A 115,343-nucleotide genomic window follows, 5' to 3' on the forward strand; every position below is an offset into this window, starting at 1 on the left:
GGGGTTCATCGTCACCGTCGCCGGCGAACACGGCAAAACCCTCAAGGGCGGCACGCTGGACCTGTCGTACAACCTGCTGACCGATGAAAACGGCACCATCGTCAAACGCGCATCCCTGCACGCCTCGCTGTTGAACGTCGGCGAAGCGCAACGCGAACTGGTCAAACCCATCGTGCTGGGTGAAAAGGATGGCGTGCTCGAACCCAAAGACCTGCCCGGCGGCGCCAGCAAAATCACCGCGCCACGGCCGGTGGCTGTTCCGAGCGCGGCCAACGATATCGTGAAGTTTTTCTGGATCGTTGAAGGCAATGAGCCCGTCACCGACTCGAAAATACTCAACGCCTTGTCCAAGGACAAGGACGTGGATTTCCCGCTGAACGCGGCGTTTGTGGCGCAGCACATCGAGCCTAATCGCGGGAAAAAAGTACAGGTGCACTACGAGATTTTCCGGGCGGCCAGCAACACGACCAGTTATTCGAATGTGCTGGAGTTTACGGTGGGGCAACCGGTGGCGCTGGATCCGCCGACGATTGATTCGGTCAAGGGATCGCCAAGCGGCAAGGACATTGTCGAGGGTGGCACCATCGTTGAAACCAGCGTAGTGCTGAGCGGCACGGGCGCCAAGGGCAAGAACGTTGAAATACGCAATGGGCCCACCGTCGTTGATGAGGTCACGGCCGATCCGGTCTCTGGAATCTGGACCTACACCGTGTCGGGGCTGACTGTGACGAAGCACAGTTTTATCGCGACAGGAAAGTACGGCACCGAACCTGCCTCCGCGGCCTACACCCTCACTGTCACGGCGGTCATTGTGCCGAAACTGAGCAATGTGCTGGACGACAAAAACGTTGAAATCCCCGAGGGACAAACCACCTTCAGCACGTTGCTTACACTCAAAGGCACCGCGAGCAAAGATCAGGACGTCGGGATCTATGATGGCAGCGGTGCGAGCGCAGTACTCAAGGGAACCGCGACAGCGGATAAAACCACAGGCCTGTGGGAATGCACGATCACGGTTGTAGTCGGCGCGCGCCGGTTGTATGCCAAATCCCTTTATCACCCCACATCGACCTATTCGAATGTGCGTCACGTGAGCGTGATTGAAGATATCGCCCCGACCATTGACTCTGTTATAGGCACAGTCAGTGGTAACGAAATTCCAGAAGGCAGCGATACTGAGGAAACCGCCGTTACGTTGAGCGGTGAAGCAGCCAAAGGGCAGAATGTCGAGGTATTCAACCTCGCAGACTTGTTGGACACCGTCAGTGTCGATACATCAGGCGAATGGCGATTACCAATTGCAACCCTGAGCGCAACGACGCACAGCTTTATCGCCAAGGCTTCGTACGGATCGAGAGCGGAGTCAGCGCCTAGAACGCTGAAGGTAAAGGAAGCTACTCCAGACCCGGTGGGGACTATCGATATGCGTACGCGACAAGCGGACGTTGTCATCACCAGCGATGGTGCCCTCGCTTATGTAGACTTGGGCACGTCCATTGCAATTGTTGACGCGAAGAAAAACAGCATTATCGATCACATTGTAAAGCCTGAGTCGGACTACGCTTGGCTTTATATATTCATCAATTCTACCAATACAAAAATCTATGCCACCGAAGCATCGGGAGAAGTATCAATATTCGATACAGCAACCAAAAGATTTACCAGGCAAATATATAACAGCCATCACCAGGCTGTGATGAATAAAAACAGGTCACGCTTTACCTATGCGACCTTAGATAGCTCCTGCGTTACCATTGATGCTAATACTGAAAGCTTAATAGGGTCAATAAAAGTACCTGGCTGGTCAATGCCAGTCTTGCACAATCGCGACTCCTCCGTCCTCTATAATCACACAACCATCTCTGAAATCAGTTCATTATTTGAAGCGCGCAATATCATTACAGGTCAAACAATTGCAAGTTACCAAATAACACACTCTGTCCGTAGCTCCTTCGTCGCTGCTCACTTAAGCGTCGACGAAAATAAAATCTATCTTGATATAGCCTTGTTAGAGAACAAAGATTGGACACGCTCATTAATAATTCAGCTGAATGCTGACACTTTGCAAGAGCAGAGGAGAATAACACTGCCCGACAACTCACGAATAGCACATGTTTTTTCTGATCGGATATATCTGGACAACCAAACCACTACGAGTATGGCTGTCCTTGACATCAATTCAGGGCAGATAGTCAAGAACATCGAAATAGGCCACCTGGGTACTGAATGGGGGAGGCGCTCGGCCTGCACCCCAGATCAGAAAAGGTTATATGTATGCAATACGAAAGGTTCTTTAATGGCTGTGGTCCGGACCGATCTGTGAGCAGAAAGGGGACAGACCCTGAGGGATCCCCACAAATCTACTCCAGGCTCTGCGCCTGATGATGCGCCTCATCACGCAGAGCCTTCTCAAATGTTTGCCAGTCCTCGCTGCCTCCGAACTCTGCGCATCTACGCCTGCGCTTTGGGGTCGGGTTCTATTGTGGGTCGGTCGCTGACGAATCAGCGATCGGGTTTAGCGACTCGAACTCAAGTCAAAGGTGCATCAGCGTTCCAGGCTTCGTTGCGGATCTGTATTTTCGCGATTTCGTCATGGTGGCTGTATGCGGGAGACCTTCGGGTCTGCCGGGTGCCTTTGACCGGTTCGCTAACCTGCGTACAGCCGCCACCCTCCTGTTTAGCGACAGGTTGTAGCGGCTCCACTTCAAAGGAGCTTCACCATGATCAAACCAACACCCAACCCACCCGAAACCGACCCCACCTCCCCCTACGAATCCCTCGATTCAAAAAAGCTCAACGACGCCGCCGACCGCGCCCTCGATCACTACCTCTGCCCACCCGGCTCCACGCCACCACCGCGTAAGACCCGCCGGATGTACGCCGTCACCGCCGACTTCAAAAACGAGGAACTGCTGGCCGATGCCAGCGAAACCCTCGCTTCGGCCAGAACCATCGCCCATGACTTCGCCCACCTCATACCCGCGTCGCAGCGCAGGACGCTGTTGGGGATTGCGCAGCTGATCATGCTCGGCGAGCTGGCGGTGAATCGGGTGATGGATAATCTGGAGTTGTAGGATTGAGGCAGCCATGGGAAACACTTGCTGATTGATCCGGTGTCACTTCTGGCCCCTTCGCGAGCAGGCTCGCTCCCACAGGCTCTCCGCGAATGCAAGTGTGTTTGTGCAGACAAAAAAAGGGCGACCAACCGGTCGCCCAAACGTACTACACGAGAGTCTTTTACAACGTCAGTTGCCCACGCTCCTCTTCGGTCAACTGCTGTTTCGCCTGATCATCCAGCGCCCCGGCGCCCAACACCTGCACCGGGCTGTTCGGGTTGTAACCCGGTGCCGGTGCACGGCTGGCACCATCGCGGGACGGCGCAAGCTGTTCGTTGCCGAAGCTCAACACCTGCACGGTGAACACCGACGCCTGATTCTGTCGCGAAGCTGCCTGCTGCTGACGGGCGACGTCCTCCGCCGCTTGAGTGGCCGACGATGCTGCGGAACTCGCCGATGTAATCGCCCCGGTATTCACCGCCGACACCACCGGCACACCCGTCGCCTTGCCCTGAACCGAAATGTTGGCGGCGTTGACCACCGTCAGCGCGGCGATGTTGACGTTGCCCGAAACGCGAATCCCCGCCTCGCCCGCATCGATGGTGCCCAGCGGCGCGATCAGGTCGATGTCGCCCGGCGCCACTTCGGCGATCGGGTTGAGCGTGGCGATACCCGCGCCGGTGCTCGGCACCGACGGCGACAGTGTGACGTTGCCCCAAGTGTCGTAAACGCGTTTCGGCGGGGTGTAGACCACGGTGGTTTTCGAGCCGCGACCGGCGTTGATATCGCCCTCGGCCGACCAGCCGAGAATCGAGCCGCCGAACGTGGTCATGATCCGGCTCTGGCCGAGCAAAATGCTGCCCTGCGAATAGAGCTGAATATTGCCCGATCCCTGAGTGATGATCCCTGCGGTGGACGGCGGTGCCGCGCCTTCGATGCCGAACACCTGACCGCCGCCCGGGGTGAGCATCTGGATGTCGCCGCCGAACAGGGTCTTGACCCCTGCTCCGCCGTACAGCGTGATGTCGCCGTCGTAACGGATCGGATTGCCCGCCACATCAGTGGTCGGGAACAGCGTGGCAATGGCGTTGCGACCGCGTAGATAACTGCCTTTACGCGGGCCATCGACATCGTTGTATTCCAGGCCACCGGCGCGCAGTTCGGCGAAGTACACCTGCCGCGCGAAGATCGCCTGCTCGGTGGCCGGCAACGCCGCGTAGAAGGCCTGTGCCTGTTCGTCACTGCCGTTAAATCCATAGCCGAGGGTCAGCCAGCTCTGCAGTTCGTCGAGGTAGGTCCTGGCCACTTTGCCCGGTTGCGCACTCAACGACCGGTCAGGGTTAGCAAGGTTCTGGCGATTCAGATAATGCGCGACAAAGCGTGAGTAATCAGGCCCTTGCGCGCCCACACCCGCCTGCATGACCACGCTGGCACCAAGGCGGTTGTCACCCGCCACTACCGGCCCGATGCTGGTAATACTGGCGCGGTCCTCCATCAGGATATTGCGCCCGGCATTGATGTCGAGAACGCCGGGACCGGCGATGTCGAAGCTGCTGTAGAGAATGTCGCGGCCCGCGGATACCCGCGAAATATCTCGCGGATCGTTATGCACGAACAGGTTGCCGGTCGACGCAATGCTTTCGCTACTCGGCGAGCCCATTTCGGCGTTGGGCACGATCGTTGGCTGGCCGAGGAATGTACCGGACGCAACGATGTCGCGCCCGGCCAGCATCGACACCGGGGCCGCCGCTTCGTACCAGGTGCGTCTAGACAGGTTGAACGTCAGCGTTTCACCGCTGCGCACGCCCACCAGATCCCCGGTCAGGGCATAGAAACGTGCCGGTGCCTGTACATCGCTCAGCCCCGAATAACTGTTGGGCCCAAAGGCAAACAGCGGATAGCGCACATTCTTGTCCGCTGAAACACCGTCACTGTTCAGATTCGTCATGATTGGCGTCGCCGACGTACTGCTGCCGTAGCCATTGAATGCGGGAGCGAACGGCGTGGCGATGGCCAGTGGACTGGCGCCCGACTGGTTGATCGCATAGCCGCCGGCATAGATCGAATCCTGCGCCAGCAACTCCAGTTGCCCTGCATTCGACGGCGCCAGCAGCAATGAATAACTCGTTGCCGGCACTACGCCGCTGCCTTGGCTGTACACCGCTGACGGCCCGGCATAGATCGAGCCTTGCGCAGCCACTGCGCGCAAGATCGACGGATAGACAAAGCGCCCGTCGGTCGGCGAGGTATTACGCGCAGTCACGGGACCTTGCCCGGTGGTTTCACCCAGTTGGGTGCTCGGCGTCAGATTGCCGCCCGCTGAAAACAGGTCGATCGCGGTGTGATCGGTCCACAACGAGAAGCCGCTCAAGCCGCCGCCGTCGTGTACGACGCCGTCATCGGTGGTAAACGGCGTAGAGTTCTGCAAGCGTACCCGGCCCGGGTCCGCCGCCCCACCCAGTACCAGATCGCCACGGGTGTTCAGGCTCATGGCCGAGTCGCCCGGGATCAACACCAGGCCGCCGGAAGCGCTGCCCAGCGTGGCCGTAAACGGATCGTACGGGCGGACTTCACGAACGTCCTGAACGGGAGCGGCAGCGCCATACTGAAGATTGATACCACCCAGCGCACCCCCGGTCAGTTGTGCGGCACCGCGCAGGTTGATCAACGCACCTTGCAGATCATGTTGCGCAACACCGACGCCATTTTGTCCCGCCCGGGCCTGCAGCGATGGGTTGACCGAGCCACCGACACGGATGTCCATGTCACCGCCGCCGGTCAATTGCAGAGTACCGTCGCTGCCCACACGTCCGGTGCTGCCGACTGCCACGATCAAGCCCTGCCCACGAGGATAAAGGTTGCTGTTGCCGCTGCCGCCCATGGCCTTGAGCATGCCGGCGTCAGCACCGGCGCGCAGGCTGATGTTGCCGCCACCCAACGTCCCGAAACCGGTGAACCCCACCAGGAAGGGGCCAGTGTCGACGCTTTGATCCGGCAACGGCTGAGTCGCGTAGCTGCCGAAGTTGATCCACCACGCCGTCGGCACATCGCTGCTGCCGGTGCCCTGACGCCAGAGCCAATTGCCCACGGCCACACTCGGCACCTGTTCCGGGGTATCCATGTTTTGCGAGTACCCGCGGCGACCCAGCACATCACCGGAAATCGAACCGCCGGCATTGATCGTCAGGTTGCCACCCATTTGCGGGTACCAGGCCTGATACAGGCTGTCATTGCCACTGACCCATTTTTCGTAATCGCTGCCGCCACTGCCCAGCACCGAGCCGTTATCCGACAGGCGTCCGCGCGGCTGGTTGTACAGCGGATCGACGTGCTGCGACTGCGTGCCGGCGGTGTACACGCCGAACGGTGAATCCATGCTCAGATCGCCCGCGGCGAGCACGTCCAGATCGCCGGTGCCGGTGCGCAACACGCTGAACATTTGCGTGCGGGTTTTGACGGTGATGCCCGGTTTGTTTTCCACGCACAGTTCCGGGAACGCACCGCACCAGGCCGCCACGTCATCGTCGCTCATCGGGGAGCCGGCAGGCATGCCCAGCCAGTTGTCCGGCGCCCACGCCCAACGCGGCGCCGGCACGCAAGAGTTCGGCGCCCAGTCACACCAGTCTTTCAGGTCGTCAGGCACTGGCTCACCGGGAGTAAAACCACCCAGGTTGCCGTCGCCCCAGACCAGCGTCGGCGGTTTTTCCGTCACCTTCAAGCCGTAGTGGGTGTCGGCCAGACGCAAGTGCCCATCGCTGGAAAGCGGCTTGATCGCGCGGCTGTCCGCCGCACTCAGATCCGCACCCGCCACCACGCGCATCGACCACGACGCACTGCCGGCCGGCAACATGCTTGCGACTGCCCAGTTGCGCCCCTGTTGCGTGCCGCTCAACGGTCGCAACTCAATGAACGCGGTGCCGTCGGCCAACACGACATCAGTCATCGACGGGATCAGCGAGCCACGCAACAGAGCAAGCGAACCGCTCAGGCGCACGCCCTTGATCGCGTTGGTGCCGGCCTCGACGTTGCCTGGCAACGGCACGCCTTTGGGCCAGCGCACGGCGCCGATCGCCGTCACGTTGTTCAAGCGGATGCCCGCGCCAAGGCGACTGCCCGCCGGCAAGGTCACGCTGTCGGCAAGCAACGTACCGGCGGCGTACAACAACTGGCCCGTCGCATCGTGTACCGCAGCGGCCAGCACTGTGCCTGCGCCCAAGGTATACGGTCCGGCCAGGGTCGCCTCGGTGGGCAACAGGGTCCCGGCGGGCAGCGTCGCGGCTTGCAGCGGCACGTCGTAGTTCAACGTGACACCGGCCGGGAACAGCGTGCCTTCGGCCAGGGTCACGCCCGCCGTCGGCACGATCAGGTCGCCACCAAACGGCTGGATGCCCGGCAAGAGTTTCCAGCCGGCATCGTCGACGGTTTCCGGCGGCGGCGCGAAGCCGTCGTTGAGGCTGCCATGAATATCGAGGTTGCCGCCGGCTCGCATCACCAGACTGCCCGCCTCGCCCGAACCGTACACAGCGGTTTTCTGCGTATGCGGATTGAGGCTGGCATAGCGGTAGCCGGACAAGTCCACATCGCCCTGCACCACCAGATCGCCGTCGGCGGTTTTGCTGGCGATTTCCACGCCCGGCCGTAAATGGAACGCATCGGCGTAGGTGGCATTGTTCAGCCCCGCCAGCTTGTTCTGCAGCAGGTTGCGGTTGGCCAGCGCCGCGTCGATGAACGCACTGCTGTCAGCATGGATGCGGTCGAAGTAGGCCTGATCGATCACCTGATACGGCCGTCCGCTGGCCGCCGGGTCGACGCCGTCGGTGGCATCGGTATAACGCCGCGTGGCGTTAAGGCCAATCGACCGTGCGCCCTGAATGCTCAGCGCCCCGCTGGCATCAATGGCGATGTCATCGACCCCAAGACGCGGCGCGTTCAACTCCAGCGTGCCGCGCAACAGCCCGTCGGACTGCCCGGGCAAGGTGCCGCGCACGGCGTCGGTGCCATGACGCAGATCGATCCGCGCACCGGCGCCAAGGGTCAACAGACCCGCAGCGGAATTGAGCTCAACCGTCGCCCGGTTCGGCGCGTCGATGATCTTGCCGTAGCTATCGACCCGCAGCACACGACCATGGGCGTCGAGCACGGCGTTGCCGGCCAGGGTCAGGCCGTTTTGCGCCGACAGGCGAATGTTGCCGACCCGCTCGCCGCTGGCATCGATCAAACCCGCGACGGTCAGGCTGCCGTTGTCCACTGATACGTTCACTTCGCCAGCCTTGAGTCCGTCGCCAATCAGCAGATCACCCTGCTTGAGTTGCAAGCTGCGACTGCCGAAGACCTGACCGGCATTCAAGCGCTGGTTGAGGGCGGCAAACTGCTGACTGGCATCACCGTTCAGGTGCTGGGCGCGGATGTCCACGCCGGCGGATTTGTACGGCACCCACGTGCCGCCGGCATCGTAATGGCCGCTGCTGGTTCCGAGTATCTGGCCTTGCAGATCAACCATGCCCGCATCGCTGGCCAGCGCGACGGCACTGAGGGTGCCGGCCTGATTGTTCTGCGCCGAAAGGTCGATGCGCGAACCGGCGGCCTGACGAATATTGCCGTGGCTGCTGTACAGCGCCACATCGCCGCCCCAGCTGTACTTGCTGACATCATTGAACGGCAAGGTGCGGCCGGCCATGTCCACAGACGCGCCATTGGCGAGGGTCAGATCGCCCTCGGATTTCACCAGCAGTTTGCCGCTGGCCAGGGTGATGCGGCTGTCCAGCGCGATGCTGCGGGCATCGAGCGTCAGTTCCGCGCCCAAGGCATTGGCGGCCGCTGGCGTGCCGGCGCCGGTGAGCGTCAGGTTGTTGCCGGCCTTGAGCAGGTTTATCGAAGCGGCCTCGCCCGTCAGCAGCGGCGTGCGCAGGTTGAGATTGCCGCCGCTGTAGACATAGCCCTTGACCGGATCGTAAGCGCCCTGTTCCTGGTACACCGCCAGGCTGCCCTTGTGATTGGCGGTGATGCGCTCACTAGCGCTGAGGTTGACGTTGGCAAAACCCAGCGCCAGCCGATTGTTCTGCTCCAGACCGCTGGCCTGCGGATTCGGGCCGTAACCGAACTCGATGCGCTGCGCCTGAATATCGAGGGTGCCGCGGCCCGTGCCGGCGCCGCCAGTGATGACGGCGCCGGGATCCTGGCTGGCGCCGTTCCAGATCAGATTGGCGGTGCGAATGGACGCCACGTCAGCGCTTTCACCCAAGCCGTAAATGGCTGGCGTGGTGAATATCAGGTTCTGCAATTTACTCACGCCCGTCTGCGCGTCCAGCGTATCGAGGCTGACGTTGCCGTAAAAGTTGAACGCATCGCGGCTGGTCAGGCTCAAGGTTTCCAGCGCGGGCGCACCCAACTGCGTATCGCCGCGCAACAGGCGATCGAGCACACTCTGGTTCAGCGTCAGACCGGTCGGCACGCGGCTGCCGGCAGCGCTCAAGGCTTCGGCGCTGCCAGCGTTGACGGCGCCGACAGCCAGGGCCAGATGGCGGGTGCCGAAGCGTACCGACTCATCGAGTTCAAACTGCTTGTCGGTGGCGGCGGTAATGCTGCCGTTGGAATAGAGCAGCGTCGGGTTGGTGCAGACGGTCGTCGGGCACTTGCCAATGCGAATGTCGCCCGCACCGGAAGTACCGTCCGCTACCGCTGGCGCCAGGACGTTGGTCCAACCGTTCGACACCATCAGCAGCGCGGCCGCCCCCGGCTGGTAGATGAAACCACTGCTGGAGTCGTACGGCGCGTTGCCACGGCCCAGGGTGTTGATCCCCGAACCGGCTTCGAGGGTAATGCCACCATCGCTGCGGGCGGTGCGCAACAGCACCTCGGGCGCCGACAACATCGCCCCCTCGCGCAGGGTGATCGACGTCGTGTAGCCAGTGAACGAGATGATATTGCCCGCGCCGCTGTAATCGATCAGCGGTTGCGCGCCGAGGGTCAGGCGCCCGGCATTCAAACCGTTGAGGCTGTCGGCATACAGCGACACGCCAGTGAAACCGTCGGTGCGCGAATGCCCGGAGCCGAGAATTTCAAAGTCCATTGCCCCGCGTACCGTGGCCGTTCCGACCACCCCGCCGGCGGCCGGGGCGAATAACGCGCGGCCGTTGAAATCCAGGGCAACGTCCTGCTCGGCGCCTGGCATCAAATACAGATTCAGCGATTTGCCATCCATCGGGGCCAAGGCCCGGGGCACGCCACGCCGTGTCGCGTCACTCTGGATGAATTGGCTGAAACCGGTCTCGTTGTACTGCGAATAACGGCGCAGAACATCCGCAGACGTCAGAATGACCTGGCTGGGCAGGCTGTTACGCAGCCCGGTGTTGGCAATCGACATCTGCCCCGAACGGGTCCACGAACCATTGCGCATCTGCAACGCGTCGTTGCTGACGCCTGCTGTGGCCTGACCATTGACTTCGACCCGGAACGCCCCGGGCAGCAAGGCAAAGGTCGAGGGCAGTAATGTGTAGGTGCCCGCCGCCAGACCCGGCACGCCGGCACCGAGGGTAATCTGCTGGCCGATGCGCGGATCGACCGCCCCGGCCTCGGCGAGCATCGGCGCGTAGGCACTCTGATTGCCCGGCACGATGGCGTACACCGGATTGCTGGCAAGGCCCGGCAGGCTGAAGGTGCCGTCATTGGCGTTGCGCACCAGCGGGTTGTAGCGGGCATCGGTGGAACCGCCGCGCCCGGAGACAAACCCGGCGCCGCGCAGATCACCGCCACCGGACAGATCGATCAGCGCGCCGCCCTGCACATCGACGTAGCGCGAGGTCAGCGTCACGCCGGCGGTATCCGCACTGATGCCCTTGAGCTGAACGGATTTGCCAGCGTAGCGATAGTCGATGCCGTCGGTAGTTCCGCCATACGGCATGACCAACCCGGCGGCGCTGACCGAAGTCACGCTGCCTGGCAGCAAATGCAGCTCGCGGGTATTGACCACCGTTTCACCGCCAAGGCTGATCATGCCCAGCGGTGCGCGGATCACCCCGCCTTGTTCAATGCGCCCGGCCGCCAGTGTCAGGTTGCCAAACACCGAATACGGCAACGCGGCCGGTGCGGCCCCGCTGCTGCTGATGCGCAAGGTGCGAGCCGGATCGGCACCGGGGATCACGCTTTGGTAGCCCACCCGCACCTCAGCGGTGACATCGCTGGCAGGATAGATCTGCGCGGCACGCAGGTTGAGGTCGCCCGGTGTCCACAGTTCGGTTTTCTCGACATAACCGGTCGGCGCCAGAAAGCGCAGGTCACCACGACTGTGCAGGGAGACCTGATCAAAGCCACGACGCGTCACCTGCAAATCCGCACCCGTGAGCTGGACAATATTGCCCGCGGTACCGAACGACAGGCTGTTGCTCAGGTCCAGTTGATCCGCACTGGCGTTGAATTGCCCCATCGATATACGCGTTGTCGGCGTGTTCATCACCCGTGGCCGAAGGTTGCCCGGCGCCTCGAAATACTTGCCCGTCCCCGACAGACGCAGGTAGGGCGCAGACAGGTCGATACGCGCATTGTCTTGCGCGCCTTCGGCCAGCGAAATCGCGCCGGCATACAGGCTCAGGCTTTGCTGCATGTGCAGATTGACGTCACCGTCGAACGACAGCAGGCCGTTGCTCAGCACACTCAGATTATCGAACCCGCCAGCCATCAACTGGTCGGCACTCAGGCGGGCACGCCCGTATTGCAACGCGGGCGCCGCTTCACCCGGTTGCACATCGGCAGGCAACAGGGCGTCAGCGGTTTGCTGGCTGATGATGATTTCGCGCGGCACGCGCACCTCATTGCTGGCATCACTGCGCAGATAACTCGGCGTCTCCAGAGCGATCTCCAGGCGCCCACCCGCCGCGCCGACGCCACCGGCCGCCGCGCGCAGGTCGCCGTCGATGAACAGGCCGTTATAGGAACTCAGGGAAATTCGCCCGCCGTCCGTAGCGACCGCCGTCGGCCCCTGCCCGGCGATATCCAGCAGCGCCTGCGCACCGGATGCGTCAAGCCGCGCGCCATTGCGCACGACGACATAGGCATCGGCCGCCGTGGCGGTGGCCTTCTTCGCGTCGGTTTCACCGCCAATGATGATGCTGCCGCCCTTGCCCACCAGCCCATATACCCGGCCCAGCGCATCCACGCCCGTGGCAGCGCGCCCGGCGACATCGAGCACGGCGTGGTCGCCAATCCAGATCGAGCGGTTGTGGGCATTTTTGTCGGCGACTTGCGAGGCCTCGGCGACATTCATCGAGCCGAACTGCTGCTGGCGAATGTCGATGATGCCGCCCCAGGCATTCAACTCACCGTCGACAGTAATCTGTCCGGCGCCGCGCACGTTGATGCTTTGCCCCGGGTCGACACTGATGCGCGAGCCCTGGCCAAGGGTCAACGCATTACGCGCAGGATCGCTCAACGCCACCTCGCTGGAACCGGCCTGCAAGCTCAGGCTGGCACCCGCGCGTTGCGTCAGTTGCGCCTTGGCCGGATTGTCCTGATAGAGCGTCGGCGTCCACAGCTCCAGCGCCTGTTGCGGGGCGACACCGCTGGCCTGACTGGCTGCCGCGTCAGCAAACCGGTAAACCGGCATCAGCACGTCGATCAGCGTGTTGTCCGCAACGTCGAGGCGGTTGAGCCCGATCAGGTTGTAGGCTGAAAAGCCTTTGTCGAACAGATCCGCTTGCAGCTGCAAGGTATTGTCGGCGAGGGCTTTGTCGGGCTGGCCGATCAACACGTTGCCGGCCTGAATCAACAGGCTGCCGCCGCCCGTCACACCATAGCCACGCAACTGGCCAGCGAGGCGCAGATGACTGTCACCCGGCGCTGACAACGCACTGGACTCCAGCGTCATGTCGCCGCCCTTGCCCCCCCGAGTCTTGCCGTTGGCCAGGAGCGCGCCGCCGGAGGACACGTCGAGCAGGCTGCCGGTGCCGATTTCGATGTCGCCGCTGCTGCGGATCGAAATGACGCCACCGTCCAGATACGCAAGACTGCTCGCGTCATCCGGGTCAGTGCGCAAGTTGCTCCACAGCCCCCGGGTGTCCAGTTGCACCTTTTCCGCCACGCGAACAGCCGTGGTCGTGCCCGCAGGCGCAACGATGCGGGTATCGGTGACACGGTCGGTATTGAGCTGATTGAGCACGTTGCCCACATGCAGGCTGCCGCCCCGCGCAATCAGGTCGGCGTTGACCTGCACCTGCGGCGCGTAGAGGGTGATATCGCCACCGTTGCCGACCGTCACGGCGCCGTCCACATCGATGCGCTCTTTGGCGGCGACTTTCAGTGCGCCCAGTTGCCAGTCACTCAGTTGTGCAGCATCGAGAAACAGCTTGCCATTGCGCGCCTCGGACACCACGCCGGTCAGGCCCACGTCATTGTCGCCGAGCGGACGCTCAATGCCGATCTGCACCTGATCGAGCAACGGATTGAGGCCATAGAGCACGCCACCCGCCGCCGCGACGTAGGCGGCATCGTAACCACCGACGATCAACTGCCCGCGCCGCGCGAGTGCGGTCTGACGCTGCGCGTAGCCGTCGAGCACGGCACGCGGCGCCTGAGTCTGGCGCTCGCCCTGATAAACCTCCCCCAGCAGTTGCCCGTCGAGCCGCGCGTTACGGGTGCCGATCACCAATTGCCCGGCATCGCGACCCACGGTGTAGCCAGCCTCCAGGCGCTTGGTCGGTGCGATCAGCGGGTTGTAGTAATAGCTCGTCTGACCCCAGCGTTCGCTGCTGTCTTCATAACCGTTGTACAGACCGCTGTAGAGCAGATCGCCGGGTGCCTTGGACAATTCGTAGAGATGTCCATCGGCACCGCGCAACCAACTCTGGCGAATCTCGCCACTTTGCACATCGAGCGTGCCGCCAGACAGGTTGATCAACGAGCCCTTCTCGGTCACCACGTCATTGCCGGCGAAATTTACCGTCCCGCCCTGGGCCATCCATTCACCGATGCTGTGCCCTTGGGTGCCAAGGTAACCACCGACTTCGAGCAACCCCCCTGCCGTGTACCAGCGATCCGTGGCGTAACCGTTGGTGCCGGCGGGCACGTAGACCAGCTCACGCACGTCAACCCAGACGTCGTTGCTGTTCAGCGCACCTTTGTCGCGGTTGCCCGATGCGTCGCGCTGTTCGTTGCCCTGCACATTGATCTTGATGCTGTTGGATTCCATCGCGACTTTCACGCCGATGGCGCCGGAAACGTCGATCAGCGCACCGTTGCGCACCAGGCTGCGACGCTGCGCGGCCACCGCGATTTGTCCGCCCGTGGCCAAGGTAATCGAACCGTTCTGGAACTCGACGCTGCCACCACTCTGGATGTCGATGCGCGACTGGTCACTGCGAATCGAATTGGTCGGGGTAACGGCGGTCAGTGCGGACTGATGCTGGCTGTCGAGGGCCGTGAGGTCACTGCTGTCGAGCATGATCGCCGTGGCACTGCCCTGCCCCAGCGTCACGCTGCCTTGGGTGTCCGTCGCCGGGTTGAGCAGATGAATCGTGCCGCGCGTGGCGACCGATGTGCTGGCGAGTAATACGCCGTTTTGCACGACCTCATGGCCGGTCAGGGTGATGTCGCCGGTCGCGGCCTGAATCAGACCGTTGTTGCTGACCTTGCCGGCAACGCTGGCGGCTTTGAAGCCCGGCGTAACTTCGTTGCCGAACGTCGTGGAGAAGCCGTTGCCTTCGGTGCCCGCACCCTTGCGAATGTAAAAGCGATCCCCCGCCCCCAGCACGGTCTGGCCCTTGGCGGTGTTGATGCTGCCGTCGTTCTGCACTTCGCTGCCCAACAGCAAGGCATAACCGCCGGCGTCGGTGGACTTCGCCGGTCGCGCGGTTTCAATGGACGCCCCGCGCTCCACCAGCACTTTGCCCGCCGCGTCGGTGAACGTCGGCTGGCTGGCGCTGCTGTCGAAATACAGGCCGCGATCACGGAACTGGATATCGGTGATGTTGGCGGCGGCTGCCACCAGGTTGCGCACGTTGACCTGACTGGTGCCGCTGAAGACGATGCCGTTGCGGTTGATCAGCATCACCGTGCCGTCGCCCTTGATCTGCCCCTGAATCTGACTGGCCCGTGCACTCGGATCGTTGACCCGGTTGAGCACCGCCCAATTCGCTTGCTGGGCAAATTCAACGCTGGTGTTACGCCCGACGTTGAAGGTTTCCCAGTTGAGAATGGCTTTGTCGGCGGTTTGCTCGATCTTCACCGTGGTCTTGCCGTCGGCCTGAGTCTGTTGCGGGCCTTTGGCGTTCTGCCAGCCCTGGGTAAGGCTGTTGTCGACCTTCAGCCCCCCCTCGGCCAAACCGTCCGGAACAAACTGCACCGAACCCAATGCTGTCGCGCGTCCGGCCGCTTGCGCCGCTTGCTGTGCAGCAATCGCGGCGACGGTGTTGTTCAAGGTCTGAATCGACCGCTGCAGCTGTTGGTTGGCCTTCTGCTGTTGCGCCAGCGGCGGCGTCATCCCCGGCAAACCGCCGGTGCCGGGCCGTGCAGCGCTCGCCTGCTGCGCCGCGCCCTTGGCGGCAAACCATCCCGAACTGAAAGCAGTGGCCGCCTCGGCGCTGCCCGCCACCAGACACAAGGCAATCGCCTGCGCCAACGGCTTGAGCAGCCACAGCGCCGGATCGACGACAAGACGCTGTTGAGGCTGAACACGGGTACTGCGACGGGATGGGCGAGCGAGCATCACTACGAGATCCTTTTGAGTTGCCACACGAGGCCGCAGGTCGGGTGGACCCTGCTGTTATGAGGTAGGCGGTTGGCGAAGGCCGCGACCGAACGGATGTCACACAAACTTCATGATTGAGGAGTAGATCGGCCAAAAAAAAGCAGCAGCCCGAAGGCTGCTGCGATTGCATTGCGACTGAAGCGAAGCTTACAAAGGACGACCGATAGCGTTGCAGACGCTGGCGTTGTTGATGTCCAGGTTGTTGCCCGAAGAGTTGGTGACGAAGTTGGCGGTCACAGCGGCTTTCCAGTTGGTTGGAACCGGAGTGAAGCTGTGCGCGATGGTGGCAGCGTTGTTGCCCGGGTTGCTGTAGTGAGTGGTCAGGAAGCTGCGTACATCATTGGCCACGGTTGCATCCTTGTAGCACTGACCGAAGATGAAGTTGGTGTAAGCGACGATCGGGTAGCCGCTTGCCGGGTTAGGCACAACCGGTACCCACTGCGCCGGGTTGGCAGGCGCGGCTGGCAGAGCGGCCGAACCCAATGCCAGGGAAACGTTGGCAGTGGTTGGCTGCACGCCGTTGACGCGGGCAACAACAGCGTTGCTCGCAGCGTTCACACCGTCCGGACCGACGTAACCGATCGAACCGTCAACGGCGTTGACCTGGGTGGCGACGTCAGATGTACCGGCAACACCCACCCAGTTCGCAGGCAGTGCGGAGCCGGCTGGCAGGCGAGCGTTGGTGAAGGTGGAGTTGGTGGCGAACTTGGTCGGGCAGATCGAGTTCAGGTGGCGAGTGAGGATTTCCGAGGTGCCGCTGGAAACGTTGCGATAAACAACGCGAATCGGCGTGGTGTCGGCAGTACCCAACAGCGCACCCCAAGTGGTTTTGGCGCCCGAGAAGGCATCACACAGCTGAGTGCTGGTCAGGTTCAGCGCGGTCTGGCCAGACTTTTTGTACGGAATGGCAACCGAAGTGGCCACCGAAGGCAGTTGGATCAGCGGGCCGTACGAAGCGCCGTAGGTGCTGTTGTAGGTGCTGATTTCCGTAGCGCTGAGGATCGAGTCGCTACCGGCGAAGTGCACCGAACCGGTGGTGCTGAACAGCGCGGAGTTGTTGGTCAGGAAAGCCGTTTTGCCAGTGCCGCTACCGGTGCCCAGGTAGCTGAAGTTGGCTGGCAGGATGCTGTTGGCAGAACCTTTGTACAGAGCGGCAGGCAGAGTCGCGCCACCACCGGTAACGTTGGCGGCCATGGCCTGGGCGGAAGCCAGAGCGGCGACGGTCAGTGAGGCGGCGATCAGAGTGCGCTTGAACATGAAGAATCTCCTTTTCAACTGGGTTGTGAACACAGGTTTCGGGGTTGCTTGCATGACACTGGGAGGACTCACCGGGGCCCTCGCTAGCGCTGGCCTTGGTTAAGTCGCACTGAGAAATTCGCAGTTTCCGGTGACAGATAAAGGAAAAAACCTCGGGAGCTGTGAGGTGTTTCCGAAGGGATTTTCTCGGGTGTTTGTCGGGTGCTGCGCAGCGTCTGGGGCGGGGGTTTGGCTGAATCGGGCTGGAGGCGTTGGCGGGTGGTTGCAGATGACAGAAAGGAGAACCCGAGGATGGTTTTTTTGAGGGTCGGGTGATGGTCGAATGCGCTGTAAAAGTTTTACAGATTCTTTTCCTGAGCTGACCTTATCGCGAGCAGGCTCACTCCTACAGGGGAACGCATTTCAAATGTAGGCCTTCGCCTGCTCGCGATGAGGCCCTACGCAACAACAGCCCTATTGGACCAGTTGATTGATCTCAATGATCGGCAACAACACCGCCATCACAATCACCAGCACCACCCCGCCCATCACCACAATCATCAGCGGCTCCAGCAGTGCGGTCATGCCCATCGCCCTCCGTTCGATATCACGCGACAGGGTTTGCGCCGCACGCTCAAGCATCGGTGGCAGTGAACCGGTTTTCTCGCCGCTGGCAATCAAATGAATCAGCACCGGTGGAAACACATTCTCCACGCGCAACGCTGCCGCCAGGTTCACGCCCTCACGCACCTTGGCCGTGGCCTCAGTGACGCTCAAACTCAAGCGATCATTGGACAAGGTCTGCCGCGCCGCCTCGAGTGCGCGCAACAACGGCACCCCGGCGCCGCCGAGAATCGCCAGAGTCGAAGCGAATCGCGCGGTGTTCAAGCCCAGAATAAAACGCCCGAACAGCGGCAACTTCAACACCCGATGATGCCAACTCAAACGTGCCGCCGGATTGCGCAGGTACAGGCGCCAACTCCAGAACGCCCCCGCGATGATCGCCGCACACAACCAGCCCCACGCCCTTATGAAATCACTGGCGTTGAGCATCGCCAAGGTCAGCCCCGGCAAGTCCTGTCGCGCCTGGGAAAACGCACTGACCACCTGCGGCACCACGTAACTGAGCAGGAAAATCACGATGCCGATCGACACCAGTCCAACCACGCCCGGATAGATAAACGCGGTGAGAATCTTGCCGCGCAGGTTGTTGCGCTCCTCGATGTAATCGGCCAGCCGCTCCATGACCTGCGCCAGATCGCCGGACTCCTCGCCAGCCGCAATCAACGCGCGATAGATCTCAGGAAAATCCCGTGGCCGCGCCGCCAGCGACTCAGCCAGACGCATGCCACTGCGCACATCCGCACGCACAGCGCTGAGGGTGTGGGCGATGTGTTTTTTCTCGGCCTGTTCGACCGTGGCACTCAGCGCTGCTTCCAACGGCAGACTCGCGCCCAACAAGCTCGCCAATTGCCGCGTGGCCCACGCGAGGTCGTTGTCGGAAAGTTTGGCGCTGAACAATCCACCGCCACCATGCTGGGCAACGTTGCTTTCCTTGTGCACCGACAACGCGGTCAACCCGCGCCCGCGTAATGTTGTGAAAGCGGCGCTTTGACTCTCCGCCTCAAGGTGCCCGGATTCGATCTTGCCAGTGGCATCAGCAGCTTCAAAACGATAGCGATTCATCAGGCGTCCCGTGTCACACGCAAGATTTCTTCAGGCGCGGTGGCGCCGCTACGGATCCAGCGTTCACCGTCCTCGCGCAGGCTGAACATCCCGGCCTTGGCCGCCGATGCGCGCAAGGCCTGCTCCCCTGCCCCTTGATGGATCAGCGTGCGGATGTCGTCGTCGATGCAGAACAATTCGTGGATGCCGGTGCGGCCGCTGTAACCGGTTTGATTGCACGCCGGGCAACCGACCGGGCGCCACGTCCCCGGTGTCGCCGGGTCTTCCTGTTTGCAGTGATTGCACAGGCGCCGCACCAAGCGTTGCGCAAGCACGCCGAGCATCGACGACGCCAGCAGAAACGGCTCGACGCCCATGTCGATCAAGCGGTTGACCGCTGACACCGCGTCGTTGGTGTGTAGCGTCGCCAGCACCAAGTGACCGGTCAACGAAGCCTGCACAGCGATTTGTGCAGTTTCGAGATCGCGGATTTCGCCGATCATGATGATGTCCGGGTCTTGCCGCAAAATCGCACGCAGCGCCAAGGCAAAGGTCATGTCGATCTTGGCGTTGACCTGAATCTGACTGATGCCAGGCAAGTCGTATTCCACCGGGTCTTCCACGGTGAGAATGTTGCTGGTACTCGCATCCAGCCGCGCCAGTGCCGCGTAGAGGCTGGTGGTTTTGCCGCTGCCGGTCGGCCCGGTGACCAAGACAATACCGTGGGGCTGGCGGATCAGGTGATCGAGTTTGGCCAACACCTGCGCGTCCATGCCCAGTGTTTCCAGATGCAGGCGCCCGGCCTGCTTGTCGAGCAGACGCATCACCACCCTTTCGCCATGCCCGGTCGGTACCGTTGAAACACGAATATCGATCGGGCGCCCGGCCACGCGCAAGGCGATGCGACCGTCCTGCGGCAGGCGTTTTTCAGCGATGTCGAGTTGGGCCATGATTTTGATCCGCGACACCAGCGCGCCGTGCAGAGCCTTGCGCGGTGAGACCACGTCACGCAGCGTGCCGTCGACGCGATAGCGCACCACTGAATGGGTTTCGAACGGCTCGATGTGAATGTCACTGGCCTCGTCGCGCGCCGCCTGCGTGAGCAAGGCGTTGATCATGCGGATCACCGGCGCGCCGTCCTGGGTGTCGAGCAGGTCGGTGATTTCCGGCATGTCTTGCATCAAGCGGTCGAGATCGACTTCGTTTTCTGCTGCGCCGACCACTGCCGCCGCACTGCCGGTGTCGGCATAGGCAGCGGCGAGCAAACCGTCGAGTTCGTCATCGCGTACGCGTTGAATCGTGGTCGCACCGAACTGCCGCCGCGCCTCGCTGATCGACCAGCCCGGCGTTGACGGGCAAACGGTCAGCACGCCATCACACAACAAAATCCGCTGCGCCTTGGCCCAGGCGTAAGGCAGCGCACTCATCTCATGCCCTCCCCAATCCCTGTAGGAGCTGCCGAAGGCTGCGATCTTTTGATCTTTGGTCGTTTGGGTCCGTCGAAGAGCAGGATCAAAAGATCGCAGCCTTCGGCAGCTCCTACAAATCGGTTTTCCAGATCAAGAGGCGATGGCGGAATCATTGGATGGGCACCGCTTTGATAGTGGCGCGCGGACCCGACCCCGGTAAAACCGCCGGTACGCCCTGCGCCGCTGTCGGCAATTGCGGCGCCTGCATGTCCGGCATCGCCCAGCTGCGTTCCGGTTGCAAACCGCCCTGCGCACGGCGCATAAAGTCGTAACGGTTGAGGGTGATGCTGCGCCCCGCTTCGCTGTCGCGGATGATGTACGGACGCAGAAAGACCATCAGGTTGGTCTTGGTAATCGCTCGACGCTCGTTGCGAAACAGCGCGCCAATCCCCGGCAGACTGCCCAGCCACGGCACCGCGTCATTGCTCTGGCTGTAACCGTCCTGCAGCAAGCCGCCGAGCACCATGATCTGCCCGTCATCAAGGAGGATGCTGGTGTCGATCGCGCGTTTGTTGGTGACGATCCCAGCCGACGTCGAACTGGCCGAAGCCCGCTCATCAATGCTGCTGACTTCCTGATAGATATCGAGCTTGACCGTGCCGCCCTCGGAAATCTGCGGGCGCACATTGAGCTTCAAACCCACCTCTTCACGGGTCACAGTCTGGAACGGGTTGTTGCTGGTGCCGCCACCGCCAGTCACATAACTGCCGCTGACAAACGGAATGGTCTGCCCAACAAAAATACTCGCCGCTTCGTTGTCCAGGGTCAGCAGGTTCGGCGTTGACAGTACGTTGGTGCCGCCCTTGCTTTTCAAGGCCCGGGCCAGCACCTTCAGGTCAAGAATCTTGCCGATGCCGGGAATGTCGACGGTGCCGTTGACGTAGCCCAGGTTCAACCCCTGCGGCAGCACATCAATGCTGGTCTTGCCGTTGGTGTTGATCCCCGAACCACCCAGATTCGCGCCGCCGATCACGCCTTTGCCGCCGAGGTTGCCGGTCTGCCATTGCACGCCGAACTCACTGGCATCGTCCTCACCGACTTCGACGATCAGGCTTTCGATCACCACTTGCGCGCGGCGCTGGTCGAGCAGATCGATCACCTCGCGCAGGTTGCGATACAACGGCTCCGGCGCGGAAATCAGCAAGGTGTTGGTGGTGGCGTCGGCCTGAATCGTTACGCCGCCGGCACTGAAGGCGACGTTCTGTTCGCTCGCCTGATTACCGCTGCTACTGGTGCCGCCACTGCCTTGTGCGTAACTGCCACCGGCACTGCCGCTGCTATTGCTGGTCGATGTCGTGCCGCTGGTTTGCGTGCCGCTCTGGCCGTTCTGCCCAGCGCTGCCGCCGGTACTTGCGCCCATGGCACTGAGCACCGACCGCGCACTGTCACTGGTGCCGCTATCACTCTCACCCGTGAGCAAACCGCGCAAGGCCTGCGCCAGTTTCGCCGCTTGGGCGTTACGCAGATAAACCACGTGCAGATTGCTCGGATTGCTCTGCGCGTTATCCAGTTTGTAAATCAGATTACGCGCCAGCTCCGTACGCTCCGGACTGCCGGCGCGAATGATGATGGTGTTGGAGCGCGGATCTCCGATCACCGCTATTTTCTGCGTCGGATCATTGCCCGGCGCATCAAGCAAATCCGCGACCATCGGCGCGATGTCAGCAGCGATGCCGTTCTGAATCTGCACCACATCGGTGTCAATCGCACTCGGCGAATCAATGCTCGCGATCAACTGCGCAACGCGGGTCAGGTTCTCGGCGTAATCGGTGATGACGATGGTGTTATTGCCGGGATAGGCGTTGATCGGGTTGTTCGGCGAAACAATCGGCCGCAGCACCGGAATCAGGTTCACCGCGTTTTCGTATTGCAGGCGAAACGTGCGCGTGAGCATGCCGTTACCGGCCGGTTTGTCAGCGCTGTAAATCGGCCCACCCAGCAGCTTGGCATCCGCCTCCGGCACCACCTGCGCGACACCGCCGACATCCACCACACTGAAACCCTGCATACGCAACGCCGCCAACAACATGTCGTAAGCCTGCCGCGCCGGCACCTGACCTTCCGAGACCAGCGTCAGCGTGCCCTTTACCCGAGGATCGACCAAAAACTGCTGCCCGGTCGATCGCGACAACGCGCGCACCACCGCTTGAATATCGGCGTCGACAAAATTCAGCGTCACCGGTTGATCGCCCAAAGGATTGCTCGGCAACGCAATGCCCGACGACGCCGCACCGCTGCGCGCACTCTTGCTGATGTTGTGCAATTGCTTGGGCGCCGGTCGCGCTTGGGCCTGTGCGCGTTCGCGGTCGAGCACCGCGTCGCCGCTGCGCTGAGTATTGGCCAGCGGCCGCCCGAGTTCACTGTCGACCAGCAATGGCGGCTGGTTTTGCGGTGTGCTGGTGTTGCTGCACGCGCTCAACGCCATCAGCAGCATCGGCAACGCCAGACGTGCCGGTTTGGATCCTGACCCCTTCATGAAGCTTCCTTAGCGCCCAGCGCCTGATCCATGCGAACGGTGCCTGACAAAGTGCCGGCGGTGACTTCGGTCGAGGGGTTGTCTGCGCGTTGCAAACGGGCCTCGACCACTTGCAGAGAAAGTTGTGCCGGGTTGCTCAACAGCCAGTCGAGCACGGCGTCGGCCGGTGCCGCGTCGAAGGTCAACTGCCAGGCACCCTGTGCCTCCTGTAATTGGTAATGCCCCGCCAGGCCACTGGCCTGAAGGGTCTGCTCCAGAGACTGCGCCACGCTTTGCCCGTCCGGGCGCACGCTGACTTCGCGCAGCAGCACCTCAAGCGCTTCGGTCTGGGCGCGAAGCTTTGGCGTCTCGGTTTGCCAATAGGTGATTTTCTTCAGCGGCGGCTGGATCAGTGCGACCCACAGCAGCAGGCCGATCAGCGCTATGGCCATGCCGGCAACCATGCGTTTTTCACGCAGGGCCAACGGCTGCCAACGCGCCTGCACCTGAGCGTTGAAGCGTTGCCACTTGGCGCGGTACAGCGCGAGCGAGGCCTTATTCATCTTCTTCTGCTCCGCCGCTGTCATCGCTTTCACTTGGGCTGGCTTCAGTGGCCGGACGCAAGGTCCAACCCTCGTCATCGGCAGTGACGCTGATGCCGGCCTGGACCAAGGTGCTTTGCCACTCCTGATCATTGCCGCCACGACGGGCTTCACTCAGCAGACTCAGTTGCAAGGTGCCGTCGACAAACGCTAGCCGCTCGACACTGCCGGCCATCGACGGTATGCCGCTGCCGGCCTGCAACACCAGACGATTAAAAGTCTGCGCCGGATCATCCGCCGCGCCCTTTTGCCGCGCCGCCAATTGCTGACGGGCCTGTTGCAACGGGTTGAGGATCACCGGCAACTCGGGAAAGGCCTGCTTTACCCGCAGGTTCATCTGGGCTTTCAGCTGCTGGCCCTGACTCGCCTCACGGGCGGCATACAGATTCAAACCGATCACCCAAACGGCCACGGCCAACGCTGACAGGGCGATTGCCCTGTCCCAGCCGCGATGCTCGGTTTTTTGTTGCTGGACTGCGCCGTGCAGGCCCCAACCCGGTAGCGGCCCAGTCCAGCGCTGCGCCTCCGCCATCGGCAATTCGGCGCCCGGCGGCGGTTGATCACCGATCCAGTGCAAAGTGATGCCCGGTTCCCACACAACACCGTCGAGTCCGTCATCGAACAACGGCTGCACCCGCGCCACTTGCACGCTATCGCGCAACAACAGATGCCCGTCCTGCACGCAAGCGACGGTGCCGGGCAGCACCGGCAAACGGTACGGCGCCGGGTAGAGACCGCGCAGGTTCAACCCAGCGCTTTTCAGCAATTGCCCAAAACTCAATAACTGCTGCCGAGGCGCCCAGGCGATCTGCACCTGCCCGGCCTCGTCCCGCGAACTGTGCGCGATGTGCATCTCACTGCTGTCGCCCAGCATCAAGGCCTGCGCCGCACACTGCACCGCCGCGACAATCTTGTTCGCAGGCAACGGCGGTAAATCGAGACTCGCCAACAGGCTGTCAGCCGGGTGCAGAAAACACACCAGCGGCGGCAGTTTCGACTGCTGGCTCAACTGGCTCAGGCTGAAGCGTTCTTCCCGCGTGACCTGGCCCTGACGATCCAGCCAGGCGCAATGCAATTGACTGTGCAGATCCAGCTCCGCCAAGGGCGGCAACGCCACTTTCAACTGGCTCATACGCCCACCCGCGACCAAATCACCTGCGGCAAGCGGTCCTGGCTGCGATGCAGCAACGCCTCAAGACTGACCCGCCGCTGATCGCGCCGCGCCTCGCCGCGCAGGCGAAACCAGTCACTAGTGATGCCGACCTTGACGCTGGTCAGCTCCAGTTGCGGCAGGCGCAAGCGGTTAACGAAATCGCCACGGTTGATAAACCAGCGCCCGGCATCGCGCTCGGCGATCAGCGCATTGGCACGCTCCAACGACAGCCCCGGCACGTAAGCAGCCAAAACTGGCGCGGTTGCGGTGTTGCCGTTGAGCCAAGTGGTTGCGGGGATCACCGTCAGGTACGGCGCCAGCTTGCCGATCAGCGCCTCATTCACGCCGTCGACACTGCGCAGATCATCGATGCTGCGCAGCATCGGCAGCGTCGGATTCTGCGGTTTGTGTGAAGCGTTGGGCGAAGTGGCGCGACCACTGTCGAAACCACTTTTCGGCGCCTCGGCCATCTGCGCATTCAGCAGCCGCGGGTACGAGGCAATCACCCGCTGACTGATGCGCTGACTCAACCCGGCGCTGACCCCGATCAACTCACACAAGCGCTGAAACGCCGCCACCTGCGCCTCATCAACCCGCTCGTTGGCCACCAGATTGCGCAGGTTGAACTTGCCCTGCTCATCCTCCAGCCGCCCTTCAAAACCTTGCGCGGAGAGACGCTGCGCCCACGGCTGATCGAGCCGGGTCAACGGATCGCGCTGACGTGCGTCCCACAACAATTGACGGCTGATCTCCAACCCGCCCTGCACCAGCCAACGCCCCTGCACGCGCTGCTGATCCGCCTCCAGCGCCCGGGTCGACACGCTCTGGCGCGTCAACATGCCCGCCGCAATCACCGCCACCACGGCCGCAATCAACAACGCGCTGATAATCGCCATGCCCTGTTGCTTCGCCCCCTCAGGCGAGCGGCTGTTCATGGCCGGCCTTACAACTGCCAGGAACCGATATCGGCATTCACGCCGTCGCCGTCCGGCTGACCGTCGGCACCGAGGGAAAAGATGTCGATCTCGCCATTGGCGCCGGGGTTGAGGTACTGATAAGGACGCCCCCATGGATCGTTCGGCAAGCGCTCCAGGTACGAGCGCCAATTGCTGTTCTTCGCATCCGCCGGCCGCTCCACCAACACCTTCAGCCCTTGGTTCATGCTCGGGTAAGTGCCGTGATCGAGGCGATACAACTTCAACGCCTGCATCAACCCACCAATATCCTGCTTCGCCGCCGTCGCCCGCGCCTGATCCGGCCGATCGAGCACCTTGGGCACCACCATCGCCGCCAGAATCCCCAGAATCACCACGACCACCATGATCTCGATCAGGGTAAAACCCTGCTGCCCACGCGGCGTGCGCATCGGTTGCTGAAGCGATTTGAAAGGTGCGATATCCATCTCGACATACCCTGGCTTGATTCGATTCGACGCGCAGTGTTGCAAGAAGATATGTCAGTGATGTTGAAAATCCTCGGGTGTTTTCGTCGTCAAGCCGTCAAGGACGGGGGTTAGCGTCGAGGGCTGGGTTTGGGTTTTGGGCCATGTATGCGTGCGCGTTCGCGGGAAGCGGGTTTCACGTTGATTGAGGTGCTGGTGGCGCTGGCGATTATTGCCGTGGCGATGTCGGCGGCTGTGCGGGTGGCGGGGTTGATGACGCAGAGTAGTGGGGTTTTAAGGGATCGGTCGGTGGCGATGATTGCGGCGCAGAGTCGGATGGCGGAGTTGCGGTTGGAAGGGAAGTTGTCGATGGGGATGAAAGCGCAGGAATGTGATCAGGGGCGGTTGTTGTTGCGGTGTGAGCAGGTGATTAGCGCAGCCGAGAATGGACGGTTGCTCAAGATTGGCATCCAGGTATTTGACCGCAGCCAGGATGCGCCGCCGTTGGCCAGGCTTGAGACCTTGTTGTCCCGAACGGAAAGCCCCTCACCCTAGCCCTCTCCCAAGGGAGAGGGGACAAATTCGGGGATATTCGAGAGCTACACCGACTTGAACGTCTTTCATTGAATCCAAATTCGCCAAAGCTCACCAAAGCCATAATCGCTAAGGTCCTTCAGGTCGATGTACCCCGCAAGACACCTCGGTCGGCCCCCTCTCCCTCCGGGAGAGGGCTGGGGTGAGGGCCGCTTCTACTCGCAAAATCCCAGAATCACCAAAGCCATAATCACCACGGTCTTCCAGGTCGATGCACCCCGCAACACACCTCGGTCGGCCCCCTCTCCCTCCGGGAGAGGGCTGGGGTGAGGGCCGCTTCTACTCGCAAAATCCCAGAATCACCAAAGCCATAATCACCAAGATCTTCCAGGTCGATGCACCCCGCAAGACACCTCGGTCGGCCCCCTCTCACTCCGGGAGAGGGCTGGGGTGAGGGCCGCTTCTACTCGCAAAATCCCAGAATCACCAAAGCCATAATCACCACGGTCTTCCAGGTCGATGCACCCCGCAAGACACCTCGGTCGGCCCCCTCTCCCTCCGGGAGAGGGCTGGGGTGAGGGCCAGGGTTGCCAGCTAGCGGTCACTTGGCAGCAACGCTCTCAAGCGCCGGGTCCTCAGCGACGCCCCATTTGTTGAAACCATAGCCAAGTACCGTTGCGATCAAAATGAACACGGACAGGCTCGCCAGCGGAGGAAAGGGGGCGACGGCGAGCAGCACGCTGACGACGCCAGCCGTCACGAACATGAGGGTGCCGCCCGCCGCCGACGAGGCCCCCGCTTTCTCGCTGAACATCTCCATGGCCCTGGAGGCGGCGGCGGGCCTGACCAGTGTCGTTCCTAGCGTACAGATGATCATTGGGATGGCCACTGTAGCGATAGAGAGCTGGAACTGAATCAACCCCACCATGATCAGGCCGGACAGCCCGGAGATAGCCAATCCCACCTTGATTTGAGTGTCGATCGTCAGTGTTCTGGATAACCGGGTGGCCAATAACCCGCCCACCACATAGGCGCCTCCGTAGGCCAGTAGCACAAATGAGTAACTCAACGAGGACACCCGGAGCGTTTCGAGAAAGATGATGGGAGAAATAGCAATGAATCCAAAATGACAGGAAAAGGCCATAGCCGATGTCATCCACGAATACACGAAAGGTTTATAGCTGAAGATATCCGCATAACGCTTGAGAATTTCCAGCTTTTGCGATCGCGACGTTAGCGACTGATCCGGTAATTTGGGAAAAAACCACAGTGTTTGCCCCAGCAAGATCACAGCCAGCACAGCAAACACGTAGAAACTCCCCTGCCAATTCAGGGCGTACTGCAGATACGTCCCAAACAACGGAGAAAAGGAAATACAAATCCCGCTTAACGACAGCATGTAAATGCGAATCCGCTGCCGGTCTTCAGCCGTGAAGACATCCTGAACAATCGCTTGAGCCAACACAAAACATCCGCACCCTGCGCCCTGCACGACTCGCGCCAAGGCAAACTGCAGTTGCGTGCTGGACAGCAGGCAGCCCGCAATACCCAGCAGTGACACTACCAACCCAAGTTTGAGCATGACAGGCCGGCCATACTTGTCGGACAGCGGCCCTACAACGATCTGAGAGATGGAGAACCCCACCGCAAATGTCGCCACAAAGTAGGTGACTTCATTGACCTTCATTCCAAACGCATCCGCCAGAGCCGGATAAGACGGCAGTAATACATCGAGCGGGAATACTCCAAGTGCGACCATGACCGACAGCAGGAAAAGTGCAGAGGCCTTTGAAGGCGATTTGAGTTTAACGTTCACCGTAGTCTCCCTTTGTCTGTCATTCGATAAGCCCTGCCTCGGCAAAGCGCTTCACGTTCATCGGTTCTTTGAAAAAACCACTGCGTTTCATCGCCGTTATCGTTGCGGTACATCCAGCTCTGGCCCTGGCACGATGAGGCGCGCTGCCTTGCTGCCTTTCATGGATAACCTGCGCGCTGGCGGCATCAACGCCCACCAGCTTCAAGTTCTCGTACAACCATGTTTCATGCAGCCTGAAAAATTCGAAGATGGCTTTAACGATAAAATCCGCCATGAATGTTTTCTGAGCGTCCGAAGCACCCTGCCAAACAATGGTAAAAAGATGCGAAAAATAAAGTGAGTGCTTGAGTTCATCCTCAAGATGGTCACGCAGCATCCGGTAGACGGGCGTATAAACCGTTGACCTGGAGATCTTAAGGAATTCTTTTGTAATCACGGTTTCAGAAACAAATCCAACAACAAACCAAGCCAATTCGGTATGGGCAGGCTCTACCGAGTTAACAAGCGCCCGGATGTTCTGCACGCGTTCCGAGGTAATTTCCCGATTGGCAATTCCATAAATAGCGCTGACTTGATTGGCGACATCTGCCGACATCACTGCATGGTAGGCCTCATCGGCATATAACTTGAGCCCTGTGAGTTTCAACTCTGGAGACAAACCCAAACCGATTCGATCATGAGCAATGGTTGTGATCGAGCGATTGACAATGCGGGTCTCTAACTCAGTTGTGTAGTCGAGGAACATCACCAGATATCTTGCCAATATCGCCTGCCTGACGGCGTCGCCATGGCAATGAACAGCCTCATCAGCCAACCAGGGAGTTGCCGTCGGCACAAACCAGTCTTTGTGCTGTTCGCCGCCCTGCGCCCAACCCGACAGGTCATAGGCGTTAGGCCGCGAACGCACGGTGGCGGCCTCGTTCCAGTCCAGGAAGACCATCAACGCATCGCTGTCGATTGAGCACTCTTGCTTAATCATTTTCTCGTGCGCCTCCGCTGGCATGCAGCGCTTCCAAAGCCACCGGCATGTCCCTGCCGGTGCTAACCCCGGCACCGACAAACAACAAAGGAGCTGACTGATGGGAATCGCCCAGAATCGGCTCCAGACAAGCCTCATCAATAGCGGCAGAGACCCAAGTCCCAAGGCCCAAGGCAGTTGAAACAAGCTGCACGGTCTGGGAAATATGACCGGCGTCCAGCAGCGCGACGCGGTAGGCCCTTGAGTGCGGATACTTCCACCATAGCCGGTCAAACTGGCACGTCAGAAAAATACCGAACGGAATATCTTCCGCGAAAAATTGGCCGTTGAGTGCATGACCCAAGCTGAAATCGTCATCGGTTTTTATGGATTCCAACTGGTGTTCGACAGGATTGTAGTAATAGAACCCAGGCGGGATCTGCGCGACATTGTTGATGTAAACATATCCCTCAATGGCATTGAGTCCGCCACCTGATGGGCTACTTCTGCGATGGCGAAGTTCATCAGGGCACAGCTGGCTAGTCGCAAGACCGCGGGAAGGAAGATACGCCAGCGAATAATAAAGAATCAACTCTATCTGCTGCTTCGTGAGCGCCACAGGAAGGAACTCCCTGACGCTGCGGCGCTTTGACAAGGTACTTTGCAAGTCATAATTCTGAGTAGTGACCGGTCGTGTTAGAGCAATACAGTGCCCTGTATCTTTACCCTTACTCTCATGCCTTAACCTCGGCACTGGAACAGTAAAGGCTTCGTCACATGCCGATTGGTAGGCTATCGCCCATTCATCGACACTTTCCGGTCGCGCCGCATAGTCGATCTTGCTGGTGCCAACGTGAAAGATGCGGGAAAGATCATCCCAGCCCCATTCCATTGCGGGAAATCCGCTCTCTGACACTACCCCGGCGGCCAGCAATTCCTGGTCGATCGAATCTTGTGTATCCGGCTCTACGTCTGGGTTTTGGCTGAGATGCAGTAAACGACAAAGATACTGAGGAGAGATGGAATATTGCTTGTGTGCCTGGTAGTCCCATAGCACCAATTGCTTATTCTTGATCAGAAAAAAAATATTATCACTAATATAGGATGGCACTTCTCTCGTCCTTGAGACTGGTAAAAACAAAAAGCCCGGAAGAACTTCTTCCGGGCCCTGACATCACTTGACGGTGGTTTTAACCGGACCTGCTGCTTGAGTCCAGTTAGCCAGGGTTTTCGATTCGAGATTAATAACAATCATGACACTCTCCTTATCTTCAATGAAGCCGAACCATTCGGCGAAGTGAGATTTAAACAAATAAAAACAGCTGTCAAGAATGAAAATCAAAAAAACTTTTTGCGCTTAACTTGGTGCGTAACTGTTATACAACCGCACCGGGATAGTGCTACGAAAGTCTCCGAATCCGGCCAGTTCGATCATTGTCCGACAATTTAAGTGCGCCATTGCAGCGCACACTTTCAAAGCATATGAATCGCCCTGAATTTCATAAACGCCGCTTTGCCTGAACTGACATCGACCAAATGACAGAATGGCGTGCGGCTGGATTGCGTCTTTATCAATCGGTCGCCGAGGTAACTGTCATGACAACGCCCGACGCACGGACAGGGGCCACAGACTACTGCCTGCCGAATGCTCGACCATTTCCAGAGACACGTATCCGCCACAAGCGGTCAGCGCATGACAATGGTATCGTCCACTCCTTTTCAATGTTTCTGACAGATTATGAATAGAGCCAAATCCTCAAACCGGACCATTGCTCCCGCACCAGGCATCCCTGAATCCGAAGTGAGGCCAGGACACCATCGCTATGCTTTTGTGAGTTTTCGACCTTGCTCTCGCTGAAGGATGTCTACATGCCCAACGCATCGCAGAACGCGCGACTCACTGAGTTGCTGACGGTGAGCGAAGCCAGTATTGACAGGGCTGAATCCAATGCCGACCTCCTGAACGTGATCCATGAGTTCGCCTTGTACAACGGCCCGCTCGAATTCGATCGCACACGCGCATGGTGGTGTTTCGGCACCGGCCTGTTATTGCTTGCGAGCGCTGTGGCCCTTTATTGGATTGGGAACATCCATAGCGTCGCTCTGTTCTTTTACCGGTTGGAAATTGATCCCGACTCGTTCGGCATGGGTACTGGTTTTCTCGGCATCGTGATTGCCGTTTGGAGTCTGGCATGGATGAAATCCAAATCTGATCGGTTGCCGTCGCTCAGTAAAAGAATTGCTCGACTGTCATCCTACTTCCACAACGGACTGACTTTCCTGAGAGAAGACTCAGCCGCAACCCTCAAAGAGCTGGACACGGAATTTGGTGATTACCGTCGCGGCGACTACAGCCGCAAGTTGGTCGAGTCGATACAGGGTGAATTTACCGGCACGTTGCGCAACCTCCCTTTCACGTACCGCCAGCTGCACTATGTCAACCGACGCGAGGTGCATACCACGGTTACCGACGAAAAGGGCAATACCAAAACCGAGACTCGAGTGGTTTATGACCACTACGATCGCTACAGTTTGGTCATCGACTTTCCATGGGTCACCGGAATATCGGTCAGATCTGATTACCAGTCCCAGAACGACTATTCGCATCCCATGGACACGGCTTCTACGGATTTCAATAAAGCGTTCCGTTTGACCGGTCGCAGCGAGATGCTTTGTGCGAAATTCATCAAGCCTTCGACGGTGCTCCACTTGCTGAAGCTGTTCGACATCCTCCATCGTCCGAACCTGGAGTTCTCCGACAGTGGAGAGCTCTGCCTAAGTTTTGAGAGCAACGACCTGTTCGCGTTCGGTGCCCAGTATTCGCTGGCTTCGCCCAACAATTTTTACGAAGAAATTTCTGCCGGTATCGAACTGCCGCGTCTGATGTCTGCGCTCCAATGGAGCCATGCACTCAGTGAGCTGCACGATGACAACTTTACCTTTACCGCCACTCCCCCAAAACAACGCCAAGAGAAGTAAGCCATGGACATTGCACTCATCCTCTCCGCTGTTATCGCTGTCGTCATAATCGTAGCGGGCTTCAGCATTTATAACGGCATTATCGGGGGACACAACCGAGTACAACGTGCATGGTCGGACGTCCTCGTTTACGAACGCCAGAAGACCAAAGTTCTCGACCAGCTTCAAAAAGTGCTCGCAGATTTCATGGTCTATGAGGCCAGCCTCCTGGAAAAGATCACCGGCCTTCGCAGCGCGGTCAACGCCCTGCCTGCGGGCGCCAATGGCAATGCCCTCACGACCGTTGAAACCGCCACCCGGGAGCTGATAGGTGGCCTACGCATCGCTTTCGAGGCCTACCCTGACCTGAAAGCATCAGAAGCGGCGAACAACATGATGCGTGAAATTGCCGAACAACAAGAGAACGTCGGCGCAGCCATCACCATCTACAACCGCAACGTCGAACTGTTCAACAACGCCATCGAAATGTTCCCCGGCTCGGTCGTCAATGGCCTGTTCAACAAGAAAACTCGCGTCACGCCATTCACCGATACCGAAGCTTCGCAGAGTTTCTCTTACACCCCGAATATCTAACCTGCGTTAAGCATCGAACCATCACCCGCAAGGGTGATGGTCGCTCACCTCCCTCCTTGAACAGATCCGCCGCTGATTTTTCCAGGCGCAATGCCGAAAGCAACAACAAACCAAATGAAAACGCCGCAGGAAAGTAACCGACCCGCTCCCACACGTTTCAGCGTCGTACACAACATCTGCAATCAGCACAAAACCCTGTGGGAGCGAGCCTGCTCGCGAAGACGCCAGAACGGATACCCGATCAATCACAAGGTGATCCCGACACCCGCATCACTCCGGCAATTGCAAATTATCCAGCGCCCGATTCACCGCCAACTCCCCGAGCATGATCAACTGCGCAATCCCCGCCAGCGCATGGCGCTGCGATGCCGGTAACAGGCTGGAGACGTTCTGGGCGATGGTTTTGGCCGAAGCGAGTGTTGCACTGGCATCGACCAGCAGTTCTTCGGTTTTGTTGTCCGCCGTCACGGCATACATCCCACGTTTTTTACGTGGCGGCGGCGTGGAACCGGGCGGACAGAGGTAATGGTCGAGCGCGCGGTCGGCGGCTTCGTGGAGTTTTTTGGAATCGATGGATTCGTAGGGAGACGTGCAGTTAGATTCGGGCGGATTGGGCGTTGGTTTGATCATGGTAAAGCTCCTTGATGACTGGAGCCGCCACCGTTCGCGGTCAAACAAACAGGGTGGCAGCTGTACGCGGGTTGACCGACCGGACATCAAGGAATCCGGCACACCCGAAGGTGTCCCACGCACAGCCACCGCGACACGATTTCAGACAATGCCTGAACACGTGCAGAACGCTGGCGCGCCTTGATATTGGGCGGACGGTCAAATCCGATCACTGATTCGTCAGCGACCGCACCACAATAGAACCCGCCCCCAAGGCGCACAAGCCGGCGGATTCTGGCGTAGCTGTAGGCAAAGGCGCAAGGATATGTAGCCTGAGAGAGTGTCTGGAGATGTCTTTTTAAACGTTGGTGTTTATCGGAATCCTCATCGCGTCTCGGACCCCAGCACAGATCCGTCCCCTTGCCCCAACAGACGTAAGCGTCCGGCGAACACATCCCCCTGAAGCTGATAGGGAGCCATCGCCTCCATTGAACCGAGCAGCAGTGGTTATGCGGACTCTGTTCTCTATAATCACTGACCGGCCATGTTTAGGGTGCTTGTTATGCCAGCCTCCGCTGATCAAAACTCCGCTGTCGTTTTATGCGCAACTTCCAATAACGACCTGGAAGATCTGGTAGCCATCAGGATTGAGGCCATGCGCGAGAGCCTCGAACGGCTTGGACGATTTGACCCAGATCGTGCGCGCGAACGATTTCTTGGTGGGTTCGACGCTAACAGCACACGCCGCATAGAAGTATTAGGTGATCTGGTCGGTTTTGTCGTAATCAAAGACCAGCAGAGCGAGCTGCTGCTTGACCACTTGTATGTGATACCCAGAGCTCAAGGAGCAGGAATCGGCTCTGAAGTTCTTACTCGGATTTTCAGAGAGGCTGATGAGATCGGGCGTCCCATCAAGGTGGGTGCTCTCAAGGAAAGCGCTTCAAATCGCTTTTACACTCGCCATGGCTTCGTGTTCATCGAAAGCGGTGAATTCGATAATTATTATGTCCGGGCTAGCGGTAATGCCGTTGATTTGGGCGACTAGGTAGATCTTGATACGGTTCCCCGTCAGAGGTTGCACCGTTAGATGGGCATCTGCATTCAAGGGGACGGATCTATTTTTCAAATATAAATCCGTCCCCTTTTCCTCCTGTAGGAGCTGCCGAAGGCTCGGGCAACGGATACAACGCATGTGTCATCGCCATCGCTACCAGCCCTGCTCCCAAAGGTTTCAGCGTCGGACACAACATTCCTGACCAACACAAAACCCTGTGGGAGCGAGCCTGCTCGCGAAGGCGCCAGGATGAACACCCGATCAATCACCAGGTGATCCCGACACCCGCATCACTCCGGCAATTGCAAATTGTCCAGCGCCCTATTCACCGCCAACTCCCCGAGCATGATCAACTGCGCAATCCCCGCCAGCGCATGGCGCTGCGATGCCGGCAACAGGCTGGAGACGTTTTGGGCGATGGTTTTGGCCGAAGCGAGTGTTGCACTGGCATCGACCAGCAGTTCTTCGGTTTTGTTGTCCGCCGTCACGGCGTACATTCCACGGTTTTTACGTGGGGGCGGAGTGGAACCGGGCGGACAGAGGTAATGGTCAAGCGCGCGGTCGGCGGCTTCGTTGAGTTTTTTGGAATCGATGGATTCGTAGGGGGAAACCGAGGCGGTTTCGGGCGGGTTGGGTGTTGGTTTGATCATGAGTGAATCTCCAAATCATAGAAAAGGAGCCATCATCTTTCGCTACCAAACGAAGGGGTGGTGGCCATACGAAGGTTGGTAGACCGGTGACTTGGAGAACCGGCGCGCCCGAAGACGCCCTGCGCATGACCACCATAAATACACAGCCCCAAAAAGGCCTGTATCGGGTGACGCTATGCGCCAAGTCTAAGCCGGGCTACCAAACCCGATCGCTGATTCGTCAGCGACCGGACCACAATAGAATCCGACCCAAAAGCGCACAAGCCGGCGGATTCTGGCGTAGCTGTAGGCAAAGGCGCAAGGATGTGTAGCCTGCGAGAGTGTCTGGAGATGTCTTTTTAAACATTGGCGTGACCGGTTCCGGCCGAAAGATGCAGTGCTGACAGTCTGCTTTCGGCCAGAAGCGGACTCTAACGTGAGTCCTGAAGAGCATTTATGATGGCCAAAGTTTGGTGGAGTTCGAATTTCTCCTTCACCGCTCCATTCAGTAAACGCAAGCCACTGATTCTCATAGAGAAAGTCGGAGGCTTGTGGTTTTTGACGTCTGAAAAAAGGCCATACAGGACTGAAATGGGTCTGGGATCGCTCTTCGGTGCGAAAGTAGACCGCCATCGAATGTGGGATTGGGTCGATGCTACGAATAATAAAATTGGAGGCAAGTTTGGGCGGATACCAGGGATTGCCTCTGCGTTGCAGGTCAATGGTGATGCCCGGCGTCCGCGTTCCGCAATCGCGAAGACTTGTGCATGAATGGCGTACTAGATAGACACAATCATTTAAGGCCACTTTCAGCGATATCTCTGCACTTCTTAATGGTTGCGCTTAAGGCCTGAAGGTGGATCTTATAGCCTGATTCATAGTCACTATTGTCGAATTTTTTCAGCCACAAATCGAAATTTTCTTTTCGTGCTACCGATTGTTTTCCAATGAGTTCTAACAAGGGAATGGAAGCTTGCATCAGCGCTAAGATCTCTCCGTGGAGTTCTGGAAAATATAAGCGCTGAAGCAGGACAGCTTCATCTAGAGGCGAGGGCGAGTCGTGTGCTTCGTCCTTGAAAAGAAGTGTATTTTGCTTTTCTGATATCCACGCGGAGTATGCTGAAACGGCCCTAGCAATATCCTCTAATTTTCCAGCCAAAAATTTCTTTCGATCACGACGTGCCGATATAAATTGAGTAACAAGCTGGGCGGAAATTCCGCCAAGCAGCGTTAATGTTCCTCCCACTATAATCGGTAAAAGTTTGATCCATTCGGCATGTAGTGTTGGTTCGATATCCATACAGGCGCTGTATCCTAGTCGTATTGGCTTGTCAATTAATGATATTGAGAAGACTTGATTTTGCATAGATCTACGTCTGCAGACATGGAGGCGTTTCGGAATGGGATAAGCTGCCCGCTGGAGTCACGGCAGCCATCTTCTACGCCAAGAGCGACCGCATGCGGCCAGAAGCGGACATCGGCAGCGACCGCTACCGCTACCGGCCAGCAGCAGTCAGACGGAAGCGTCTAGGAAATCAGGACCGATTCAAGGCTATGAGCGACACAGCACTAATCAGCGAGTTTGCGGTTTTCCAATCCGTGCAGCTGATCAACACCAAGATAAGCTAGTTGCCATTACTAAATCTCGAATGCTCGTCGCTGTATGTAGTAACGCTCCGATTCCTCTAGAGCCGGCGAGTCTAGGACTCCTAGCTCCATTAACTCTGAAAGATATTTTCTTTCAGTTTCATCCAAGTTCGCCAATCTGAATGTTGGAGAGCTATAGCAAAAAATCCTTCCCAACCATCTAATGTCGCTTTGGGAGAGGTAATGCTCCCAAAGCAAGCTGTGAGATCTTGTGAATAAGTTAATCAGCCTTTGGGACGTCACGTATTGATAACAGGTAAGTAACTGGCTCAAGTAATTTTTATGAATTTTGTGCTGAGTTTTATGCACGATTTCAAGATAGCTTATAGTCGCCTTGACATAGTTGAATCGATCGCCTTTCCCAATAGCCGTATCGGCCATCTGCCGATATGTTTCAATACGCACTTCTGGCTTTTGGAATTTAGCTGCTAAACGTAAAGAAATATTGTTAGCCGTAACATGGTGAGCATCCCTCAAGCACCGGCCCTTAATTCTTTCAAGTCTAGAAGCTTTGTTATCTTTTGAATCCAATACAGTGAGGATTGACTGAGCATGAAAATAGGTAGCATTTTTATCCGATAGATTGGAAGCTTGTCTTGCAAACTTAATGGCTTTAGCTTTTCGATCGGTTTCATAGTATAGCATGGCAGTATTTAGCCACACACTAGCAAGTCGCTGATTTGTTTGGGTCTCCAATTTCTCCAAGAGTTCATAAATCACCAAGGCTTCGTCAAAGCTATTCAGCATACGCATGCTATTTGCGTATCTAAATAAGATATCCTGAGACGCTCGAATATAAGAAAATTTTATCAAATGAGGAATTATGGCGTGGCAGAAATTGCAAATATTTCTAAAGTTACAGATTTTATCCAATCTTGATGTATAAAAGTTTATCAAGTCTAGGGCATTCGAGATAAGTTTAGAGTCGCTTTCAGCTATTGCATCATTAAAGTGACGCCTTAAGAGACATGTGGCATTATTGAATGAGTATTCATATTCGGTCAAAACTTTATGACTAAAGCTGCTACCTAACTCGTACTCCTTAATTTTCCAGTTGCCAAAATATGCGGTCAATGCCTTTTCAGTAAAATCCTTATAGCTCTCTACTGTGAGTAGCGATTGCACATAGCTTTGACTTTGAGTGAGTTCTCGTACTATTTTAGGAGCTTCAACCTCCATCTCGCCATAGTCGGTATATCTAGAGACCTCAATCAGCCCTTTTTTGCTTAATTCGATAGAGTGCTTTGCGTAAAACGGTTTGGTCCTGTCAAAATATCGGATGTGGCTGAAATCTTCGCCATAAGGAAATATGGCCAAGCAAAGTAATAGCTGATATAGGGAGTCGCTATGCTCTGCTTTAATGGTATCAATTTTTATCTTGATAGATACGGGGATAGTGCTGCTATCTATATTTCGCAAAGCGGTGGCAGAAGTTTCATTTACCAGTTCTGAAAACCTTGTATGCTCCATTTGTGAAATTATGCGCTCAACGCTTCCCGGTCTCCCTCCAGAAAGCCTATATATCTCTCCTGAAGAGATTATGCTTTCAGGGACATTAAATTCAGAATTTGAAAGTATGAACTTATTCATGTCCGGCTCATTCATAGGCTGTATTAGGATTGGAGCCCATGGTGCGCTTTTAATAATAAATTTACTTCTGAAGATAATGTTCGTTTCGGGTGCAACCTCTCTGAGAATATTACTAATATATAGGGCTGCTTGCATGGAGCCTTGATCAATGTTTTGCTCATAAATATTATCGATCAAGAGTGTCGAATTTTTAATGCTTGCGAGTTTTGTACAAAAATCCTTCGTGCTAAGGTTGATTTGATTTAAGAGTTTTAGATCCAGCGTTGCAAGATCGATGAAGTCGTCTAAGTCTAACTGGAAGATTTTATCTAAAAGCTGTGGTGCTTGATTTTTGATGCAGCTAAGGAATTCATTTCCGTACATATCCCAATGTGCAATACTCCAAAAGCATTTTTCAGTTTCCAGAAAGTATATTGCTTGCCGAACCGCAAATTTACCAACAGCTTCAAGATAGTGCTGCTTGAATCTAGGTGGCTCATACTGCAGTTTTAAGTGACTGGTTTCGGTATCAATTATCTTTAATTCAGAATTTCTTTCAGCTTTCGAGGAGATGTCGGACGTTAAGACTGGAAGTTCTTTGGACTTTTTTTTTGAGCTTTTTTAGAATTTAGTATTATGTCTGCTGTGTTGCTCGATTGCTCATCATCAGGAACTGCAATCTGATCTTTCTTAATTTGCCAACCGCCACCGCCAACTTGAATTGCCTTTCTTGGCCAAGAAGTATATTTATGTTCTACCAAGCAGATTTTAGCGAAATAATACCCATGCGTTCTGATCTTTTTGGCTGTGCCGTAACTATCAAGGCCAAATAGCGAAGCTACTTGTATTGAGAGCCTACCGGGCGAACTATTTATTGATTCTGATTTCGACATCGACTCGTGCATGTGGCCATGAAGATGTGCGTCAAACCAACCGGATGGTGATACTTCGTTGAGAAATACTTCCTGCGAGTGCTCGGTAAACCAGTTTGCTGGGTGATGTGTCACTATCAAGTTTATGTCGTTATTGTCAATCCATTGAGGGAGGTTTCCGTCTACGGAGTTGAACAATTGGTGATGGCTGAGTGATAATTTACCCTGCATGTCTCCATCAAATATATGAGTCCAGCTGGAGTTAATTCCAACCAGACCAACGCTCACCCCTGACTTTTCAAAAATAGCTGAATGATCGCCCGGTAGAACCCCTTTTTTATCTGATATTACAGGGATGCCGGAATTGGTTAGTTTTGCTAAAAAAGATGTATAGTTGTGGAAGCTTTTTTCAATGCCCTGAATGTAGTGATCGTGTTTTTTTTCAAAGATTGCCACTTCCAGCTCAGCATTATATGCAGCTACTGCGAGCGCGATTGGGTCTGTTTTTGAAGGCCGCACAAGGTCATGATTACCTGGAACTAAGAAAAGCTTAGGGGGAGGGCCCACAGTCTCGAATGCCTCCCATAGTTCAACCAGCTCTTTGAGGGCTAAATTGAACTCCGCCTCTTCACCCTTTTGAACGATGTCACCAGAGAATATGACTAAATCAATTGCACCATGTCTCGTGGAATGATTGATGATATCTTCGATCATTCGCTGTTTTATTTGTGTCCATAGCAGGCCAGCGCCTTTCATTCCAACGTGAAAGTCGCTGATGTGTAACCAGCTCAAATACTCCTGGTTTGCCATCTAAACCTCTTAAATTATCCGATGAGTTCCGTCTACGTGAGCTATTTTCTGTGGCGAAGATATCGTATTGCCAGCACATCATGCAAGATAGCTAGTCCATCAGTGTGCATAGGCATGAAATTCCAACTGATGCTCGCCCTCCTGCTGAGCGCTTAACCACAGCTCCAAATAGGGCGAACAAGTCACATAACTCCTGAAATTTGCAACCGCAGCGCTATCAATTCTTCTCCTGATTGGCTGTCGCATCGCAATCGGAATTATGGTGCGGTATTTTTTCGCAAATTTGAGGGGGGAAGCGGACGACTCGGAATGTCCGCTATTGGCTGTGGATTCAACCGGTGGACGCAACATGACTAAATTCTGTGTAAGCAGAAGGAGTGTTGCAGATGAAGCAGAGACCTCGGATTTATTACACCGACAGCCAGAAAAAACTGATGTGGGATCACTGGCAGAAAGGCGACTCTCTCCAGCAGATCGCCCAATTATTTGATCGAAACCACTCATCGATACAGCGCATCTTGGCGGAAACAGGGGGTATCAGACCCGCTGTACGGCGCAGGTCCAGATTGGCGCTGACGTTGGCTGAGCGCGAAGAGATTTCGCGTGCGGTGGTTGCAGGTAACTCGGTCCACTCCATAGCTGCACTGCTAGGGCGAGCAGCCTCGACCGTTAGCCGTGAGATCAGACGCAACGGTGGTCAAGGATGCTACCGGGCTAATCAAGCTGATCAGGCTGCTTGGGATCGCGCGCATCGGCCTAAGGTCTGCAAGCTTGTTGAGAACCGAGCGGTGGCGCAAATTGTTGCAGACAAGCTTCAATTGCAGTGGTCACCGGAACAAATTGCCGGCTGGCTGAAGCGATCCTACCCGGACGATACGAGCTATCAGGTGTCACACGAGACGATCTATCGCACCCTCTTCATACAGGCTCGCGGGGCTCTGAAGAAGGAGTTGCTTGAGCATTTACGGCGGACGCGAGCCATGCGTCGCTCGCGCCATCACACTCAGAAGAAAGAAAATCACGGTCGCATCACAGACGCGGTATCGATCCGTGAACGCCCGGCCACAGTTAAGGATCGAGCGGTGCCAGGTCACTGGGAGGGTGACCTCCTGTGCGGTAGCAGAAACAGCCAAATTGCCACTCTTGTAGAGCGTCATACCCGCTACGTAATGCTGATGAAGTTGGTCGGTAAGGATAGCGAGACGGTCATCAGCGCCCTGATCGAAAACGCCCGCGACTTACCCCAAGAACTCTACAAATCGCTGACGTGGGATCGTGGCAAAGAGATGGCTGACCATAAGCGCTTTACGGTGGCTACCGACATAAAGGTCTACTTCTGCGATCCTCATCGTCCTTGGCAACGGGGATCGAATGAGAACACCAACGGGTTGTTAAGGCAGTACTTCCCGAAAGGGACTGACCTTGCAGATCACTCGCAAGCCACACTCAATGAAGTAGCAAGGCAGCTAAATAACCGCCCTCGAAAAACACTAAACTACGAAACGCCCGCTGAACGATTTAGCCAATCTGTTGCGTCCACCGGCTGAATCCACAGCCGATAGCGGCCATTCATAACGACCTACTTCTGGTCGAAGGCAACAACAAATACTCTGCTTCTCAGTTCATTTTTTTGCTGAGACGGTCGAACTGCCCTCAACCAAACGACCAAAACAAATGAGCTCAACTCCCCAAATCACGGTCTCACCAACCTAGGCAAAACCACCCCCTCCGGCAACCTCTCCACCCCCAACCGCACCCGCTCCCCACCCTGCTCAATCACCACCCCATCCCCCTCCACCGCCAGCAACTTCACCCCAGGCCCAACCTTCTCCCCCTGCAAAAAACTACGCGGCGGCCCATCGTTCAGGCTCAGTATCGCCACCGCCCCCCGACTCCCCGCCATCACCCCGCTCACCTTGATGTCCACTGGCGCTGTTTGATTGGAAAACCACTGCAACGCCGGGCTGTCGCTGCGCGCAGCGATCAATTGTGGGGCGGCGGTCGGGGTGTGGGATTCGGCGGTGGTCAGCAGCAGTGACGACCAGGTCGCCACGCCGACCAGTGTGGCCAGCAGGGCCAGGGCCTGGATCATTTGTGGTGGCGAAAAGCGTGTGGCGAATGTCATGGGCTGAATCTCCTTTTAGTCCCACCTGACAGACTACGCGGCAATTCTCACGGTTTTATTTCACACGCCTTACATGTTGGCCGTGCAGGATGAACGTCGACGCAAAGGAGCGCGCAACCGATGAACGTGGGCAAGCAACAGGGCTTTACCCTGATCGAGCTGATGGTGGTGCTGGTGATCATCGGCATCGCCAGTGCGGCGATCAGCTTGAGTATCAAGCCCGATCCGCTGCAATTGCTGCGCAAGGACGCCGAACGTGTGGCGCAACTGCTGCAAGTGGCACAGGCCGAGGCGCGGGCGGATGGCCGGCCGATTGCGTGGGTCAGCGATGCCAAGGGGTTTCGCTTCAGCCGGCGCAGTGACAGCGGCAAGGGTTTCGAACATTTCAATGACGATGCGCAATTGCGCCCGCGGCCGTGGCAGAGCCCGAAGGTGCAGGTGCGGGTCGAGCCGAAACAGAAAGTCGTGCTTAACGCTGAGTGGATCAATCCGCCGCTGCAACTGACGTTGTCCGATGGCGCCAATCAGTTGAGTGTCCTGCGCGATGGCGCTGGCCGGATTCGTGTGCAATGAAGGGCCAACAGGGTTTTACGCTGATCGAGGTGATGGTCGCGATTCTGCTGATGGCGGTGGTGAGTTTGATTGCCTGGCGTGGGCTGGACAGTGTGACGCGGGCGGACAGTCATTTGCAGGCCAGTGGTGAACAGAGTGACGCCCTGCTGCGGACGTTGAATCAGTTGCAGCGGGATGTGGACATGCGTGCGGGCATTGAATTGAGTGAGCCGAAGAAAGTCGGCGCGGACGATGAGCCGGTGACGGCACCGCCCGCGATGACTGTGCGTAGCAGTGACAGCAAGGGGTTTCGGCTGGATATCATTCGCACGGCGGCTGACCAGCCTGGGGCTTTGCAGCGGGTGCGTTGGTGGCTTAAGGGCGACACGTTGTACCGTGCGGTGGCGGCGGCGCGGAGTCGGTATCCATTGCCGGCGCCGACCGATGGCGTGGCGGTATTGAGCGAGGTCAGCGATGCGCAGGTGCGGGTTTGGGAACCGGACAAGGGGTGGCGGCAGCTGAGTGGCAATCGGCGGGAGAATCCGTTGGGGCTGGAGATTCGGCTGACCCGGCAGACGGCGCAGGGGGTTGAGAGGTATCGGCAGGTGATAGGCCCACTGAACTGAATAGATTCCCGTACCAGAGTAGCCGAATAGAGATTTTTGACCTTTGTTTCTCAACATCAAAGCAAGATCAAAAGATCGCAGTCTTCGACATCTCTTATAGCAATTGAGCAAACTAGATAGAAAATCTTCGGCTGTCAGGGCGCCATCGCTGGCAAGCTAGCTAGCCTCGAACTTCTTCGATGATATGAGGACGAACTCTGAGACAGCCCGAACGGGAGCATTAACCCTAAAAGTGATGATTAATGCGCCGTATTGGGGACATTAGACTTGCACGTCATACGGGACATATCCGTAGCACTCGGCGTCAAGACGGCATTTAACTCTCTCAGTCGCTAGGCTTATGGCGAGCCCAGCGCAACGTGGCTATCGACATAAATTGCCTGATAGCCAACGCACCACGTTCATTTCTGGCTTTGGAACCTGGCAAAGTCAGAGCTGCTTCGACCTTGGCACGACTCGCTTCGTACATTGCAAATGCGTTGAACTCAGAATCAAGCAGCACCAAGAGCACAAAATCGAACGGGTGTCGTAGGTCAATTGCCCCCATACGGCCCGTAATCTTTAGCGGGTTCAGGATACAGCGGCCCTTGATCTGGATTCTCGCTACGCCATCTTCCAGTATCTCGGTAGCGTCGTAACCTGCCTGCCTTGCAGGATGTAGTGACAGGCCGAGTCTAGTGGCAGCTTCATACTCTGCCACCTCGCCGGTCACACCCAACGGCTTGCCGGTCAGGCTATAGAATCGGCGCGCAAGCACCTTGGCCTCTTTCATAATTTCCAGGATTTCATCCTGAATCAAAGCAGTCTGCTGAGGTTCGTTGCAATGCCTGAGTTCATTCATCCGCAAATGCTTCTAGGGCAGCGAGTAGCTTGGCCAATTCATTAAGGTTGGCTGTCGTCACGATGTCATATTCTCCTCGACTGCTCAGCCGATAAACTTCTCGAGCCTTTTTGACCCTCTCCAGTAGAGGAACGACTATTCCTGACGCCCGTTCAAGAAACTCATTGATGTCCGCACGCGTCTGCGGAATCTTGTAACCCTTAGCTGCGCTTGTGATGATGACGTCTGCATCCCGAAGCTTGGCAATGCCACTGGAGCGAATTCTCTGGCCGTTGACCTCTCCCAATCCGCTGTCTTTTAGATGGGCCATGATCTCCGTGGTCAGAACGTAGTCCTTCGTGACGAATTCGCTTTGGAATCTCAAGAACCGCAGGATGCTTAGCTGAAGACGTTGATCCTCATCAGGGTGCTTACCAACGCGCTCGCTAAAACGGTCGGCCTGGCGGAGAGCTTCTTGGTGTACCTGGTAGTCAGCATACCCAGACTCATCCGTCGGCGGCGGCAGAAGAGACTGGTACTTGGATGGCCATTCCAGCATTCCAAGAGTTAGGCTGCGAAGGATTTTCTTGTAGGCAAGAAGTACTTCTTCCGATGCTTTCTCCTCGTAAATCTGAGCTACTGAGCCAGCAAAAAAATCTGCAACCTGAACCAAAACGTTGTCCTTACTGGCTATCGTCTGGAAGGCATCCTTATCGCCAAATAGGTCGTCGACGAAACGTTCTGCAACGTAGCTTTTTAGGCTCTCCTGAAACTCCTGGCCACCATGCTCGTCTACGATCATCTGGAGGTCAGGGTATGCACGGAATAAACGTTCATATAGCAATCCGTTCACGTATTTTATGAACGAGGTTTTGATGCGGAGGCCGCCGTCTTTGTGAATTCGAGACTTATCAACGATGGTGAAATAGAGCTTGAATGGAAGCTCGGCTAGCTCGTTGAGGATTCGGGCACGGCGATCTGAATCCTTGGGCTTCAGATTGCTGGATTTGATCTCGCCTGTTTGAAAATGGCGCATGCGAAGTGCTTCAGCTTGGGCAAAAGCAGCTCCCAGGTCTTTCTCTGCCACTAGAATGGAGCACACGATGAAGTAGCCCGAACTTCCTCCCTTTGACGTATCAAGGTCGGCATTCCCGGACTCATCCACGAAGGCATATGTTCTGTCCATGATCTTGCTCCATCAACAACTTACTGAGCGCGGTGGGTCGCCCAACGGCGAAGAGGCGATCTCAGTTCGTCGCAGTGGTAGTGCCTGGAGCGGGGCCTTCGCTGAAGGTGTAGTTGATGACTACGTCATTACGGATCAGGACGTCGAGAGTTTTCTGAGTGCCAGTAGTCGTCACCTTCATGGTGACCACATAGCTTTGAGCATGGGCTGAGCCGTTGGTATAGGTGTAGATCCACTTCTCGTCAGTCTCGCTGACTGCGCTCTTGGTGTATGGCTCACCGAACAGCGACTTCAATTCGGCCGTCGTAGTTTTGCCTTTGGTAATGTTCGTCACACTAGCGGACGGAAAGTCTCGGCCTACGGTGTAGTGCGACGTAGCGCAACCGCCAAGTGCTACACACATCCCCATAACTGCAATGAGCTTTTTCATATCCTTCCTTGATCGTGGAAAGCTCTAAATCTAGCTGGCATCGAGGCTAAAAGCCATCAACCATACTCATCAGATACTCCCGCACTTTCACGACAAATCAGAACACCCTCGGAGCGCCGTACAAACTTGTCCTTCGCATCTGCTATCTGGACTTGAGCATCTACAACTAATCTAGCTAACTACTACATTGGGATTGGCGGCAGTCAGTTGGGGATTGGTTGGCTGTGAGGCCGTCATCGCGAGCAGGCTCACTCCTACAATTGGATCGTGTGAGGTCAGTTAAGGATTGGTTGACTGGCAGGCCGTCATCGCTGGCAAGCCAGCTCCCACAGGGGTTGGGTGGAGTCAGCTGGGGATTGGTCGGCTGGCAGGCCGCCTTCGCGAGCAGGCTCGCTCCCACAGTTTTAATGTGCGTACAACCCAAGCGGCAAAGCCGCCCCACTCAACAGGATGAGCGTTAGCTCGGCTGCAGCTCTTGATCTTGATCTTGATCCACGGGCGACGTCGGAAGGCTGAGTGGAGGGATTCATCCGGGGGTGGGAGCGCAGCGACCGTTTGGCGCAGCCAAATGCATCGAGAGGAGGTGCAGCGAAGCAAACCGTAGGCGATGCGCCCGGATGGATCCCGCAGCGAAGGAACCCCGAGCTTTAGCGAGCGGGCCGCACGTAGGAGCAAGCCTTTTTGGTTACTTTTTCGGCGTCTGGAAAAAGTGACCCGCCGTAAGGGCGGAACCCTAAGCAGCCATAACCGCAGCAACGGATATGTACCCAATCAAACCCACTAGCTCAAAACGACAACACCACCCGGCAGCTCAGTGCATTTGACGCCATAGGCATCCCGAATCAGCAATGCAACGCCAGCGAGCTGATCAAGGCTAAAGCGCGCCTGAACCCGCCGCTGCCCAAGCTCACGGTTGAGCAGCAACAACATCCCCGGCCGATAGCGATTGATCTCATCAATCATCTGGCTCAGCGTAGCGCCGTTAAACACCAACACTTGCTGACGCCAATTCATCACCGCCGCCGTGTCGACACTCTGCACACTGCCAACCTGCCGCGCGTCGTAGGTCACCTGCTGCCCCGGTTCAAGACGCAGGCTACGCCCCTCAACATCCACGTCAACCGCACCATCAAGGCAAGTCACGCAAACTTGCTGATCAGTGTTACGCAAGTTGAAACGCCCCTGACTCGCGCGCAACCACCCTCCTCCAGCCTGCATCGCCAACGGCAACCGCACGGTCTGCACTTCAACCTCACCACTGACCAGCTCAAACCCCTGCACACCCTCAGACACTGCACGCTGATTGATCCGCGTCTGAGTGTTCAGCTCCAGGCTCACACCCTGCACAGGTTCAATACGCCGCTGCTGGCCAACTTCAGTAATGTAGTCAGCGCCCAACCCTTCAAAACCACCAGGAATCGTCCCGCGCACCAGCAAAAACGCCGCCGACGCAGCAATCGCCCCACCGAGAAACGCACGTCGACCAAACCCACGCGGTGCCTGCATTTGCTCCACGGCCGGTTGCAGCTGCTGCCACAACCGCTTGGCCTCTTCGAACGCGCGGGCATGCTCGGCACTCTGCGCGCACCATTCGCGCAGGGCCCGGGCGTCGCCCACGGTGGCGCGGCCGGAAGTCAACAGGACCAGCCAGTCGCGAGCTTCGCTGTGCAGATTGTCGGCCGCCGATGGCTCGGCAGATGTCAGTCGAAAGATGTTCAAACGCGCAGATTCTCAACGAATTGATCGGGCACTATTCAGAAGACGGTTTTCCGGCCCCGCGACCGAACCGCTGAAACACTTTTCTTTCCAGTTTCGCCGCGCAGAAGCTCAACGCAGCTTTGATTTCCTTCTCGACCATGCGCGTGGAAATGCCGAAGCGCTGCGAGATTTCCAGATGCGGCGCCTCTTCCAGGCGCGCCGCGATGAAGATCTTCCGGCGCCGTGCGGGCAGCTCGTACAACGCACTGAGCAGCGACTGGATTTCCTTTTGCCCACCGACCACCCGCGCCGGGTCCAGCGCTTCGTCGCCGATTTGCAGCAGCTCTTCGACTTCCTCGCCGGTGAGCAGGCGCGCATCGGCCTGGCGGCGGTCGGCGGCAATGTTCAGGGCCATGCGATAGAGGTAGGCATTGGGCCGCAGGACGTTCGGCGGCGTCTCCATGCGATCGACCCGCAGGTAGGTCTCGTGCAGCACGTCGTTGGCCAGATCTTCCGAACCGAGACGCCTGCGCAGGCGCACCCGAAAGTCCTCGTAGGACGTCAGGAACAGTTGGACCATCGAACCTTGTCCGGTGTCTTTCATCCCCCGGAAACTCCTTCCCATTTGGTGCATTCCATGCGTTTCCCTGACGACTCCGGTAACAACAGCAACGTGACCGGCTGACGCAAGGCGCTGGGCGTCGGCCGGTCGATTTTGAGGTTGCGAAAGCTCTCCACCAGCGCGTTGTCGCGCCGTACATCACCGGTCGAAGTGACCAACCGGTTGTGCTGCACCACGCCATCGCGGCCAACCCAGACCTGTAACACCGCGCGATAACTGCCCGGCCGGGTCAGCGGCGAGCGGCACAGATTGCGCTCGATCGCCGTTTGCACCGCCGTGGCGTAACTGCGGTTGACGGCGACGCTTTCCGGCGTCTGTTTTTGCGGCGGCGCCGGCACGTCTTCGACCTGCGCCACTTGCAAGGTAAACGCATCGTCGCGGGCATACCGCGCCATCAAACCACTGCCGCCGAGCAATCGACGCAAGGCATCGGCGGCGGTGTATTCACCGTCCACCGCCAGCGAGCGACGACCGCGACTCAACTGACTGTCGACCAGCACCGCAACGCCAGTGGCGAGGCTGTACTGATCCAGCGCGCGGGCCAGATCCTGTGCCGGAATGTGCAGCGTCATCCGCAGGTCCGCCGGCACCGCGTCAGCCATGGCGTGGCCCGCCGCGCAGCCAAGCAGCCACCCCAGACACATCCGGCGCACAAGCCTCGTTGAACGCTGAAAACCGTCCGTGGAATTGCCTCGCTGCACGGCTGACGAATCCTTGGAAATCGTCATCCTGAGGGCTGTTTATGAATCTGGTGTGACGGGCGGTGCAAAAAAACCATCACGGGAATTGCGCACGGCTTGCACTAGACTCACGCCATAGCGCGGCCCCGTCGGGCCGGCCAGGAGGCGAGCATGAATAGACTGTGGCGATTGAGCCTTGGCGGGCTGTTGCTGATGGCGCTGTCGAGCGCTTATGCGGAGCAGCCGTTGGGCTGTGTCGAGGTGACGGTCGGCGGTTACAAGGCGCCGAATTACGACTGTTTGAGCCAGCAGATGGGTAACAACCCGGAAGGCGCAGCGGCGGCGCAGAAGAATCAGGAAGCGCTGAATGTGCCGGTGAACAAACGGCCACCGAATCAGGTTGGCCTCGCGACACCGGCGGCGACCAGTACGCGTATGGGCAATACCTTTGGCACATCAGTAAAACCACAACGCCCACCGCAATGACACCCCACCGATCGTTCCCACGCTCCGCGTGGGAATGCAGCCCGGGACGCTCCGCGTCCCATCCGGAGCCGAACGCAGAGCGTCCGTTGAGGCATTCCCACGCAGAGCGTGGGAACGATCAGGGCAGGCTCATTCGCTGGGGGTTTGGCGGAAACTCACGGCCAAACGATTCCAGCTGTTGATGGTGGTGACGGCCATGGTCAGGTCGACCAACTCCCCTTCGCTGAATTGCTCACGGGCCTGCTCATAAACCTCATCAGGCACACGACTCTCGGCTAACAACGTCACCGCCTCCGCCCAGGCCAGCGCCGCACGCTCACGCGGGTTGAAGAAGTTGCTGTCGCGCCACACCGCAATCGCATACAGCCGCCGATCACTCTCCCCGGCCCGTCGCGCATCCACCGAGTGCATGTCGGTGCAGAATGCGCAGCCATTAAGCTGCGAGGCACGGATCCGGATCAGTTGCAGCAACGGCTGTTCGATACTGAGGTTGGCAGTCAGCGCCTCCATGGCAATCATCGCTTTCATCGCCTTGGGCGAAGCGTTGTAGTAATCCAGGCGCGGGGACATGGCGGTTCTCGGTGGACGGAATAATGACTTCACCGTAACCGCCGACAGCCATGCATTACAGCCCCAATTGCACGGAAAACCGCTACACCAATCACCATGAGCCGAGCACAAATCCCTGTAGGAGTGAGCCTGCTCGCGATAGCGGTGTGTCAGGCAACATTGATGTCGGATGTGCCACCGTCATCGCGAGCAGGCTCACTCCTACAGGGGATCTAGGCCAATTTCGGGTTTTTCGGGTAGGCAACTATTGCCAATCAAACAACAGCGCTAATCTGGCGGGCACGCCAAATAGTCTCGGGAGCCTCGTCGGTATGGAACTTCACGTCGTGATCAACGGCCGCAAGGATCTTGCCGGTCAGTTGTATCAGCAGTTGCGCGGCGCCATTGAATCCGGGCGCTTGGCCGCTGGCACGCAGTTGCCGCCGAGCCGCCTGCTCGCCGAGCAACTGGGCATCTCACGCAAGACCATTTCCGACACCTACGCACAACTGACCTACGAAAACTTCCTCACCGGGGTGATCGGCAAAGGCACTTACGTCAACGCCCGTCCAGCGCAAATCCAGCGCAAGCAAAGCCACAGCGAACTGGCCAGTGCCGAGGTGATCGAGAGCTGGCGCAATCTGCCGGTGTTTCTGCGCCATCCGACGCTGGAAGGCTCGCTGCGTTATGACTTCATCGGTGGCGCGACCAGCAAGGGCCAGTTCCCGCAGGATGACTGGCGCCGCTGCGTCGCCCATGCGATGCGCCAGATGAGCCAGTCCAAAGGCTTCTACAGCGTGGCCGAAGGCCTGCCGGCGCTGCGCAATGCGATTGCCCGGCACATCGCGTTTTCCCGCGGGATCAACTGTCAGGACGAAGACATCGTCGTGTGCAACGGCGCGCAACAGGCGCTGGACCTGATCACCCGTGTGCTGATCAGCCCCGGCAGTCTGGTGGCGATGGAAGATCCCGGTTATCCGCCTGCGCGCCTGTTGTTCGGCACCCATGGCGCCGAGGTGGTCGGCGTGCCGGTGGACGCCGAGGGCATTCAGGTCGAGCACATTCCCGATGGCACGCGCCTCATCTATGTCACGCCGTCGCACCAGTTTCCGTTGGGCATGCCGATGAGTCAGGCGCGCCGTGAAGCCTTGCTGGCTCGCGCCCATGAGCTGGGCGCGATCATCATCGAGGACGACTATGACAGTGAGTTCCGCTACGAGGGGCGGCCCACCGATTCGCTGTTCAATCTCGACCAGCGCGGCATCGTCGCCTACGTCGGCACCTTCTCGAAAACCCTGCTGCCGGAGTTGCGTCTGGGCTATGCGATTCTGCCGCCGGCGATTCTCGAAGCGGTGATCCGCGCCAAGCAGCTCACCGATCTGCACGCCTCGACCCTGCCGCAATGGGCGCTGGCCAAGTTCATCGCCGAGGGTTGCCTGCTCAAGCATATCCGCCGTTGTCATGCGATTTATGCGCAGCGCCGCGAGCGGATTCTGGCGCGCATGGCGGATGATTTGTCGCCATGGCTTGAGGCGGTGCCGGCCAGCGCCGGGTTCCATATGGCAGTGTTCTGCAAGGTGCCGATCGACCTGCCGCTGGTGATCGAATTGGCGAAAAAAGTTGAAGTCGGGCTGTACTCGATCAATGGTTTTTATCATCAGCAACCGGCGAAGAACGGCCTGTATTTCGGCTTCGGCGCCATCGAAACCCTCGACATCGACATTGCGCTGGATCGCCTGCGCGACATCCTCCAGCAGGTCGCCTGAGCGATTGGCCTAAAGATTTAACCGCCGATTGGTTATTGGTGTTCCGGGGGTGCAGGCCTATCCTGCACAGGCGTTATCCCTCAATGAGCAGGATTCGTCCGGCCTGATTCAGGAGTGTGAGCAATGTCCAACGAAGTGATCAATACGGTCCAGGTGCAAGCTGCCGCCGGCCGCTCGGATGAACTGGGCAGGCAACTGCAGAAGATCGTCGAAACCCTGCGCGAAACGCCAGGCTGCGATTCCTACCTGGTCGACCGCTGCCCCGAGGACAGCCACCGCTGGACGGTTAGTGCGCGCTGGCAGTCGGAAGCGGCGATGCAAGCGCATTTCAACCGGCCCGAAGCGCAGGGGTTTATTGACTTGATCGATAGTCGGTTGGCTAATAGCGTGGATTTCAACAGCTTCCCTATCGTCTGATCTGACGACATCGCTGGCAAGCCAGCTCCCACAAGTTTTGTGTCGTTCATTAAATTATCGAACGACGCTGAACCCTGTGGGAGCTGGCTTGCCAGCGATGGCGTACTCAAACACGCTGAATAACCTCCAATTGGTCACCTGATCTTCCCGAATATTGGCCGTTTGAATGCCCCACCCTGCGGACTACTGTGATTGCACCCCCAGCCATCACAGGTAACCCGCCATGAAAGCCCTGCCCTTCTTCGCCGCCGCCCTCGCCCTGAGCCTCTGCGCCTCTGCCGCCTTCGCCCACGACCCATCTGAAAAAGTCACCGTCCTGCAAGACCAGATGCTGAAAAACGCCCCCGGCAAAAAAGCCATGATGATCGAAGTCGACTACAAACCCGGCCAATCCTCCATCGCCCATAAACACGACGGCACCGCCATGGCCTACGTGCTCGAAGGCGAGGTGATTTCCCAGGTAAAAGGCGAACAGGCAATCACCTACAAGAAGGGTCAGTTCTGGTACGAACCGGCCGGTTCCGAACATCTGGTGTCGAAAAATGCCAGCCAGAGCAAACCTGCGAAGTTGCTGGTGTTCATGGTGCTGGCCCCGGATGAGCAAGTGCTGATCCCGCTGAAAAACTGATGGCTGTTTAACCAGCCATAAATAAACGGGCGCAAATCATCGTTTCGCGCCTTTTTATTTCCCGGCGCAATTAACCGCGCCGGGTTACAGCAAATGAAACTATCTAACACGTTTTAACTCAGCAAATTGTCAGGTTGGCGGGTTTAGTCTGAATTAACGGTCGTCACCAACGACCTTTAAAACTTTCCGACTGATGTTGTTTCACGGGAGAAACACCATGAAACTTGCGTTCACCAGTGTACTGGCGATATCGGTTTTAACGCTGTCAGCCTGTTCGGTACCCACCGCGCCTCAAGCCGTTTCCTCACTGGACACCCTGCTCCCCCATCCCACCGGCCGCAGCAGCGCCACTCAGGTGAAAAGCGGTCCCGGCGTCGCGCTCGGCGTCATCTACAGCCCAAGCACCCAGACCAATCGCGAATACCTGCGCGACTATCAGGCCAACGCCGGCACCGGTTTCGGCCAGAGCCTGCTGGTGCAACCGATCCATGACGCCTACGTCGCCAGCTCGAAACCGGACATGGCGGTGGACTGGGTCAATGCATCCCTGCAACGTCAGTTTGGCTCAGTGACGGTGTATCCGGACATGCAGAGCCTGCGCGCAGCCAGACCGGATGTGGTGGCGATTGTCGATACCCACAGCCAGTTGATTACCTCGCGCAGTTCCGACATCAAAGCTGATGTCAGTGCCGACTTTTATGATGCGCAGTTGAACTACATCGGTACGGCGAAAGGTTCAGAGGCGCGAGAACTGACGCCGGTGTGGGCGGACTTCAAGCGGTCGGAAGAGATAGTTGCCGATATTAATCAGCAGCAGGATGTGCAAGTTCGGGCGTTGCAGAAGTTTGACCAGTCGCTCAACAATTTGGTCGCGCGGCCGGCGGATAAAGTGTCGATGCTCAATAGTGAACAAGATAAAAAGTTGTATTGAATGTAAGAGCCTAATCGCTGGCAAGCCAGCTCCCACAGGTATTGCGAACGCCACAAAACCTGTGGGAGCTGGCTTGCCAGCGATGAGGCAGGAACAGCCAGCACAAAACCCTCAGACAGAAAAAAGCCCCGGCATCTCACGACACCGGGGCTTTTTATTCAACCACTACTTACGCCAGTTCAAGCTCGGCATTCGCAGCAACCGCAGGCACGACCGCTTGCCCGCTCAACGCCAAATCCAGCAACTCACGGTTGGCCACTGCATACATGGCGTAGTCCGTGCCGCTTGCCGCGCGGATTTCCACCAGCATGGCGCGCCAGCGCGAGATCATGCTTTCGTGCTGTTCCATCCACAGCGCCAGACGTGCTTCCACGTCCAGTGTGCCGTCGCCTTGTTGCAGGACGGAGATGGTGATCGCACGTTGCTGCCAGTCGACGTCATCACGGAACGCTTCACGGGCCAGGGCTTGCCAGTTGTTTTCAACCGGCAGTGCGCTGATCTGTTGCAGGTACCAGGTGATGTCCAGCGCACTGCCCACGGCGAAGTAGGCCTTGGCCACTTCAGCAGGGTTCTGGCCAGTCACGTCGGACGCTTCGATGATCGGCAGCAAGGTGTACAGGTGCGAGGTGCCCGCAACCATACGCGCCAGCAATTCCGGTACACCGGCTTCGACGTACGCCTGATAACGCGCCTGCCAGTTTTCACGGATTTCGCCGCTCAGCAGTTCGTCGAGTTTCAGGCCCAGCTCTTTCAGGTGCGGACCGAAATGCGCGACGTCACGGGCAGCGTTCTGCTCGTTGCGACGGGCACGCAGGAACCAGCGCGTAGCGCGGCGGCCCAGACGCATCAGCTCGTCCATCAACTCCAGTTGCACATCAGCGCTGACTTGGTAGTCCAGCGCTTCGATCTGACGGAACCAGTGCGGGAGGTGGAAGATGTCGCGCACGATCACATAAGCGCCAGCGACGTTCGCCGGGCTCATGCCGGTCGACTCTTTGAGTCGTTGAACGAAGGTGATGCCCATGTGGTTGACCAGGTCGTTGGCGATCTGGGTGCTGACGATCTCGCGCTTCAGACGGTGCCGACGCATGGCTTCGGAGAACTTGCTGACCAGAGACGGCGGGAACGCCGTTTCCATGTCGCGGGTCAGGTAATCGTCGTCCGGTACCAGCGAGCCCAACAGCTGCTCTTTGAGGTCGATCTTGCTGTACGAGATCAGCACCGACAGCTCAGGACGGGTCAGACCGTGGCCTTCAGCAATACGCTCGGCCAGTTGCTCTTCGGTCGGCAAGAACTCGATGGCACGGTCCAGCTTGCCACGGCCTTCCAGATCGCTCATCAGACGCTTGTACTCAGCGATGCGCGCATAAGCGCGACGGGCCGCCAGGGACAGGGCCTGAGTCTGCTTGTAGTTGTTGCCCAGCACCAGATTGCCGACTTCGTCGGTCATGCTCGCCAGTAACTGGTTGCGTTGCTTGTCGGTCATGTCACCGGCCTGAACCACTTCGTTCAGCAGGATCTTGATGTTCACTTCGTGGTCGGAGCAGTCGACGCCACCGGCGTTGTCGATGAAGTCGGTGTTGGAACCGCCGCCATTCAGACCGAACTCCACACGACCCAGTTGGGTCATGCCGAGGTTACCGCCCTCGCCCACGACTTTGCAGCGCAGTTCGTTGCCGTTGACGCGCAGTGCATCGTTGGCCTTGTCGCCGACATCGGCGTGGCTTTCAGTGCTGGCTTTGACGTAAGTACCGATACCGCCGTTCCACAGCAGATCCACCGGTGCCTTGAGCAAGGCGTTCAGCAGTTCGGTCGGGGTCAGTTTGTCAGCCTTGATGTCGAAGCGTTCCTGCATCTGCGGGGAGATCGCGATGCTCTTCGCGCTGCGCGAGAAGATACCGCCACCTTCGGACATGATGCTGGTGTCGTAGTCGGTCCAGGCCGAACGCGGCAGGTCGAACATGCGCTGACGCTCGACGAAGCTGGTCGCCGGGTTCGGGTTCGGGTCGATGAAGATGTGCATGTGGTTGAAGGCAGCGACCAGTTGCAGCTTGTCGGACATCAACAGACCGTTACCGAACACGTCACCGGCCATGTCGCCGACGCCCACAACAGTGATGCTGTCTTCCTGAACATTGATACCGCGCTCGCGGAAGTGACGCTGTACGCCAACCCACGCGCCTTTGGCGGTAATGCCCATTTTCTTGTGGTCGTAACCGGCTGAACCACCGGACGCAAACGCGTCACCCAGCCAGAAGCCGTAGTCGATGGCGATGCCGTTGGCGATGTCGGAGAAGGTCGCAGTGCCCTTGTCCGCCGCGACTACCAGGTACGGGTCGTCATCGTCGTGGCGAACCACGTTCAATGGCGGCACCAGTGCGCCGTCTTTCAGGTTGTCGGTGATGTCCAACAGGCCCGAGATGAAGATGCGGTAGCAGGCGATGCCCTCGGCCGCGATCTCGTCACGGCTGCCGCCCAGTGGCAGGCGACGCGGCAGGAAGCCGCCCTTCGCACCCACCGGCACGATGACCGAGTTCTTCACTTGCTGGGCTTTTACCAGGCCGAGGACTTCGGTACGGAAGTCTTCTTCACGGTCGGACCAGCGCAGACCACCACGAGCGACGTTACCGAAGCGCAGGTGCACGCCTTCAACGCGTGGCGAGTAAACGAAGATTTCGAACTTCGGCACTGGCTTCGGCAGTTCAGGGATCGCGTGCGGGTTGAACTTGAAGCTGAAGTACGACTTGTTCTGGCCGTTGGCGTCAGTCTGATAGAAGTTGGTACGCAGGGTGGCTTTGATCAGGTCGAGGTAACGACGCAGGATGCGGTCTTCGTTGAGCACCTGGACGTCGTCCAGTGCGGTCAGAATCGCTTGTTCCAGACGCAGTTGCTTGTCTTCCAGATCGTCGCTGCCGAGTTTGCGCGCCAGATAGAAGCGGGTCTTGAACAACCGGGTCAGCTCGCGAGCGATGTCGGTGTGGTTGTTCAGGGTGCTGGCGATGTAGCCCAGATCGAAGCCCAGACGAATCTGCTTCAGGTAACGCGCATAAGCACGCAGCAGCGCCACGTCGCGCCACGGCAGGCCGGCGGTCAGAACCAGACGGTTGAACGCATCGTTTTCGGCATCGCCACGGACGATGTGGACGAAGGCGTCCTGCAGGGTGTCGTTGAGTTGCTGGATGTCGAGGTCCAGGCCTTCAGCGGCAGTGAACGCGAAGTCATGAATCCAGAACTCGCGGCCATTGGTGTGACGCAGACGGTACGGGAATTCACCCAGTACGCGCAGGCCGAGGTTTTCCAGAATCGGCAAGACGTCGGACAGCGCCAGCGGCGTGTCGGCGTGGTACAGCTTGCAATGCAGCTCGCGCTGGCCGGAGACCTGACCGAGCGGCTGATAGAAGCTCATCACCAACGGATTTTTTTCGTTGAGGCTCAGCAGGTGCTGCATGTCGACCACGGCCGAATGCGCGGCAAAACGCTCGCGGTAGCCGGCCGGGAAGCCTTTCGGGAAGTCGGCCAGCACGTTGGTGCCGTGGGCTTCGCCGAAGCTCTCGACGGTCAGAGCGGCGTAATCATCCTGCCAGCTGCGGCAGGCTTGCACGACTTCTTTTTCCAGCAGCACCGGGTCGATGTCGAGACGGTTTTTCGGGTCGACACGCAGGATCAACTGCACGCGCGCCAGTACCGACTCGGAGAAGAATGTCCAGAATTCGCAATCGGAAGCCTTCAGGCGCTCCATCAGCACTTGCTGGATCTTCTGGCGAACTTCGGTGGAATAGATGTCGCGCGGCACGTAGGCCAGGCAGTAGCAGAAACGACCGTACGGGTCTTTGCGCAGGAACACGCGGATCTTGTTGCGTTCCTGGATCTGCACGATCGACATGACGGTGGTGAACAGTTCGTCGACCGGAGTCTGGAACAGGTCATCACGCGGCAATACTTCGAGCACCTGCGCCAGTTCCTTGCCCAAGTGAGCCTTGGACTGGAAGCCGGAGCGCGTTTCGATTTCTTCGACCTTGCGGCGGATGAACGGGATGACCCGCACGCTCTCGCCATACACCGAGGAGGTGTACAGGCCCATGAAGCGGTGTTCCTTGATGACTTTGCCGTCAGCGTCGATTTCACGGATCGACACGTAGTCCGGGTACGCCGGACGATGTACACGGCTTGGATGCGCAGCCTTGGCGAACGACAGCAGGGTCGGTTCGCGCAGGTAGGCAACGGCGTAGTCTTCGATGCGCAGGTCTTCGTAGGTCAGGCCGGTGCGCAGCAGTTTGGTCAGGCCGAGGAAGGAGTTCTGGTCGTACTCGATGTGGCCGCCATCGGCCTGATCGGTGACCACGAACTCTTCGTAGCCGAGGAAGGTGAAGTGGTTGCCCACCAGCCATTCCAGGAAGCTTTTGATTTCGTTCTTTTCGTCGGTATCGACGGCGAACGCGCTGTTGTCGAGTTTGGTGAGGATTTCCTGCACCTTGGCTTTCATCGGCTCGAAATCGGCGACCGCGACGCGGACTTCACCGAGAACCTGTTCCAGCTCTTTGCTCAGCACATTCAGTTCGGCCGCGTTGGCGCAGCGGTCGATTTCCAGGTACATCAGCGATTCATGCAGAACGCCTTCGCCGGTGCTGCCTTTTGGCAGGATTTCCAGCAGCTCGCCCTTGCTGCCACGACGCACGCTGAGCACGGTGGTTTGCAGGGTGTGGATGCTGTAGCCGCGGCGGTTCAGCTCGGTGCGGACCGAGTCGACCAGAAATGGCAGGTCGTGGTGCAGGACTTCGACCGCTGTATGGGTCGACTGCCAGCCATGACGCTCGTAATCAGGGTTGTAGACGCGCACTTGCGGTTGCGCGTGATCGAAGCGCTCAAGCAGGCGCCACGCGGAAAGAGTACAGCCAGCGAGGTCGGAGAGGCGACGTTGAGTCAGCTCGTCCAGGGAAATGATGCCGAAGAATTGTTCAGCGAACAGCGCCACTTGTGGCAGTGCCTGTTCACTGATGTGCTGCGCCAGTGCCGCTTGCAGTTGGTGCTGGAAGTCGGCTTTGCTGGCTGCGGTGAAGAACGCCATCTGTGGTACTCCGCTTAAGCTTGTTATTGATGGAAAGCGTCGCGTGCAACACCCCTTTCGGGGCTTGTGTCGCCCTGTTCCTGATTCTCGGGCAGAGGAAACAGGGGGACAGGTGGGTGAAGCTGGACGGGACACTCAGGTCACATTCACCTTCCATAGAATGAGCATCTGCAAAAGCGACTGCCAGCGGTGCCGACAATGCCTTTACGGGTGCTCATCCGTTGCGCAGCTTAAAGGGTGCGACAATGTGTCTGCTTGCGGTGCTGCGACATATTCGGTCATTGGCACGTAAACCGAGGGTTTGGCACCGGTAAACACTAGCACTCGTGGCGCAAAACGCTGGTCTGAATGCCCGTTTTTACGGTACATGCGTGCCAGAAATGACCATTGACCCACGTCGCGTTCACGACACATCCTCTGACACTCTCACATGCAGAAATTCCCGAGGACTGGCAGAATCGCGCCCATTAGCGACCGACACGCCCTTTGAGGCAGGAATTGACCATGCAAATGACCACCGCCCTACTGATCGTCAACCCGTGCGATGACGAAGAAGACAACATGGCCATGCTCTGCTGCCACAGCGACAAGGGCGACATGTTCCTGATGAGCCGCTACCCGGATGAGGATGAGCTGGAAATCACCCTGGATGGCGAGCCTTCGACCCTCGACGGTGTGAAAGTCACCCTGACTTCGACGCTGCTGAAGATCGAGATTGCGGCGGCGGATGCCGATGCGTTGAATGGGGATGATGTGCTGGAGATCAGCTTTAACCCGGATATGGTGGATCTGGATGAGGTTGTCGAGACCTTGACGAACATCCTTGACGGGACGGGTACCTTCATTAACGAAGTTTGATGGCGTCCAGACTGGCCCCATCGCTGGCAAGCCAGCTCCCACAGGTATCAGCGGTGTGAACGCGATCTATGCAACACATCGGTCCCTGTGGGAGCTGGCTTGCCAGCGATGAGGCCTTCACCGACAGCCAAAAGATCGCAGCCTGCGGCAGCTCCTACATTGGAATGCAATCACCTGTAGGAGCTGCCGCAGGCTGCGATCTTTTGCCTTTTTCTACAAAATGCCGTTAGTCGCCACCCCCCGCGATGGATTAAAGTAACGCCCCCAGCCCCGGCGTTATCCGAACGCCTGTGGCCACCCCTTTCCAGGAACAGTCACCGATGGAACATCGTGAAGCGCTGCTGGCGCTGCGAACCTTTCTTTCAACGCAGATTCTCGGCCAGGAAAAACTCATCGAGCGTTTGCTCATCGCCCTGCTCGCCGATGGCCACATGCTGGTCGAGGGCGCTCCGGGTCTGGCCAAGACCAAAGCGATCAAAGAACTCGCCGAGGGCATCGAAGCTCAGTTCCATCGCATTCAGTTCACCCCGGATCTGCTGCCGGCCGACATCACCGGCACCGAGATCTATCGCCCGGAAACCGGCAGTTTTGTGTTCCAGCAAGGGCCGATCTTCCACAACCTGGTGTTGGCGGACGAAATCAACCGTGCCCCGGCCAAGGTGCAATCGGCGCTGCTCGAAGCCATGGCCGAGCGTCAAGTCAGTGTCGGCCGCAGCACTTATGAGCTGTCGCCGCTGTTTCTGGTGATGGCCACGCAAAACCCGATCGAGCAGGAAGGCACTTACCCGCTGCCGGAAGCGCAACTCGACCGCTTCCTGATGCACGTGAAAATCGGTTTCCCGGACGCCGCCGTCGAACGTCGCATCCTCCAGCAGGCCCGTGGCGAAGCGCTGAACGGCGAAACCAAGCCCGAGCGCCGCGTCAGCCAACAGGCGATCTTTGCTGCACGCAAGGAAATCCTCGGTCTGTACATGGCCGACGCCGTGGAGGAATACCTCGTGCAACTGGTCATGGCCACGCGCAACCCGGCCAAGTTCGACCCGGAAATGGCCGAGTGGATCGCCTATGGCGCCAGCCCGCGTGGCTCGATTGCCCTTGACCGCTGCGCCCGCGCCCACGCCTGGCTGGCCGGTCGCGACTTCGTCAGCCCGGAAGACATTCAAGCGGTGCTGTTCGATGTGTTGCGTCACCGCATCATCCTGTCGTTTGAAGCCGAAGCCGCCGGCATCGATCAGGATCGGGTGGTGCAGCGGATTCTCGACGTCGTAGCTGTCGCTTGACCCCCATGAACGCCTCCCAGCCGTCAGAACCGGGCATCCGCGTCAGCCTCGCCGAGCTGATCGAGATGCGTCACCGTGTGCGCGAGGTGCAGCTGTTTTCCACGCCGAGTCAGCGCAGCCCGCTGATCGGCCTGCATCACTCGAAATTCCGTGGCCGTGGCGTCGACTTCGATCAGGTGCGGGTCTATCAGGCCGGCGACGACGTGCGCACCATCGACTGGCGCGTCACCGCACGCACGCAAGAGCCGCACACCAAGCTGTTCCATGAAGAACGCGAACGGCCGATTTTCATTATGGTCGAGCAAAGCACGCGGCTGTTTTTCGGTTCCGGGTTGATGTTCAAATCGGTGCTGGCAGCGCAAGTGGCGGCTTTGATTGGTTGGGCCGCGCTGGGGCATAACGACCGGGTTGGCGGACTGGTCTTCGGCGACAACGAGCACTATGAAATCAAGCCACGGCGCAGCAAACAGAGCCTGCTGCAATTGCTCAACCGTCTGGTCAAGGTCAACCAGTCGCTGCACAGCGAGCGTGAGCCGGATCGCGATGCGTTTGGCGTGGCTTTGCGCCGTGCCCGCGAAGTGTTGCGTCCAGGCAGCCTGGCCATCGTGATCTGTGACGAACGCGCACTGTCCGACAGCGCCGAGCAACAGCTCAGCCTGTTATCGCGTCATTGCGACCTGTTGATGTTGCCGATTTCCGATCCGCTGGATCACGCCCTGCCCGCCGCCGGGCTGTTGCGCTTCGCACAACGCGGTGCGCAACTGGAACTCGACACGTTGAACTTCGAGCTGCGCCAGACCTATCGTGCCCAGGCCGAAGCACGCATCGCTCGCTGGGAACTGCTCGCGCAAAAGCTGCGGGTGTTGCTGATGCCGCTGAGCACGCAAAGTGAAATGGTCGAGCAGATGCGCGAATTCCTCAATCCGCAGCGTCCGGGGAAAGGTCGATGAACGGCCTCGAACAACTGCAACCGCTGATCTCGCCGCCACCGATTGCCTTCTGGCCGCCGGCGCCAGGCTGGTGGCTGCTCCTGTTGTTATTGCCGCTGCTCGGTTTCGCCGTGTGGAAGCTGCGCCGCTTCATTCCCATGAGGAAACGCCCGATCGTCCGTGCCGAGCAGCCGCTCGACCCGGTGCGCGTCGCCGCCCTCGCTGAACTCGCACAAATGCCCAAACCCTACGACGGCGCCCCGGCCGGTGCCTGGCTGCAGCAACTCAACGGCCTGCTCAAACGCCTGTGCCGCAACCATTACCCCTACAGCCAGAGCCACACCCTCAACGGGCGTAAATGGCTGGCCTTTCTCGACAACCGTTGTCCGGCGGCCGGTCTGACGCGCTGGATGGTGCTGGTCGAAGGCGCGTACAAACCGGAATGCAAACTCGACGACAAAGCCATCGCCGGCCTGACCCAGGCTGTCGACACGTGGATTCGCAAACATGTTTGAGTTCGCCTGGCCGTGGATCTTCGTGCTGGTGCCGCTGCCGTGGCTGATGCGTCTGGTGCTGCCAGTGGCGGACAGTGGCGAGCCAGCCTTGAAAGTGAGTTTTCTCGCCGATCTGGAAGGCCTCGCCCGCCGCCGCGCCCGCGCCAACCTGCCGGCGTGGCGCCAGCAAGCACCGTTCATGCTGTTGTGGCTGTTGCTATTGACCGCCGCCGCCCGCCCGCAATGGCTCGGCGAACCACTGCCGATTGCTGCCAGCGGGCGTGATCTGCTGGTAGCGGTGGACGTGTCCGGCTCGATGGATTTCCCCGATATGCAATGGCAGGACGAAGAGGTCAGTCGTCTCACGCTGGTGCAACATCTGCTGGGCGACTTCCTTGAAAGCCGCGATGGCGACCGTGTCGGCCTGATCCTGTTCGGCAGTCAGGCTTATCTGCAAGCGCCGCTGACGTTTGATCGCCACACCGTGCGCGTCTGGCTCGACGAAGCGCGCATCGGTATTGCCGGCAAGAACACCGCGATTGGCGATGCCATCGGTCTGGCACTGAAACGCCTGCGCATGCGCCCGGCGCAAAGTCGCGTACTGATTCTGGTCACTGATGGCGCTAACAATGGCGGCGAAATCGACCCGCTGACGGCGGCAAAACTGGCCGCCAGCGAAGGCGTAAAAATCTACCCGATCGGTATCGGTGCCAATCCAGAGGACAGCGGCTCGACCGGTCTGCTGGGCGTCAATCCGAGCCTGGACCTCGACGAGCCGGCGCTCAAAGCCATCGCCGAAGTCACCGGCGGCCAGTATTTCCGCGCCCACGATGGCAAAGAACTGCAAGCCATCAAAGACACCCTCGATCAACTCGAACCGGTCACCCAGCAACCGACCCAGGCCCGCCCGGCACAAGCCCTGTACCACTGGCCTTTGGCGCTGGCGTTATGGTTGAGCCTGTTGCTGGTCGCCCGTGAATTGTGGCCGGACAACCCGCTGCAACGCCTGTTCACCAAGGAACTGTATCTGCAAAGTCCACTGCCTGACTGGCGCGAGCGCCTCAAGCGCCTGCGTCTGCGGAGGCGCCGATGATCGCGCTCTGGCCGCACTGGTTCCGTCCGTGGTGGTTGCTGTTGCTGCCGCTGCTCGGCTGGCTGATCTGGCAACTCTGGCACCGGCAGAAACGCGCCGGGCGCTGGCAGATGATTTTGCCGCCGGCCTTTCATGCCACCCTGCTCAGTGGCGGCAGTGGTCGCGACAGCAAACTGCCGTGGATCGCCCTTGGCGTGGCGTGGTTGCTGACGATTCTGGCGCTGCTCGGGCCGAGTTGGGAGCGCGTCGAACAGACCAGCCAGAAGCCCGCCGATCCCTTGGTGGTGGTGCTGGAACTGACCCCGGAAATGCTCGCCACCGACTCGCCGCCGACGCGACTGGAACAGGCGCGGCGCAAGCTCTTCGACCTGTTGCAGGCGCGCAGCGATGCGCAGACCGCCATCGTCGTCTACGCCGGCAGCGCGCACACGCTGGTGCCGCTGTCGGATGACCTGGCGACCAGTCGCAATCTGCTCGATGCGCTCAAGCCTTCGCTGATGCCGGAAAGCGGCCATCGCGCCGATCTGGCCGTGAGTAAAGCGCTGGCCCTGCTGAAACAGGGCGCGCTCGGTCAGGGGCGAATTCTGCTGATCGGCTCGTCATTGAACGAAGAGGAGCGTCAGGGCATTCGGCGTGCCCTCAACGGTGAGTCGGCACAACTGTTGATGCTCGGCATCGGCACCGCTGAAGGCGCGCCGATTGCTCAGGAGGACGGCAGTTTCCTCAAGGACGAGCAAGGCGCGATTCGCGTACCGCAACTCGACAGTCCGGGCCTGAGCGCATTCCTCAACAGCGTCGGCGGCGAATACCACCCTGCCCGACTCGACGAAGCGGATCTAGGTGCGCTCGGCCTGCTCAACGGTCCACGCAGTCTGCGCGACGATGGCCAGACCGTGCGCCTCGATACTTGGGCCGATCAGGGTTACTGGCTGCTGTTGCCGCTGTTGTTGCTCGCCGCCTGCGCCGGGCGTCGTGGCTGGTTGTTCTGCCTGCCGTTACTGCTGTGTCTGCCGCAGCCGAGCTACGCTTTTGACTTTGAGGATTTGTGGCTGCGCCCCGATCAACAGGGCCTGCACCTGCTCAAACAGAAGCGCCCGGCCGAAGCCGCACAGCATTTTGACGATCACCAATGGCAAGGGGTGGCGTTGTACGAGGCCGGCGACTACAGTGGCGCCGCCCAGCGCTTTGCCGAAGGCAGCGATGCCCGCGCCCATTACAATCGTGGCAACGCGTTGGCGAAAAGCGGTGAGCTGGAAGCGGCAATCGACGCCTATGAACAGGCCCTGGAACTGCAACCGGATTTACGTCCGGCGCAGACCAACAAGGCGCTGGTGGAAAACCTGCTCAAGCAGAAAAACACACCGCCGCCCGCCGAGCCGGACACCAAACCGAGCGAACAGCAAAGTCTGCCGGGCGACGAACCAGCGCCCGCGACCACGCCGCCGCCCGCCGTGAAAAGTGAAACCCAGAGCCCGTCGCAGCCTGTCGAGTCGGCCAGCGAACCGCCAACGACCACGCCGCCGCAGCCAGGCCCCAACGAAGTGCCGGGCAGCGACGAGGAAGAACAAACGGACACCGTGCCGACGCTGCGCCCGAGTGAAGACAACCTCCAAGGCGAGCAGCGTCAGGCACTGGAGCAATGGCTGGGCAAGATCCCGGATGATCCGGGCGAATTGCTGCGACGCAAATTCTGGTACGAACAGCAACAACATCAGGATCAGGAAAACACTCGATGACCCGCTTCACCGCTCTCTTGCTGCCCCTGCTGCTCTGCACGGCCACCGCCCAGGCGGCCGAGCTGACGGCCAGTGTGGATCGCAGTCGCCTGAACTCCGGCGAGACGGTCGAACTCACCCTCGAAACCAGCGACGTCACCCAGTTCGGCAAACCCGATCTGACCGCGCTGGAGGCATTGTTCGAAGTGCGTGGCACGCGGCAGGTCAACCAGCTCAATACCCTCAATGGCGACAACCGCGCGACCACGCGCTGGATCATCACCCTGCTGCCCAAAGAGAACGGCAGCGTGGTGATCCCGCCGCTGCAACTGGGCGACGCGCAGAGCCAGCCGATCACCGTACAAGTGGTCGAAAGCGACACCCGCGAGAACCAGAACAGCCTTGATCCGGTGTTCATCGAAGCCAGCCTCGATCAGTCCAGCGTCTATGTGCAGGCGCAGGCGATCCTGACTTTGCGCATCTACCATTCGGTGTCGCTGTACGACGACAGCAGCCTGACGCCGCTGCAAATCGCCGATGCGCGCATCGAACAACTGGGCGACACGCGCACCTACGAAAAAGACCTCAACGGTGTGCGCCATGGCGTGATCGAAATGCGCTATGCAATCTACCCGCAACACAGCGGTTTGCTGACCATTGCGCCGCAAACCTTCAGCGCGACACTGGTCGATACGCAGCCGTCACAGGACGCGAATGCGCAGGGGCCGAAGCCGGGCAAACTGATGCGCGTCAGTTCCGCCGAAATCCCCCTGACCGTCAAACCCAAGCCCCTGACCTACCCGGTCGACGCGCCGTGGCTGCCCGCACGCAGCCTGAGCCTCAGCGAAAGCTGGAACCCGGAACCGGAACACACTCAGGTCGGCGATTCCCTGACCCGCAGCCTGACGTTGAAAGTCGAAGGCCTGGCCGCCTCGCAATTGCCGGCGCTGCCCGCCACCGACGTCAACGGCCTGCGCCGCTACCCCGACCAACCGGTGCTGAGCAACCAGAGCACTGACCGGGGCATTGTCGGCAGCCGCGAAGAACGCGAAGCGCTGGTGCCGAGCCGCAGCGGCGCCATCGATTTGCCGACGGTGGACGTGGTCTGGTGGAACACCTTTGAAGATCAGCTGGAACACAGCAGCCTGCCGGCGCGCACCCTGCAAGTGGCCAATAACCCAAGCCTGCAAGTCGACACCCCGACCGGCAATTTGCAACCGAGCGTCGTCGATAACGATGTGTTGTGGTGGTGGAAACTCAGCACCCTGATCCTCGCCTGCACCACCCTCCTCGGCTTCGGCCTGTGGTGGCGCGCCCGCTGGCAACCGGCCGTGCACCGCGCCGCACAAACCGGCCCGAGCCCGCGCACGTTGATGGACGACATCAAACGGGCGAGCCAGGCGAATGATCCGCAGGCGACGCGGCAGGCGCTGGATGCGTGGGCGCGTCAGCAGCCGGAGACACTGGCGGACATGGCGGCGCGGTTTGTGCCGTTGTCCGACGCCCTCGACGGCCTCAACGGTGCGCTGTACAGCGAGACTGGCCAGCATTGGCAGGGTGAGGATTTGTGGCGGGCGATTCGCACGATTCCGGCGGCGGAACGGGTGCAGGATCCGGTGGGTGATAGCGGGTTACCGCCGCTTTATCCGAAGTAAAAGCAAAAGATCGCAGCCTCCGGCAGCTCCTACAGAGGGTATGTGTAGGAGCTGCCGAAGGCTGCGATCTTTTGATTTTGCTAAAAATTAAAAAAGGCTAAAGGCAATCGGCGGCACGCAGATTGATGCGCAGGTTTAAAGTTCACCTGCCATTTCCAGAGGGCAGACGATTACATCCTTATAAATAGTCCAACCAGTCATTTGAATTACCCGAACGTCCCTTTTCAAAAAAAGCCTGATAGCGTTCTCTGTATTTATCTAGAGAAGCAGCTGCAACATCTATGGAAATAAATCCACGTCCTCTCTCCTCAACAGACAGAAACACTGGATCTATTTTGATCGGCGAATCGCCGACCACAACTCCCGACAATTTTGACCTGTGGAATATAAAGCTTTTCCCACCGCCGAGCGGAAGAACCAACTCTGCAACAGCAAATATTATCTCCGGCCTTGAAATCTCATAGCGTTCACCATCCTCATAGTTTTCGGAATAGGCTTCCGGAATAAGGAATAGTTTATGACTTACGATTACCAGCCACCCTTGCAAGTCAACACAAGCGCCAATATTCATTACTACTCCCCCCATCACAATAGCGTCACGTAGCATTACCCAACGCGCTTTGTGTCGTCATTTCAAATGCATGCACAAGAACAAACCTTCAACGCGCCTTTCCGCTCTCCTCCGGGTCAACCAGCGGTGATTCGCACGCAGCGAAAACGATATCAATATAATGGCACGATGGTAGGCAGTGGGTGTCAGGGGGTCAATTTTTGAAATCGACGCGATCGCGCGCGCCCTCCCCGAAAAGCCCTCCCGCCGCAATAATCTGTAAACTCTCCCCTCTTTCGCCGCCCTTCATTTCCTCGCGGCCATCACCTATTTAATTGTTGCGGAGTCCACCTTGCGTCTGTTCCACACCTCCGACTGGCACCTTGGGCAAAACCTGCACGGCCAGGAGCGCGATTTCGAGCATGCGTGCTTCCTCGAATGGCTGCTGCGCCAACTGCAACTGGCGCAGCCGGATGTGCTGCTGATCGCCGGGGACATCTTCGACACCGTCAATCCTCCGGTCAAAGCTCAGGAACGCCTCTACGACTTCATCGTCAGCGCCCACGAGCAGCAGCCGTTGCTGACCATCGTGATGATTGCCGGCAACCACGATTCCGGCTCGCGGATCGAACTGCCCGCGCCGCTGATGCGCCGTTTGCGCACCCATGCGCTGGGGCGGGTGTTGTGGCTGGATGACGGCCAACTGGATGCCGAACGCCTGCTGCTGCCGTTGCCGGATAAAACCGGCGAAGTCGCTGCATGGTGCCTGGCGCTGCCGTTCCTGCGCCCGGCGGAGGTGACTGGCGCACACTTGGGCGACAACTATTTGCGCGGTATCGGTCAGGTGCACGAATGGCTGATCGAAGCGGCCAACGCCAAACGCCAACCCGGTCAGGCGCTGATTGCCATCAGCCACGCGCACATGGCCGGCGGTTCAGTGTCGGAAGACTCTGAGCGCAGCCTGATCATCGGTAACGCGGAGGCCCTGCCCGCCAGCCTGTTCGGCCCGAGCATCAGCTATGTTGCCCTCGGCCATTTGCACAAGCCGCAGAAGGTCAACGCTGAAGAGCGCATCCGCTACAGCGGTTCGCCGATTCCATTGTCGTTCTCGGAGATTGGCTATCAGCACCAGATTCTCGACGTCACCCTTGATGGCGAAACCCTGGTCAGTGTCGAGCCGAAACTGATCCCGCGCTCGGTCAACTTGCAGCGCATCGGTCCGGCACCGCTGGCCGAGATTCTGCTGCAACTGGCCGATCTGCCGAACATCGATCTGCTCGCCGAAACCCAACGCCAGCCATGGCTGGAAGTGCGTGTAACCCTCGATGAACCGCAGCCGGATCTGCGCCATCAAGTTGAAAGCGCCCTGCAAGGCAAAGCCGTGCGGTTGGTACGCATCGCCGCCGAATACGCCGGTAATCGTGGTGCTGACGGCGTCGAAGACGGCACAGCGCTGATCGAACTCGACCAGCTCACTCCGCAGGAACTGTTCAGCCGCGCTTGGCTCGACAACTATGGCAGTGAAGTCGATGAGCAGACGCTGAAGGACTTCGCCGAACTGCTACAAGACGTACAACTGGAGGGCGAGCAGCCATGAAGATTCTCGCCATTCGTTTGAAGAACCTAGCCTCGCTGGCCGGGCCGTTCGAGATTGATTTCACCGCTGAGCCGCTGGCCAGCGCCGGTTTGTTCGCGATTACCGGCCCGACCGGCGCCGGTAAAAGTACCCTGCTCGACGCCTTGTGCCTGGCGCTGTTCGGCGCCGTGCCGCGTCTGAACAACACTGGCCGCGACGCCAAAGTCCCGGATGCCGACGGCGAAATCGCCACCGGCGACCCGCGCACCTTGCTGCGTCGCGGTACTGGCGAAGGTTATGCCGAAGTGGATTTCGTCGGTGTCGATGGCCGTCGTTATCGGGCGCGCTGGGAGGCCAACCGCGCCCGCGAGAAGGCCGGCGGCAAGTTGCAGGCCAGCCGGCAGAGCCTGCGCGATATCGATCAGGATCAACTGCTCGCCAGCCAGAAAGGCGAATACAAAACTCAACTGGAAGCTGCGCTCGGCCTGAACTTCGAACAGTTCACCCGCGCCGTGCTGCTGGCGCAGAGCGAGTTCAGCGCATTCCTCAAGGCGGACGACAACGACCGCAGCGAGCTGCTGGAAAAGCTCACTGATACCGCGCTGTACACCCGCCTCGGCCGCCGCGCCTTCGACAAGACCAAAGAGGCCCGCGAAGCGCACAAGCTGTTGCAGGATCAGGCTACCGGCGTGACCCCGTTGGCGCCCGAAGCCCGGGCCGAGCTGGATGAGCGTTTCAATGCTGCGCAACAGCAAATGAAGTTGCAGCAGGCGCAGCTCAAACAACTTGAGCAGCAGCACGCCTGGCTGAAGGATTTGCGTGTGTTGCAGGACGCGCAACAGGCCGCCACCGAGCAATTGCACAGCGCACAGCAGCAATCGCAAGGTCTGGCTGGCGAGCGGGTCAAGCTGACGCGCCTGGAGCAACTCGGACCACAACGGCACCAGTTCGCGCGCAAAAGCGAACTCGATGCCCTGCTGACGCCACTGGCCGCGCAGATAGCCGCGCACACCCGGCAACACGCCGAACTGACTGAGCGCCAGACGCAACTGGAGCAGGATCTCGAAGCAGCAAAAGTCGCCCTGAGCGAAGCACAGCAACGGCAAAGTGAAAACGCGCCGCTGTTGCGTCAGGCCTTTGAAGAACAAAGCACCCTCGCCCGTCTGGCCAAGGATGTCGCGCAAAGTGGCGAAGCCAGGCTCAATGCGCAGCAGGCTTGCACCGAAGGCCAGAACGCCATTCAAGCCTTGCTGGAAAAACAGACGCAGGTCGCCGAGCGCCTGCAGCGCATTGCCGCCGAGCTTGAGCAAAGCGCTCATCTGGCGCCGTTGAGCGATGCATGGAATGCCTACCGCGATCGCCTGCAACAGCTGATGCTGATCGGCAACCGCTTGAACAAAGGCCAGGCCGAACTGGCGAGCCTTGAAGAAAACGCCAACCGCAGCGCTGAAGAACTGACCACGCAAAAGCAGCAACTGGAAGTGCTGTTCAAAGAAGCTGGCGCCGAACCCGATGCCGTCGCCGAACAGATCGGTCTCCTCGGCACGCTGCTGCAGGACAACCGCAAGCAACTGCGCGCCTTCGAAGACTTGTCGCGTCTATGGGCCACGCAACAGGATCTGGACAAGCGCAGCAGTGAGTTGCAACAGCGTCAGCTCAGCGCCCAGCAGGAACGCGAACGCCTGACGCAGGACGGCGTGAAAAGCAAAGCCGAGCTGACCGTCGCCGAACAAACCCTCAATGTCACCCGCGAGCTGCTCGAACGCCAGCGCCTGGCGCGCAGTGCCAGCGTTGAAGAGTTGCGCGCGCAGTTGCAGGACGATCAGCCGTGCCCGGTCTGTGGCAGCAGCGAGCACCCGTATCATCAGCCCGAAGCGCTGCTGCAAAGCCTCGGTCGCCACGACGAAAGCGAGCAGGCCAACGCCCAGCAGGTGGTCGATCAGCTCAAGGAAAAACTCATCGAACTGCGCGCCGAAGTCGGTGGCGTCATTGCTCAGCAGAAAGAACTGCTGCAACAGCAGGAACAACTGGCCACCCAGCAGCAAGCGTTGGCGCCTAGCTTCGATGCGCATCCGCAGTCCGCGCAGTTGTTCAATCAGGATGCTGACAAGCGCGATGCCTGGCTCGCCCGGCAAAACGAGCAACTGAACCAGAGCATCACTCAGGACGAACAACGCCAGAGCGCCCTGCTCACCCTGCAACAAGACGCTGCGCGACTGACCCAGCAATTGCGTCAGGCCGAAACCGCGCATCAGCAAGCGGCGCAGCACCTGAGCAATCAGCAGCGCGAGCTGAGCAGCGACCGTCAGCGCCTCGACGAAGAACTCACCGCGTTCGGCAATCTACTACCGGCCGACACCCTCGAAGCTTTGCGCCAGGAGCCGGCAGCAACCTTCATGCAACTTGACCGGCAGATCGCCGAGCGCCTGGCGCAAGTCGATCAGCAGAAGGAAGAGCAGGCCGAGCAGCAACAGCGTCAACAAACGCTGGAGAAGGAACAGGATCGCCAACAGACCCGCGCGCAGCAGTTGCTCAGCGTCGAACAGCAATTCACGGCGCTGACCGAGCAGCAGCACACCTGCCAGCAGAAACTCGCGCAACTGCTCGGCGAACACAGCAGCGCCGAACACTGGCAGCAGCAACTTGAGCAAGCGGTCGAGCAGGCGCGCAATACCGAAACCGCTACCGCGCAGGAACTGCAAAACGTGCGCACGCAACTTGTGCAGATCGCCGCCGAGCTCAAGGCGCAGCAGGAGCGTTTGCAGGCGCTGGAAACCGAAGAGCAGGATCTGGCCGGCAAGATTGCCGACTGGCGCGCCCGCCATCCTGAACTGGACGACGGTGGCCTTGAAGACCTGTTGCGAGTTGACGACGCGCAAGTCGCCGAGCTGCGTCAGCGTCTGCAACACAATGAAAAAGCCATCGAACAAGCCAAGGTGTTGTTGCAGGAGCGTGACCAGCGTCTGCTCGATCATCAGGCGCAGCACAACGGCAACCTCGATACCGAACAACTGGCCAGTGCCCTCGCCGAGCTGCAAAACCAGTTCAACCTCAGCGAGCAACAGTGCGCCGAATTGCGTGCCGAACAGGTCGAAGACCAACGCCGGCAAAACGCCAATCAGGCGCTGGCCCAGCAGATCGCCTCGGCCTATGCCGAGTATCAACGCTGGGCGCGCCTGAGTGCCTTGATCGGCTCGGCCACCGGTGACACCTTCCGCAAGATCGCCCAGGCCTACAACCTCGACCTGCTGGTGCATCACGCCAACGTGCAACTGCGCCAACTGGTCAAACGCTATCGCCTGAAACGCGGCGGCAGCATGCTCGGTTTGCTGGTGATGGACACGGAAATGGGCGACGAACTGCGCTCGGTGCATTCGTTGTCCGGCGGCGAGACGTTCCTGGTGTCGCTGGCCCTCGCTCTGGGCTTGGCGTCAATGGCGTCGAGTACGCTGAAGATCGAGTCGCTGTTTATCGATGAAGGTTTCGGCAGCCTCGATCCAGAGTCGCTGCAACTGGCGATGGATGCGCTGGACGGTTTGCAGGCACAGGGCCGCAAAGTGGCGGTGATTTCCCACGTGCAGGAAATGCACGAGCGGATTCCGGTGCAGATTCAGGTGCAGCGTCAGGGCAATGGTTTGAGCACGCTGGAGGTGAAATGAACACGCTGTATTCCTTCCGCCGCTGCCCGTACGCGATGCGCGCGCGGATGGCGCTGCGTTATTCGGGCGTGCCGGTGGAGATCATTGAGGTCAGCCTCAAGGCCAAGCCGGCCGCAATGCTGGCGATCTCGCCCAAGGGCACGGTGCCGGTGCTGGATGCGGATGGTCGAGTGATTGATGAGAGCCTGGAGATCATGCGCTGGGCGTTGGCGCAGAATGATCCGCAGGATTGGTTGCTGGCGGGTGATTCACGGATTGCCGAGCTGATCGAAGCGAATGATCAGGTGTTCAAAGTGCATTTGAATCGCTACAAGTACGCCGAACGTTACCCGGAGCAACCGATGGAGATTTATCGGGCTGAGGGGGCGCTGTACTTGCAGAGGCTGGAGGAGCTGCTTGAAGGTCGCGAATATTTGCTGGGCGATCATCCGAGCCTGGCGGATATCGCCCTGCTGCCCTTCGTTCGCCAGTTTGCCCATGTTGACCGCGAGTGGTTTGCGCAGACGCCTTATGTTCGCTTACAGGCCTGGTTGCAGCGTTTCCTCGAATCCGAACTGTTCACCTCGATCATGAAGAAATAACCTTACCTTCCTGCGTTGATCGTTCCCACGCTCTGCGTGGGAATGCCTCAAGGGACGCTCTGCGTTCCAATCGGACGCGGAGCGTCCGGGGCTGCGTTCCCACGCGGAGCGTGGGAACGATCACTCCTACAGGGGTCAAGCCAGTGCGTTGCACATGCCGAGTGCCATGCAATCTATCTCGAACGGGCCGAGAAAATCGGCCGAGACCTTCACCGGTGGATTGCCGGCCATCAGCCCCAGAGTATTCGCCCGTTCGATGTTGTGCGCGATGGTGTGATTGGCCTCTATGGCCCGTGCCAGAGCTCCAACCGAGCCTTGACCTATTCCCAGCAATGAAGCGCCGTTGGTCATGATTGCCAGACTGGCAATGACCCAAAGTCTGTAGCCTTTCATGCGCCGCCGACTCCCGCGAGTTCGGCCCGATCGACCATCACGCTTTGCGAGCGGACTTCGAACTGGACGCCGGGATGGGCGACTTGAATCGGCGCGTCGAAGCTGTGTTCCATCTGCGAGGCGATGCTGACGACCAGCACCACGGCCAGGTACAGACCGATGACCAGATAGGCGCCGCGTTTGGCTGAATGAAGGATTGCGCTGGCCATGGTGTTCTCCCGTGGGCATGTTTCGATGTCCACAGAATCAATCAAAAAAGCCGCGCTAACCACTCAGGGTTTGCCATAGTAAACATCAGCTTCGTTGATTATTTAGCCAGTCTATTTGCGTATTTGAAGAAACCTATCGTGCTGCGAAAAACACACGCAAACGCGTAGGAGCTGCCGAAGGCTGCGATCTTTTGATTTTGCTTTTGCCGATCGTTCCCACGCTCTGCGTGGGCATGCAGCCCGTGACGCTCCGCGTCACTGGACGCAGAGCGTCCCTAGAGGCATTCCCACGCAGAGCGTGGGAACGATCAAACAAGATCAAAAGATCGCAGCCTTCGGCAGCTCCTACCGGGAGTTGTTCGAAGCGGGCATTTCAGTGTTGGGCTTTGTGATCCAGGGCGGCGTAGAAGTTGGCGCTCTGTTGCAGGTATTTCTGGGTGTAGCTCTGGGTGTGGGATTTTTTGCTGGTGATTTCAACGTTGGCACTGGCTGGCAGCACCACGGTGGCGGAGATGGCGGAAGCGGCAATCACGGAGAAAAGATTGAAGTTCATGGCGGTAACCCTCGTGTTCGGTTGGCTTGCTTGCCCGGTTGGGCCGTGATGCAAACTTAACGCTCGAGGGTTGATCGCTTGAAATGCTTTGTAGCATTACCGGATATCAGCGCGATTAATACAAAGAGACAGGCCCCGCAAACCGGGGCCTGTGGCTTATTGTCGCACTAGAAACTTGACGTCGCTCGGCGCGTCCATCGGCAGTTTCTGCACGGTTTTGCCGAGCAGACCGGTCTTGCCATCACGCTCGACAACGACAATTTCGTTGCTTTTCTGGTTGGCGATCAGCAGAAATTTGCCACTAGGGTCGAGGCTGAATTCGCGCGGGTGATCACCTTCCACCGAACGTTTTTGCAGCTCTTTGAGCTGGCCGGTTGCCGGATCAATCGCGAACACCACCAGTTGATTGGCGGTGCCACGGTTGCTGACGTAGAGGAACTTGCCATCCGCCGAGGCGTGCAGCGCTGCAGCGGCTTTGTCCGAGGTCGGCTGGCCGGCGGCCAGATCGACCAGTTGCGTCTGGGTCAGCACGCCGTCGTTGTAGTCGAACACCGCAACCTGTGCGCTCATTTCCATGGTCAGCCAGGCGTGTTTGCCATCGGCGCTGAACAGCAAATGACGTGGGCCGCTGCCGGCGGGCAAGGCGACCGAGGCGGTTTTCGCCGGGGTCAACGGCAGTTCCGGGTTGGCTTTCGGGTCGAATTGGTAGATGAAGACTTTGTCCGCACCCAGGTCGTTGGAGAACACGTAGCGACCGTCCGGCGAGGAAACCGTCGAGTGCACGTGGTTGGAGGCCTGGCGCTCAGGATTGACCCGGCTGGCCGGGTGCGCGCTCATCTGCACCACCGGTTTGAGTTTGCCGTCGGCACCGACCGGCAATACCGCCAGCGTACCGCCCGGATCTTCCACCACCGAATAGTTGCTGACGAACAGGTGGCTGGTGTCACCGCTGAGGCTCGAATGGGTCGGCTCATTGCCCAGGCTCTGCACTTGACTGATCAGGTTCAGGGCGTGGGTTTTCGGATCAATCGAATAGCTGCTGACACGGCCAACCGGGTCTTTCTGACCCGGGCCGTTTTCGTTGACCACGAACAGGCGACGCTGGTCTTTGGACAGGGTCAGCCATGACGGGTTTTCGCTCTTGACCACTTGCAGCGGCTTGGCGGCGATCTGGCCGGTGGCACTGTCGAAGTTCATGCGATAGATGCCCTGGCTGGTGCCGGCGGTGTAGGAGCCGACCAGCAACTGGAAGTTCTCGGCAGAGGCCGTGGACAGCCCCATGGCGCCGACGCTGCCGGCCATCAGCAGCGGCCAGAATTTACGCATTTTCATCAGATTTTTCCTCATCATCGCTGCTGCTGACTACGTCGCCATGGCAGACCAGGCGGTGTTCGCCGATCGCTTTGGTCTCATTGAAATAACCGACGATCAGCCAGCTTTGCAGTGAGTCATCAAATGTTGCCGCTGCAACCTGAGCCGGAGTGAATTCCCAATGCTTGGCCGCTCGGCCATCGATGCATTCGATGTGCAGGTTGTCATCTTCGTCGAGGGCGAATTCGAAGGCATGCAGGCCGTCGATTTCGACCATACCGCAGTGTTCGAGGGCGTTGAGAAGGGTTTGGGCAGTCATGGCAGTAAAGTCTTTCAGGGGGGAAATCGGCAATGATAGCTCAAGAAGCACACTCCCCCTGTAGGAGCTGCCGAAGGCTGCGATCTTTTGATGTCTGATCGTTCCCACGCTCAGCGTGGGAACGATCAAAAAAAGATCAAAGGATCGCAGCCTTCGGCAGCTCCTACAGGGGTGTTTTTCAGAGGGCTTCGCGGCTAGGTTTGCCATCAACCAGGCGCTGGATGCGCAGCGGGTTGGCGTTTTTCAGTGGCTCGGGCAACAAGCTGTCCGGGTAGTTCTGGAAGCATACCGGGCGCAGGAAACGGTCGATGGCCAGCGTGCCCACCGACGTGCCACGGGGATCGGACGTCGCCGGATACGGCCCGCCGTGCACCATCGAATCACAGACCTCGACACCGGTCGGATAACCGTTGAGCAGGATCCGCCCGACCTTCTGCTCCAGCAACGGCGTCAGCTCAGGGAAACGTTCGAAATCCGCCTGCTCGCCAATGATCGTCGCGGTCAGTTGCCCGTGCAGGCCATGCAGTGCGGCGCTGAGTTGCGCCTTGTCCGCCACTTCGACAATCACCGTGGTCGGGCCGAACACTTCTTCCTGCAGCACTTCATCGCCATCGATCAACAGGCTCGCATCGGCCTTGAACAATTGCGGTTGCGCCTGATTACCCTGCTGTGGATTGCCGGCCAGATGCTCAATGCCGGGATGCGCCAGCAGTTTCTGCAAGCCTTTGCCGTAGCTGCCGAGGGTGCCGGCGTTGAGCATGGTTTGCGCCGGTTGATCACCGATCAAACCAGCGACTTGCTGCACGAACGCGCTGAACTGCGGCGAACGAATACCGATCACCAGACCGGGATTGGTACAGAACTGACCGCAGCCCTGCACCACAGATGCAGTGAGGTCACGAGCAACGGTTTCCGAACGCTCGGCAAGGGCTTGCGGCAGAACGATCACCGGGTTGATGCTCGACATCTCGGCGAACACCGGGATCGGTTGCGGGCGCGCAGCGGCCATGTCACAGAGAGCGCGACCGCCCTTGAGCGAACCGGTGAAACCCACTGCCTGAATTGCCGGATGCTTGACCAGCCATTCGCCGACGCCACCGCCGTAGATCATGTTGAATACGCCGGCCGGCATCGCGGTTTTTTCGGCAGCGCGGATCAGCGCATCAGCAACCAGTTCCGCTGTCGCCATGTGGCCGCTGTGAGCCTTGAACACCACCGGGCAACCGGCGGCGAGTGCCGAAGCGGTATCGCCGCCAGCCGTAGAAAAAGCCAGCGGGAAATTGCTCGCGCCGAACACTGCGACAGGGCCTAGGCCGATGCGGTATTGACGCAAATCCGGGCGCGGCAACGGCTGGCGATCCGGTAACGGCAGATCAATGCGCGCACCGTAGAAATCACCTCGGCGCAGGACTTTGGCGAACAGACGCATCTGCCCGCTGGTGCGTCCGTGCTCGCCTTGAATGCGTGCGGCCGGCAACGCGGTTTCGCGGCAGACCACGGCGACAAAATCATCACCGAGCGCATCCAGCTCATCAGCAATCGCATCGAGAAACTGCGCGCGGCGTTCGGCGCTGAGGCTGCGATAAGCGGGGTAGGCGGCAGCGGCAGCTTTGGCTGCAGCGTCGACTTCTTCAACCGTGGCCTGAATGAAGTCGTGCGGCAATTGTTCGCCCGTGGTTGCGTCGACCGATTGCAGTTTGACGTCGCCAGCGGCGCTGCGCTGACCACCGATGTAGTTGTGACCGAGAATCTGAGTCATGGGATCTCCTTAAAGGGTGCCGATGCTGTCCGGTTCATAAACCGCTGGGACCGGGACGATGCCGTTGAGCAGTGGCGCGCCGAATTCGGCCTGGCTGATTTCAAAAACGTCGCCCGGCTGGGTGCGGATGCCATCGGCGAACGACAGGGTCGCGGTGCCGAAAAAGTGAATGTGCACGTCACCGGGACGCAGGAACTGACTGTATTTGAAGTGGTGGTATTCGAGGTTGGCGAGGCTGTGGCACATGTTCGCCTCGCCACTGAGAAACTCGTTCTGCCAGAGCACTTCGCCGTCACGCAGGATGCGACTGGTGCCGGCCAGATGTTGAGGCAGTTCACCGGTGCGAAGTTCCGGGCCATAACTGCAGCTGCGCAATTTCGAGTGGGCGAGGTACAGGTAATTCTTGCGTTCCATGACATGGTCGGAGAACTCGTTGCCCACCGCAAAACCGAGACGGTAAGGCTTGCCGTCGTGGCCAATGATGTACAAACCGGCCATTTCTGGTTCTTCGCCGGCGTCTTCGGCAAACGGCGGCACCGGGAAGGGTTGACCGGGGCGAACGACGATGCTGCCGTCGCCCTTGTAGAACCATTCCGGTTGCACACCGGCCTGCCCCGCCGCCGGTTTGCCGCCCTCCACGCCCCATTTGAAGATGCGCATGGTGTCGGTCATCGCCGCTTCGTCGCCGGCCTGCTGGTGCATCTTGTCCCGCGCCGAGGCACTGCCAAGATGCGTCAGGCCGGTGCCGCTGATCAGCATGTGCGCCGGGTCCGGGTGATCGAGGGGCGGCAGCACGCGCAGTTGTGCGAGCAGCTCGGCGTAATCGTGGCTGATGCCGAGGCCGAGGGTTTGCACTTGCTGCTCCAGGGTGTTGCCGGCCTCGATGGCGGCCAGGGCCAGATCGCGCACGGAACGCGCGTCTTGCACTTCGCGCACCAGACCGTTGTCGACCACGCCGACGCGGCGTTCGCGGTTGCTTAATTCGAATTGAACCAGATGCATGATTTTCTCCTGTGTTATTCGAAACACCGCAGATCCTTGTAGGAGTGAGCCTGCTCGCGATAGCGGTGTGTCAGCCAAAAAGTTGTCAACTGATAGACCGCTATCGCGAGCAGGCTCACTCCTACAGGGGACCGGTGTGGGTCTGTCAGGTGCGGGTTGCGCCTCGGGCACTGGCGGCAAATTGGTCAACCGGCAGGACATGTTTGCGTTCCAGCACGCGGTAAACCACGCCGGTCAGGATCAAGCCAAACACCATCACTCCAGAGAGGAAATACAATCCCGAAGCCAAATTGCCGGTGTACTCCTTCAACGCCCCAATCACAAACGGCCCGATGTACCCGCCAAGATTCCCCACCGAATTGATCAGAGCAATCCCCGCCGCCGCACTCGCGCCGGCAAAGAAGCGCCCCGGCAAGGTCCAGAACACCGCCGTGCAGGAAAACAGCGCGAACGCCACCAGACACAGCGCCGCCAGTTGCGCCACCGGCAACGACAACCAGGCACTGAGGAACAGGCCAATCGCGCCCAGCACATAAAGCACGGCCAGATGCCCGTAGCGATCATTCAAGCGGTCAGAACTGCGCGGTACGATCAGCAAGCCGATGATGCCGAAGATGTACGGCACCGACGAGACGAAACCGGTGACCAGATCGCTGCCGCCAAACTGTTTGATCAGCGTCGGTAACCATAGACCGAGACCATAAATGCTCAACGTCACCGGCAGATAAAACAGCGCCAGCAGCAACACGCGTTTGTCTTTCAGCGCATGCAGCGGATTGCCGTGACGCGTCTGGCCGTATTCCTGCAGATCCTTTTTCAGCTCACCGGTCAGCCAGTCTTTCTCGGCCTGATCCATCCATTTCACTTGCTGCGGGCCATCCGGCAACCAGCGCAACACCGGCCAGGTCAGCAGGATCGCCGGAGTGCCGATGACGATGAACAGCCACTGCCAGCCGTGCAGCCCGAGGACGCCATCCATGCCGAGCAAACCGCCGGACACCGGACCAGTGATCATCATCGCGATCGGTTGGGAGAGGATGAACAGCCCGAGGATCTTGCCGCGATGGCGCACCGGGAACCATTGGGTGATGTAGTAGAGAACGCCAGGGAAGAACCCCGCCTCGGCCGCGCCGAGCAGAAAGCGCATGACGTAGAAACTGTGCGGGCCCTGGACGAAGGCCATGCCGATGGTGATCGCGCCCCAGGTGATCATGATCCGCGCAAACCAGCGCCGCGCACCGAAGCGTTCGAGCATCAGGTTGCTGGGGATTTCGAAAAGGAAGTAACCAATGAAGAACAGCCCGGCGCCGAGGCCGTAAGCCGCATCGCCGATGCCGATGTCGGCGCCCATGTGCAGCTTGGCGAAGCCGACGGCGGAGCGATCCACATAGGCGATCAGGTACAGCAGGATCAGGAAGGGAATCAGTTTCAGCGTAATGCGCCGTATCAGCCGCAGTTCCTGGCTCATGAGATCGGTCTCCGATTGTTGTTTTTATAGAACCTCGGGGGACGCCTCTCACGGAAAACCGTCAGGGCCATCCCTCCGTCGAAAACGACTATATAGTAATACTAATTCACCAACAACACTTCCAAACCTAGGATTTTGCGCTTAGATTAAGCCGTAGCTGGAACACTATAGTCATACAATAAGAGAATCGATCATGTCTGATAAGAAACCCACCCTGCGCTCCGCCCAATGGTTTGGCACGGCCGACAAGAACGGCTTCATGTACCGCAGCTGGATGAAGAATCAGGGCATCGCCGACCACCAGTTTCACGGCAAGCCGATCATCGGCATCTGTAACACCTGGTCGGAACTGACCCCGTGCAACGCGCACTTCCGCCAGATCGCGGAGCACGTCAAACGCGGGGTGATCGAGGCTGGTGGTTTTCCAGTGGAATTCCCGGTGTTTTCCAACGGCGAATCGAACCTGCGTCCGACCGCCATGCTCACCCGCAACCTGGCGAGCATGGACGTTGAAGAAGCGATTCGCGGCAATCCGATCGACGGCGTAGTGCTGCTGACCGGTTGCGACAAAACCACTCCAGCGCTGCTGATGGGCGCGGCGAGTTGCGATGTGCCAGCGATTGTTGTGACCGGCGGGCCGATGCTCAACGGCAAGCACAAGGGCAAGGACATCGGCTCGGGCACGGTGGTCTGGCAGCTCAGCGAACAGGTCAAGGCCGGCACCATCACGATTGACGATTTCCTTGCAGCCGAGGGCGGCATGTCGCGTTCGGCGGGCACCTGCAACACCATGGGCACCGCATCGACCATGGCTTGCATGGCTGAAGCACTCGGCACTTCGCTGCCGCACAACGCGGCGATCCCGGCGGTGGATGCGCGGCGTTATGTGTTGGCGCACATGTCCGGCATGCGTGCGGTGGAGATGGTTCGCGAAGATCTGAAACTGTCGAAGATCCTCACTAAAGAAGCCTTCGAGAATGCTATCCGGGTCAACGCTGCCATCGGTGGTTCGACCAACGCGGTGATTCACTTGAAAGCCATCGCCGGGCGCATCGGTGTTGAACTGGATCTGGACGACTGGACCCGCATCGGGCGCGGCATGCCGACCATCGTCGACCTGCAACCGTCGGGGCGTTTTCTGATGGAAGAGTTCTATTACGCCGGTGGTTTGCCAGCGGTGCTGCGTCGTCTCGGTGAGGCCAATCTGATCCCTAACCCGAATGCGCTGACGGTGAACGGCAAGTCGATCGGCGAGAACACCAAGGACGCGCCGATCTATGGCGAAGACGAGGTGATCCGCACGCTCGACAATCCGATTCGCGCCGACGGTGGTATCTGCGTATTGCGCGGCAATCTGGCGCCGCTCGGCGCGGTACTCAAGCCGTCCGCTGCAACCCCGGAACTGATGCAGCATCGCGGCCGCGCCGTGGTGTTCGAGAACTTCGACATGTACAAAGCGCGGATCAACGATCCGGAACTGGATGTCGATAAGGATTCGATTCTGGTGATGAAGAACTGCGGGCCGAAGGGTTATCCGGGCATGGCCGAAGTCGGCAACATGGGTTTGCCGGCCAAGTTGCTGGCGCAGGGTGTGACGGACATGGTGCGCATTTCCGATGCACGGATGAGCGGCACGGCGTATGGCACCGTAGTTTTGCACGTGGCGCCGGAAGCGGCGGCCGGCGGGCCTTTGGCGACAGTGAAGGAAGGCGACTGGATCGAGCTGGATTGCGCCACCGGGCGTTTGCACCTGGATATTCCGGATGCTGAACTGGCGGCGCGCATGGCGGATCTGCAGCCACCGCAGCAGTTGCTGGTGGGCGGTTATCGTCAGCTGTACATCGACCATGTGTTGCAGGCGGATCAGGGCTGTGACTTCGATTTCCTTGTCGGTTGCCGAGGGGCTGAAGTGCCGCGCCATTCCCATTAAAATCAAAAGATCGCAGCCTTCGGCAGCTCCTACATTGGAATGCATTTGATCGTTCCCACGCTCCGCGTGGGAACGATCATTACCCGCCTCAAGATTGTCTGGTGCCTGCTATGATGCGCGGCATCTCCATCGCTCAGGATCGCGCCACTCCCCATGGATTACCGCAAACCCTCCGACCGTAAAAGCATGCACTCGCGCATCGTCCAGGAACTGGGCATGCAGATCGTCTCCGGACGCTTTTTGCCCGACGACAAACTGCCTGCCGAAGCCTTGCTCTGCGAGGAGTACGCGGTCAGCCGGCCGGTATTGCGTGAAGCCACACGGGTATTGGTAGCCAAAGGTCTGGTGTATTCCAAGCCACGCGTGGGCACGGTGGTCAAAGCGCGCCGCGAGTGGCACATGCTCGATCCCGATGTACTGCATTGGCTGATGCAAAGCAGCCCGCAGAATGAATTCTTCAATGTGCTGACCAGTGTGCGCAGCATTATCGAACCGGCGGCTGCCGCCCTCGCCGCTCAACATGCGACCGAGGCGGATATTGCCGCAATTGGTGAGGCGTATCAGCGCATGGAAGCGGCGCCGACACCGGAGGCTTTGTTGCAACCGGATCTGGATTTTCATAGCCGGATTGCTGATGCGACGCACAATGATTTGCTGGCGAACCTGTGCAATATGTTGTCGGTGGCGATTGCAGAGGCGTTGAAGCATTCGAATCAGCGGCCGAATCTGCATGAATTGGCGTTGCCTCGGCATAAGGCGATTCTTACGGCCATCGAGAATCGTGATGCCCTCGGTGCTCGGCATGCGACGTTGGTGCAGCTGGATGATGCGCGTAGTGCTTTGAGTGTTGTGCTTGGCGCTGAACTCACTTAACGCTTGAGATCCTCTGCCCTCACCCTAGCCCTCCCGAAACGTCGGACCGCCCAGAGGTAGAGGGGACCGATTGGGGGATATTCGAGATTTACGCCGACTTGAACGATTTGCTGTGAATCCATAATCGACTCGGTATCTCAGGTCGATGGATCAAGCCGCACACCTCGGTCAGTCCCCTCTCCCTCCGGGAGAGGGTTAGGGTGAGGGGCTCTTGATCTTAAAACACAAAAAAAGCCGCAACCCAAAGGTTGCGGCTTTGTCGTTTCAGCCCTTCAGATCAATGCGCAAACAGCGAATTGCCCTTCTGCCCCGCCAGTTTCTCCGGCTTGATCAGGAACTTCGCCAGTGCCGGCAGCAGCCACAGCGCACCGAACATGTTCCACAGCAGCATGAAGGTCAGCATCAGACCCATGTCGGCCTGGAACTTGATCGCCGAGAAGATCCAGGTGCACACGCCGATCGCCAGGCACAGGCCGGTGAACAGCACCGCTTTACCGGTGGATTTCAGCGTCTGGTAATAGGCTTCCTGCAGCGGCAGACCGGCGCGCAGGAAACTTTCCAGACGGCTGTAGATGTAGATGCCGTAGTCGACACCAATCCCCACACCCAGCGCCACCACTGGCAACGTTGCGACTTTCACGCCGATGCCCATGAACGCCATCAGCGCGTTGCCGAGAACCGAGGTCAGCACCAACGGCAGGACGATGCACAGGGTCGCCGCCCACGAACGGAAGGTGATCATGCACATCACCGCCACGCAGATGTACACCAGAACCAGGATAGTCAGCTCAGCCTGTTTGATGACTTCGTTGGTGGCCGCTTCGATCCCGGCGTTACCGGCAGCAAGGATGAATTCCAGGCCGTCCTTGTTATTTTCCTGGGCAAATTCCTGCACCGCGTGCACCGCACGATCGAGGGTTTCGGCCTTGTGATCGTTGAGGAACACCAGCACCGGCGCCAGCGAGCAACTGTTGTTGTACAAGCCATCGGCACGGGCAATCGAGTTGTTCAGCACGTCCGGGTTGCGCGACAGGGTTTCCCATTTCAGGTTGCCCTCGTTCATGCCCTTGATCATCTGTTTGGACACGGTCACCAGCGAGATCGCCGACTGCACGCCCTCGGTGTTCTGCATCTTCCACATCAACTGATCGATCGGCGCCATGGCTTCATAACGCGAACAGCCTTCGGCTTTGGTCTTGACCATCACCACCAGTACGTCAGAGCTGGTGGAGTAATTGCTGATGATGAAGTTGTTGTCCTTGTTGTAGCGCGAGTCCGGACGTAGCTCCGGTGCGCCCTGATCGAGGTCGCCGATTTTCAGGTTCTGGCTGTACCAGAGGCCGCCACCGAAGGCGATCAGCGCCAGCACCACCGAAATGCGTGCGACTTTCGGATTGGCGAAATTCGACAGCAGCCGCCAGAACGGATGTTCGCGGTTCGCGTCTTTCTTGCTCTTGGCAATCGCGCGCTTGCTGATGCCGACATAGGAAATCGCCACCGGCAGCAGAATCAGGTTGGTGAAGACGATCACCGCCACGCCGATGGAGGCGCCGATGGCCAGTTCACGGATCACGCCGATATCGATGATCAATAGCGTGATGAAACCCACCGCATCCGCCAGAATCGCGATCATCCCCGGCAGGAACAGTTGCCGGAAGGTCCGCCGCGCTGCGGTCAGCGCGTTGTCGGCCTCACTGGATTGCAGGGCGATACCGTTGATCTTCTGCACGCCGTGGGAAATACCGATGGCGAAGATCAGGAATGGCACCAGCATCGAATACGGATCAAGCCCGAAGCCAAAGAAGTGCATCAGACCGAGCTGCCAGACCACCGCCACCAGCGTCGTGCTCAACACCGCAATGGTGCTGCGTACGCAGTTGGTGAACCACAGCAGCAGAATCAGGGTAATGACGAAGGCGATGCCGAAGAACAGCACGACCATCACCAGACCATCGATCAGGTCGCCGACCTTCTTGGCGAAACCGACGATGTGGATTTTGACGTTGGGGTTCTGCGCTTCGAACTTGTTGCGGATCTTGTCTTCGAGTTCATGGGAGAACTTGCGGTAGTCCAGCGCGAGCAACTTGCCCTGGTCTTCCGGGTCCGGGTAGGACTCCAGCAGCGGGATGTCGACGATGCTCGACTTGAAGTCGTTGGCCACCAGACGCCCGACCTGGCCGGACTTGAGCACGTTGTTGCGCAGCAGATCGAGGCTGTCCTGCGAGCCGTTGTAGCTCTGCGGGATCACTTCACCGCCGGCAAAACCCTCTTCGGTCACTTCGGTCCAGCGTACGCTCGGACTCCACAGCGACTTCAGCCCGGAACGGTCAACGCCGGAGATGTAGAACACCTCGTCGTTGATCTGGCGCAGGGTCTCCATGTACTCCTTGGAGAAGATGTCGCCGTCCTTGGCTTCCACCGAAATGCGCACGGTGTTGCCCAGGTTCGCCAGATCGTTGCGGTGCTCCATCATCTTTTCGATGAAGGGATGCTTGAGCGGGATCATTTTTTCGAAACTGGTCGACGGCCGGATCAGCGTGGCCTGCCAGAACAGGAAAATGCTCACCACCAGACAGATCAGGATCACGGCCGGGCGGTTGTTGAAAATCAGGCGCTCAAGAAACGTCGCCTTGTCCTGCTGAGGAGTGATCAAGGAAGTCATAGCCCCGCCTTCTTGTTATTGATCTCGGCACCGTTTGGCTGCGTGGTGTGAAGCCCACCCTGCCCGCTCAGAATCAAGTTGCCGTCGCCGGCAGCGGTGACCGATGACAGCGAGATGCGGTCCGGACGGTTGAACACGCTGAAGGTTTCGCCGTTGTCGCTGCTGCTGATCACCGAACCGCCGTTGCCGACGATGACGATCGAGCCATCCGGGAGCAAGGTTGCGCCGGACAAGCCGAATTCCAGCGCACCGCGTGCGGCTTTCAGTTCGACCTGTTGCCAGTTGCTGCCGAAATCGGTGGAGCGGTAGAGATTGCCGCGCAAGCCGTAGGCCAGCAGGGTCTGCGGTTGGGCTGTGCCGATCACGCCGAAGAGCGAACCTTCGTACGGGCCTTCGAGTTTTTCCCAGGTCTGACCGTCGTCGGCGGAGCGGAACATGCTGCCCGACTCGCCAACGATGAACAGCCCGGCGTCTTTCACCGCGGCGATGGCGTTAAGGTGGAATTGATCTTCGTTGTCGAGGCGGTCGCTGACGTCTTCCCAGTTCTTGCCGCCGTCGGTGGTTTCCAGCAGCGCGCCGTACGCGCCCACAGCGAGGCCACTGTTGACGTCCTTGAACCAGACGTCGAGCAGCGGCGACTCACGTTTGAGGTCTTCGAATTGCTTGGTCCAGGTCAGACCGCCGTCTGCGCTGGCGAGGATTTGCGCGTCGTGGCCGACCGCCCAGCCGTGCTTGTCGTCGACAAAGTACACCGCCGTCAGCAGTTGCCGGGTCGGCACTTTGGCCTGGGTCCAGGTTTTGCCCTGGTCATCGGAATAGAGAATGTGCCCACGATCGCCGACCGCGACCAGGCGCGCGCCAGCGTGGACGACATCGAGAATCAGACTTTTCGCGGCTTTCGCAGATTCGGTGGCATAGACCACGTCAGCCGGGGCCTCGGCGGCAATCACAGGTGCCGATAACGTGGCAAAGCCCAGCAGAGAGAGTGCTGTGGCCAGCAACGCGGTGTTGCGTAACGCCGGCGGGCGGCAACGACTCATAGACCTTCCCCTATTTATTATTGTTAGGCCATCTGGCCTTCAAGGGCGCCGCAAGTGTGCTCCGCTGATGGCTGGTCAGAAGCATAGTCCTGAAACCCGCAATCCAGAGCCACTTCGGAAGCTGGCTCATCCTATCGGGCTTTCGAAACGTCTGACAATCGGCGCCACGTTATCTTTTGTTAACCGCATTGCTGACGAATTTCACCCTGTAGGAGTGAGCCTGCTCGCGATAGCGGTGTATCAGGTAAGAATTCATTGACTGACACACCGCTATCGCGAGCAGGCTCACTCCTACAGGGGGTCGTGGGGGCTTTGGGATTTGAATACATGACCATTCGCCGGGGTGATGCGGCAAAAGTTACCGGGGGGACTTGCACGATCGGTATTATGGTATACCATCAGACGCACAGACACTCTCAATCCCTCAACGGAGCAGCTCATGAGTTTCGAAATTCGCAAGATCGTCAGCTATGTCGAAGAAACCTTCATCGAAGGCGGCAAGGCCACCGACAAGCCAGTGACCATGGTCGGTCTCGCCGTGGTGATGAAAAACCCTTGGGTGGGCAACGGTTTCGTGGAAGACCTCAAGCCGCAGATTCGCGCTAACTGTTCTGACCTCGGTGCACTGATGGTTGAGCGTCTGGTCGGCATCATCGGCGGTGCGGAAAGAATCGAGGCCTACGGCAAAGCCGCTGTGGTCGGTGCTGATGGCGAGATCGAACACGCCTCCGCCGTGATCCACACCCTGCGCTTCGGCAACCACTACCGCGAAGCCGTAAATGCCAAGAGCTACCTGAGCTTCACCAACAAGCGCGGCGGCCCGGGCACCTCGATTCAGATCCCGATGATGCACAAGGACGACGAAGGTCAGCGTTCGCACTACATCACCCTGGAAATGCAGATCGAAGACGCGCCGCGTGCCGACGAAATCGTCGTCGTGCTGGGTTGCGCCGACGGTGGTCGCCTGCACCCGCGCATCGGTAACCGCTACATCGATCTGGAAGAACTGGCCGCCGAAAAAGCCCAGTAATCACAATAAAAAGGCACTGCAGGAGCGCTCCATGATTCGGCTCACCGCTGAACTCACCCCGGCTGGCACCAGTTACCTGGCGACCGGCCAAGGCCAGCCCGTGGTTTTGATCCACGGCGTGGGCCTGAACAAAGAAATGTGGGGCGGGCAGATTGTCGGCCTGTCCAGCCAGTACCGGGTGATCGCCTACGACATGCTCGGCCATGGCGCGAGCCCGCGACCGGCCAGCGGCACCGCCCTGCTCGGTTACGCCGATCAGTTGCTGGAGCTGCTCGATCACCTGAATCTGGCGCAGGCAGCGGTGATCGGTTTCTCCATGGGCGGTCTGGTCGCGCGCGCCTTTGCCCTGCATTACCCGGAGCGCCTGCAAAGCCTGGTGGTGTTGAACAGTGTGTTCAACCGCAGTGAAGAACAGCGTGCCGGCGTCATCGCGCGCACCGCGCAAGCCGCCGAACATGGCCCGGACGCCAATGCCGAAGCGGCGCTGTCACGCTGGTTCAGCCGCGAATATCAGGCAGCCAACCCGGCGCAGATCGCTGCGATCCGCCAGACCCTGGCCGGCAATGATCCGCAAGGCTATCTGACCACCTACGAATTGTTCGCCACCCAAGACATGTACCGCGCCGACGACCTGGGCAGCATTCAGGCGCCGACGCTGATCGCCACCGGTGAACTGGATCCGGGTTCGACCCCGGAAATGGCCGAGCAACTGGCCCGACGCATCCCCGGTGCGAAGGTTGCCGTGCTGTCTGAGCAACGGCATATGATGCCCGTAGAGTCGCCGCGTCTGGTCAATCAGACGCTGCTGGAATTTCTCGAATTCGCACACTCCCGACAAAACCATATAAAGGGGATCGTTGCATGACACTCGCACGCTTCCAGATGTGCATCGGCGGAGAATGGGTCGACGCCCTCTCCGGCAAGACTTTCGAAAGCCTGAATCCGGCCACGGCACAAGCCTGGGCCGAATTGCCTGACGCTGATGAAGCGGATGTCGAACGCGCCGTGCAATCGGCACAGACTGCTTTCGACAGCCCGGCGTGGCGCGGCCTGACCGCCACTGCTCGCGGCAAACTGCTGCGCCGTCTCGGCGACTTGATCGCCGAAAACAAAGAACAACTGGCGCAGCTGGAAAGCCGCGACAACGGCAAGCTGATCCGCGAAACCCGTGGCCAGGTCAGTTATCTGCCGGAGTTCTTCCACTACACCGCCGGCCTTGCCGACAAGCTTGAAGGCGGCACCCTGCCGCTGGATAAGCCCGATCTGTTTGCCTACACCGTGCATGAAGCAATGGGTGTGGTCGCCGCGATCATTCCGTGGAACAGCCCGCTGTACCTGACAGCGATCAAGCTCGCCCCGGCCCTCGCCGCCGGTAACACGATCGTGATCAAGCCGTCCGAGCACGCTTCGGCGACCATTCTTGAGCTGGCGCGTCTGGCCCTCGAAGCGGGGATCCCGCCGGGCGTGGTCAACGTCGTCACCGGTTACGGCCCAAGCACCGGCGCCGCCCTCACTCGCCATCCGTTGATCCGCAAAATCGCCTTCACTGGCGGCGCAGCGACGGCGCGGCATGTGGTGCGCAGCAGCGCCGAGAACTTCGCCAAGCTGTCGCTGGAACTGGGCGGCAAGTCACCGAACATCATCTTCGCCGACGCCGATCTGGACAGCGCGATCAACGGTGCGATTGCCGGGATCTACGCGGCGTCCGGACAGAGTTGCGTGTCCGGTTCACGGCTGTTGGTGCAGGACGAAATCTACGACGAGTTCGTCAACCGACTGGTCGAACGCGCCCAGCGCATTCGCATCGGCAACCCGCAGGAAGACAACAGTGAAATGGGCCCAATGGCCACCGCGCAGCAACTGGCGGTTGTCGAAGGTCTGGTCGCGGATGCCATCGCCGAGGGCGCGCGCTTGCGTACCGGCGGCAAGCGCCCGACCGATCTCGGCGAAGGCTGGTTCTATGAGCCGACGCTGTTCGAATGCGACCGCAATTCGATGAAGATCATGCAGGAAGAAGTCTTCGGCCCGGTGGCGTCGGTGATTCGCTTCAAAGATGAAGCCGAGGCACTGGCGATCGCCAACGACTCACAGTTCGGCCTCGCCGCTGGCATCTGGACGCGTGATTTAGGCCGCGCTCATCGCCTCGCTCGCGATGTTCGCTCGGGAATTATCTGGGTCAACACTTACCGTGCGGTGTCAGCGATGGCACCGATCGGCGGCTTCAAGAACAGTGGCTATGGACGCGAAAGCGGCATCGATTCGGTGCTGGCCTACACCGAACTGAAAACGGTGTGGATCAACCTCTCCCAGGCACCGATGCCTGATCCGTTTGTGATGCGCTAGGAGTCCTGCGAAATGATCGAACCCGGCATTTACAAAGACGTCATGAGCTCGTTCCCGTCCGGCGTTACGGTGGTCACCACCCTCGACCCGGACGGCGGCATCGTCGGCATCACCGCCAGCGCTTTCAGCGCGCTGTCGATTGACCCGGCGCTGGTGCTGTTCTGCCCCAATTATGCTTCCGACACTTACCCGGTGCTGCGTGACAGCAAGAAGTTCGCGATCCATTTGCTGTCGGCTGACCAGACGGCTGAGGCCTATGCGTTTGCTGGTAAAGGCAAGGACAAGGCCAAGGACATCGAGTGGCATTTGAGCGAACTCGGTAACCCGATCTTGGCTAAAGCCACGGCGATCATCGAGTGCGAGTTGTGGCGGGAATATGACGGTGGTGATCACGCGATCATTGTTGGCGCGGTGAAGCACCTGATCCTGCCGGCGCAACCGGTGACACCGATGATCTACCACAAAGGCAAGCTCGGGCCGTTGCCAACCCTGGCCTGAAGCGACAATGCAGAACCCTGTGGGAGCTGGCTTGCCAGCGATGAGGGCTTAACATTCAACATTGATGTTGGCTGATAGTCCGCTATCGCTGGCAAGCCAGCTCCCACAGGGATTGAGGTGAGGCAAAGAGTATGAGTAACGAAAAGTACGAAAAAGGCCTGAAAATCCGCACTCAGGTATTGGGCGAAGCCTACGTGCAGCGCTCTATAGAGAACGCCGACGACTTCACCCGTCCGCTGCAGGAAATGGTCACCGAATACTGCTGGGGCCATGTCTGGGGTCGCGAAGGTTTGTCGCTCAAGGAGCGCAGCATGATCAACCTGGCGATGATCTCGGCGCTCAACCGTCCGCACGAACTCAAGCTGCATGTGCGTGGCGCCTTGCGTAACGGCCTGAGTCGTGAGCAAATACGCGAAATTCTGCTTCAGGTCGGCATTTATTGCGGCGTTCCGGCGGCCGTGGACAGTTTCCGGCTGGCCCGTGAAGCCTTTGCCGAAGCCGACGCCGAAGCCCCAGTTAACCCCTCGGCTGTTTAGATGCCCGTCTGGCATGGACAGCCAACCGAAAGAGCGGACCCCATGAAACGCCAGCCACTCGACGACAGCTTCAAGGTCAATCGCAACCCCGTTACTCTGCGCGAAATCGTGCTGGATAAACTGCGTAGCGCGATCATGAATTTCCAGCTCATGCCCGGCGATCGTCTGGTCGAACGCGATCTGTGCGATCGCCTCGGCGTGAGCCGTACGTCGGTGCGTGAAGCCTTGCGTCACCTGGAATCCGAAGGTCTGGTCGAGTTCGCCGATGCGAAAGGCCCGCGTGTAGCAATCATCACCCTCGCCGATGCCGTCGATATCTACGAGTTGCGTTGTGTGCTCGAAGGCCTGATCGTGCAGTTGTTCACCCTGCGCGCCAAAGCCAAGGACATCAAAGCCCTGGAAAAAGCCCTCGACGAGAACCGCAAGGCGCTCAAGGACGGCGAACTGCAACAGGTGATCGACTCGGTACAGGGCTTCTACGACGTGCTGCTCGAAGGCTCGGGCAACCACGTGGCGGCGACTCAGTTGCGTCAGTTGCAGGCGCGCATCAGCTACCTGCGCGCGACCTCGGTTTCCCAGGAGAACCGTCGCGGCGCGAGTAATCAGGAAATGGAAAAAATGGTCGAAGCGATCAAGAGCGGCGATCCGCTGGCGGCGCATCAGGCCTGTGTCGATCACGTTCGCGCTGCCGCTGCGGTAGCGCTCGACTATCTCAAGCGCAAGCAGGAAGAGACCGGCGCTACGCCACCGATCACTCTGCCCATCGCGCTGAAAGAACCCCGTATAGGTCACTGATATGTTCAGCCCGAGCTATTGCCCGAAATGCGGTGGCCCTGACCTTGGTCAGCAGATACCGGCGGGCGATACGCACGAGCGCCTGATGTGCCGTGGCTGCGGCTACATCCACTACGTCAATCCGAAGATCATCGCCGGCTGCATCATCGAGCAGGATGGCAAATACCTGCTGTGCCAACGGGCGATTCCCCCGCGCCCGGGCACCTGGACGCTGCCCGCAGGGTTCATGGAAAGCGGCGAAACCACCGAGCAAGCGGCGATCCGTGAAGTCTGGGAAGAAAGCGGCGTGCGTGCGGAAATCGTCTCGCCATATTCGATTTTCAGCGTGCCGAAGATCAGCGAGGTGTACATCATCTTCCGTGCGATCGCGCTGGAGATCACCGGGCAGTACGGGCCGGAGACCATGGATTACAAGTTCTTCGCGCCTGAAGACATTCCGTGGGAGCAAATTTATTACCCGGCGATCCGGCAGATTCTTGAGCGCTATATCGAAGAGCGTCAGGCTGGGGTGTATGGGATTTACATGGGCAATGATGACAGCGGCAAGATCCACTTTATCCGCTGATCACCACCTTTCCCCCTGTCTGATCGTTCCCACGCTCCGCGTGGGAACGATCAAATACGGTGAGTCTTAAATTGGGGCGATACCTTCGACGATGATGATTTCCGCCCTCGCCCATTCTTCGCGATAACTCTTCGCTTCCTGGTACGCCGCCGAGTGGTAGCACGCCACAGCCTTCTCATAGCTCTCGAACTCGATCACCACGCTGCGCTGCGGCGTCTTGCGCCCTTCCATCGCTTCGCTGCGCCCGCCCCTCGCCAGAAATTTCGCGCCGAATTCGGCGAACGCCGCCGGCGCGCGCTGGGTGTATTGGCTGTAATGATCGGCATCGGCTATATCCACGTGAGCAATCCAGTACGCCTTCATAGTGACCTCTTTGTTGATTTTGTATTATGGTATACCAATATATTTCCAACGAACCCTGAGAGTCCAGCATGGCCTTCAACAGCATCGAAGAAATCATCGAAGATTATCGCCTCGGCAAAATGGTTTTGCTGGTCGATGACGAAGACCGCGAAAACGAAGGCGACCTGTTGCTCGCAGCCGACCGTTGCACGCCTGAGGCGATCAGCTTCATGGCCCGTGAAGCGCGCGGGTTGATCTGCCTGACGCTGACTGACGAACATTGCCAGCGTTTGGGCCTGGAGCAAATGGTCCCGGCCAATGGCAGCGTGTTCAGCACTGCGTTCACCGTGTCGATTGAAGCGGCGGTTGGCGTGACCACTGGCATTTCGGCGGCGGATCGCGCCTGCACCGTGGCCGCCGCCGTCGCGCCGAATGCCCGCGCTGAAGATCTGGTGCAGCCCGGCCACATCTTCCCGCTGCGCGCCAAGGAAGGAGGCGTACTGACCCGCGCCGGCCACACCGAAGCAGGCTGCGATCTGGCGCGCCTTGCTGGTTTTACCCCGGCCTCGGTGATCGTCGAGGTGATGAACGACGACGGCACCATGGCCCGTCGCCCGGATCTGGAAGTGTTTGCGCGCAAACACGGGATCAAGATCGGCACCATCGCCGACCTGATCCACTATCGCCTGAGCACCGAACACACCATTGAACGCATTGGCGAACGTGAGCTGCCGACAGTGCATGGCACGTTCCGTTTGATCACCTTTGAGGATCGCATCGAGGGCGGCGTGCACATGGCGATGGTCATGGGTGATTTGCGCCGTGAGGAACCGACGCTGGTGCGTGTGCATGTGATCGATCCGCTGCGTGATCTGGTCGGCGCCGAATACAGCGGGCCGACGAACTGGACGCTGTGGGCGGCGCTGCAACGGGTCGCGGCTGAGGGACATGGGGTTGTTGTGGTGCTGGCCAATCATGAATCTTCGCAGGCGTTGCTGGAGCGGGTGCCGCAATTGACCCAGCCGCCAAGGCAGTTCAGTCGCTCGCAATCGCGGATTTATTCGGAAGTGGGGACTGGAGCGCAGATTCTGCAGAATCTGGGGGTTGGCAAACTGCGTCACTTGGGCCCTCCCCTCAAATATGCAGGGCTGACCGGCTATGACCTGGAAGTGGTCGAAAGCATTCCGTTCACTGAATAAAGCTGCCCTCACCCCAGCCCTCTCCCGGAGGGAGAGGGAGCCGACCGAGTTGTTTAGTCGCTATACGCCGACCTGAGATTCCGAGTCGAACTCAGGCCTTGAACAGCATGAAGATCTGCTCCCTTTCTAATACCCAATCGAGCTCGGTTTTGAACAGCACAAAAATCGGCTCCCTTTCCAATACCGGGTCGGACTCGGTTTTGAACAGCATGAAAATCTGCTCCCTTTCCCCCTCTCCCATTGGGAGAGGGCTGGGGTGAGGGGCTGAATCTGAAATTTCTACACATCTCTCAAGTGAAAACCATCAACCGCCAGATAACCGGTAAGGCAAAGTGCTTGCACAAAGTTTGGAATACCATAATATGATATTCCATAGACCGGACACTCCAACGAACGTCCAGCTACTGCTCCCGACAGGCGGGCAACAACGCAAGCCCGCTCAAAAACACAACAATGAGGGCGTAAAAATGGTGTTGAACAAAGCTGCAACCGCGATCTTTTTTGCGGGACTGCTCAGCGTCACCGGCCAGGCTGCAATGGCTGCCGAAAGCGTGAACTTCGTCAGCTGGGGCGGAAGCACCCAGGATGCGCAGAAACAGGCCTGGGCTGATCCTTTCAGCAAGGCCAGCGGCATCACCGTCGTGCAGGACGGCCCGACCGACTACGGCAAACTCAAAGCCATGGTCGAGAGCGGCAACGTGCAGTGGGACGTGGTCGATGTCGAAGCCGATTTCGCCCTGCGCGCCGCCGCTGAAGGCCTGCTCGAACCCCTCGATTTCAAAGTCATTCAGCGCGACAAGATCGACCCGCGCTTCGTCAGCGATCACGGCGTCGGCTCGTTCTTCTTCTCCTTCGTTCTCGGCTACAACGAGGGCAAACTCGGCGCCAACAAGCCGCAGGACTGGAGCGCCCTGTTCGACACCAAAACCTACCCCGGCAAACGCGCCCTGTATAAATGGCCAAGCCCTGGCGTGCTCGAACTGGCGCTGCTGGCCGACGGCGTCGCGGCCGACAAGCTGTACCCTCTGGATCTGGATCGCGCCTTCAAGAAACTCGACACCATCAAGAAAGACATCGTCTGGTGGGGCGGCGGCGCGCAGTCGCAGCAACTGCTGGCGTCCGGTGAAGCGAGCATGGGCCAGTTCTGGAACGGCCGCATTCACGCACTGCAAGAAGACGGCGCACCGGTCGGCGTGAGCTGGAAACAGAACCTGGTCATGGCCGACATTCTGGTCATCCCCAAAGGCTCGAAAAACAAGGACGCGGCGATGAAGTTTCTGGCCGCCGCCAGCAGCGCCAAAGGCCAGGCCGACTTCTCCAACCTGACCGCCTACGCCCCGGTCAACCTCGACAGTGTGGAGCGTCTGGATTCGACGCTGGCCCCCAACCTGCCGACTGCCTACGCTAAGGATCAGATCACTCTTGATTTCGCGTACTGGGCCAAAAACGGCCAGGCCATCGCGACACGGTGGAACGAATGGCTGGTCAAATGAAAATGGCGGCCACCGCGTCCCGTCCCTCCACTGCCACCGGGAGCGCCACCGGCGCTGCCGGTTCGGCCCACGGAACACAGGCGGTTGCGATGCAGCAAACCCCGTCCCTCAGACAACGCTGGCGCGGCGCCGGCAACCTCGTGCCGGCGCTGCTGTTCATCGGTCTGTTCTTTCTCGCGCCGTTGATTGGCCTGCTGTTGCGCGGCGTGCTCGAACCGACACCGGGCCTTGGCAACTATGAACAGTTGTTTGCCAACTCGGCGTACGCCCGAGTGCTGCTCAACACCTTTTCGGTGGCCGGGCTGGTAACGCTGTTCAGCCTGCTGCTGGGCTTTCCACTGGCCTGGGCGATCACCTTGGTGCCGCGTGGCTGGGGGCGCTGGATTCTCAACATCGTGCTGCTGTCGATGTGGACCAGCCTGCTCGCCCGCACCTATTCGTGGCTGGTGTTGCTGCAAGCGTCCGGCGTGATCAACAAGGCCTTGATGGCGCTGGGCATCATCGATCAGCCGCTGGAGATGGTGCACAACCTCACCGGCGTAGTGATCGGCATGAGCTACATCATGATCCCGTTCATCGTCCTGCCGTTGCAGGCGACCATGCAGGCCATCGACCCGATGATTCTGCAGGCCGGTTCGATCTGCGGCGCCAGTCCATGGACCAACTTTTTCCGGGTGTTCCTGCCGCTGTGCCGGCCGGGTCTGGCCTCAGGTGGCTTGATGGTGTTCGTCATGTCGCTCGGTTACTACGTCACCCCGGCGCTGCTCGGCGGGGCGCAGAACATGATGCTGCCGGAGTTCATCATTCAGCAGGTGCAATCGTTCCTCAACTGGGGCCTGGCCAGTGCTGGCGCAGCGTTGCTGATCGCGATCACTTTGGTGCTGTTCCACTTCTACCTGAAGCTTCAGCCGGAATCCCCGGTTGGCGCCAGTAACGCGAGGTAAGCCGACATGCTCCTGACCCCAAATGCGATGAGCCGGCGCATGCGCTTCGGCTTGTATGCAACCACCGGGCTAATCGGTCTGTTCCTGCTGTTGCCGATCGTGTTTATCGTGCTGCTGTCGTTCGGCTCCTCGCAGTGGCTGGTATTCCCGCCGCCGGGCTGGACGCTGAAATGGTACGGCCAGTTCTTCTCCAACCCGGACTGGATGAACGCCGCTGCCGCCAGCCTCAAGGTTGCTGTGCTGACGACGATCTGCGCCGTGGCCCTCGGTCTGCCGACTGCGTTTGCGCTGGTGCGCGGACGTTTTCCCGGCCGGGAAATGCTCTACGGCCTGTTCACCCTGCCGATGATCGTGCCGCTGGTGATCATTGCCGTGGCGGTGTACGCGCTGTTCCTCAAGCTCGGTTACACCGGGACGATGTTCGCCTTCGTCGTCAGCCATGTGATCGTCGCGCTGCCGTTCACCATCATCTCGATCATCAACTCGCTGAAGCTGTTCGATCAGTCGATTGAAGACGCGGCGGTGATCTGCGGTGCCTCGCGCCTGCAAGCGGTGTTCAAGGTGACGTTCCCGGCGATTCGCCCGGGCATGGTTGCCGGCGCCCTCTTCGCCTTCCTCGTTTCGTGGGACGAAGTGGTGCTCAGCGTGATGATGGCAAGTCCCACCCTGCAAACCCTTCCCGTGAAAATGTGGACCACCCTGCGCCAGGACCTGACGCCAGTGATCGCCGTCGCTTCGACGCTGCTGATCGGCTTGTCTGTTTTGGTCATGGTCATCGCCGCCGCGCTGCGCCGGCGCAACGAAATCAGCGCCTGAGCGCCAGGAGTACGACATGAGTGCCGTGATCAAAGACGCTTCCCAGCAGAACGACAAACCTCTCGTCAGCCTGCGCAACCTGAACAAGCATTACGGCGACTTTGCTGCCGTCGACAACATTTCGCTGGACATCAAGGACGGCGAGTTCCTGACCTTCCTCGGCTCCAGCGGCTCGGGTAAAAGCACCACGCTGTCGATGCTCGCCGGATTTGAAACGCCGAGCAGTGGCGAAATCCTCGTCAACGGTCAGTCGCTGGTGAATGTGCCGCCGCACAAGCGTGATATCGGCATGGTGTTCCAGCGCTATTCGCTGTTCCCGCATTTGTCGGTGCGCGACAACATCGCCTTCCCCTTGGCGATTCGCAAACTGGCGACGGCTGAGCGTGACAAGCGCGTCGATGCCATGTTGAAACTGGTGCAGCTTGAGCAGTTCGCCCATCGCCGCCCTTCGCAACTGTCTGGCGGCCAACAACAACGTGTCGCCATTGCCCGGGCGCTGGTTTACGAGCCACGCATTCTGTTGATGGACGAACCGCTCGGTGCTTTGGATAAAAAGCTGCGTGAAGATCTGCAGGATGAATTGCGCCAACTGCATCGGCGCTTGGGCATCACCATTGTTTACGTGACCCACGATCAGGAAGAAGCCATGCGCTTGTCGCAACGCATCGCGATTTTCAGTCACGGCAAGATTGTTGGTCTGGGTAGCGGTTATGACCTTTATCAGAATCCGCCGAATGCGTTTGTCGCCTCGTTCCTCGGCAACTCGAACTTCCTCAAACTCAAGGCGCAGGGCAATGCGGCGGCGAGTTTTGAGGGGCAGTCGTTGTCGATTCGACTGACCGCTGGGTTGCACACCGATCAGGACGTTTTGCTGATGGTGCGGCCGGAAAAGGCACTGGCGTTGAGCGTCGCGCAGGCGATCAGCGAACCGTTGCCGTCGGGTTGGAACGAGGTCTCAGCGAAGGTTGTGGAGGTTTTGTTCCTCGGTGAAAGCCAGACCTGTAGCGTAGTCACCTCGGGCGGCACGTCGATGACGGTGAAAGCATTGTCAGCCGCCGGCATGCCGCTCAAGGCTGGCGACCCAGTGCAAGTACGCTGGGCCACCGCTGATGCCTGCGTCTACACCGAATGGACCGAAAGCGACCTCAACAAGGCCGCCGGTTCTCACTGAAATCCCCTGTAGGAGCTGCCGCAGGCTGCGATCTTTTGATCTTGTTTTTAACAGCAAGATCAAAAGATCGCAGCCTGCGGCAGCTCCTACAGGAATACATTCCAAATGTGGGAGCGAGCTTGCTCGCGAAGGGGCCGTGTCAGTCACAAACAATGTTGAATGACACACCGCATTCGCGAGCAAGCTCGCTCCCACAGGGTCTGCCGTCATTTCAAGAATGTCCCCCTCAGGGCCACCCCAGCGTCGGGCTGCGGTGGCTCTTTTTTTTGTCTCAAGGCGCCACCGTCACATCGCCCTGTCCACTCTCGGCCAGCGCTGCAGCGACAAACCCTTCAGCCTTCTTGCGCTCGACGAACGCCCGCACATACGCTGCGCCTGCCTCCCGCCCACGGGGCACCGCCATGGCCTGGCGAATCGCCGTGAATGCGCCGTCCAGCACGCGGTAACGCGCGTCGGCATCCGCGACTTTCTGCAATGGCTGACGGACACCGGCGGCGGCATCCAGGTGTTGCTCGATAAACAGGTCAACGGCACCCGCCGAGGTTTCGGCACGCTCCAATTGTGCGTGCTGCAGCGTGCGACTGAGGAACAGGTCGTAGGCTGCGCCTTTGCCAACGGCCAGTCGCAATCCTGGCTGATCCAGATCCTCGACCTGGCGATACGCCGACTGCACCTCGACCAGATAAGTCCCCTCGATGATCACGTACGGCTCGCTGAACGCAATCTGCGCCTCACGCACCGGCTCGATGGCGAGGAATGCCAGGTTCCACACGCCCTCCTCCAGCGCCGCGAAAACCTTGCCCGCCGCATCAAACGTACGCATCTCCAACTCGACACCCAACTCGGCAGCCAGCGCTATCGCCAAAGCCACCGAGACACCTTGCGGCGCACCATCCGCCCTGCGCTGCGCCAGCACCGGGTTACCGAAGTTGATCGCGGCATGCAGCACGCCGTCGGGCGCGAGATCGGCCATCACGGCCGGGGTGATTGGACTCATGGTGTTGCTCCCTGATTGGATAAAAAGTCAGTGTGCGTCGTGGCTGACACTGTCGAGGACACAACACACAGCGCGTAAGCCTTATGTCGTTGCCTGACAGGCACTCAAGTGTTCCAGCGCCCGACGCGTCACCGCATCGATGTAAGCCGCGTCACCATAGACCCGAGCCAGCAGAATCGCCCCCTCGTAATCCGCCACCCATTGTCGAGCGGTCAGCAAGGCTTGTCCCTCATCGACCTGGCCTTCCAGCAAATGCGCAAACGCCTTGGCCCATGCATCGAAAAAGCTGCGAATCGGCTCCAGCAGTTCACTTTTGCCGTACGCCGCATCGACCGCCACCACACCCATCAGGCAACCGATCGAGTCATCCTGAAACAGCCTCGCCGCCTTACGCCCCATTTTTGTCAGGCGTTCTTCGGGGCTGAGTTTTTCATCAAAAGCTACGGCAAACAGGGTCTGGTTAATTACCTGATGCGTCCAGTCCAGCACGTCACGCAGCAAGGCTTCCTTATTCGGGTAGTGGTGATAGAAAGACGCCTTGGTGAAGCCGCAGGCGGCAGCAAGCACGTCCATGGTGGTGCCATGATAGCCAAGGCGCTTGAAGGTATTGGCGCACCGCAGAAGCAGCTCTTCACGGGGGATTTTCAACGGTCGCACGAGTATTTCCTGATCCGGATAACTGGCGGTGATTCTATGACATAAGCCTGCCCTTCTCAATTTGACGGTTACCAACTGTTCGTTTAGTTTCTATTTACCGAACGGATGGTCAGTAACTGGCCGCCGACAAAAAATCAGGGAGAGCAGAGATGAACGAAGCCAACAGTGGCCCCGGCCGAGTCACCCGCGAACAACGCGGTCAGTTGTTTTTGATCGGTCTGGATCGCGCCGGCAAACGCAACGCATTCGACAGTGCAATGCTGACGGACCTGGCATTGGCCATCGGCGAGTATGAGCGCAATGACGAACTGCGCTGCGCCGTGCTGTTCGCCCATGGCGAGCACTTCACTGCGGGTCTGGACTTGATGGAACTGACGCCAAAACTGGTGTCAGGCGCCTTCAAGTATCCTGAAGAAGGCATCGACCCATGGGGCGTTTCCAAACCGCGCAGGCGTAAACCGGTGGTGGTTGCCATTGAAGGCATTTGCTGGACGGCGGGCATCGAATTGATGCTCAACGCCGACATCAGCATTGCCGCCACCAATGCCCGTTTCGCTCATCTGGAAGTGTTGCGCGGGATCTCACCCGCCGGCGGTTCCACCGTGCGCTTCACCCGCGCAGCGGGCTGGACCGCCGCCATGCGCTACATGCTCACGGGGGAAGAGTTCGATGCCACTGCCGCCCTGCACATGCGCCTGCTGACCGAAGTGGTCGCACCCGGCCAGACTCTGGCACGCGCCATCGAGTACGCCGAACGCATTGCCAAGGCTGCGCCTCTGGCGATTCAGGCGACGCTGCAATCGGCGTTTCTGGCGCAGGATCAGGGTGACGATGCGGCACTGTCGAAGCTTGATGAACAACTGCTGGCCCTGATCAAAACCGAGGATGTCCGCGAAGGCGTCATGGCGATGATGCAAAAGCGCGAACCGCAGTTCAAAGGTCGCTGAAGGCTTTGCTCAACTCACTCGGAACAATTTCATGAACACCATGGCCGCAGCCTTCACCGAATCGATCCAGAGACAGGACATCGCCCTCATTGCCCGCGATGGTTATCCGTTGTCAGCCAAGCGCTACAGCGCGCCGGGCGCGGTCAAAGGCAACCTGATCATGGCCGGCGCCACCGGGGTGCAACAGCGTTTTTATCGGCGCTTTGCCGAGCATGCAGCGCGTCAGGTCTTCAATGTCCTGACCCTCGATTACCGGGGCATCGGTGAATCGAAGCCGGCTTCCCTCAAAGGCTTTGAGATGTCTTATCTGGATTGGGCTTATCAGGATCTGGCGGCGGCAGTGGACCTGCTAAGCCAGGAAGCGTTGCCGTTGTATTGGGTCGGCCATTCGTTTGGTGGTCACGCGATTGGTCTGTTGCCCAATCACCACGCCCTGACGGCTTGCTACACCTTGGGCAGTGGTGCGGGATGGAGCGGCTGGATGTCCAGAGCCGAGGCCTGGAAAATCCGTCTGATGTGGACGTTTGTGCTGCCGGTGATTGTCGCCCGCAAAGGCTACATGGCCTGGAGCATGCTGGGCATGGGCGATGATTTGCCGCTGGGTGTTTACAACGACTGGAAACGCTGGTGCAAATTCCCCCACTACTACTTCGACGACCCCGAGATGAGCCATCTGCATGCGCTCTACGCCGAAGTCACAACGCCATGCGTTTTCGCCACGTCGGTCGATGATCCGTGGGCGCCGCCGCGTTCGCGCGATGCGTTTGTCAAAGCCATGGTGAATGCACCGCTGACATTGCTGGATTTGCAGCCGCCACTGGGCAGCAAACCGTACGGGCACATGGGTTACTTCCGCGAAAGCGCACAGCCGTTGTGGGATGAGGTGCTTGATTGGCTGCAAAGCGTCCCTGCACACACCACATAACTTGTAGGAGCTGCCGCAGGCTGCGATCTGTTGATCTTGCTGTTAAAAACAAGATCAACAGATCGCAGCCTCGTTTCACTCGACAGCTCCTACAGGAGTGCATTCCAACTGTGGGAGCGAGCCTGCTCGCGAATGCGCTGTGTCATTCAAAATTGTTGGTGACTGACACGGCCTCTTCGCGAGCAAGCTCGCTCCCACAGAGGGTTTATGGTGTTTAGGTGATCGGGGAATAGCCTTCGATTTCATCCGGCCATGCGGTGAGGATTTCGAAGCCCGTCTCCGTCACCGCCACCATATGCTCCCACTGCGCTGACAACGAGCCATCCTTGGTCAGCACCGTCCAGCCATCGGGCATGTTCTTCACATGGCGCTTGCCGGCATTGAGCATCGGCTCCACGGTAAAAATCATCCCCGCCTTCAACTTCATGCCCTGATTGGGAAAGCCGTAATGCAGGATTTGCGGTTCATCGTGATAGACCTTGCCGATCCCGTGCCCGCAATACTCACGCACGACGCTGAAGCCTTCCTTTTCCGCCAACGTCTGGATCGCGTGGCCGATATCGCCCAAGGTGGCGCCCGGCTTGACCACGCGAATACCCGCGCACATGGCGTCATAGGTAGTCTTGATCAGATGCTGCGCTTCAGGTGTTGCCTCGCCGACCACGTACATGCGGCTGGTATCACCGAACCAGCCATCCTTGATCACCGCGATGTCGAGGTTGACGATATCGCCATCCTTCAGCGGTGTGCCCGACGGGATGCCGTGGCACACCACATCGTTGACCGAGGCGCAGACGGTTTTCGGAAAACCGTGATAACCGACGTTGGCCGGCACTGCTTTTTGCACATTGACGATGTAGTCGTTGCACAGTTTGTCGAGTTGATCAGTGGTGACGCCCGCCTTGACGTGCGGCACCAGCATCGCCAGTACTTCGGCGGCGAGTTTGCCGGCGGCGCGCGATTGAGCGATGTCGGCCGGGGTGTTGATCTTGATCTGGTTTCTCATGCGCTGACGGCTTCCTGAGTCAGTTGTTGCAGATCCAGCCCGCCGTTCTGTTCGGCGCGGATCAGCAAGCGGCAAATGGCGCTGTGGTCGAGGTTGGGGTGCAGTTCGGCGAGCATGCCGATGCGCATCCAGTGCTCGGCCTGCGCGTTGATCGAGCGGCTGAGCGCATTGCTGGAGATGCGCAGGTTCTCGTGCATGTCCTCTGAAATCTTTACGATGCCCATATATGAATCCGATACGATGTGTATATGGATCGTATATTAGCCAAGCATCCACCAAAATTGCAAACACACACGCTGATCGTTCCCACGCTCCTGCGTGGGAATGCAGCCCGTGACGCTCCGCGTCACTGGACGCGGAGCGTCCCTAGAGGCATTACCACGCGGAGCGTGGGAACGATCAGTTCGCGGCATTGCCAAATCGCGGGCAAAAAAAAGCTGCCAAATTCGGCAGCAAAAACTTTAAGAACACGCGATGTATTGGCCTCAGCATAGACGCCGGATAATGACAGTGTCATGACAGCCGCAAATTCATTGAACCGCCCCTGCCCCGTCATCAGGATGTCATCAAGATCACGGCAGAATCCTCGCAAACCGTATTGAGCCTCGCGACGGATGCTCTGCAAGGATTCCCATGAAAGACGACGCCTCGCTGTTTGCCGCCATCGACCTGGGTTCGAATGCCTTTCGCCTGATGATCGGCCAGTCGGTGCGCAGTCGAAAGGGCCTGCAGATTCAGGAAGTGAAAACCCTGCGTGAACCGGTGCGGCTTGCCGAAGGCTTTGATGGCGGTGCGCTGGATGCACTGGCACTGGATCGCGGCTGGCAGGCATTGGCGCGATTCGGCAAGAAACTGCGCGGTTTCGAGGCCGGCCGGGTGCGTGCGGTGGCGACCAGTGCGGTGCGTGAAGCGGATAACGCGCAGCTGTTTCTGGCCAGTGCCGAGCGGCATCTGGGCTTTCCCATCGACGTCATTTGCGGCCATGAAGAGGCGCGGCTGGTCTACGCCGGCGTAACTCACGCCTTGCCCAGCGCCGACGACCTGCGCCTGGTGGTCGACATCGGCGGAGGCTCCACCGAGCTGATCCTCGGCCAGGGCTCACAACCGTTGTTAACCGAAAGCATCGCCATCGGCAGCGGCACCTTGAGCACGCGATTCTTTCGCGGCGGCGATGTGTCCGCCGGCGCGCTACAGGAGGCCGAACGCTTCGCCATCCTGCAGTTTGAACACGTCGCCAAGCGCTATCGCGCGCAAGGCTGGCAGCAGACCATCGGCTCTTCCGGCACCGCACGCATGCTGGCCAAAGTGCTCAAGGCCAATCGCCTCAACGACTTCGGCCAGGACGGCATCACCTACGGCGGTCTGCTGCGCCTGTCGTTACTTCTGCTGAAAGTGAACAACGTGCAACAGCTCAAGCTCGCCGGCCTGCAACCCCATCGCCAGAGCATTCTGCCCGGCGGTCTGGTGTTGATGCTGGCGGCGTTCAAAGTGTTCGGCATCGCGCAAATGCTGCCCTCCGAACCGGGCCTGCGTTTAGGCGTGTTGCACGGTTTGATGAGCCAGCACTAATCCTCGCCGCAACAGATTCGTCTCCCCTTCAGCGGCTTGATCGACTACCATGCCGCCGCTGGTTCCCGAACGGGACTAACAGGGAATCCGAGGTGCTTGCACAGCATTGACCGGAACTGCCCCCGCAACTGTAGGTGCCGAGCCTGCTCCACGACTGCCACTGGGTGAATCCCGGGAAGGCCGGAGCCAGGCGATGACGCATCAGTCAGGAGACCTGCCGGCACAGTGATTACTAACCGGCGGGGTGTCCGGGAAGGACATCGTGCCGTGTACTTCTGCTTTTGATGACCGGCCTTGCGCAGTTCCCCTGACCGCGTTCGATGGTGTGTTTCCGATCCGTACTCTCCCGCTCCCCGTACGGTTCCCCTGGAGACTGCCCCATGCTGCTGCCCCGCATCGCCACCCTCATCACCGGCCTGAGCCTTAGCGCCATGGCGCAAGCGGCACCGACGGTCTATCCGCTGACGATCGAAAACTGCGGCAGCACCCTCAATTTCCAACACGCACCGACGCGCACCGTGACCATCGGCCAGGCCGGCACGGAAATGCTCTACGCCATGGGCCTGGGCGATAAAGTCGTCGGCACCTCACTGTGGTTCAACAATGTGCTGGCCAAGTACAAGCCGCAGGACGACAAGATCGAACGCCTGGCCGACAACGAACCGAGTTTCGAGTCGGTGATCGGCAAGCGCCCGGAACTGGTCGCCGTGGAGCTGGAATGGATGGTCGGCCCGCAAGGCGCGGTCGGCACCCGTGAGCAATTTCATGAATTGAAGATTCCGACCTACCTGCTGCCCTCCGATTGCGAAGCCAAGGACAACCTCGTCGGCGCCGACGGCACGCGACTGGCGCCGTTTCGCATCGAGACGATTTACAAAAGCGTGAGCCAACTGGCGCAAATCTTTGATGTGCAGGAGCGTGGCCAGCAACTCAATGATCAACTCAAGGCCAGCCTCGCCAAGTCGATTGCCACCGCCCAAGGTAAACAACTCAAGGACGCCAGCGCGCTGGTGTGGTTCTCCAGCGCACAAATGGACATCGAGCCATTTGTGGCCGGGCACAAAGGCGTTCCCGATTTCATGCTCAGCACCCTCGGCGTGCGCAACGTCGTGCAGTCCGATGAAGAGTGGCCAACAGTCGGCTGGGAAACCATCGCCAAGGCCAACCCGACTTTCCTTGTGATCGCGCGCATGGATCGTCGACGCTTCCCCGCTGACGACTATGAAAAGAAACTCGCCTTTCTGCGCAGCGACCCGGTGACACGCAACATGGACGCGGTGAAACACAACCGCATCATCATTCTCGACGCCATGGCCATGCAGGCAAGCCTGCGCATGTTCGACGGCATCGAGCAACTGGCCACGGCCATCAACGGCTATGACCTGTCGCAATGAGTGCCAGCCTGATCCGTACGTTGCTGGCCCTGGCGACGCTGTTGATTGCAGTGGTTGCGGGCGTGGCCATTGGTGAGACATCGATTGAACCGGGCGTGGTCGTGCAAGTGCTGGCGAACAAATTGTGGGGCGCCGGATACGCGCTGGATCCTATCGATGAAGGCATCGTCTGGAACTACCGCCTGACCCGCGCGCTGGTCGCAGCCGCGTGCGGTGCCGGTCTGGCGACGTGCGGGGTGATTTTGCAGTCGCTGCTGCGTAATCCGCTGGCCGATCCCTACTTGCTGGGGATTTCTGCCGGCGCCTCGACCGGGGCGGTGATGGTCGCGCTGCTTGGCGTTGGCGCGGGGATGATCTCATTGTCAGTCGGTGCATTCGCCGGCGCGGTCACGGCGTTCGTGCTGGTGATTCTGCTGGCGCGAGTCAGCGGTTCGGCCAGCGGCACCGGGCAGATCATTCTTGCCGGGATCGCCGGTTCGCAGTTATTCAATGCCCTGACGGCGTTTCTGATTACTCGTTCGGCCAGCTCCGAACAGGCGCGCGGCATCATGTTCTGGCTGCTGGGCAATCTTGGTGGTGTGCGCTGGCCATCGGTGTGGCTGGCAGTGCCGGTTGCCGTGCTGGGACTGGTCGTGTGCCTGTGGCATCGGCGGGCGCTGGATGCGTTTACCTTTGGCGCGGATTCGGCGGCATCCCTCGGCATTCCGGTGCGGCGCGTGCAGATTCTGCTGATTGGCTGCGCGGCGTTGGTGACAGCGGTGATGGTGTCGATTGTCGGTTCGATCGGTTTTGTCGGACTGGTGATTCCCCACGCCGCGCGGCTGTTGCTCGGTACGGGTCATGCGCGATTGCTGCCGGCCAGTGCCTTGGGCGGCGCGGTGTTTTTGATTGCTGCTGATGTGCTGTCGCGCACGCTGATCAAGGGTCAGGTGATTCCGGTCGGGGTGATTACCGCGCTGGTCGGTGCGCCGGTGTTCGCCTTGATTCTGGTTGGCCGCAGGTCCGCGCGATGAACAGTGTTCTGAGTTGTTCTGGTCTGAGCTTCAAGGTACGCGGCGCCGAGTTGCTCAACGGTGTCAGCCTTGACGTCCGGCGCGGCGAAACCTTGGGTATCGTCGGGCCAAATGGCTCGGGCAAATCCACCCTGTTGAAGTTGCTGGCAGGGCTGCGTGAACCGAGCGCCGGCGAGGTGCTGCTCGAAGGTCAGCGTCTCGGCAAAATGGCCCGGCGCAGCATTGCGCAGAAGCTGGCGGTGGTCGAACAACAGGCCGACACCGACGACGGCATTCGCGTGTTCGATGCCGTGGCGTTGGGGCGCACGCCGTGGTTGTCGGCGCTGCAACCGTGGTCGGCGGCGGACAATGCCATCGTCGAGCAGGCGCTCACCGACGTTGACGCGACGCACCTGCGCACGCGTCTCTGGCGCAGCCTGTCGGGTGGTGAGCGACAGCGGGTGCATATCGCTCGCGCCCTGGCGCAGCGACCGCAGATTCTGTTGCTGGACGAGCCGGCCAACCACCTCGACATTCAGCATCAACTGACCATTCTCAACGTGGTGCAGGCGTTGCCGGTGACCACGTTGATCGCTCTGCATGATCTTAATCAGGCGTTGAAGTGTGATCGTCTGGCGGTGCTGGAGCGCGGGCGGCTGGTGGCGCTAGGCGCGCCGCTGGAAGTGCTGACACCGCAGCGCTTACAAGACACTTTCGGGGTCAGGGCGCATTACCTGACGGACCCGTTCGATGGGGCGCAGATTCTTCGGTTTCACTCATGAGATTGTGCATGTGGGTTGTTTGCCAGACCGGGTCAGCGTCGACATCGATAATCTCGAAGCCTTGGCGCTGCCAGAACGCGATGGCGCCCGGCAGAAATGGATGAGTATGCAGGTAGATCACTTCAACTCCGTCGGCGAGTGCCAGGTCTTTGAGTGATCGATACAGCGCACCGGCCAGGCCTGAGCGGCGCTGTGATGGCAGGACAAACAGACGGACGATTTCCACCACTTTAAGGTCCGGATAGAGCAAGTGCGGGAAGCGTCGGTCGTAAGGGAGATAGCCGATTGAGGCGACAATCTGCCCTTCGTGACGAGCGATCAGAAAGCGCCCTGCCCCACGCAGATAAACCTCGGCAAACCGCGCCAGATCGTCGGGCATGCCGGTCGCGCTGAGCTTGGGGAAAAGCTCGGCACGGGCGCTTAGAACAAAATCCAGCATCTCGGGAATGTCTGCGTCGGACACGGTTTGGATAACGGGTTGATCACTCATGTAGCGGCAAATACCTAGGATGCGGCTGGGCACAGTAGCAACAGCTTTTCGGCGATGCCATGAGAATTCCCGTTTCTGAAAATACATACACAACCCCTGTAGGAGTGAGCCTGCTCGCGATAGCGGTGTGTCAGTCACCGATGATTTGACTGACACACCGCTATCGCGAGCAGGCTCACTCCTACAGGGGTTGTGTTTATTCAGGTGGTTAAGGTGTCAGGCCAGCTCTTTACGCAATTGCCGGGCGGCGGTGACCATATGCACCAGCGCCGCTTCCGTCTCCGGCCAGCCACGGGTTTTCAGGCCGCAGTCCGGGTTGACCCATAGCCGCTCGGCCGGAATACGCTTGGCAGCCTTGCGCAGCAGATCAGCCATTTCCGAAGCATCCGGGATGCGTGGCGAGTGGATGTCGTAGACGCCTGGGCCGATGTCGTTCGGGTAAGCGAAGGCTTCGAAGGCCTCCAGTAACTCCATGTCGGAACGTGAGGTTTCGATGGTGATCACGTCGGCATCCATCGCTGCGATGGACTCGATCACATCGTTGAACTCGCTGTAGCACATGTGCGTGTGGATCTGCGTTTCGTCGCGCACACCGGAGGCGCACAGGCGGAACACTTCTGTCGCCCAGTCCAGATAATGCTGCCACTGCGCCTGACGCAACGGCAGACCTTCACGGAACGCCGCTTCATCGATCTGCACGATCTTGATGCCGGCGGCTTCCAGATCCACCACTTCATCACGAATCGCCAGCGCCAGTTGCCGCGCCTGCACTTCACGGCTGACGTCTTCACGCGGGAACGACCACATCAGCATGGTCACCGGCCCGGTCAGCATGCCTTTCATGACCTTGTCGGTCAGGCCTTGAGCGTAGCGGATCCACTCCACGGTCATGGCTTTCGGGCGGCTGAGGTCGCCGAAGATCACTGCCGGTTTGACGCAGCGCGAACCGTAACTCTGCACCCAGCCAAACCGGGTGAATACGTAGCCGTCGAGTTGCTCGGCGAAGTACTCGACCATGTCGTTGCGCTCGGCTTCACCGTGTACCAGCACATCGAGGCCCAGACGTTCCTGGATTTCCACCGCGTGGCGAATTTCGCTGTGCATGGCTTCGGTGTATTCGGCTTCGGTCAGCTTGCCTTGTTTTACGACTGGCGAGCGAGGCGGATTGATGCGGTTTGCGGGAAAGAACCGATCGTCGTGGTCGGGAACAGCGGCAGATCCAGACCGGCACGCTGCTTGGCGATGCGCTGGGGAAACAGCGACTGACGCTGGCTGTCCTTGGCCGTAATCGCGGTGACACGGGCCTGAACAGCCGGTTTGTGAATACGCGGCGAAGCGGCACGCGCAGCCTGCACCGAACGGCTTTCGGTCAGTGCGCGCAGCACTTTCGGCGCTTCGGGTTCATTGACGGCATGCGCCAGAATCGCCACTTCTTCGCACTTCTGCACAGCGAAGGCCAACCAGCTTTTCAACTCGGCATCGAGCTTGTCTTCGCGGCCCAGATCCACCGGGCTGTGCAGCAGCGAGCAGGACGGCGCCACCCACAAGCGATCACCCAAACGCTCATGGGCATGGCGCAACGTCGCCAAGGCGTTTTCCAGATCGCAACGCCAGACGTTACGGCCGTTGACCACGCCCAGGGACAACACCTTGTAGGCCGGCAGACGATCGAGAATGGTCGGATACTGCTCCGGGGCGCGCACCAGATCGATGTGCAGACCGTCGACCGGCAGGTTCGCCGCCAGACCGAGGTTTTCTTCCAGACCACCGAAGTACGTGGCGAGCAGTTTTTTCAGCGGATCACGCTGAATCTGGTTGTAGGCACGCTCGAAAGCGTTCTTCCATTCCTGCGGTAGGTCGAGTACCAGAATCGGTTCGTCGATTTGTACCCACTCGACACCTTGAGCAGCGAGGCGCGCGAAGATCTGCCCATACAACGGCAGCAAGCGATCAAGCAGTTCCAGCTTGTCGAATTCGGCGCCCTTGGCCTTGCCCAGCCACAGATACGTCAACGGGCCAATGATCACCGGTTTGACGTTGTGGCCCAGCGCACGGGCTTCTTCGACCTCTTCGAACAACTGCTCCCAGCCCAGTTGAAACTGCTGATCAGCGCTGAATTCCGGGACCAGGTAGTGGTAGTTGGTGTCGAACCACTTGGTCATTTCCTGGGCGTGCGCCCCGCCGCAGCAACTGTCGCTGACGCCACGGGCCATGGCGAACAGGGTGTGCAGATTGGCTTTGCCATCGTGCGGGCGGAAGCGCTCAGGGATCACACCGAACATCAGCGAGTGCGTCAGCACCTGGTCGTACCAGGCGAAATCGCCGACCGGCAGCAATTCGATGCCAGCGTTTTTCTGCAAGTCCCAGTGGGCCTTGCGCAGCTCGCGACCGACTTCACGCAGGCCTGCCTCGTTCAGTTCTCCTTTCCAGAACGCCTCTTGCGCTTTCTTCAGTTCGCGGTCGCGACCGATGCGCGGAAATCCAAGGGAATGGGCCAGTGCCATAACAAACAACTCCAGTGTTCTGTTGATGGCGGCCATTGTCGGCAGTGGTCGCTAGTGAGACAAACTCAATTTAATCTTGATCAACACAAGTTTCCCTCATGATCAAATGATCGCAGTCTGTCTCCTGAAAACACTCCGAGGTGAGAGCGTTTGGCACGGCTGAACGTTTTTTGCGGCGGGAAACTTGTCGGCAATTCAAGCTGTTCGTCGCCATGAAGACGCCCTTTGAAAACTCGATGACGCCTCTGTGTAAACGCTCTCGAACCCGCCCCGGCAGGTCTTTGATTTCGATCTATCGTTAGATCGAAATGGCTGAATTGGCGACCGACTAAAGGTTGCGACAGCTGATGTCTGAGCCTATGTTGCACGCGAGTCTTTTCCCCGCGATTGGAACGCGATCAACACCACCAAGAGGTGAAGAAATGTCAAAGGAATCACGCCCTGCCGTACTTGGGCTGATAGGCAACACTCCGCTTGTGCAGGTCACCCGCTTTGATACCGGGCCGTGCACACTGTTTCTCAAACTTGAATCGCAGAACCCTGGGGGTTCGATCAAGGATCGCATCGGTCTGGCGATGATCGACGCCGCCGAGCGTGATGGTCGTCTGCAACCCGGCGGCACCATCGTCGAAGCCACCGCCGGCAACACCGGCCTGGGTCTGGCCCTGGTAGGCCGCGCCAAAGGCTATCGCGTGGTGCTGGTGGTACCGGACAAAATGTCCACCGAGAAAGTCCTGCACTTGAAGGCCATGGGTGCCGAAGTGCACATCACCCGCTCCGATGTCGGCAAGGGTCATCCCGAGTATTACCAGGACGTCGCCGCCCGTTTGGCAAAAGACATTCCCGGCGCGTTTTTCGCTGACCAGTTCAATAACCCGGCCAACCCGTTGGCCCACGAATGCAGCACCGCGCCGGAGATCTGGGCGCAGACCGAACATGATCTGGATGCCATCGTTGTCGGTGTCGGCTCGGCCGGCACGCTGACCGGTCTGAGCCGCTTCTTCAAACGCGTGCAGCCGGATCTGGAAATGGTCCTCGCCGACCCGGTCGGTTCGGTGATGGCGCAATACAGCCGCGATGGCTCGCTGCCGACGCCCGGCTCATGGGCCGTGGAAGGCATCGGTGAGGACTTCATTCCATCGATCACCGACCTCTCCAGCGTGCGCCACGCCTACTCGATCAGCGATGAAGAAAGCTTCGACCACGCCCGTCAGTTGCTCAAGGCCGAAGGCATTCTCGGCGGCTCCTCGACCGGCACCCTGCTCGCCGCCGCATTGCGTTATTGCCGCGAACAGACCGAGCCGAAACGCGTGGTGAGTTTTGTCTGCGACACCGGTACGCGCTATCTGTCGAAGGTCTACAACGACCAGTGGATGACCGATCAAGGCCTGTTGCAGCGCAAGGGTTACGGTGATTTGCGTGACCTGATCGCCCGCCGCTTCGAGGACGGCCGCGTGATCAGCGTCGGCCCTGACGACACCCTGCTGACCGCGTTCCAGCGCATGCGCCTGGCGGATGTTTCGCAATTGCCGGTGCTGGTGGAAGGCAAGCAACTGGTCGGTGTGATCGACGAATCCGACATCCTGCTGGCGGTGCACGAAGACGCCGCGCGCTTCAGCCAATCCGTCTCCAGCGTGATGACCGACAAACTGCAAACCCTTGCCCCTGGCGCCAGCCTTGCCGAGCTGGAAACGGTGCTCAGCCGTGGCCTCGTCGCGATCATTGCCGATGCATCGGGCTTCCATGGCCTGATCACTCGCACCGACATGCTCAACCAATTACGGAGATCCCTCGCATGAGTCAGCACGACGATAAATCCCAAGGCTTCGCGACCCGGGTGATCCACGCCGGGCAGACGCCGGACCCGACCACCGGCGCGCTGATGCCGCCGATCTACGCCAACTCCACGTACCTGCAAGACAGCCCCGGCGTGCACAAGGGTTTCGATTACGGCCGCTCGCACAACCCGACGCGTTTTGCCTTGGAACGCTGCGTGGCGGACCTGGAAGGCGGCACTCAGGCGTTTGCCTTTGCTTCCGGGCTGGCAACGATTTCCACGGTGCTCGAACTGATCGATGCCGGTTCGCACGTCATCTCCGGCAATGACTTGTACGGCGGCACGTTCCGCCTGTTCGACAAGGTCCGTCAGCGCAGTGCCGGACACCGTTTCAGCTACGTCGATCTGACTGACCTGGCGGCGTTCGAAGCGGCGCTGCAGGACGACACACGCCTGGTGATTGTCGAGTCACCGACCAACCCGCTGCTGAGCCTGTCGGACCTCGCCGCTATCGCCCGTATCTGCCGTGCACGCGGGATCATCAGCGTGGCCGATAACACCTTTGCCAGCCCATATATTCAGCGGCCGCTGGAGTTGGGTTTCGACATCGTGCTGCACTCGACCACCAAGTATTTGAACGGCCACTCCGATGTGATCGGTGGGATCGCCGTGGTCGGCCAGAACCAGGAACTGGCCGAGAAGCTGGGCTTCTTGCAGAACGCCGTCGGTGCGATTGCCGGGCCGTTCGATGCGTTTCTGACCCTGCGCGGGGTGAAAACCCTGGCATTGCGCATGGAGCGTCATTGCAGCAACGCACTGGATCTGGCGCAGTGGCTGGAACAGCAGCCGCAGGTCAAACGCGTCTACTACCCGGGGCTGGCCTCGCATCCACAGCATGAGTTGGCCAAGCGCCAGATGCGCGGTTTCGGCGGGATGATTTCCGTGGATCTGAACAGTGATCTGGACGGTGCACGCCGTTTCCTCGAGAACGTGAAGATCTTCGCCCTCGCGGAAAGTCTCGGCGGCGTGGAAAGCCTGATCGAGCACCCGGCGATCATGACCCACGCAACCATTCCGGCTGATACCCGCGCAAAACTGGGGATTGGCGATGGCCTGGTGCGTCTGTCGGTGGGCGTTGAAGACGTTGAAGACCTGCGCGCCGACCTGGCGCAAGCGCTGCAATCGATCTGACCTGGCAAGAACGACAAAGCCCGCACGAAGCGGGCTTTGCTGTTCGAGTAGGCGGCCAGTGCTGGTCTCTGGCTTACAAGGTTTATCGGGCTTCCCACAGTACCGGGTCAAATTGAAAGTTAGTGCCTCGGCTGCTTCACACGGCATAAGGGCTGGATCTCAGCGCGGAGATCTTTCTAACCGTGTACCTTTCGGAGCGCGCCCCACGCCCCCTTGCTATCCGATTGCGCATCAGTCTGCGTCTTCGCCTACACCTTTGAGCCTAGCAAAGCCTCGTGGACTTGAATCAGAGTTTTTAGACTGATTTGAGCTTTGCTCAAAACGGGCAGGAAGATAAGCGCCTAAAGGCCGCCGATCCCCCCGCCGTACCGCCTCGCTATCGCGATCTATACTCAATCAGTTCGATCATGATTCTGTCGACACCCGCACGCCTGACGGTGTGCCCGTGCCTTTCGCCCACCAGACTGACCCAGGCCAATGAGTCATAACGCCAGCGAACAAGCGGCGGACGATGCCTTATCGCTTTGTGGCTGCCGGGTCATGGAGAAAACTATGAAACACAAGCTGTTGTCAGGCGTGCTTCTGGCGGTCGTGGCGACCGTGGTGGTGCCCAATGTCTGGGCTGCACAACCGCAGGCGTTGGCTTCCGATGGATCGGATCATGTCGGGGCCGGAGCGGTGGCTTCTGATGGTGCCGATCATGTCGGTGCAGGTGCGGTGGCTTCCGACGGCGCCGATCATGTCGGCGCAGGCGCGGTAGCCTCCGACGGTGCTGATCATGTCGGTGCAGGCGCCGTGGCTTCTGATGGTGCTGATCATGTCGGCGCGGGTGCGGTCGCTTCTGATGGTGCTGATCATGTCGGTGCAGGTGCGGTGGCTTCCGACGGTGCTGACCATGTCGGCGCTGGCGCAGTCGCTTCTGATGGTGCTGATCATGTCGGTGCGGGCGCAGTCGCTTCTGATGGTGCCGATCATGTCGGTGCGGGCGCAGTCGCTTCTGATGGTGCCGATCATGTCGGGGCAGGCGCAGTCGCTTCTGATGGTGCCGATCATGTTGGCGCGGGTGCGGTCGCCTCTGATGGCGCCGATCATGTCGGTGCAGGCGCAGTCGCTTCAGATGGTGCCGATCATGTCGGGGCAGGCGCTGTAGCTTCCGACGGTGCTGACCATGTCGGTGCGGGCGCAGTCGCTTCTGATGGTGCCGATCATGTCGGTGCGGGCGCAGTCGCTTCTGATGGTGCCGATCATGTCGGTGCAGGCGCATTGGCGGCAGATGGCGCCGATCGCACCGGCGTCAATCGGGTTGCCTATTCGCGTGTCGGCGTTGGTTCTGATCGCGTCGCCTCCGCACTGATGACCGGCAGTTATTCCGACCAGTTCAACAGTCCCCAGTAATCCTCCTTCGGCGCAACAGGCGGTTTTAGCGAGCTGCCTGTTGAGCGCCGCACTAGCACATTTGTGCTAATCGACCGGCCTGTCAGCTGGCGTTATATTCCCCCGCAACCCCCGATGTTCCTCAACGTTGCCAGTTCGCAGCGTGCGGGATCGTTGTGCCTGGAAATCAGAACAACACCAAGGAAGAAACACCATGAAACTCCATGCAAACCTTACCAAAATCGCCGTATTCGGTGCCGTGCTGCTCAGCGTGGCCGCCTGCCAGACCGTGAAACCGACTGAAGCGAGCATGAAAGAACGCGCTCAGACGGTGATCGGTAAACCGGTGTCGAAAATCGACAACATCCGCAACGACAGCACCCTCACCTACTACACCGCGTACACCCCGGCCGGGGAATACAACTGTGAATTGCCCAGCGGCGTAATCATCGCCGTGGCCAGCATGGGCATGATGTCGCCGCCGCTGTCGTGCCTGCCGAAAGGCGCCTCGCCAATCCCGCTGCAATAACTTCTCCGCCCGGTAAAGGACTCCGTTTGCTCATGAAAATCTTGATCGCGACACTCACCCTCAGCGCCCTGTTCCTCACTGGCTGCGCCACGCCAAAACAATGGGAAGCCACTGGCGGCAGCAAAAACGATGGCATCGTCCAGGTCTCCTATGAACTGGGCCAATTCGAAAGCGGCCAGACCAG

The 115,343-nt window shown here is 59.1% G+C and carries 94 protein-coding genes, 2 pseudogenes and 1 riboswitch (1 of these 97 running past the window's edge); of the genes and pseudogenes, 50 read left to right on the forward strand and 46 right to left on the reverse strand.

The genetic code is table 11. The features are described 5' to 3' along the window. Nucleotides 1–2,323, forward strand: a pseudogene (locus CKW38_RS30080) (hypothetical protein); the annotation flags it as partial. A 397-nt stretch (nt 2,324–2,720) separates the two neighbouring features. Then, nucleotides 2,721–3,074, forward strand: coding sequence for a DUF6124 family protein (locus tag CKW38_RS00010; protein ID WP_095111413.1), 354 nt, complete (start codon nt 2,721–2,723; stop codon nt 3,072–3,074). 163 nt (nt 3,075–3,237) lie between these two features. Here the strand turns inward: CKW38_RS00010 and CKW38_RS00015 are convergent, their stop codons facing one another. The 9 genes from CKW38_RS00015 to gspG form a co-directional block, all read right to left on the reverse strand. Further along, nucleotides 3,238–15,750, reverse strand: coding sequence for a filamentous haemagglutinin family protein (locus CKW38_RS00015; protein ID WP_095111414.1), 12,513 nt, complete (start codon nt 15,748–15,750; stop codon nt 3,238–3,240). Nucleotides 15,751–15,939: 189 nt separating this feature from the next. Further along, entirely contained in the window at nt 15,940–17,049 is a 1,110-nt protein-coding gene (locus tag CKW38_RS00020) for a substrate-binding domain-containing protein (RefSeq protein WP_007918196.1), read from the reverse strand. Between the two features lie 453 nt (nt 17,050–17,502). Beyond that, on the reverse strand, nt 17,503–18,714 hold the full coding sequence (gene gspF, locus CKW38_RS00025) for a type II secretion system inner membrane protein GspF (RefSeq protein ID WP_095111415.1): 1,212 nt from the start codon (nt 18,712–18,714) through the stop codon (nt 17,503–17,505). Continuing rightward, nucleotides 18,714–20,120: a type II secretion system ATPase GspE gene (gspE, locus tag CKW38_RS00030; RefSeq protein ID WP_007918200.1), complete on the reverse strand. Its 1,407-nt coding sequence runs from the start codon at nt 20,118–20,120 to the stop codon at nt 18,714–18,716. The genes gspF and gspE overlap by 1 nt, the downstream gene beginning before the upstream one ends. Nucleotides 20,121–20,271: 151 nt before the next feature. Continuing rightward, nucleotides 20,272–22,638: a type II secretion system secretin GspD gene (gene gspD / locus CKW38_RS00035; protein WP_095111416.1), complete on the reverse strand. Its 2,367-nt coding sequence runs from the start codon at nt 22,636–22,638 to the stop codon at nt 20,272–20,274. Then, nucleotides 22,635–23,180 carry a type II secretion system protein GspM gene (gene gspM / locus CKW38_RS00040; RefSeq protein WP_095111417.1) on the reverse strand — a complete coding sequence of 182 codons (546 nt, stop codon included), beginning with the start codon at nt 23,178–23,180 and terminating at the stop codon, nt 22,635–22,637. The genes gspD and gspM overlap by 4 nt, the downstream gene beginning before the upstream one ends. Beyond that, nucleotides 23,173–24,351 carry a type II secretion system protein GspL gene (gene gspL, locus CKW38_RS00045; protein WP_095111418.1) on the reverse strand — a complete coding sequence of 393 codons (1,179 nt, stop codon included), beginning with the start codon at nt 24,349–24,351 and terminating at the stop codon, nt 23,173–23,175. Before gspL ends, gspM begins: the two co-directional genes overlap by 8 nt. Beyond that, nucleotides 24,348–25,307 (reverse strand): type II secretion system minor pseudopilin GspK, encoded by a 960-nt coding sequence (gene gspK, locus CKW38_RS00050; RefSeq protein WP_095111419.1) that lies wholly within the window; start codon nt 25,305–25,307, stop codon nt 24,348–24,350. The genes gspL and gspK overlap by 4 nt, the downstream gene beginning before the upstream one ends. Nucleotides 25,308–25,315: 8 nt before the next feature. Further along, entirely contained in the window at nt 25,316–25,774 is a 459-nt protein-coding gene (gene gspG, locus CKW38_RS00055; RefSeq protein WP_038368790.1) for a type II secretion system major pseudopilin GspG, read from the reverse strand. Between the two features lie 147 nt (nt 25,775–25,921). On the opposite strand from gspG, the gene gspI reads away from it, so the two are divergent. Then, nucleotides 25,922–26,308, forward strand: coding sequence for a type II secretion system minor pseudopilin GspI (gene gspI / locus CKW38_RS00060; protein WP_176472257.1), 387 nt, complete (start codon nt 25,922–25,924; stop codon nt 26,306–26,308). 580 nt (nt 26,309–26,888) lie between these two features. On the opposite strand, the gene CKW38_RS00065 is transcribed toward gspI, so the two are convergent. Genes CKW38_RS00065 through CKW38_RS00075 form a run of 3 tightly spaced genes read right to left on the reverse strand, consistent with a single transcriptional unit; the run spans nt 26,889 to nt 30,172 of the window. After that, nucleotides 26,889–28,103, reverse strand: coding sequence for an MFS transporter (locus CKW38_RS00065; RefSeq protein ID WP_007919039.1), 1,215 nt, complete (start codon nt 28,101–28,103; stop codon nt 26,889–26,891). Nucleotides 28,104–28,122: 19 nt separating this feature from the next. Continuing rightward, nucleotides 28,123–29,082: a diiron oxygenase gene (locus CKW38_RS00070; RefSeq protein ID WP_256588316.1), complete on the reverse strand. Its 960-nt coding sequence runs from the start codon at nt 29,080–29,082 to the stop codon at nt 28,123–28,125. Beyond that, nucleotides 29,075–30,172 (reverse strand): SagB/ThcOx family dehydrogenase, encoded by a 1,098-nt coding sequence (locus tag CKW38_RS00075; protein WP_095111422.1) that lies wholly within the window; start codon nt 30,170–30,172, stop codon nt 29,075–29,077. Before CKW38_RS00075 ends, CKW38_RS00070 begins: the two co-directional genes overlap by 8 nt. 758 nt (nt 30,173–30,930) lie before the next feature. Here CKW38_RS00075 and CKW38_RS00080 point away from each other — a divergent pair. Both CKW38_RS00080 and CKW38_RS00085 read left to right on the forward strand, forming a co-directional pair. After that, nucleotides 30,931–32,040, forward strand: a complete 1,110-nt coding sequence (locus CKW38_RS00080; RefSeq protein ID WP_095111423.1) for a hypothetical protein — start codon at nt 30,931–30,933, stop codon at nt 32,038–32,040. A 3-nt stretch (nt 32,041–32,043) separates the two neighbouring features. Then, nucleotides 32,044–32,613, forward strand: a complete 570-nt coding sequence (locus tag CKW38_RS00085; RefSeq protein WP_095111424.1) for a LemA family protein — start codon at nt 32,044–32,046, stop codon at nt 32,611–32,613. A gap of 270 nt (nt 32,614–32,883) precedes the next feature. Here the strand turns inward: CKW38_RS00085 and CKW38_RS00090 are convergent, their stop codons facing one another. Further along, a complete protein-coding gene (locus tag CKW38_RS00090; RefSeq protein ID WP_095111425.1) occupies nt 32,884–33,243 on the reverse strand; it encodes a DUF6124 family protein in 360 nt (119 codons plus the stop codon). 541 nt (nt 33,244–33,784) lie between these two features. On the opposite strand from CKW38_RS00090, the gene CKW38_RS00095 reads away from it, so the two are divergent. Continuing rightward, nucleotides 33,785–34,267 (forward strand): N-acetyltransferase, encoded by a 483-nt coding sequence (locus CKW38_RS00095; RefSeq protein ID WP_095111832.1) that lies wholly within the window; start codon nt 33,785–33,787, stop codon nt 34,265–34,267. A 299-nt stretch (nt 34,268–34,566) separates the two neighbouring features. Here the strand turns inward: CKW38_RS00095 and CKW38_RS00100 are convergent, their stop codons facing one another. The 4 genes from CKW38_RS00100 to CKW38_RS00115 all read right to left on the reverse strand — a co-directional run bounded on the left by CKW38_RS00100 (nt 34,567) and on the right by CKW38_RS00115 (nt 39,803). After that, nucleotides 34,567–34,926 (reverse strand): DUF6124 family protein, encoded by a 360-nt coding sequence (locus tag CKW38_RS00100; RefSeq protein WP_095111426.1) that lies wholly within the window; start codon nt 34,924–34,926, stop codon nt 34,567–34,569. 772 nt (nt 34,927–35,698) lie between these two features. Next, on the reverse strand, nt 35,699–36,205 hold the full coding sequence (locus CKW38_RS00105) for a hypothetical protein (RefSeq protein WP_095111427.1): 507 nt from the start codon (nt 36,203–36,205) through the stop codon (nt 35,699–35,701). Nucleotides 36,206–36,543: 338 nt separating this feature from the next. After that, nucleotides 36,544–38,505 carry a hypothetical protein gene (locus CKW38_RS00110; RefSeq protein WP_095111428.1) on the reverse strand — a complete coding sequence of 654 codons (1,962 nt, stop codon included), beginning with the start codon at nt 38,503–38,505 and terminating at the stop codon, nt 36,544–36,546. Nucleotides 38,506–38,702: 197 nt separating this feature from the next. Then, on the reverse strand, nt 38,703–39,803 hold the full coding sequence (locus tag CKW38_RS00115; protein ID WP_095111429.1) for a metallophosphoesterase: 1,101 nt from the start codon (nt 39,801–39,803) through the stop codon (nt 38,703–38,705). Between the two features lie 386 nt (nt 39,804–40,189). On the opposite strand from CKW38_RS00115, the gene CKW38_RS00120 reads away from it, so the two are divergent. Beyond that, nucleotides 40,190–41,350 (forward strand): IS30 family transposase, encoded by a 1,161-nt coding sequence (locus CKW38_RS00120; RefSeq protein WP_095111430.1) that lies wholly within the window; start codon nt 40,190–40,192, stop codon nt 41,348–41,350. Between the two features lie 146 nt (nt 41,351–41,496). On the opposite strand, the gene CKW38_RS00125 is transcribed toward CKW38_RS00120, so the two are convergent. Beyond that, on the reverse strand, nt 41,497–41,928 hold the full coding sequence (locus CKW38_RS00125; RefSeq protein ID WP_095111431.1) for a type II secretion system protein N: 432 nt from the start codon (nt 41,926–41,928) through the stop codon (nt 41,497–41,499). A gap of 120 nt (nt 41,929–42,048) precedes the next feature. Here CKW38_RS00125 and gspH point away from each other — a divergent pair, with 120 nt between their 5' ends. Both gspH and CKW38_RS00135 read left to right on the forward strand, forming a co-directional pair. Further along, nucleotides 42,049–42,501: a type II secretion system minor pseudopilin GspH gene (gspH, locus tag CKW38_RS00130; RefSeq protein WP_095111432.1), complete on the forward strand. Its 453-nt coding sequence runs from the start codon at nt 42,049–42,051 to the stop codon at nt 42,499–42,501. After that, entirely contained in the window at nt 42,498–43,106 is a 609-nt protein-coding gene (locus CKW38_RS00135) for a prepilin-type N-terminal cleavage/methylation domain-containing protein (protein WP_095111433.1), read from the forward strand. The genes gspH and CKW38_RS00135 overlap by 4 nt, the downstream gene beginning before the upstream one ends. Nucleotides 43,107–43,431: 325 nt before the next feature. On the opposite strand, the gene CKW38_RS00140 is transcribed toward CKW38_RS00135, so the two are convergent. The 6 genes from CKW38_RS00140 to CKW38_RS00165 all read right to left on the reverse strand — a co-directional run bounded on the left by CKW38_RS00140 (nt 43,432) and on the right by CKW38_RS00165 (nt 48,506). Further along, nucleotides 43,432–43,947 carry a hypothetical protein gene (locus CKW38_RS00140; protein ID WP_095111434.1) on the reverse strand — a complete coding sequence of 172 codons (516 nt, stop codon included), beginning with the start codon at nt 43,945–43,947 and terminating at the stop codon, nt 43,432–43,434. Further along, the gene (locus tag CKW38_RS00145) at nt 43,940–45,112 is read right to left on the reverse strand and encodes a DUF3800 domain-containing protein (protein WP_095111435.1); all 1,173 of its coding nucleotides are present in this window, start codon (nt 45,110–45,112) and stop codon (nt 43,940–43,942) included. The genes CKW38_RS00140 and CKW38_RS00145 overlap by 8 nt, the downstream gene beginning before the upstream one ends. Nucleotides 45,113–45,173: 61 nt before the next feature. Continuing rightward, on the reverse strand, nt 45,174–45,542 hold the full coding sequence (locus CKW38_RS00150; RefSeq protein WP_095111436.1) for a hypothetical protein: 369 nt from the start codon (nt 45,540–45,542) through the stop codon (nt 45,174–45,176). A 780-nt stretch (nt 45,543–46,322) separates the two neighbouring features. Continuing rightward, nucleotides 46,323–47,261, reverse strand: coding sequence for a DUF4880 domain-containing protein (locus CKW38_RS00155; RefSeq protein WP_095111437.1), 939 nt, complete (start codon nt 47,259–47,261; stop codon nt 46,323–46,325). Between the two features lie 31 nt (nt 47,262–47,292). Next, the gene (locus CKW38_RS00160) at nt 47,293–47,844 is read right to left on the reverse strand and encodes an RNA polymerase sigma factor (protein ID WP_095111438.1); all 552 of its coding nucleotides are present in this window, start codon (nt 47,842–47,844) and stop codon (nt 47,293–47,295) included. Next, on the reverse strand, nt 47,841–48,506 hold the full coding sequence (locus CKW38_RS00165) for a secretin and TonB N-terminal domain-containing protein (RefSeq protein WP_095111439.1): 666 nt from the start codon (nt 48,504–48,506) through the stop codon (nt 47,841–47,843). Before CKW38_RS00165 ends, CKW38_RS00160 begins: the two co-directional genes overlap by 4 nt. Before the next feature lie 207 nt (nt 48,507–48,713). On the opposite strand from CKW38_RS00165, the gene CKW38_RS00170 reads away from it, so the two are divergent. Beyond that, the gene (locus tag CKW38_RS00170) at nt 48,714–49,028 is read left to right on the forward strand and encodes a hypothetical protein (protein WP_007913932.1); all 315 of its coding nucleotides are present in this window, start codon (nt 48,714–48,716) and stop codon (nt 49,026–49,028) included. A gap of 129 nt (nt 49,029–49,157) precedes the next feature. On the opposite strand, the gene CKW38_RS00175 is transcribed toward CKW38_RS00170, so the two are convergent. Next, nucleotides 49,158–49,598 carry a carboxymuconolactone decarboxylase family protein gene (locus CKW38_RS00175; RefSeq protein WP_007913931.1) on the reverse strand — a complete coding sequence of 147 codons (441 nt, stop codon included), beginning with the start codon at nt 49,596–49,598 and terminating at the stop codon, nt 49,158–49,160. A 311-nt stretch (nt 49,599–49,909) separates the two neighbouring features. Here CKW38_RS00175 and CKW38_RS00180 point away from each other — a divergent pair, with 311 nt between their 5' ends. The 4 genes from CKW38_RS00180 (at nt 49,910) to CKW38_RS00195 (ending at nt 53,319) form a co-directional block, all read left to right on the forward strand. Continuing rightward, a complete protein-coding gene (locus CKW38_RS00180; RefSeq protein ID WP_095111440.1) occupies nt 49,910–51,343 on the forward strand; it encodes a PLP-dependent aminotransferase family protein in 1,434 nt (477 codons plus the stop codon). A gap of 123 nt (nt 51,344–51,466) precedes the next feature. Continuing rightward, nucleotides 51,467–51,760, forward strand: a complete 294-nt coding sequence (locus tag CKW38_RS00185; RefSeq protein WP_016984406.1) for a putative quinol monooxygenase — start codon at nt 51,467–51,469, stop codon at nt 51,758–51,760. A 223-nt stretch (nt 51,761–51,983) separates the two neighbouring features. Then, a complete protein-coding gene (locus CKW38_RS00190) occupies nt 51,984–52,388 on the forward strand; it encodes a cupin domain-containing protein (protein WP_095111441.1) in 405 nt (134 codons plus the stop codon). Between the two features lie 217 nt (nt 52,389–52,605). Beyond that, nucleotides 52,606–53,319 carry an ATPase gene (locus CKW38_RS00195; protein WP_095111442.1) on the forward strand — a complete coding sequence of 238 codons (714 nt, stop codon included), beginning with the start codon at nt 52,606–52,608 and terminating at the stop codon, nt 53,317–53,319. 169 nt (nt 53,320–53,488) lie between these two features. On the opposite strand, the gene CKW38_RS00200 is transcribed toward CKW38_RS00195, so the two are convergent. After that, nucleotides 53,489–58,384, reverse strand: a complete 4,896-nt coding sequence (locus tag CKW38_RS00200) for an NAD-glutamate dehydrogenase (protein ID WP_095111443.1) — start codon at nt 58,382–58,384, stop codon at nt 53,489–53,491. 504 nt (nt 58,385–58,888) lie between these two features. Here CKW38_RS00200 and CKW38_RS00205 point away from each other — a divergent pair. The 7 genes from CKW38_RS00205 (at nt 58,889) to CKW38_RS00235 (ending at nt 66,408) form a co-directional block, all read left to right on the forward strand. Further along, nucleotides 58,889–59,242, forward strand: coding sequence for a hypothetical protein (locus tag CKW38_RS00205; protein WP_007913918.1), 354 nt, complete (start codon nt 58,889–58,891; stop codon nt 59,240–59,242). Between the two features lie 320 nt (nt 59,243–59,562). Beyond that, entirely contained in the window at nt 59,563–60,522 is a 960-nt protein-coding gene (locus tag CKW38_RS00210) for a MoxR family ATPase (RefSeq protein ID WP_007913915.1), read from the forward strand. Nucleotides 60,523–60,527: 5 nt separating this feature from the next. Beyond that, entirely contained in the window at nt 60,528–61,472 is a 945-nt protein-coding gene (locus tag CKW38_RS00215; protein WP_095111444.1) for a DUF58 domain-containing protein, read from the forward strand. Next, the gene (locus tag CKW38_RS00220; RefSeq protein ID WP_007913911.1) at nt 61,469–61,966 is read left to right on the forward strand and encodes a DUF4381 domain-containing protein; all 498 of its coding nucleotides are present in this window, start codon (nt 61,469–61,471) and stop codon (nt 61,964–61,966) included. Before CKW38_RS00215 ends, CKW38_RS00220 begins: the two co-directional genes overlap by 4 nt. Next, nucleotides 61,959–63,038 carry a VWA domain-containing protein gene (locus CKW38_RS00225; RefSeq protein ID WP_007950106.1) on the forward strand — a complete coding sequence of 360 codons (1,080 nt, stop codon included), beginning with the start codon at nt 61,959–61,961 and terminating at the stop codon, nt 63,036–63,038. Before CKW38_RS00220 ends, CKW38_RS00225 begins: the two co-directional genes overlap by 8 nt. Then, nucleotides 63,035–64,774 (forward strand): tetratricopeptide repeat protein, encoded by a 1,740-nt coding sequence (locus CKW38_RS00230; RefSeq protein WP_095111445.1) that lies wholly within the window; start codon nt 63,035–63,037, stop codon nt 64,772–64,774. The genes CKW38_RS00225 and CKW38_RS00230 overlap by 4 nt, the downstream gene beginning before the upstream one ends. Further along, on the forward strand, nt 64,771–66,408 hold the full coding sequence (locus CKW38_RS00235; protein WP_095111446.1) for a BatD family protein: 1,638 nt from the start codon (nt 64,771–64,773) through the stop codon (nt 66,406–66,408). Before CKW38_RS00230 ends, CKW38_RS00235 begins: the two co-directional genes overlap by 4 nt. A 178-nt stretch (nt 66,409–66,586) precedes the next feature. Here the strand turns inward: CKW38_RS00235 and CKW38_RS00240 are convergent, their stop codons facing one another. Beyond that, nucleotides 66,587–66,979, reverse strand: coding sequence for a hypothetical protein (locus CKW38_RS00240; protein WP_141232639.1), 393 nt, complete (start codon nt 66,977–66,979; stop codon nt 66,587–66,589). Between the two features lie 331 nt (nt 66,980–67,310). Between CKW38_RS00240 and CKW38_RS00245 the strand changes: the two genes are divergently transcribed. The 3 genes from CKW38_RS00245 to CKW38_RS00255 are packed head-to-tail and all read left to right on the forward strand — an operon-like array spanning nt 67,311 to nt 72,774. Beyond that, nucleotides 67,311–68,555 (forward strand): exonuclease SbcCD subunit D C-terminal domain-containing protein, encoded by a 1,245-nt coding sequence (locus CKW38_RS00245; protein WP_095111448.1) that lies wholly within the window; start codon nt 67,311–67,313, stop codon nt 68,553–68,555. Next, a complete protein-coding gene (locus CKW38_RS00250) occupies nt 68,552–72,193 on the forward strand; it encodes an SbcC/MukB-like Walker B domain-containing protein (protein WP_095111449.1) in 3,642 nt (1,213 codons plus the stop codon). Before CKW38_RS00245 ends, CKW38_RS00250 begins: the two co-directional genes overlap by 4 nt. Continuing rightward, nucleotides 72,190–72,774, forward strand: coding sequence for a glutathione S-transferase (locus CKW38_RS00255; RefSeq protein ID WP_095111450.1), 585 nt, complete (start codon nt 72,190–72,192; stop codon nt 72,772–72,774). The genes CKW38_RS00250 and CKW38_RS00255 overlap by 4 nt, the downstream gene beginning before the upstream one ends. Nucleotides 72,775–72,909: 135 nt before the next feature. On the opposite strand, the gene CKW38_RS00260 is transcribed toward CKW38_RS00255, so the two are convergent. From CKW38_RS00260 to CKW38_RS00295, 8 genes are all read right to left on the reverse strand, one after another. Beyond that, nucleotides 72,910–73,167 carry a hypothetical protein gene (locus tag CKW38_RS00260; RefSeq protein ID WP_007916537.1) on the reverse strand — a complete coding sequence of 86 codons (258 nt, stop codon included), beginning with the start codon at nt 73,165–73,167 and terminating at the stop codon, nt 72,910–72,912. Continuing rightward, complete coding sequence (locus CKW38_RS00265) at nt 73,164–73,376, reverse strand: hypothetical protein (protein ID WP_007916539.1); 213 nt, start codon at nt 73,374–73,376, stop codon at nt 73,164–73,166. Before CKW38_RS00265 ends, CKW38_RS00260 begins: the two co-directional genes overlap by 4 nt. Nucleotides 73,377–73,749: 373 nt before the next feature. After that, a complete protein-coding gene (locus CKW38_RS00270; RefSeq protein WP_095111451.1) occupies nt 73,750–73,929 on the reverse strand; it encodes a hypothetical protein in 180 nt (59 codons plus the stop codon). 156 nt (nt 73,930–74,085) lie between these two features. Beyond that, complete coding sequence (locus tag CKW38_RS00275) at nt 74,086–75,261, reverse strand: lactonase family protein (RefSeq protein WP_095111452.1); 1,176 nt, start codon at nt 75,259–75,261, stop codon at nt 74,086–74,088. Next, nucleotides 75,248–75,559: a DUF5629 family protein gene (locus CKW38_RS00280; RefSeq protein WP_095111453.1), complete on the reverse strand. Its 312-nt coding sequence runs from the start codon at nt 75,557–75,559 to the stop codon at nt 75,248–75,250. The genes CKW38_RS00275 and CKW38_RS00280 overlap by 14 nt, the downstream gene beginning before the upstream one ends. Before the next feature lie 178 nt (nt 75,560–75,737). Beyond that, nucleotides 75,738–77,318, reverse strand: coding sequence for an aldehyde dehydrogenase (NADP(+)) (locus CKW38_RS00285; RefSeq protein ID WP_095111454.1), 1,581 nt, complete (start codon nt 77,316–77,318; stop codon nt 75,738–75,740). Nucleotides 77,319–77,327: 9 nt separating this feature from the next. Next, complete coding sequence (gene araD1, locus CKW38_RS00290) at nt 77,328–78,320, reverse strand: AraD1 family protein (RefSeq protein WP_007917980.1); 993 nt, start codon at nt 78,318–78,320, stop codon at nt 77,328–77,330. A gap of 145 nt (nt 78,321–78,465) precedes the next feature. Continuing rightward, nucleotides 78,466–79,788, reverse strand: coding sequence for an MFS transporter (locus CKW38_RS00295; RefSeq protein ID WP_095111455.1), 1,323 nt, complete (start codon nt 79,786–79,788; stop codon nt 78,466–78,468). 193 nt (nt 79,789–79,981) lie between these two features. On the opposite strand from CKW38_RS00295, the gene CKW38_RS00300 reads away from it, so the two are divergent. Both CKW38_RS00300 and CKW38_RS00305 read left to right on the forward strand, forming a co-directional pair. Next, nucleotides 79,982–81,718, forward strand: coding sequence for an IlvD/Edd family dehydratase (locus CKW38_RS00300; RefSeq protein WP_007917984.1), 1,737 nt, complete (start codon nt 79,982–79,984; stop codon nt 81,716–81,718). A 153-nt stretch (nt 81,719–81,871) separates the two neighbouring features. After that, nucleotides 81,872–82,591 (forward strand): FadR/GntR family transcriptional regulator, encoded by a 720-nt coding sequence (locus CKW38_RS00305; RefSeq protein WP_064392969.1) that lies wholly within the window; start codon nt 81,872–81,874, stop codon nt 82,589–82,591. A gap of 277 nt (nt 82,592–82,868) precedes the next feature. On the opposite strand, the gene CKW38_RS00310 is transcribed toward CKW38_RS00305, so the two are convergent. Then, nucleotides 82,869–85,253, reverse strand: a complete 2,385-nt coding sequence (locus CKW38_RS00310; RefSeq protein WP_095111456.1) for an RND family transporter — start codon at nt 85,251–85,253, stop codon at nt 82,869–82,871. Next, on the reverse strand, nt 85,250–86,293 hold the full coding sequence (locus CKW38_RS00315) for a YCF48-related protein (protein WP_095111457.1): 1,044 nt from the start codon (nt 86,291–86,293) through the stop codon (nt 85,250–85,252). Before CKW38_RS00315 ends, CKW38_RS00310 begins: the two co-directional genes overlap by 4 nt. A gap of 439 nt (nt 86,294–86,732) precedes the next feature. Between CKW38_RS00315 and CKW38_RS00320 the strand changes: the two genes are divergently transcribed. The 7 genes from CKW38_RS00320 to CKW38_RS00350 all read left to right on the forward strand — a co-directional run bounded on the left by CKW38_RS00320 (nt 86,733) and on the right by CKW38_RS00350 (nt 92,060). Then, nucleotides 86,733–87,323 (forward strand): amino acid synthesis family protein, encoded by a 591-nt coding sequence (locus CKW38_RS00320; RefSeq protein ID WP_095111458.1) that lies wholly within the window; start codon nt 86,733–86,735, stop codon nt 87,321–87,323. A 31-nt stretch (nt 87,324–87,354) separates the two neighbouring features. Then, on the forward strand, nt 87,355–88,188 hold the full coding sequence (locus tag CKW38_RS00325; RefSeq protein ID WP_095111459.1) for an alpha/beta fold hydrolase: 834 nt from the start codon (nt 87,355–87,357) through the stop codon (nt 88,186–88,188). Next, nucleotides 88,185–89,666, forward strand: a complete 1,482-nt coding sequence (locus CKW38_RS00330) for an aldehyde dehydrogenase (RefSeq protein ID WP_008088056.1) — start codon at nt 88,185–88,187, stop codon at nt 89,664–89,666. Before CKW38_RS00325 ends, CKW38_RS00330 begins: the two co-directional genes overlap by 4 nt. 12 nt (nt 89,667–89,678) lie before the next feature. Further along, complete coding sequence (locus CKW38_RS00335; RefSeq protein WP_095111460.1) at nt 89,679–90,164, forward strand: flavin reductase family protein; 486 nt, start codon at nt 89,679–89,681, stop codon at nt 90,162–90,164. A 131-nt stretch (nt 90,165–90,295) separates the two neighbouring features. Further along, the gene (locus CKW38_RS00340) at nt 90,296–90,700 is read left to right on the forward strand and encodes a carboxymuconolactone decarboxylase family protein (RefSeq protein ID WP_008088075.1); all 405 of its coding nucleotides are present in this window, start codon (nt 90,296–90,298) and stop codon (nt 90,698–90,700) included. 42 nt (nt 90,701–90,742) lie between these two features. Next, on the forward strand, nt 90,743–91,495 hold the full coding sequence (locus CKW38_RS00345; protein WP_095111461.1) for a GntR family transcriptional regulator: 753 nt from the start codon (nt 90,743–90,745) through the stop codon (nt 91,493–91,495). A 1-nt stretch (nt 91,496) separates the two neighbouring features. Beyond that, nucleotides 91,497–92,060 (forward strand): NUDIX hydrolase, encoded by a 564-nt coding sequence (locus tag CKW38_RS00350; protein WP_095111462.1) that lies wholly within the window; start codon nt 91,497–91,499, stop codon nt 92,058–92,060. Nucleotides 92,061–92,126: 66 nt separating this feature from the next. Here CKW38_RS00350 and CKW38_RS00355 read toward each other — a convergent pair whose 3' ends face one another. Next, the gene (locus tag CKW38_RS00355) at nt 92,127–92,423 is read right to left on the reverse strand and encodes a DUF1330 domain-containing protein (RefSeq protein WP_095111463.1); all 297 of its coding nucleotides are present in this window, start codon (nt 92,421–92,423) and stop codon (nt 92,127–92,129) included. Nucleotides 92,424–92,491: 68 nt separating this feature from the next. On the opposite strand from CKW38_RS00355, the gene ribBA reads away from it, so the two are divergent. The 5 genes from ribBA (at nt 92,492) to CKW38_RS00380 (ending at nt 98,025) form a co-directional block, all read left to right on the forward strand. Next, complete coding sequence (ribBA, locus tag CKW38_RS00360) at nt 92,492–93,601, forward strand: bifunctional 3,4-dihydroxy-2-butanone-4-phosphate synthase/GTP cyclohydrolase II (RefSeq protein WP_095050094.1); 1,110 nt, start codon at nt 92,492–92,494, stop codon at nt 93,599–93,601. A 467-nt stretch (nt 93,602–94,068) separates the two neighbouring features. Beyond that, a complete protein-coding gene (locus CKW38_RS00365) occupies nt 94,069–95,094 on the forward strand; it encodes an ABC transporter substrate-binding protein (protein ID WP_007918009.1) in 1,026 nt (341 codons plus the stop codon). Beyond that, a complete protein-coding gene (locus CKW38_RS00370; protein WP_176472268.1) occupies nt 95,091–96,038 on the forward strand; it encodes an ABC transporter permease in 948 nt (315 codons plus the stop codon). The genes CKW38_RS00365 and CKW38_RS00370 overlap by 4 nt, the downstream gene beginning before the upstream one ends. Nucleotides 96,039–96,044: 6 nt before the next feature. Then, a complete protein-coding gene (locus CKW38_RS00375; RefSeq protein WP_007918021.1) occupies nt 96,045–96,854 on the forward strand; it encodes an ABC transporter permease in 810 nt (269 codons plus the stop codon). Between the two features lie 16 nt (nt 96,855–96,870). Then, the gene (locus CKW38_RS00380; protein ID WP_095111465.1) at nt 96,871–98,025 is read left to right on the forward strand and encodes an ABC transporter ATP-binding protein; all 1,155 of its coding nucleotides are present in this window, start codon (nt 96,871–96,873) and stop codon (nt 98,023–98,025) included. Nucleotides 98,026–98,296: 271 nt separating this feature from the next. Here the strand turns inward: CKW38_RS00380 and CKW38_RS00385 are convergent, their stop codons facing one another. Together CKW38_RS00385 and CKW38_RS00390 are read right to left on the reverse strand one after the other, a co-directional pair. Then, nucleotides 98,297–99,022, reverse strand: a complete 726-nt coding sequence (locus CKW38_RS00385) for a transporter substrate-binding domain-containing protein (protein WP_095111466.1) — start codon at nt 99,020–99,022, stop codon at nt 98,297–98,299. A gap of 81 nt (nt 99,023–99,103) precedes the next feature. Then, on the reverse strand, nt 99,104–99,679 hold the full coding sequence (locus CKW38_RS00390) for a TetR/AcrR family transcriptional regulator (RefSeq protein ID WP_095111467.1): 576 nt from the start codon (nt 99,677–99,679) through the stop codon (nt 99,104–99,106). A gap of 149 nt (nt 99,680–99,828) precedes the next feature. On the opposite strand from CKW38_RS00390, the gene CKW38_RS00395 reads away from it, so the two are divergent. Next, nucleotides 99,829–100,626: a crotonase/enoyl-CoA hydratase family protein gene (locus CKW38_RS00395; protein WP_095111468.1), complete on the forward strand. Its 798-nt coding sequence runs from the start codon at nt 99,829–99,831 to the stop codon at nt 100,624–100,626. A 31-nt stretch (nt 100,627–100,657) separates the two neighbouring features. Continuing rightward, a complete protein-coding gene (locus CKW38_RS00400) occupies nt 100,658–101,551 on the forward strand; it encodes an alpha/beta fold hydrolase (protein ID WP_095111469.1) in 894 nt (297 codons plus the stop codon). A gap of 214 nt (nt 101,552–101,765) precedes the next feature. On the opposite strand, the gene map is transcribed toward CKW38_RS00400, so the two are convergent. From map to CKW38_RS30085, 3 genes are all read right to left on the reverse strand, one after another. Beyond that, complete coding sequence (gene map / locus CKW38_RS00405) at nt 101,766–102,557, reverse strand: type I methionyl aminopeptidase (protein WP_095111470.1); 792 nt, start codon at nt 102,555–102,557, stop codon at nt 101,766–101,768. Then, entirely contained in the window at nt 102,554–102,781 is a 228-nt protein-coding gene (locus tag CKW38_RS00410; RefSeq protein WP_007918027.1) for a ParD-like family protein, read from the reverse strand. Before CKW38_RS00410 ends, map begins: the two co-directional genes overlap by 4 nt. Before the next feature lie 122 nt (nt 102,782–102,903). Next, the gene (locus CKW38_RS30085; protein ID WP_176472258.1) at nt 102,904–103,182 is read right to left on the reverse strand and encodes a hypothetical protein; all 279 of its coding nucleotides are present in this window, start codon (nt 103,180–103,182) and stop codon (nt 102,904–102,906) included. Between the two features lie 8 nt (nt 103,183–103,190). Here CKW38_RS30085 and CKW38_RS00415 point away from each other — a divergent pair, with 8 nt between their 5' ends. The 4 genes from CKW38_RS00415 (at nt 103,191) to CKW38_RS00430 (ending at nt 107,294) form a co-directional block, all read left to right on the forward strand. Continuing rightward, the gene (locus CKW38_RS00415) at nt 103,191–104,126 is read left to right on the forward strand and encodes a Ppx/GppA family phosphatase (protein WP_095111471.1); all 936 of its coding nucleotides are present in this window, start codon (nt 103,191–103,193) and stop codon (nt 104,124–104,126) included. Nucleotides 104,127–104,168: 42 nt separating this feature from the next. Beyond that, nucleotides 104,169–104,363, forward strand: a riboswitch (cobalamin riboswitch). Nucleotides 104,364–104,506: 143 nt separating this feature from the next. Then, a complete protein-coding gene (locus CKW38_RS00420) occupies nt 104,507–105,520 on the forward strand; it encodes an ABC transporter substrate-binding protein (RefSeq protein ID WP_095111472.1) in 1,014 nt (337 codons plus the stop codon). An 8-nt stretch (nt 105,521–105,528) separates the two neighbouring features. Continuing rightward, nucleotides 105,529–106,533: an iron ABC transporter permease gene (locus CKW38_RS00425; RefSeq protein WP_176472269.1), complete on the forward strand. Its 1,005-nt coding sequence runs from the start codon at nt 105,529–105,531 to the stop codon at nt 106,531–106,533. Further along, nucleotides 106,530–107,294, forward strand: coding sequence for an ABC transporter ATP-binding protein (locus CKW38_RS00430; RefSeq protein WP_095111474.1), 765 nt, complete (start codon nt 106,530–106,532; stop codon nt 107,292–107,294). The genes CKW38_RS00425 and CKW38_RS00430 overlap by 4 nt, the downstream gene beginning before the upstream one ends. On the opposite strand, the gene CKW38_RS00435 is transcribed toward CKW38_RS00430, so the two are convergent. Both CKW38_RS00435 and metE read right to left on the reverse strand, forming a co-directional pair. Then, the gene (locus CKW38_RS00435) at nt 107,233–107,784 is read right to left on the reverse strand and encodes a GNAT family N-acetyltransferase (RefSeq protein WP_176472270.1); all 552 of its coding nucleotides are present in this window, start codon (nt 107,782–107,784) and stop codon (nt 107,233–107,235) included. The genes CKW38_RS00430 and CKW38_RS00435 overlap by 62 nt on opposite strands. 216 nt (nt 107,785–108,000) lie before the next feature. Beyond that, a pseudogene (metE, locus tag CKW38_RS00440) lies at nt 108,001–110,288 on the reverse strand (5-methyltetrahydropteroyltriglutamate--homocysteine S-methyltransferase). 422 nt (nt 110,289–110,710) lie between these two features. On the opposite strand from metE, the gene CKW38_RS00445 reads away from it, so the two are divergent. Beyond that, nucleotides 110,711–112,087: a pyridoxal-phosphate dependent enzyme gene (locus CKW38_RS00445; protein WP_095111476.1), complete on the forward strand. Its 1,377-nt coding sequence runs from the start codon at nt 110,711–110,713 to the stop codon at nt 112,085–112,087. Next, the gene (locus tag CKW38_RS00450) at nt 112,084–113,256 is read left to right on the forward strand and encodes a cystathionine gamma-synthase (protein ID WP_007918059.1); all 1,173 of its coding nucleotides are present in this window, start codon (nt 112,084–112,086) and stop codon (nt 113,254–113,256) included. Before CKW38_RS00445 ends, CKW38_RS00450 begins: the two co-directional genes overlap by 4 nt. A 570-nt stretch (nt 113,257–113,826) precedes the next feature. Here the strand turns inward: CKW38_RS00450 and CKW38_RS30090 are convergent. Then, complete coding sequence (locus CKW38_RS30090) at nt 113,827–114,036, reverse strand: hypothetical protein (RefSeq protein ID WP_176472259.1); 210 nt, start codon at nt 114,034–114,036, stop codon at nt 113,827–113,829. Between CKW38_RS30090 and CKW38_RS30095 the strand changes: the two genes are divergently transcribed. The 4 genes from CKW38_RS30095 to yecR all read left to right on the forward strand — a co-directional run. Beyond that, nucleotides 114,035–114,406: a hypothetical protein gene (locus CKW38_RS30095; protein ID WP_176472260.1), complete on the forward strand. Its 372-nt coding sequence runs from the start codon at nt 114,035–114,037 to the stop codon at nt 114,404–114,406. The genes CKW38_RS30090 and CKW38_RS30095 overlap by 2 nt on opposite strands. A gap of 18 nt (nt 114,407–114,424) precedes the next feature. Further along, nucleotides 114,425–114,610 (forward strand): hypothetical protein, encoded by a 186-nt coding sequence (locus tag CKW38_RS30100; protein WP_176472261.1) that lies wholly within the window; start codon nt 114,425–114,427, stop codon nt 114,608–114,610. A 234-nt stretch (nt 114,611–114,844) separates the two neighbouring features. Further along, nucleotides 114,845–115,159 carry a hypothetical protein gene (locus tag CKW38_RS00460; RefSeq protein WP_007918063.1) on the forward strand — a complete coding sequence of 105 codons (315 nt, stop codon included), beginning with the start codon at nt 114,845–114,847 and terminating at the stop codon, nt 115,157–115,159. Nucleotides 115,160–115,191: 32 nt separating this feature from the next. Further along, a protein-coding gene (gene yecR, locus CKW38_RS00465) for a YecR family lipoprotein (protein WP_095111477.1) crosses the window boundary here: on the forward strand, nt 115,192–115,343 show its 5' end (the start). 157 nt of this gene lie beyond the right edge of the window; the window shows 152 of its 309 coding nt (coding positions 1–152); it begins with the start codon at nt 115,192–115,194; its stop codon lies beyond the right edge, outside the window.

Source organism: Pseudomonas sp. Irchel 3H7, assembly GCF_900187605.1.
Classification (GTDB): domain Bacteria; phylum Pseudomonadota; class Gammaproteobacteria; order Pseudomonadales; family Pseudomonadaceae; genus Aquipseudomonas.

Coding starts and splice junctions, on each gene's coding strand:
- CKW38_RS00080 (WP_095111423.1), top strand. CDS start 30,931: ATGCCCAACGCATCGCAGAACGCGCGACTCACTGAGTTGCTGACGGTG.
- CKW38_RS00205 (WP_007913918.1), top strand. CDS start 58,889: ATGCAAATGACCACCGCCCTACTGATCGTCAACCCGTGCGATGACGAA.
- gspD (WP_095111416.1), bottom strand. CDS start 22,638: ATGAAGGGGTCAGGATCCAAACCGGCACGTCTGGCGTTGCCGATGCTG.
- CKW38_RS00355 (WP_095111463.1), bottom strand. CDS start 92,423: ATGAAGGCGTACTGGATTGCTCACGTGGATATAGCCGATGCCGATCAT.
- CKW38_RS00105 (WP_095111427.1), bottom strand. CDS start 36,205: ATGGATATCGAACCAACACTACATGCCGAATGGATCAAACTTTTACCG.
- ribBA (WP_095050094.1), top strand. CDS start 92,492: ATGGCCTTCAACAGCATCGAAGAAATCATCGAAGATTATCGCCTCGGC.
- CKW38_RS00120 (WP_095111430.1), top strand. CDS start 40,190: ATGAAGCAGAGACCTCGGATTTATTACACCGACAGCCAGAAAAAACTG.
- CKW38_RS00400 (WP_095111469.1), top strand. CDS start 100,658: ATGAACACCATGGCCGCAGCCTTCACCGAATCGATCCAGAGACAGGAC.
- CKW38_RS00365 (WP_007918009.1), top strand. CDS start 94,069: ATGGTGTTGAACAAAGCTGCAACCGCGATCTTTTTTGCGGGACTGCTC.
- gspE (WP_007918200.1), bottom strand. CDS start 20,120: ATGAGTGCGCTGCCTTACGCCTGGGCCAAGGCGCAGCGGATTTTGTTG.
- CKW38_RS00160 (WP_095111438.1), bottom strand. CDS start 47,844: ATGAAAGACACCGGACAAGGTTCGATGGTCCAACTGTTCCTGACGTCC.
- CKW38_RS00125 (WP_095111431.1), bottom strand. CDS start 41,928: ATGACATTCGCCACACGCTTTTCGCCACCACAAATGATCCAGGCCCTG.
- CKW38_RS00235 (WP_095111446.1), top strand. CDS start 64,771: ATGACCCGCTTCACCGCTCTCTTGCTGCCCCTGCTGCTCTGCACGGCC.
- CKW38_RS00430 (WP_095111474.1), top strand. CDS start 106,530: ATGAACAGTGTTCTGAGTTGTTCTGGTCTGAGCTTCAAGGTACGCGGC.
- CKW38_RS00300 (WP_007917984.1), top strand. CDS start 79,982: ATGTCTGATAAGAAACCCACCCTGCGCTCCGCCCAATGGTTTGGCACG.
- CKW38_RS00320 (WP_095111458.1), top strand. CDS start 86,733: ATGAGTTTCGAAATTCGCAAGATCGTCAGCTATGTCGAAGAAACCTTC.
- CKW38_RS00095 (WP_095111832.1), top strand. CDS start 33,785: ATGCCAGCCTCCGCTGATCAAAACTCCGCTGTCGTTTTATGCGCAACT.
- CKW38_RS00270 (WP_095111451.1), bottom strand. CDS start 73,929: ATGAACTTCAATCTTTTCTCCGTGATTGCCGCTTCCGCCATCTCCGCC.
- CKW38_RS00010 (WP_095111413.1), top strand. CDS start 2,721: ATGATCAAACCAACACCCAACCCACCCGAAACCGACCCCACCTCCCCC.
- CKW38_RS00460 (WP_007918063.1), top strand. CDS start 114,845: ATGAAACTCCATGCAAACCTTACCAAAATCGCCGTATTCGGTGCCGTG.
- CKW38_RS00415 (WP_095111471.1), top strand. CDS start 103,191: ATGAAAGACGACGCCTCGCTGTTTGCCGCCATCGACCTGGGTTCGAAT.
- gspL (WP_095111418.1), bottom strand. CDS start 24,351: ATGAGCCAGTTGAAAGTGGCGTTGCCGCCCTTGGCGGAGCTGGATCTG.
- CKW38_RS00420 (WP_095111472.1), top strand. CDS start 104,507: ATGCTGCTGCCCCGCATCGCCACCCTCATCACCGGCCTGAGCCTTAGC.
- CKW38_RS00335 (WP_095111460.1), top strand. CDS start 89,679: ATGATCGAACCCGGCATTTACAAAGACGTCATGAGCTCGTTCCCGTCC.
- CKW38_RS30100 (WP_176472261.1), top strand. CDS start 114,425: ATGTCGGTGCGGGCGCAGTCGCTTCTGATGGTGCCGATCATGTCGGTG.
- CKW38_RS00450 (WP_007918059.1), top strand. CDS start 112,084: ATGAGTCAGCACGACGATAAATCCCAAGGCTTCGCGACCCGGGTGATC.
- CKW38_RS00330 (WP_008088056.1), top strand. CDS start 88,185: ATGACACTCGCACGCTTCCAGATGTGCATCGGCGGAGAATGGGTCGAC.
- CKW38_RS30095 (WP_176472260.1), top strand. CDS start 114,035: ATGTCGGTGCAGGCGCCGTGGCTTCTGATGGTGCTGATCATGTCGGCG.
- CKW38_RS00375 (WP_007918021.1), top strand. CDS start 96,045: ATGCTCCTGACCCCAAATGCGATGAGCCGGCGCATGCGCTTCGGCTTG.
- CKW38_RS00255 (WP_095111450.1), top strand. CDS start 72,190: ATGAACACGCTGTATTCCTTCCGCCGCTGCCCGTACGCGATGCGCGCG.
- CKW38_RS00395 (WP_095111468.1), top strand. CDS start 99,829: ATGAACGAAGCCAACAGTGGCCCCGGCCGAGTCACCCGCGAACAACGC.
- CKW38_RS00225 (WP_007950106.1), top strand. CDS start 61,959: ATGTTTGAGTTCGCCTGGCCGTGGATCTTCGTGCTGGTGCCGCTGCCG.
- CKW38_RS00020 (WP_007918196.1), bottom strand. CDS start 17,049: ATGTTCAAGCGCACTCTGATCGCCGCCTCACTGACCGTCGCCGCTCTG.
- CKW38_RS00325 (WP_095111459.1), top strand. CDS start 87,355: ATGATTCGGCTCACCGCTGAACTCACCCCGGCTGGCACCAGTTACCTG.
- CKW38_RS00385 (WP_095111466.1), bottom strand. CDS start 99,022: ATGAGTCCAATCACCCCGGCCGTGATGGCCGATCTCGCGCCCGACGGC.
- CKW38_RS00190 (WP_095111441.1), top strand. CDS start 51,984: ATGAAAGCCCTGCCCTTCTTCGCCGCCGCCCTCGCCCTGAGCCTCTGC.
- CKW38_RS00145 (WP_095111435.1), bottom strand. CDS start 45,112: ATGGACAGAACATATGCCTTCGTGGATGAGTCCGGGAATGCCGACCTT.
- gspM (WP_095111417.1), bottom strand. CDS start 23,180: ATGAATAAGGCCTCGCTCGCGCTGTACCGCGCCAAGTGGCAACGCTTC.
- CKW38_RS00085 (WP_095111424.1), top strand. CDS start 32,044: ATGGACATTGCACTCATCCTCTCCGCTGTTATCGCTGTCGTCATAATC.
- CKW38_RS00280 (WP_095111453.1), bottom strand. CDS start 75,559: ATGACTGCCCAAACCCTTCTCAACGCCCTCGAACACTGCGGTATGGTC.
- CKW38_RS00435 (WP_176472270.1), bottom strand. CDS start 107,784: ATGAGTGATCAACCCGTTATCCAAACCGTGTCCGACGCAGACATTCCC.
- CKW38_RS00210 (WP_007913915.1), top strand. CDS start 59,563: ATGGAACATCGTGAAGCGCTGCTGGCGCTGCGAACCTTTCTTTCAACG.
- CKW38_RS00315 (WP_095111457.1), bottom strand. CDS start 86,293: ATGAGTCGTTGCCGCCCGCCGGCGTTACGCAACACCGCGTTGCTGGCC.
- CKW38_RS00260 (WP_007916537.1), bottom strand. CDS start 73,167: ATGAAAGGCTACAGACTTTGGGTCATTGCCAGTCTGGCAATCATGACC.
- CKW38_RS00340 (WP_008088075.1), top strand. CDS start 90,296: ATGAGTAACGAAAAGTACGAAAAAGGCCTGAAAATCCGCACTCAGGTA.
- CKW38_RS00265 (WP_007916539.1), bottom strand. CDS start 73,376: ATGGCCAGCGCAATCCTTCATTCAGCCAAACGCGGCGCCTATCTGGTC.
- CKW38_RS00250 (WP_095111449.1), top strand. CDS start 68,552: ATGAAGATTCTCGCCATTCGTTTGAAGAACCTAGCCTCGCTGGCCGGG.
- CKW38_RS00070 (WP_256588316.1), bottom strand. CDS start 29,082: ATGATTAAGCAAGAGTGCTCAATCGACAGCGATGCGTTGATGGTCTTC.
- CKW38_RS00240 (WP_141232639.1), bottom strand. CDS start 66,979: ATGAATATTGGCGCTTGTGTTGACTTGCAAGGGTGGCTGGTAATCGTA.
- CKW38_RS00180 (WP_095111440.1), top strand. CDS start 49,910: ATGGAACTTCACGTCGTGATCAACGGCCGCAAGGATCTTGCCGGTCAG.
- CKW38_RS00410 (WP_007918027.1), bottom strand. CDS start 102,781: ATGGGCATCGTAAAGATTTCAGAGGACATGCACGAGAACCTGCGCATC.
- gspF (WP_095111415.1), bottom strand. CDS start 18,714: ATGAATCGCTATCGTTTTGAAGCTGCTGATGCCACTGGCAAGATCGAA.
- map (WP_095111470.1), bottom strand. CDS start 102,557: ATGAGAAACCAGATCAAGATCAACACCCCGGCCGACATCGCTCAATCG.
- gspI (WP_176472257.1), top strand. CDS start 25,922: ATGCGTGCGCGTTCGCGGGAAGCGGGTTTCACGTTGATTGAGGTGCTG.
- CKW38_RS00445 (WP_095111476.1), top strand. CDS start 110,711: ATGTCAAAGGAATCACGCCCTGCCGTACTTGGGCTGATAGGCAACACT.
- CKW38_RS00195 (WP_095111442.1), top strand. CDS start 52,606: ATGAAACTTGCGTTCACCAGTGTACTGGCGATATCGGTTTTAACGCTG.
- CKW38_RS00115 (WP_095111429.1), bottom strand. CDS start 39,803: ATGGCAAACCAGGAGTATTTGAGCTGGTTACACATCAGCGACTTTCAC.
- CKW38_RS00380 (WP_095111465.1), top strand. CDS start 96,871: ATGAGTGCCGTGATCAAAGACGCTTCCCAGCAGAACGACAAACCTCTC.
- CKW38_RS00200 (WP_095111443.1), bottom strand. CDS start 58,384: ATGGCGTTCTTCACCGCAGCCAGCAAAGCCGACTTCCAGCACCAACTG.
- CKW38_RS00305 (WP_064392969.1), top strand. CDS start 81,872: ATGGATTACCGCAAACCCTCCGACCGTAAAAGCATGCACTCGCGCATC.
- CKW38_RS00110 (WP_095111428.1), bottom strand. CDS start 38,505: ATGTACGGAAATGAATTCCTTAGCTGCATCAAAAATCAAGCACCACAG.
- CKW38_RS00285 (WP_095111454.1), bottom strand. CDS start 77,318: ATGACTCAGATTCTCGGTCACAACTACATCGGTGGTCAGCGCAGCGCC.
- CKW38_RS00150 (WP_095111436.1), bottom strand. CDS start 45,542: ATGAAAAAGCTCATTGCAGTTATGGGGATGTGTGTAGCACTTGGCGGT.
- CKW38_RS00370 (WP_176472268.1), top strand. CDS start 95,091: ATGAAAATGGCGGCCACCGCGTCCCGTCCCTCCACTGCCACCGGGAGC.
- gspK (WP_095111419.1), bottom strand. CDS start 25,307: ATGAACAGCCGCTCGCCTGAGGGGGCGAAGCAACAGGGCATGGCGATT.
- CKW38_RS00140 (WP_095111434.1), bottom strand. CDS start 43,947: ATGAATGAACTCAGGCATTGCAACGAACCTCAGCAGACTGCTTTGATT.
- CKW38_RS30090 (WP_176472259.1), bottom strand. CDS start 114,036: ATGATCAGCACCGTCGGAGGCTACCGCGCCTGCGCCGACATGATCGGC.
- gspH (WP_095111432.1), top strand. CDS start 42,049: ATGAACGTGGGCAAGCAACAGGGCTTTACCCTGATCGAGCTGATGGTG.
- CKW38_RS00185 (WP_016984406.1), top strand. CDS start 51,467: ATGTCCAACGAAGTGATCAATACGGTCCAGGTGCAAGCTGCCGCCGGC.
- CKW38_RS00090 (WP_095111425.1), bottom strand. CDS start 33,243: ATGATCAAACCAACGCCCAATCCGCCCGAATCTAACTGCACGTCTCCC.
- CKW38_RS00350 (WP_095111462.1), top strand. CDS start 91,497: ATGTTCAGCCCGAGCTATTGCCCGAAATGCGGTGGCCCTGACCTTGGT.
- CKW38_RS00275 (WP_095111452.1), bottom strand. CDS start 75,261: ATGAAAATGCGTAAATTCTGGCCGCTGCTGATGGCCGGCAGCGTCGGC.
- CKW38_RS00230 (WP_095111445.1), top strand. CDS start 63,035: ATGATCGCGCTCTGGCCGCACTGGTTCCGTCCGTGGTGGTTGCTGTTG.
- CKW38_RS00135 (WP_095111433.1), top strand. CDS start 42,498: ATGAAGGGCCAACAGGGTTTTACGCTGATCGAGGTGATGGTCGCGATT.
- CKW38_RS00170 (WP_007913932.1), top strand. CDS start 48,714: ATGAATAGACTGTGGCGATTGAGCCTTGGCGGGCTGTTGCTGATGGCG.
- CKW38_RS00015 (WP_095111414.1), bottom strand. CDS start 15,750: ATGCTCGCTCGCCCATCCCGTCGCAGTACCCGTGTTCAGCCTCAACAG.
- CKW38_RS00215 (WP_095111444.1), top strand. CDS start 60,528: ATGAACGCCTCCCAGCCGTCAGAACCGGGCATCCGCGTCAGCCTCGCC.
- gspG (WP_038368790.1), bottom strand. CDS start 25,774: ATGGATATCGCACCTTTCAAATCGCTTCAGCAACCGATGCGCACGCCG.
- araD1 (WP_007917980.1), bottom strand. CDS start 78,320: ATGCATCTGGTTCAATTCGAATTAAGCAACCGCGAACGCCGCGTCGGC.
- CKW38_RS00100 (WP_095111426.1), bottom strand. CDS start 34,926: ATGATCAAACCAACACCCAACCCGCCCGAAACCGCCTCGGTTTCCCCC.
- CKW38_RS00295 (WP_095111455.1), bottom strand. CDS start 79,788: ATGAGCCAGGAACTGCGGCTGATACGGCGCATTACGCTGAAACTGATT.
- CKW38_RS00220 (WP_007913911.1), top strand. CDS start 61,469: ATGAACGGCCTCGAACAACTGCAACCGCTGATCTCGCCGCCACCGATT.
- CKW38_RS00345 (WP_095111461.1), top strand. CDS start 90,743: ATGAAACGCCAGCCACTCGACGACAGCTTCAAGGTCAATCGCAACCCC.
- CKW38_RS00310 (WP_095111456.1), bottom strand. CDS start 85,253: ATGACTTCCTTGATCACTCCTCAGCAGGACAAGGCGACGTTTCTTGAG.
- CKW38_RS00175 (WP_007913931.1), bottom strand. CDS start 49,598: ATGTCCCCGCGCCTGGATTACTACAACGCTTCGCCCAAGGCGATGAAA.
- CKW38_RS00165 (WP_095111439.1), bottom strand. CDS start 48,506: ATGTGTCTGGGGTGGCTGCTTGGCTGCGCGGCGGGCCACGCCATGGCT.